The following is a 111,544-nucleotide window of genomic DNA, read 5'->3' on the forward strand; positions in this document are numbered from 1 at the left end:
GCACCGTACGGTGGTTATTCGCCGCCGTCGCCCGGTGGTCCGGCGCGTCCCCGGGTGGAGCCGACGTCCGGGGCGGGCTACCCGCCCGTACCCGGTGGTGAACCGCAACCCGGGTCGCCGGCCGGCCGGCCGGGGTCCGGGCCGCGACCGGTGACGGCGCCGCCCGGTTTCACGCCCGCCGGCGCGGAGGCGCGGTACTCGCAGCCCGAGCCGTACCAGCCGGCGTCGACCGGATCCGAGAGCGACGGCTACCCGGTGGAACCCGGCCGGTCCGGCGGTGCCGAGCCGGCCGCCGACCGTGGCGGTCGACCGGGCTATCCCCGGCCCGTGGACCGGCCGCGGCTCGCCCCGGTGGGCGAGCCGCCGGTCTACCGGCCGGAGGTCGAGCAGTCCGCCTACCGGGACGACCGGGACGACCCGGCCTACCAGGCCGACGACCGCTACTCCCGGCAGCCGCAGTACGGTTCGGGCGGATACCGCACCGACCCGGACGACCGGTACGCCCGTCCGGAGAGCAGCCGCTCGTCGGCGCGCTGGGCGGATCCGGTGCCCGAGGCGCTGCCGCAGCGGGTGCCGGCCGAACCCGACGTGCCGACGGTGCCCGAGCCGCCCGCCGTCGACCCGCCGGCCGAGACGCCCGAGCTTGCCCGGATCGCCACCCACCTACGCCGGGAGGACGCCGCGACCCAGGACCGGGAGGGCTTCGACGTCAACGCCATCCTGACGGCCGTGCGCGGCGTCGCCGGGGTACGCGACGCGGCCCTGCGGACCACGCCGGCCGGGGCGCACAGCCTGCGCCTCGACCTGGCCGACGGAGCCGACCCGGCCGAGGTGAGCCGGGTGGTGGCCCGGGTGCTGCAGGAGCAGATGGGGCTTGCCGCGGCACCGCAGAACCTGTCCGAAGCGGCGTCGACCACAACCCCGGCGGCCGAGGCCGCCGCCGTACCGCACATCCCGCGGCAGGCCCAGCCGGACGCCCGGTCCGAGGGCCGCCGGTCCGCCGAGCCGGCCGCCCCGGGGGACGTACCGGGCCGGCGCCGGCAGGCCACGGCACACCAGGGCCGGGCCGCCGTGGCGGAGCGGACCGACGACCAGGGCGCCGGGTCGGGGTCCGGGACCGGGGCCGACGGGCCGTCCGGTCTCGCCCGACTGACCAGGACCGCACCGGGGCTGGCCGGGTCGGAGACCGGTGGACCGGTCACCGCCTCCACCTACTCGGGCGGGCAGCAGCTCAGCAACACCGAGTCGGCGCCGTCCCGGCCGCTCAACCCGGGCGGGCCGCCGGGCCCGCGGGTGGTCATCGACCACGTCCAGGTGAGCACCATCGGGCTCGACGCGACCGTCGAGGTGCAGCTCGGCGCCGGGGACCGGCGGACCACCGGGGTGTCCACCGGTCCGGCGGTCGACGGGTACGTGCTGCGGCTGTGCGCGGCGTCGGCCGCGATCGCCGTCGACGCCCTGCTCCAGTCGGCCGACCGGCCGTCCGAGCAGGGCCGCTGCTTCGTCGAGCACGCCGCGGTGGTGCCGTTCGGCAACTGTGAGGTCGCCACCGTGGTCGTCCTGCTGGTCTGCGACGGGTGGGTCGAGCAGTTGGCCGGGTCGGCGCTGGTCTCCGGCGACCCGCGGCAGGCTGTGGTCCGCGCCACGCTGGCGGCGGTCAACCGTCGGTTGGAGGCGCTGCTCGCCTGAGCGCGCCGCCTCCCGCTCGGGCGCCGGGCACACTGGAGAACATGAAACGTGCGACCCTCGGCCCGGACGGGCTGTTCCCGACGGGTGTGGTCCCGCCGCCGTGGCCGGGCCGCGAGGTGCTGCTCGACGGGCTGATGTCGTACGTCCGGGACACCCCGGCCACCCGGCCCGACGCCGAGCCGGCGCTGTACGTGCACGGCCTCGGCGGGTCGGCGCAGAACTGGACCGACCTGGCCGGGCTGCTCGCCCACCGGCTCGACGGGCAGGCGATCGACCTGCCCGGCTTCGGCCGCAGCGAGCCGGGGCGCAGCTACTCCATCCCGGCGTTCGCCGAGCGGATGATCCGCTACATCGAGTGGAGCGACCGCGGCCCGGTGCACCTGTTCGGCAACTCGCTCGGCGGGGCGATCGCGGTACGCGTCGCCGGCCTGCGGCCGGACCTGGTCCGCACCCTGACGTTGATCTCGCCCGCGATGCCGTTCCTGGACCCGCGGCGGTCCCTGCAGGGCCGGGTGGTGCCGCTGCTGGCGCTGCCGCGCGCCGAGCGGCTGGCCGCCCGATTCCTCACCCAGGCCGCCCCGGAGGAGATGGCCCGGCAGATCATGGAGGCGTGTGTGGCGGACACCACCCGGATCGTCGAGCAGCGCCGGCGGGAGGCGATCGAGGAGATCCGGGTCCGCTACGAGGCCGCGCACTACGCGCACGCGTACGTCCGGACGCTGCGCGGGCTGGTGACCAGCTTCCTGCGCGCGTACCTGCCCGGATCCGGCTCGCTGTGGCGGATGGCCCGTATGGTGGCGGCCCCGACGCTGGTGGTCGGCGGGCTGCGGGACCGGCTGGTGGACGTCCGGGTGGCGCCGCAGGTGGCCCGGACCATCCCGGACAGCCGCCTGTTGATGTTGGAGGACGTCGGTCACGTGGCGCAGATGGAGGTGCCACGGACGGTGGCCCGGGCGGCCGTCGCGCTCCTGGACGAGCAGCAGACCGGGACGGCGGTGCCCCGGGTCGGGGCGTGACGTGGCACGGTAGGGGGCGATGCCCACCTCATCCCGCACTCCCGTCCATCCGGTACCACCGCCCTCCGCTGCCTCTTCCGGGCAGCCGGAGCGGCGGCGCGGTCGTCGTCGGCGTCGTTCGCCCTGGCCCCGGGCGCTGGCGGTGCTGTTGCTGGTGATGGCCGGTGGGGTGGGCCTGGTCACGGCGGCGTTCCGGCTGCCGGCCCTGCGGTCGACGGCCGACGGCGCGGTCCGTACGCCGCCGTCGCCGTCGAGCCCGGTGCCGACCGGGAGCGCCTCCGCCGGCCCGGCCGCGACCGGCGTCCCGAGCCGGGCACCCCTGTTCCGGATGCCCGGACCGGTGCCGTCGGCCGGCTCGGGCGCCTTCGACTACCCGGCCGGCACCGGCCAGCTGCTCGGCCGGGCCGGGACCCTGCACCGCTACCGGGTGGCGGTGGAGCGCGGCTCCGGCGAGAACGTCGACCAGTTCGCGGCGGCGGTGGACCAGACGCTGGGCGACCCGCGCAGCTGGATCGCCAGCGGGCAGCTCCGGATGCAACGGGTCGCCCGGGACGCCACCGCCGACTTCACGATCTATCTGGCCACGGCCCAGACCGCCTGGCAGTTGTGCATGACCGGCGGGGTGGACATCCGGGTGCGGGGCAAGCCGTACACGTCCTGCCGGGCGCCGGGCAAGGTGATCATCAACCTGGACCGGTGGCGGTTGTCCACCGATGACCTGATCGCGGCCGGGATGACCCTGGACGCGTACCGGCTGTACGTGGTCAACCACGAGGTGGGGCACCAGTTGGGCCGCGGGCACGAGTCCTGCCCGGGCAAGGGGAGTCCGGCGCCGGTGATGCAGCAGCAGACGCTCTACCTGAACGGGTGCCGGCCCAACTCGTGGCCGTACGTCAACGGGAAGCGACTGGCCGGCCCGCCGATCGCGGGGTCCTGAGGCTGCCGTAACAACTGTTACGTTGCCGCGACGCGGCGGGTAACGGCCGGAGGTCGGGCCGGGCGGCCTGCCAGGCTGGTGCTGCCATGCGCAGCAGCCCCGCTCCCGCTCCCGAACCCGGCCCGACCCCGCCCGCCGGGCCGGCGCGGAGCGCGCCGGCCGTTCCGGAGAACGTCCCGAACGTCCCGGAGCCCGCGCCGGTCACCCCGGGAGCCGCGCCGGTCACCCCGTGGCCCGCGCCGGTCGCCCCGGAGCCCGTGCGGGCCGCCCCGGAGAACGTGCTGGCTGCCCCGGAGCCCGTGCCGGTCACCCCGGGAGCCGCGCCGGCCGCGTCGGAGCCCGCGGTGGCTGCCCCGGCGAGCCGGGTGAGCCGGGCCCGGCGGCGGCGCCGCCGGCGGCGGGTCGCGGTGGCGGCGGTGACGGTCCTGCTGGTCGCGGTGGCGCTGGCCGGCTGGTGGCAGGCCGGACGGATCCTGCCGCTGGTGGGCCTGCGGCAGCCGGCGGGCGGGTCGGTCCCGTTCGGTGGCACCGGTGCCGGACCCACCGACGGCGCGACCGGGACCGTGCCGGGCCGACACCGGGCCGACGACGACCCGGACCAGGTGCCGGCGGTGCCGGTCACCCCGGCCCCGCCGGCGTCGAACGAGCCGGTCCCGCCCGAGCCGACCCCGCTCACCGGTCCCGGCACCTTCCGGTACGCCACCGCGGCCGGTCCGGTCCTCGGCCGGTCCGGCCCGAGGCACCGCTTCCACGTCGCGGTCGAGCAGAACGTGGGGCAGGAACCGGTGCCGTTCGCGGCGGCCGTGGACACCGTGCTGGGTGACCCGCGCAGCTGGGTGGCCTCCGGTGCGCTCCGGTTCCAGCGGGTGCCGCCGACGGTCCGGGCCGAGTTCACCATCTACCTGGCCACGCCGGCCACCTCCGAGCGGATGTGCGCGGCCGGCGGGCTGGAGACCGAGAAGTTCACCTCCTGCCGGCTGCCCGGTCAGGTGATCATCAATCTGCAGCGCTGGCTGACGGCCGTGCCGGGCTACGGCGCGCCGCTGGCGGTGTACCGGGCGTACGCCGTCAACCACGAGGTCGGCCACCAACTCGGGTACGGACACGAGGCGTGTCCGGGTCCGGGCCGCCCGGCGCCGGTGATGCAACAGCAGACGTACGGGCTGCGGGGCTGCGTGGCCAACGCCTGGCCGTACCTGGCCGGTCGCCGGTACGGCGGGGAAGAGGTGCCCTGACCGGCCCGGTGGATTATTCCCGGTCCCGGATGCCGGGCGGGTGTTCCACCTCATGGCCGTCGGCCGGATCAGCGAGCGACAATTGCGCGACCCACTGTTGCCGATCCCGGGGAGTCCACCGTGTCGCTGCCCCCGCTCGTCGAGCCCGCAGCCGAGCTGACCATTGACGAGATCCGCCGCTACAGCCGCCACCTGATCATCCCGGACGTCGGGGTCGAGGGTCAGAAGCGGCTGAAGAACGCCCGGGTGCTCTGTGTCGGCGCGGGCGGTCTCGGCTCGCCCGCACTGTTGTACCTGGCCGCGGCGGGGGTCGGCACGCTCGGCATCATCGACTTCGACACCGTCGACGAGTCGAACCTGCAACGGCAGGTCATCCACGGCCAGTCGGACATCGGCAGGCCCAAGGCCGAGTCGGCCGCCGCCACCGTCCGCGAGATCAACCCGCTGGTCGAGGTGGTCATCCACAACACCGTGCTGGACCGGGAGAACGTCCGAGAGATCTTCTCCGGCTACGACCTGATCATCGACGGCACCGACAACTTCGCCACCCGGTACATGGTCAACGACGCGGCGGTCCTGCTCGGCAAGCCGTACGTCTGGGGGTCGATCTACCGGTTCGACGGGCAGGCGTCGGTGTTCTGGGCCGAGCACGGCCCCTGCTACCGGTGCCTCTACCCGGAGCCGCCGCCGCCCGGCATGGTGCCGTCCTGCGCCGAGGGCGGGGTCCTCGGGGTGCTCTGCGCGTCGATCGGCTCGATCCAGGTCAACGAGGCGATCAAGCTGCTCGCCGGCATCGGCGAGCCGCTGGTCGGCGGGCTGATGGTCTACGACGCGCTGGAGATGACGTACCGGAAGATCAAGGTCCGGAAGGACCCGGCCTGCGTGCTGTGCGGGGAGAACCCGACGGTGACCGATCTGCTGGAGGACTACGAGGACTTCTGCGGCGCGGTCTCGACGGAGGCGCAGGAGGCGACCCTGGGCGCCACCATCACCGCCCGGGAGCTGAAGGAGTGGCAGGACGCCGGCAAGGACATCTTCCTGGTGGACGTGCGGGAGCCGGCCGAGTACGAGATCGTCCGGATCCCCGGGTCGACCCTGATCCCCAAGGGCGACATCCTCTCCGGTCAGGCGCTGGCCACGCTCCCGCAGGACCGGCAGATCGTGCTGCACTGCAAGTCCGGGGTGCGTTCGGCCGAGGCGCTCGCCGCGCTCAAGTCGGCCGGTTTCCGGGACGCGGTGCACGTACAGGGCGGGGTGCTCTCCTGGATCAAACAGGTCGATCCGTCGCTGCCGGCCTACTGAGCGCCCCGCGGGGCCGGCCGGATCGGCCAGTGCCGATCCGGCCGACCTACCGAGGCGTGATTTCTACCTGGTGAGTAGCCTTTCGGCCGTGATTGACCTGGACGCAGCGATCGGTTTCGTGGTGGCGCACGGCGACGCCGTGGACCGGGCCCGGATGTCCTTCCTCCGGACCGGTACGCCACCCGCGCCGGCGATCGTCGACGAGGCCGAGGTCGGATCGGCGCCCGGCGGCGGCTGGCCGGCGTTCTGGGGCGGCGACGTGGCGTCGGTCGACGCGACCTGCTTCCGGCTGGCCGAGCTGGACGACCTCGGCGCCCTGGGCCGGCCGGCGGCCCGGAGCGCGTTGGACTGGCTGGCCAGCCGGCAGTTGCCGGACGGCGGCTGGGAGGAGGACGCCTCGCTGGCGAACCAGGCTCCGCCGTGGGCGAAGCCGGGTGACCCGGAGGCGGGCTTCTACCTGACCGCGTACGCCGGGTTCTGGCTGACCGTGGCCGGGCTGGACGCCCGGTCCGCCGGGCCGCTGGACCACCGGGTGGGCGGCGTCTACGCCGGGGTGGTGCACGGCGCGGCGCAGGCCGTCGCCGGACGGCTCAAGTCGGACGGCACCTGGCCGTCCTTCCTGCCCGCAGGCTGGCTCAGCGCCGCGGTGCTGCAGCGTCAGCAGTTGTACTACGAGGCGGCGCGGATCCGGGCGGTGCTGGCCGAGCGGCTGCCGGAGATGTCCCCCGCCGACGTAGCCTGGATGGCCTCGGCGCTGCGCCGGGTGGACACCCCGGCCGATGACGCGTTGATCGTCGCGGCCCGCCGCCGGCTGGCCGGGACGCAACGCAGCGACGGTGGCTGGAGCAGCGACGACGGCGACGCGTTCGACGTGCACACCACCCTGGCCGCCATCCGCGCCTGCCGCTGAGAACATCACTGCCGATGCGGGCCAACCGCGCTTGTCGGCCCGCCCGATGGCCCATCCTGGGACCGGAGGTGGGCGGTGCAGGGGCTCGTGCTGGTGGTCGTGCTGGCGACGACCGTGCTGGTGGGTACCACGATCGGCGGACGGTACCGGGTCGCGCCGCCGGTCCTGCTCATCACCATGGGCGCGCTGCTGGCCCTGACGCCGACCCTGTCGCACGTGGTGCTCGAACCGAACGTGGTGCTGCTGCTGTTCCTGCCGGCCATCCTCTACCGGGAGGCGCTGTACGTCAGCCTGCGGGAGGTCCGCGCCAATCTGCCCATCATCGGCGGGTTGGCGGTGGCCCTGGTGATCCTGACGATGATCACGGTGGCGCTCACCGCCCACGCCTTCGGCGTCCCGCCGGCGGCGGCGCAGGTGCTGGGCGCGGTGCTGGCGCCCACCGACGCCGCGGCCGTGGCCGGCCTGGCGAAGCGGCTGCCGCGCCGGTTCCTCACCGTCCTGCGGGCGGAGAGTTTGATCAACGACGGTACGGCGTTGACCCTGTTCGCCGTGTCGGTGGGCCTGATCGCCGGCGGGGCGAGCCCGGGCCCGCTCGGGTACCTCGGCCGGTTCGCCGGCTCGTTCCTCGGCGGGGTGGCCGCCGGCCTGGTCGTGGCCGGGGTCGTGGTGCTGATCCGGCGGCGCCTGGAGGATCCGCTCCGGGAGGGCGTGCTCAGCTTCCTGACCCCGTTCTCGGCGTTCCTGCTGGCCGAGGTGGTGCACGCCAGCGGGGTGCTGGCCGTGGTGGTGGCCGGCCTGGTGCTGTCGTACGCCTCGCCGCGGGTGACCGGCGCCCAGTCCCGGGTGCTGACCCTCGGCTTCTGGGAGTTGCTCACCTTCATGGTCAACGGCGGGCTCTTCGTTCTGCTGGGACTTCAGATCCCGCGCGTGGTGCGGGTCGTCCTGGGCGGCTCCTTCGAGCGGACGCTGGTGCTGGCGTTCACCGTGACGGCGGTGGTGGTGGCGACCCGGCTGTTCTGGGTGCTCGTGTCGGCGTACCCGATCGGGGCGCTGGACCAGACCTCGTCCCGGCCCGGCTGGCGGGTCCGCACGGCGGCCGGCTGGGTGACCTTCCGCGGCGCGGTGTCGCTGGCCGCGGCGCTGGCGGTGCCGACCACCATGGCCGACGGCAGGCCGGTGGCCGATCGGGACTTGATCATCTTCACCACCGCGGTGGTGATCCTGTCGACCATGCTGGTCCAGGGCACCACCCTGCCGTTGGTCGTCAACTGGGCCGGGCTGCGCGCGGACCGCGGCCGGGCCGAGGAGGTGCGGCAGGCTCGGACCAGGGCGGTGGAGGCGGTGCTGGCCGACCTGCCGGCGGTGGCCGCCGGGACCGGTGCCGCCAGGGAGACCGTCGACCAGCTCCGGCGGGACTACGAGGAGCACCTGGCCATGGTGCGCGACCCCGGGGGTGCGGCCGAGGTCGAGGCGCGGGAGTCCGATCGGCGGCTGCGCCTCGCGGTGTTGGCCCGCAAGCGCCGCGAGATCACCCGGCTGCGCGACGCCAACGAGATCGACGACGTGGTCCTGCGGGAACTGCAGGCCGCCCTGGACATCGAGGAGATCCGGCTGCTCGGCCCGCAGGCCGAGGAGTGACGGTCCGGCCGGGCCGCCCGGTGGCGCCGGCCGGTCGGCTCACCGGCGCGCCGTCGGCCGGTCGACTCACCCGCTGGCCGGCGTCGGCGCGCCGGCCAGCAGCACCAGGTCGTCGCGGTGCACGACCTCCCGCTCGTACGCCGGACCGAGGGTCGCGGCGAGTTCACCGGTGGACCGGCCGAGCAGGCCGGGCAGTTCCACCGCGTCGTAGTTGACCAGGCCCCGGGCCACCGGCGCGCCGCGCTCGTCCACCAGGTCCACCGGGTCGCCGGCATTGAAGGCGCCGTCCACGGCGGTGATGCCGGCCGGCAGCAGCGACTTGCGCCGGCCCACCACGGCCTGCACGGCGCCCGGGTCGAGGTGCAACCGGCCCCGGGGCGAGGTGGCGTGCGCCAGCCAGAACAGCCGGGCCGCCGGGCGTCGCCGGACCCGGTGGAAGAAGGTGCCGACCGGTTCGCCGGCCAGCGCGGCGGCGGCCAGCGGCGCGGCGGTCAGCACCACCGGGATGCCGAAACCGGTGGCGATCCGGGCCGCCTCGACCTTGGTGACCATCCCGCCGGTGCCCACGCCGGTGCGGGCCGCCGGACCGACGGTGACGCCGGCCAGGTCGGTGGCGTCGTGCACCTCGGCGACCCGGGTGCTCTCCGGCCGGGCCGGGTCGCCGGTGTAGAGCCCGTCCACGTCCGACAGCAGGACCAGCAGGTCGGCGTGGACCAGGGCGGCGACCAGCGCGGCGAGCCGGTCGTTGTCGCCGAACCGGATCTCGTCGGTGGCCACCGTGTCGTTCTCGTTGACGATCGGTACGGCACCCAGGTCGAGCAGCTTGCGCAGGGTGCGGTAGGCGTTGCGGTAGTGCGCCCGGCGGGTCACGTCGTCGGCGGTGAGCAACACCTGCCCGACGGTGCGGCCGTGCCGGCCGAAACCCGCCGCGTACCGGCCGATCAGCAGTCCCTGGCCGACGCTGGCGGCGGCCTGCTGGGTGGCGAGGTCCCGCGGCCGGCTGGTCAGGCCGAGCGGGGCCAGGCCGGCGGCGATGGCTCCCGAGGAGACCAGCACCACCTCGCGTCCGGCGGCGGTGCGTCCGGCGAGCGCGTCCACCAGCGCGTCCACCCGCGCCCCGTCGAGGTCTCCGCCCGGGGCGGTCAGCGAGGACGAGCCGACCTTGACGACGATCCGCCGGGCGGCGGTGACTTCTTCGCGCACCCGCCCATTCTGCGCGTCCCGGTCCGTCCGACCCGCCCGGGTTCTCACATCCTGGTGGGCCGCGGGCTCCCGACCGGCGGCCTATCCTGGCTGGCTGTGACCCCCGAGGAGTACGTGGAAGAGGTGCTCGCCCTGGTCGAGCGGATCCCGCCCGGCCGGGTGATGTCGTACGGCGCGGTGGCCGACCAGCTGGCCGAGCGGTCCGGGCGGGCGTCGGCCCGGCTGGTCGGTTCGATCATGGCCCGGTACGGCGGCGGGGTGCCCTGGCACCGGGTGGTCAACTCGGCGGGCCGGCTGCCGCCCGGGCACGAGCGGGAGGCCCGGGCGCGCCTGATGACCGAGGGCACGCCGCTGCGCGGTGACGGGGTCGACGTCCGCGCCGCCGCCTGGTACCCGGACCAGGACTGATCTGGTTACCGGGGTTCCGGTGGCCAGTCCACCTCCGGCACCGGCCGGTTCGGCGGCGACTGTGGGTACGGCGGCACCAGCGGCCCCGGGTCGTGCCGGTCGACGCACGGCCACCGCCGGCCGCAGGTGCAGTAGCGCCAGAGTCGGTGACAGTCCCGGCGGTGGTCGGGGCGGTACCGGATCGGTTCGAGTGTCCTGCGGAACACGGCGTCTCCTCGGGCGGTGACGGGACGAGCCACCGCGCCCCGGGCGGTCCTGCCGTGCGCGTCGGCCCCGGTGGCCCCTCGGCCAATGCCGGAGGTGCGGGGCCACTGATCACAGTTTGCTCAGGAACGGTTACCGACGGAAGTCGCACGGGTCGATCCGGCGACCCATGAGAGCGCATGAACGTGAATCTCACCGACCGCCCTCCCGGTCGGACGGCGTACCGCTGGCCGGCCGGTCCCGGGGCGCCGCGGGTCCGGCGGTAAAGCGACGGCGCCCGGTGCAGCGCGACGGCGCCCGGTCCCGTGGAGCCGGGACCGGACGCCGTGCCGCGGGTCGTGCCGGGTCAGCCGGCGTCCACCGCGGTGACGGTGAACGGCGCGCTGTTGTCGCTCGGGTCGACGTCCGGCAGGTCCTGGTTGTCGTACCGGACGTGCAGGGTGGTGGTGCCGGTGCCGAGCGGTCCGGCGACCGTGCCGGGCTCGGCGTACAGCTTCAGCGTGACGGTCCGCTCCTCGCCGGGCATGAACCCGCCGCCGGGAACGGCGCACCAGCCACCCACGCAGACGTCCTGCGGCTCGATGCCCCGCAGCTCCACGCCGGCCGGCAGGTTGGTCTCCAGTTCCACGTCCGACTGCGGCGCGTCGTTCCGGTAGCGGATGGTCACCGGCACGCTACCGAGGTAGCTGCCGTCCGGCTGCCGGACCAGGGTGGCCGAGCCGGCAGTCACCGTCGCGTCGGTGACCAGGTTCCGGACGTACGGCCGCGGGTTGCGCAGCGAGCCGCTGGTGGACCGGAACAGCGCGTCGAACTTCGCGGTGTCGTTGGCCGGGTTGCCGTCGCCGGCGTTCACCGCGACCCTCCCGCCGGTCGCCACCATCGGGTAGCTGCGGGCGGTGGTCAGCACGGTGAAGGCGAGATCGAAGGTACGGTTCTCGCCCGGCTGCAGGCCGCCGCCCGGGATCTCGCAGACCAGCGTCCGGTTCGGCGAGGTGCTGCCGAAGAAGCACGGCTGCTGCGGCAGCACGCCGTCGAACGAGCCGGGGGTCGGCTCGAGGACGGTGACCTGCAGGTAGCCGACCTGCGTACCGCGGTAGCGGACGGTCACCGGCAGGGTGCCGTGGTAACCCCGGTCGGACGGATCCAGCACCAGCCGGCCGACCGAGACGGAGGTGTCGTTCTTCGTGGGCGCCGCCTGCGCCGGCGCCGCGGTGCCGAGCAGGGCCAGCGCCGCGCCGGCCACGCCCGCGAACGCCTTCGTCCGTACGGACATCGTCATGGTGTTTCCTCCCCGTGTGGGTACGGCGGACGGTCCGTCGTACCGGGCTTGCGAGTGAGACACGTCCGGTCCCGGGGAGCGGTTGCGGGCCGGCGTTGTCGCGAACCGGACCGTGCTGGCCGCGGCCCGGGGGCGGGAAACGGGTTGCCGGGGTTCCAGCGCTCCGGGCAGACTCGGCCGCTTGCCGTCGAGCGTGAGGACTTTCGCATGCAGATCCGTACCGCCACCCCGGCCGACGCGCCGGCGGTGGTGGCGTTGCGCGCCGTGGTCTACCCGTATCTGGTCCGGAGCGTCGCCTCGACCCGGCAGATGATCGCCGAGCCGGTGCCGAACGCCGGCTGGTTGCCGTACGTGGCGGAGCTGGACGGGCGGGTGGTGGGCTGGGTCACCGCCTCGCTGAACACGATGACCTCGGAGCCCGCGTTCGGGGAGATCTCCCTGCTGCACGTGCACCCCGACCACCGGGGCAACGGCATCGGCACGGCCCTGCTGGACACCGCCACCGCCCACCTGCGTCGACTCGGCGCGTCGCGGGCCCGGGCCTGGGCGCAGGAGGGGTCGCTGGGCTTCGCCCGGCGGCACGGCTTCACCCCGGGCCGGCAGCTGCGTTACGCCGCCCTGGAGCTGTCCACCGCGCCGGTCGGCCCGGTGCCGGCCGGGGTCCGGCTGCGGCCGCTGTCCGAACTGGAGCCCGAGGCGATGTACGAGGCGTACGTCGCGGCCGCCGCGGACGAACCGGGTGACGTGCCCGGCGACGGGATCGGCTACCAGACCTGGCGGTACGAGGTCTGGGACAACCTCGGGCTGGACCGCGCCGCCAGCGTCGCCGCGGTGGCCGACTCCGCAGACCCGGCCGTGCTGGCGTTCACGCTGGTGAAGCGGGACGGCGAGCGGATGTGGTCGGACATGACGGCGACCCGGCCGGAGCACCGCGGCCGGGGGCTGGCCCGGGCGGTGAAGGTGGCGGCGCTGCGCCGGGCCGCCGAGCGGGGCGTCACCGTCGCGTACACCTCAAACGACGAGACCAACGCGCCGATGCTGGCGGTCAACGCCCGGCTCGGCTACCGCCCGGTCGACACCCAGTGGTCCTGCGTGGCCCCGCTGGGCTGAGCGCTGGCGCCCGCCCGCGCCGGTGCGCCGGGTGCCCGCCCGCGCCGTGCGGCGGGCACCCGGGGCGCGGTCAGTGGAAGTCGAAGCTGGCGGAGTTGTCGCGGAAGGAAAGGTCCGGGATGTAGCCGTTGGCGGAGTCCGGCCGACCGACCGTCACGTGTGCCACGCCCTCGTCCGGCTGGGGTTCGCTGTTCTCCAGGCCCAGCTTCAGGGTGCGCTGCGCGCCGGCCCTGATCGGTCCCAGCCGGCAGCGCACCGATCCGAAAAGGGTGCCGGTGCGCTGGTCCACCGTGCTGCAGGACTCCCAGCCGGCGGCGGTGCGCCGCATCTTGGCGGTGCCGAATTCGAGGGTGAGTTCCACCGTCTCGGCGTCCGTCGGTCCGGTGTTGCGGACGGTCACCGTGACGCTGCCGTCCCGCCAGCCCAGCTCCGTCGGCGACTGGTCGACGAACACCACGTCGGTCGCGGTGACCCGCAGGTCCGTGAAGAGCGGGTTCGGGTCGAACCGGGTCGGCCCGGCGACCTGGGCGAATCCGCTGCCGGTCCAGCCGTACGTCCGCCACTGCTTCTGCACCCACTTGCGCGCCGGGCCGTCGGTCTGCGGGGCGTCGCCGACCTGCACCCGTATCCGGCCGGCGGTGTCCGGCTGCACGTCGGCGATCCAGCTGGCCTTGCCGGTGTACGCCTGCAGGGACTCCGTCCGGAAGACCTGGCCGAGCGTCACGATCCGGCCGTCCTCGTCCCGGTCGAAGACCGCCACCTGCTGGAAGGGGCTCTCGCCGGGTCGGCAGCCGAGGATGGCCACCGACTCGTCGACGCCGTCGCCGTCCACGTCGGCGTAGAGCAACCGCATCAGCGAGGCCGGGTCGGGCACCCGGCCGGTGCGCCCGTCGAGCAACTGCACGTTGTCGGCGATGCACGAGCCGGCCGCGCCCGCCGGCCACGGCGGCAGGTCCACCTGGGCCGACAGCAGGTCGGCCGCGCTGATCCGGCCGTCCGGGACGGCCGGCGTCGGTGACGCCGACGGGGTGGGCGACGGGCCGGCGCTGGGACCGGCGGTGGGGCTGGCCGGAGCGGTCGGGGTCGCCGTGCCGGCCGGTCCGGGTGCCGGGCCCCGATCGTGGCCGAGCAGGGTGTAGCCGACGACCGGGCCGGCGACCAGCACGAGCGCGGTCACCGCGGCGGCGGCCGTGGTGTTCCGGCGGCGCCGGCGGACCGTGTGCCGTACCGCGTCCGGACCGGCCGGGACCACCCGGGACAGCACCGTCGCGCGGTACGACTCGAATTCGGCGTCCAACAGGGACGGGTAGTTGTCAGCCATGGTGGTGCTCCTCGGTGCGGTCGGCCAGTTGGGCGGCCAGGCCCACGCGACCACGGTGCAGCCAGGACTTCACGGCGCCCTCGGCGACACCTTCCTGGAGGGCGATCTCGGCCACCGACATGTCGGCGAGATGGTGCAGCACGACGGCCCGTCGATGGGTGGCCGGCAGGTTGGCCAGCGCGGCGGTCAGGTCGACCCGGTCGGCGGTCGGACCGGCCACGTGCTCGACCCGCTGGGTACGCAGATAGCGCTGCGCGGTCCGTAACCGGCGCCATCGGCTGGTGGCCAGGTTCCAGGCCACCCGGCGGACCCAGGCCACCGGATCGTCGAACCGGGCCACCCGCTCCCACCGGCTGAACGCCCGGCAGAACGCCTCCTGCACGACATCCTGGGCCTGGGCGAGGTCACCGGTGTAGGCGCACAGCTGGACGGTCAGGGCCCGGAAATGGGCGTGGTAGAACGCGTCGAACTCGATCGGTTCGGCCGCGCCGTCGGCCTCCGGTACGCCACCCGCCGCCACCGGAGGCGGCGGCGGGCGGTGGAGCCCCTCGTCTGCTGTCAACGTCACGATGTCCTCCCCGCCGGACGCCCGGACGAACACCCGGACTCGTACAACACGCGTCGATGGGTTCGCCGGTTGCGCCGTCACGCCCGCCAGAGCCTGTGATTGACTGTCCGGTGACGGACAGAGAGGGGGTCGGTCGTGCAGCTACCGGGAGTGCTCGGCGAGCCGATCCGGTTCGTGCTCAACTGGGGCCGGCGCTACTCGCTCTGGGTGTTCAACTTCGGGTTGGCCTGTTGCGCGATCGAGTTCATCGCCACCAGCATGGGCCGGCACGACTTCATCAGGATGGGGGTCATCCCGTTCGCCCACGGCCCCCGGCAGGCCGATTTGATGGTGGTCTCCGGCACGGTGACCGACAAGATGGCGCCGGCGATCAAGCGGCTCTACGACCAGATGCCCGAGCCGAAGTACGTCATCTCCTTCGGCGCCTGCTCGAACTGCGGCGGCCCGTACTGGGACTCGTACTCGGTGACCAAGGGCGTCGACCAGATCATCCCGGTGGACGTGTACGTACCGGGCTGCCCGCCCCGGCCGGAGGCGCTGCTGCACGGCATCCTGCGGTTGCAGGAGAAGATCGCCGCGGAACGGTCCGGCATCGGTGGGGTGGCCCGGCCGGACGCGCTCGCCCCGCCGGCCGACACCGTCGCGGCCCCGCCGTCGGCGGCCGGGGAGCGGACCGCGGCGGCGCTGACCGCCCCACCGGTACGCCCGCCGGTCACCGGGTGAAGTCGACGACCACCTTGATGTCGTCCCCGGTCGGGGCGTAGGCGTCGGCGTACTCCTCGACCGGCACCCGGCGGGTGATCATGGAGGCGAGCCAGTCCGGGTCGGCCTCGTTCAACGCCCGGGCGGCGAGTTCCCAGTGCCGGCGGTTGGCGTTCACCGAGCCGAACACCACGTTGTTCTCCAGCACCAGGGCCCGGTTCAGGGCACCCGCGTCGAAGTCGATGGTCCGGCCGCCGCTGGAGACGCCGGTCAGACAGACGATGCCGTTGGGGCCCACCTCGCACATCGCGTCCAGCACCACCGGCGGCGCGCCGGTGCACTCCAGCAGCACGTCCGGGTCCAGGTCCAGGTCGGCCACCGTGCCGTTGTGGTACGTCGCACCGAGCGCCCGGACCAGTTCCGGCTTGCGGCCCTCGGTGGCCCGGTCGAGCACGTGCACGGTGAGCCCGTGCTGCACGGCCAGCAGGGCGGCCAGCAGGCCAATCGGTCCGGCGCCGGTGACCAGCGCGGTCCGCGGTTCCCAGGTGGCCCGGGCGCCGATCCGGTCGATGTGGTCCCAGGCCTTGGCCACCACGCTGGTGGGTTCGAGCAGCACGCCGACCTCGCCCAGCGACGGGTCCAGCCGCACCGCGTACTTCGGTTCGATCCGCCACCGGTCCCGGGCGAAGCCGGGCAGCCCCTTGATGCCGTGCTCGGTGTACTGGCCGTTGCGGCACATGTCCCACTCGTCGACCGCGCAGTTCGGGCAGGGCACCGGGTCGGGATGCCGGACGATCCCGGCCACCAGGTCGCCGGGTTCCAGCTTCCCGGACGGGTCCTCCAGCACCCGGCCCAGCGACTCGTGGCCGAGCACCAGGGTGTCCGTACCGGGCACCGGCTCGCCGTAGTGGCCGCCGATGATCTCCTGGTCGGTGCCGCAGACGCCGACGGCGAGCGCCTCCACCAGGACGGCACCCTCCTCGGCCGGGGGCTCGGGGTGGTCGTGGACCAGTCGTACCGAATCGGCCTGGCCCGGGGTCACGGTGATAGCGCGCACCCGGTTCATCTTTCCCGTCCCGCCGGCCGGAAACCCGGAAATCGCGCAGCCCCCCGGTCGGGCTCTAGGATCGGCTGCATGACGCCCGAAGAGGTCGGAAACCGGCTCGCCGCCGTGCTTGCCGGCACCGCGCCGGAGGGCGAGGGCGCGGCAGCGCCCGCCGGGACCATGCCGGACGGCGGGACCGAGGTCGCGGCCGGGCAGCCGCAGGGCGCGGTCACCGCCGGGGTGTCCGGCGGTCAGTCGTACGCCCGGGCCACGGTCGACGTGCCGCCGGACCGTTGGCGGGAGGCGCTGCTGGCCGCCCGCGACGACGCGGAACTGGCCTGTGACTTCTTCGACTGGCTGTCGGCGGTGGACGAGGCGGCCGACGGCTTCCGGGTGGTGGCCCACCTCTGGTCGACCACGCACCGGCACGGCGTGCTGGTGCGTACCCTGGTGCCCCGCGACGGGTCCCGGGTCGACTCGGTGGTGGACGTCTTCCCCGGCGCCGGCTGGCACGAGCGGGAGACGTACGAGATGTTCGGGATCTCCTTCGCCGGGCACCCCGACCTGGCGCCGCTGCTGCTGCCGCCGGAGTTCGAGGGGCACCCGCTGCGCAAGGAGTTCGTGCTGGCCTCCCGGGTGGCCAAGGCGTGGCCGGGGGCCAAGGAGCCGGGCGAGTCGGAGGCCGGCACCGCCCGCCGGGCGCCGATCCGCCCGCCGGGCGTACCGGCTCCGGGCGAGTGGGGGCGGCTCCCGCCCGGCGCGCCGGCCCGCCCGGCGCGTCGCCCGCCGGGCGAGCGACCGGCCGCGCGGCCGGTGGCCCCGCCCGAGTCCGGCGAGGAGCGCGCCTGATGCCGGTCTGGTTGGAGCTGACCGTCCGGGTGCTCGCCGTGGTGGTCGCGTTCCTGGTCCTGCCGCTGGTGGTCGGGCAGGCCGAGCACAAGGTGATGGCGCACATGCAGGGCCGGCTCGGCCCGATGTACGCGGGCGGGTTCCACGGCTGGGCGCAGCTCGTCGCCGACGGGATCAAGTTCGTGCAGAAGGAGGACATCACGCCGCGTGAGGCGGACCGGGGGGTCTTCCGGCTCGCCCCGGTGATCGCGTTGCTGCCGTACCTGGTGGTCCTGCTGGTCATCCCGCTCGGCCCGGGTGACCTGGTCGCCCAGCCGCTCGACATCGGGCTGTTCTTCGTGCTGGCCGTGGTCGGCGTCGGCGTGGTGGCGGTGCTGATGTCGGCCTGGGCGTCGGGCAACAAGTACAGCCTGCTCGGCGGCCTGCGCGGCGCCGCGCAGCTGCTCGGGTACGAGCTGCCGCTGGTGCTGGCCGCGGCCAGCGTGGCGATGGCCGCCGGCACGCTGAGCCTGACCGGCATCGTCGAGGCGTGGCGGCCGTGGTGGCTGCTCTGGCAGCTCCCGGCGCTTGTGGTGTTCTTCGTCGCCGGCCTGGCCGAGATCCGTCGCCCGCCGTTCGACATGCCGGTGGCCGACTCGGAGCTGGTCTTCGGTTACCTGACCGAGTACACCGGCCTGCGGTTCGCCTTCTTCCTGCTCGCCGAGTACGTCGGCATCGTGGTCATCTCGGCGTTGACGACGGTGCTGTTCCTCGGCGGCTGGCGCGGCCCGTTCGGCGACGACTACCTGGGCTGGCTGTGGACCCTGGTGAAGGTGTTCGCGGTGGCCTTCGTGATCATGTGGCTCCGGGTGGCGTACCCCCGACTGCGCGAGGACCAGTTGCAGCGGCTGTGCTGGCTGGTCCTGGTCCCGGTGGCGCTGGGCCAACTCGTCCTCACCGCCGCGGTCCGGCTCGCGCTGTAGCGAGCGCCCGCGCGGCGCTGGTCCTCCGAGGTCAACCCTCGCCGTCGGTGGCCAGGTCCGGCCGGTGCTGTCGGATCCACTTCTCGACGTCCGACCGCCGCCAGACCTTTCCCATGATCAGAGTGACCACCGGGTCGGGGAAGTTCTTGTTGTTGGTCACGACGTTGACCCGCTGCCGGGACACGTTGCCCAACATGATGCGGATTTCCGCTGCTCCGACCAGATCCTCCACCGGGTTGACGGTAGGCAACGTCTTATGACCGATTTACGACAACGCGCGAGTTAGTTCTATTGCGACGTTGACGTGATACAACGACGCGCCGAGAATCAGATGATGCCTGAACGGAGAGCGCCGAAGCCCGTACCCCTTGGTCCTAGACACCGACCGGTGTGGCGCCGCTGGCGCCGGCGCTGCGTGGTCTGTGGCCTGCGCTGGCGCAGCTGTCCCGACCGGCGCCGGAGCGCCCCGACCACCCGGGACGAGCGGCTGCCGCCCTACTGGGTGACCGCGACGACGGACGAGTACGACCAGCTGGCCCGGGCGCGGGTCTGGCGGCAGAAGAACGCGGGACGCTGGTGGTGACGGCGGTCGCCGCGTGATCCCGAAGGTCGGCGACGTCCTCGTGATCGACCGGGCGGCATCCGTCCAGTTCGTCGAGCCGCTGCTGTTCCGGGTGACCGTCGTGCACCACGACCGGCACACGTACGACGGTTGGCTCTGGCTAGGCGGCTACCAGTTGGCCCCCGACGGCACCGCCGTCGCCCGCCGCGACATCTTCGTCCAGCCGTCCGGCCTGCGCCCGGCCCGCCGCCGGCCGGCACCGGAATCTCCGACCGTGACCACCCGCCCGCGCGCCGACCGCTCGGGCCGTTGAAGTCGGTTTTGTCCCCCGCGCCACCGCCGGCTCGACCTCGAACGCCGTGAGTCTTGGACACTTTCTGTTCGGAGCGAACCGTAGTTGTCCAAGATTTCAAGGCTGGTCGGTGCGGCGGCGGGTCGGGGTGGCGGGGGTGGACGGGGTGGGTGGGGCTAGGCTCTCCCGCCGTGGCTGATGTCGATGTCGAGGGTGCCGCGCGGCGGTTCGTGGCGGACGTCTGGAACGCCAAGCAGGAAGACAGCGTGCGGGAGTTGATCGGCGACGACTGCCCCGGGCCGGGTGGCGGCGCCGGACCGGAGGCGACGCTGGCCTGGCACCGCGACCAGCGGGCGGCCTTCCCCGACCTGCGCTACAAGATCGTCGACCTGGTCGTCTCCGGCGACCGGGCGGCGCTGCACTGGCGGGCCGCCGGCACGCACGCGGGGCAGTTCGGCCCGGTGCCGCCGACCGGCCAGGTGGTCAGCTACTCCGGCGCGAGCTTCCTGCGCTTCGACGGCGACGGCAAGATCATCGACGTGTGGAGCGTGAACGAACTCTTCCAACTGCTCCAGCAGATGGGCGTGGAGATGCTTCCCCCGTCCTGACCAGGGGCGCGCCCTTTCGGGCGGGCGACTACGTGAGGCCGTGGTTGCGACGTGTCAGTCGGTCCAGTGGAATGTCGATCTCCCAGGGTTCCGACAACCGGATGCCGTTGGTCAGCCGGGCCTGCTCGACATAGGTGCCTCGGACCGGGTCGAGCTTGCCGACGTGCACGACGACCCCATCGTTGATCTCGATCCGCCAGAAGTAGGGAATGCCCGCCTCGGCGTAGAGCGCCGGCTTGAGGATTCGGTCGATGCTCTCCGAACCGGCGGAGACCACCTCGACCACCAACCGCACCTCGTTCGGCGAGTAGAACGAGGGATTGCGGTGGTTCGCCTCGGCCGTGGTGACCAGCCCGTCCGGGGTGAACGACCGGTGCCGGCTGATCCGGACCTCGACCCCCTGGGTGGCGTCGAGCCCCGGCGGACAGCTCTCGCCGAGCGCGACCATCAACCGGGCGATGAATGTCTGGTGCCAGGTGTTCCGGGGGAGTGGCAGCAGAAGCACCCCGTCGAGCAGTTCCCGGCGATGACCGTCGTCGGGAAGATCCTCAAGGTCGTCCGTCGTCCAGCCGCCCTCGGGCGGGTAGTAGTCGATGATCATGGGGTGTCTCCTCGCGACCCGGGTGCGGTCCGATCGGTACCGTACCGCCGCGAACCCTCGGGGGGTGGTCGCGCGCGCCGGGCCGACAGGGCAGGATGGGCCACATGGGCGTGCCGGGAGAGGGACTCGCGAAGGGGCTGGCGGTCACCCTCAAGACGATGACCCGCCGGTCACACACCCAGCAGTACCCGGACGTGGCGCCCGAGTTGCCGCCGCGTTCGCGCGGGGTGATCGCGCTGCTGGAGGAGAACTGCACGGTCTGCATGCTGTGCGCCCGGGAGTGCCCGGACTGGTGCATCTACATCGACTCGCACAAGGAGGAGGTGGTGGTGCCCGGCGCGACCCGGCCCCGGCAGCGCAACGTGCTGGACCGGTTCGACATCGACTTCTCGCTCTGCATGTACTGCGGCATCTGCATCGAGGCCTGCCCGTTCGACGCGCTCTACTGGTCGCCGGAGTTCGAGTACGCCGAGTACGACATCCGCGACCTGCTGCACGACAAGGACCACCTCGGCGAGTGGATGGCGACCGTACCGCCGCCGCCGGCGCACGACCCGAACGGCGAGCCGGCCAAGGAGGAGACCGCCGCCGCGCGCAAGGCCGCGACCCCCGCCCGGCCCGTCGACCGTCCGGCCACCCCACCGGTACGCCCCGAGCCCGGCGGAGGGGACGCGTGAGCGTCGCGGACGTGCTGCTGCTCGCCCTCGGTGCGGTCGCCGTCGGGTCGGCCGTGCTGGTGGTCGGCACCCGGCAGTTGGTCCGGGCCGGTCTCTACCTGGTGGTCTGCCTGGGCGCGGTGGCCGGGATGTATCTGGTCCTCACCGCCGAGCTGGTCGCCTGGGTGCAGGTGCTGATCTACGTGGGTGCCGTGGTGGTGTTGCTGCTGTTCGCGGTGATGCTGACCCGGGCGCCGATCGGCACCTCCGCCGACCTGGACCGGCCCGGCTGGGCAGCGGGCCTGGTCGGCGGCGGCGCCGGGCTGGGCCTGGCCGCGCTGCTGATCGACGCGTACCGGTGGTCCAGGGTGGACCTGCCCGAGCCGGGCACGGCCGAACGGATCGGTGGGGCGGTCTTCCGGACCTGGGTGCTGCCGTTCGAGGTGCTCTCGGTGCTGCTGCTGGCCGCGCTGGTCGGCGCGATCGTGCTGTCCCGGCCGGACGTGGGGCGACGCCGGTGAGACCCGTCATCCCGTACGTGGTGGCCGCGCTGCTGTTCGGCGTCGGCGTCTACGGCGTGCTGCGCCGCCGCAACGCGGTGCTGCTGCTGATGGCCGTCGAGATCATGCTCAACGCGGTCAACCTGATCCTGGTCACCGCGGACACCACGGTCCGGGCCGCCCTGCCGCACGGCGGCCAGGTGTTCGCGCTGTTCGTCATCGTGCTGGCCGCCGCCGAGGTGGGCGTCGGGCTGGCCATCGTGCTGCAGCTCTACCGGCTGCGGGCCAGCGCCGCGCTGGACGAGGTCCGCCTCGACTACCACCCGGACGAGAACGACAGCCCGGCCGGGGACGCGTCGGGGGAGCGGCCGACGCCGCCGGGCTTCGGGACGGCGACGGCGGTGGGGCCGCGATGAGCGCGGTCGGCGTACTCGGGCCGCTGCTGCCGGCCGTACCGTTCGGGGCGGCGCTGGTCGGGTTGCTGCTGCCGCCGTCCCCGCGGGGACGGCCGGACGGCACCGCGGTGGCCCGGTCGCGGGCGGTGCCGGTGGCGTTCGGGGTCGGTGCCGCGGCCGTCGCGCTGGCCGTCGCGATCGCCCTGCTGGCCGTGGTGACGGGTCCGGTCGAGACGTCCACCCGCTGGGTGGACTTCGGGGGCCTGACGGTGACCCTCGGTTTCCGGCTCGACCCGGCCGCCGCGCTGGTCGCGGTGGCGGTGGCCGCCGTGGCGCTGGCCGTGCAGGTCTACTCGGTGGCCTACCTGGACCGGTCCGGCACCGCCGACGCCGGCGACGTCGACCACCGGTACGCCCCGTACGCCGCCCAGGTCAGCCTCTTCACCGCGGCGATGCTGCTGGTGGTGGTCTCCGGCGACCTGATCATGCTGCTGGTCGGCTGGGAGGTGATGGGCATCTGCTCGTACCTGCTGATCGCCCACGACCGCCGGCTGCCCGAGGCGCCGGCCGCCGCGATGAAGGCGTTCCTGGTCACCCGGGTCGGCGACGTCGGCTTCCTGCTCGGCATCGCGCTGCTCGGCCTCGGCGCGGGCAGTTTCCGGATCGCCGACGTGCTGGCCCACGACTACCCGACCGGTACGCTCACCGCCGCCTGCCTGCTGCTGCTCACCGGGGTGGCCGGCAAGAGCGCCCAGTTCCCGCTGCACACCTGGTTGCCGGACGCGATGGCCGGCCCGACCCCGATCTCCGCGCTGATCCACGCCGCCACCATGGTCGCCGCCGGCGTGTACGCGGTGACCCGGCTGTACCCGCTGTTCGAGCGGGCCCCGGCGGCGCTGGCCGTGCTCGGCGTGATGGCGGCGGTGACCCTGCTGCTGGGCGCCTTCGCGGCCACCGCGCAGGACGACATCAAGCGGGTGCTGGCCTGGTCGACGGTGTCCCAGATCGGTTACATGGCCGGCGCGCTCGCCGTCGGCTCGCCGGCCGCGGCCCTGTTCCACCTGCTCAGCCACGCGGCCTTCAAGGCGTTGCTGTTCCTGGCCGCGGGCTGCGTCATCCACGCGGTGGGCAGCACCCTGATGTCGGCCATGGGCGGCCTGCGCCGGACCATGCCGGTGACCTTCTGGTGTACGGCGATCGGCCTGGGCGCGCTGGCCGGGGTGCCGCCGCTGTCCGGCTTCTGGAGCAAGGACGGCGTCCTGGTGGTGGCGCAGGAGGCGGCCCGGCACGGCAGCGGCCCGGCCGGCGCCTGGGTCGGCTGGCTGGTCTGGCTGGCCGGGCTGCTCGGCGTCGCGGTCACCGCCTGGTACGCCACCCGGCTGCTGCTGCGTACCTTCTTCGGCGCCGACCGGTCCCCGGCCGCCCACCCGCACGATCCGCCGGCCGCGATGCGCTGGCCGGTGCTGCTGCTGGCGGTGCCCAGCGCGCTGCTCGGGCTGGCCGTGTTCGCCGCGCCGTTCCGGGCCGCGCTGGGCCTCGCCGACGTGCACGTCGACGCTCTCGTCCTGCTGCCGGTGGCCCTGCTGCTGGCCGGGGCCGGGCTGGCCGGCTGGCAGTGGCGGCGCGACCCGGCCGGGGACCCGGCCGTCGCGCTGGGGCCGCTGCGGCCGGCGTTCGCCCGCGCGTTCTGGCTCGACGAGGTCCAGCACGCCCTGGTCGTACGCCCGGTGGCTGCGTTGGGTCGGGCCGCGCGCCGGGGCGACGAGGCCGTGGTGGACGGGGCGGTCGAGGGCACCGGGCGGGGCGCGGTGGCGTTGGGTGCCCGGCTCGGTGCGGCGCACCGGGCCGGCCTGCCCCGGGCCGCGACCGCCGTGCTGGCCGGCGCCGTCCTGATCGGCCTCGCCGTCGTCGTGTTCGGGGTGGCCCCGTGACCGCCGGACGGTCAGGCCCGATGGCCGGTGGCCGGGCGACCGGCCGGAGGGGAGTCGCCGGATGACCGCCGGACAGGTGGCGTTGTGGGCCGCCCTCGGGCTGCCCGTGGTGGGCGCGGTGGTGGTCGTCGCGGTCCCGGCGCGGGTCGACCGGGCGGCCCGGCTCGTCGGCACGGTCTTCGCCGGACTGGCGTTCCTGGCCGGAGTGCTGCTGGCGGCGGGCCGGTCCGCCGGGAGCGCGGCACCGGCGGCCGTGCGGCCCTGGCACCAGGTGGACCTGCCCTGGGCGACCGGCCTGGACCTGCGGCTGCACCTGGGCGTGGACGGGATCTCCTACCCGTTGGTGGTGCTGACCGGGCTGCTGACCCTGCTCTGCTGCGGCTACACCCTGTGGCGGGTGCCGGCCGGCGGCAGCGGACGGGCCCTGGTGGCGCTGCTGCTGGTGGTCGAGTTCGGCATCCTGGGCACCTTCCTCGCCCTGGATCTGGTGCTGTTCTTCGTCTTCTTCGAGGTCGTCCTGCTGCCCATGTACGCGGTGATCGCCGGTTGGGGTGGTGCCGACCGGCGGAGGGCGGCCCGCAAGTTCGCCGTCTACACGCTGTTCGGTTCGGTGCTGCTGCTGGTCGGCGTCTTCGTCGTGGTCGCCACCACGGGCACCGGCGACCTGGTCGAGCTGACCGGCGGCGCGGGCCTGGGCCGGACCACCCAGCTCGTGGCGTTCACCCTGCTGGCGCTCGCGTTCGCGGTGAAGAGCCCGCTCTGGCCGCTGCACAGCTGGCTGCCGGACGCGCACACCCAGGCGCCCACGGTGGGCAGCGTCATCCTCGCCGGGGTGCTGCTGAAGATGGGCACCTACGGCCTGATCCGGGTGGCCGTCGGGGTGGCGCCGGAGGGGGCCCGCTGGGCCGCGCCGGTGCTCGGCGGGTTCGCCGTCGCGGCCGTCCTGGTCGGCTCGCTGGTCTGCCTCGCCCAGGGTGAGCTGAAGCGGCTGATCGCCTACTCCAGCGTGGGACACATGGGCTTCGTGCTGCTCGGCATCGCGACCCTGACCGGCACCGGGCTGCGGGCCGCGCTGATCGGCAACATCGCGCACGGGGTGATCACCGCGCTGCTGTTCTTCCTGGCCGGCGCGATCAAGGACCGGGCGCACACCGGGGAACTGGCCGAACTCGGTGGCCTGCGGGAGACCGCCCCACGGCTGGCCGGGCTGCTCGGCTTCGCCGCCGTGGCGTCGCTCGGCCTGCCCGGGCTGGCCGGCTTCTGGGGGGAGGCGTTCGCGGTGGTCGCCGCGCTGCGGGTGGGCGGGCCCTGGTGGACGACGCTGGGCGTCCTGGCCGCCGTGGGTGGGGCGTTGACGGCGGCGTACTTCCTGCGGCTGCTGCGCCGGGTCACCCACGGTCGGGCCGCCCCCGCGGTGAGCCGGCTGGGCCCGACCCTGGCCGGCGCGGAGTGGGCCGCCTGGGGTCCGCTGGTGCTGCTGGCGCTGGCCATCGGGCTGGTGCCGACGCTGGTGCTCGGCGTCGCCGGGGCACCCGTGCAGACCCTGCTGGACGTGATCCGATGACCGTCGACAACGTGGCGCTGCTGCCGGCGTACCTGGCGGCCGGCACCGCCGTACTGGTGTTGCTGGCCGACCTGCTGGTTGCCCGGCGCGGCGCGACGGTGGCGGTGGGCGCCCTCGGCGCCGTCGCCACCGCGGTCGGCGCGGTGCTGGTCGGACGCGGCGGGGCGCGGGAGACGTTCTGCGTCGACGACGCCTGCTCCTACCTGGCGACCGGCCGCAGCGCGCTGGTCGCCACCGTGTTCGCGCTGCTCACCCTCGGCGTGCTGGGGCTGTCCGCGCCGCTGCTGCGGGCCGGCCGGGTGCCGGCCGGCGAGTACTGCTTCCTGCTGGCCTGCTCGATGACCGGCGGCGTGGTGCTCGGCGCCGCCGGTGACCTGATCACCCTGATCGTGGCCCTGGAGACGCTGACCCTGCCGCTGTACGTGCTGGTCGGCCTGCGCCGCGAACGGGTGGCCAGCGCCGAGGCGGCGGTGACCTTCTTCGTGGTCAGCGTGGTCGCCACGGCGGTGACCCTGCTCGGCGCGGCCCTGCTGTACGCGGTGACCGGTCGGCTGCACCTGCGCGAACTCGGCGCGGTCTTCGCCGCCGGAGGCGGCCCGATCGGTCAGGTCGCCGGGGGCGGCCCGATCGGTCAGGTCGCCGGGAGCGGGACGGCCGGTCAGGTCGCCGGGAGCGGGGCGCTGGACCTGCCGCTGACCACCGTGGCGGTGACGTTGCTGCTGCTCGGCCTGGCCTTCAAGGTGGCCGCGGTGCCGTTCCACGCCTGGGCGCCGGGCAGCTACGACGGCGCGCCGCTGCCGGTGGCCGGCTACCTGTCCACCGCCTCGAAACTGGGTGGGGTGATCGCCCTGCTCACGGTCACCGCCATCGCCCTGCCGGCGACCGTGGTGGGCCCGGTCCTCGCCGGGCTGGCCGTGCTGACCATGACGGTCGGCAACCTGGTGGCGTTGCGGCAGGACCGGACGGTACGGCTGCTCGCCTGGTCGTCGATCGCCCAGGCCGGCTACATCCTCGCCCCGCTCGGCGCGCTGTCGGTGGCCGCCGGGCGGACCGGCTCGGGCTTCGCCACGGCGCTGGCCGCCACGGTCGCGTACACGGTGTTCTTCGTGGTGTTGGAGTTCGCCGCGTTCGGTGCGCTGGTGCTGCTGCGCCCGCCCGGCGCGGACGGCGGCCGGATCGACGACCTGCGCGGCGCGGCCCGCCGGCACCCGTGGGTCGGTGCCGCCTTCGTCCTCGCCCTGGTCGGGCTGGCCGGGCTGCCACCGGGCCTGGCCGGCCTGTTCGCCAAGGTGACGGTGGTGCGGTCGCTGCTGGACGGCGGCTCCGGCTGGCTGGCCGTGGTGGTGGCCCTGAACGCCGTGGTCGGCCTGGTCTACTACCTGCGCGTCGCCGCGACCCTGTACGCCCCGGCCGACCGGGAACTGGCGCCGGGCGACGCGGCACCGGTCGGGGCCTCGCGGTCCGGCGATCCGGTCGGGCCGGTGCCGGTCCGGGGGCGGCCGGCCTGGCCGGTGGTGGCCGCGCTGGCGGCAGCGATCCTGGTGGCCGTGGTCATCGGCTTCGCCCCGCAACTGATCCTGGACGTCGCCCGGCTCTGAGCCCGCCCGTCGCGCGCCGTTCGCCGCGTGCGGCCCGTGGCGCGTCGGCCGTCGTGCATCAGCCTCCCCGGTGGGTCGCGTGGACCGGCCCGGCGGGCGACTGCCCGATGGTCGCGTCACGCCCGGCGGCGGGCGGGCCCGAGGGCCGGTTCCGGTACCTCGGCCGGGCGCGCCGACAACAGGGTGCCCAGCAGCGGGACCGGGGTGAGCGCCAGCACCAGCCGGGTGGTCGCGGGTTGGAGCAGGACGACCGCCGCCGCCGTCACGCCGGCGCCCAGGGTGAGTCCGGCGACCACGTCGTGCGGGTAGTGCACGCCGCCCAGCACCCGCAGCAGCGCCGCCGTGCCGGCCAGCGGCAGGGCGGCCAGCGCCAGCCGGGGCCGGATCAGCAGCAGGCCGACCGCGATCGCACCGGCGATGGTGGAGTGGTTGCTCGGGAAGGACAGGTCACCCAGTTCGGGGCAGGGCAGCAACGTACCGACCTGCATCGCCCGGCACGGTCGGTCCTCGTCCGCCACCAGCTTCGCCAGCTCGCTGCCGGCGTACGCCAGGGTCGTCCCCAGGCCGACCAGGACGGCGCCGGCGACCGCCGACGGACCCCGCCGCCGGCCGGTCCACCAGGCGATGGCCAGCAGCGCGACAAGCGTCAGCATCACGGCCTCGGTGGCCAGGTCGACAAGCGTGCCGGCCAGGCCCGGCGAGCCGGGGCCGTGGTCGGCCAGCGCGCGGTAGAGCGCGGCGGACGGCCCGCTGGAGATCCGGGCCGGGCCGGGACCGTCCGGTGCCAGCCCGAGCACGAACAGCCCGACCCCGAACAGTACGACCGCCGCCAGCACCGGCCGGCTCAGCAGCGACCGCCGACCCGACGGTACGGCCGGCTTCGGGGTGCCGTAGGTGGCGGGCCGGGAAACGTGCGGTGAATGGACCATGGCCGAGAAGAGTACGACGGGTTGCCGGGAATCCTCCACTCCGGATGGGCGAGTCCCAATCTGGCGAAAGTAGGGACCGTCCGGTCGGTATCGGTCGGCCCGGTGGGCTCTGTCCGTTCAGCCAACTCTCAGCAATATCCGGATGATGGAGGGGTACCGGATTGTTGAACCGGTCAGTGGATCCGGAGTGATCCGCGCACCGAAGGAGTGACAGTGCACAGCCATCGAAACGGTCTCAAGACGGCCGCTTTGCTCGGCCTGCTCACCGCGTTGATTCTCGCCGTCGGCTACTGGTTCGGCGGCAGCACGGGTCTGGTCATCGCCGTGTTGATCTCGCTCGGCATGAATGCCGGCACCTATTTCTTCAGCGACAAGCTGGCCCTGCGTTCGATGGGGGCGCAACCGGTCAGCGAGGCCGAGTTCCCGGCGCTGTACCAGATGGTCCGGGAGCTCTCGACGTCCGCCGGGCAGCCGATGCCCCGGCTGTACGTCAGCCCCACCGCCCAACCCAACGCGTTCGCCACCGGGCGCAACCCGCAGCACGCGGCGGTCTGCGTCACCCGGGGGATCACCCAGATCCTCGACTACCGCGAACTGCGCGGCGTGATCGGCCACGAGTTGTCGCACGTCTACAACCGGGACATCCTGATCTCCAGCGTGGCCGCCGGCCTGGCCGGCATCATCACCATGCTGGCGAACCTGGCCTGGTTCATTCCGCTGGGCGGCGGGGACGACGAGGACGGGCCCAACCCGGCCGCGCTGCTGTTGATGCTCATTCTCGGCCCGCTGGCCGCGACGGTGATCCAGCTGGCCATCAGCCGCAGCCGCGAGTACCAGGCCGACGCCTCCGGCGCCGGACTGACCCGCGACCCGCTCGCCCTGGCCAGCGCCCTCCGCAAGATCCACATGGGTACCCAGCGGATGCCGCTGCCCGCCGAGGGCAACCTGGCCAGCTCGGCCCACCTCATGATCGACAACCCGTTCCGGCGGGGCGGCGGTCTGACGGCGTTGTTCTCCACCCACCCGCCGATGGAGGAGCGGGTGCGGCGGTTGGAGCAGCTGGCCGCCAACGCCGGCCCGGTGCAGTTCCAACGCTGATTCCCGTTCCCTCGACGCCGTCGCCCGGCCAGCTCCGGGCGGCGGCGTCGCCGCTTGTGAGCCCCGGCACCGGCGCGGGAAAAGCGGCGACGTGGCATGGCCGCGGCGTTAGGGTCTAGCCCGGTTGTCGCCCGTTACCGCGAGGAGGTTCGCCGCCGTGGCCGCGTTGCGCCAGTACCTCGCCGTGTGGCGGATTCCCGGGGCGCCCACCCTGCTCGTCGCCGGCATCCTCGGCCGGCTCGGCATCGGGATGACCCCGCTCGCGCTGCTGCTCGTCGTGCAGCGGGTGACCCACTCGTACACGGTGGCCGCCATCGCCGGCGGGATCTTCGCGCTGGCCGGCGCGGCCCTCAGCCCGCTCGCCGGCCGACTCGCCGACCGCCTCGGCCCGACCCCCGTACTGCTGGTCACCGCCGTGGCCCACCCGCTCGCCCTGGTCGGGCTGCTGCTCACCACCCGGGCCGGCGCCGGCGCGATCACCGCGATCTACCTGACCGCGGGCCTGGCCGGCGCGACGTACCCGCCGATGAGCGCCGCCGTCCGCGGCGCCTGGACCGACCTCACCAGCCCCGCCTCCGGCCGGTACGCCCTGCGCAACACCGCGCTCGCCGCCGAGACCGCGCTCTTCGAGGTGGTCTTCGCCCTCGGCCCGCTGCTGGTCGCCGCCTTCGTGCTGATCGCCGACGCGGCCGCCGCGCTGATCGGCTCGGCGGTGGTGACCCTGGTCGGCACCACCGTGGTCGCCCTCGGCCGGGTGATGCGCGCCTGGCGACCGCACCCGAGGCGGTCACACGCCCGGGGCCTCGGCCCGCTGCGGGTGGCCGGCGTCCCGGCCCTGCTGCTCTGCGTCGCCGGGCTCGGCGTCGCGTTCGGCGTGGCCGGGGTGACCGTCCCGGCGTACGCGTCGGCGCACCGCACCGGCGCCGACGCGGAGAGCCTGGCCGGCATCCTGCTCGCGCTCTGGGCGGTCGGCAGCACCACCGGCGGGCTCTGGTTCGGCACCCGGCGGACGTCCGCCCACCCGACCCGTCAGTTCGCCGTCCTGCTCGGCCTGGTGGCGGCCAGCTTCGCGGTGTTCGCGGTGATGCCGAACCCGATCGCGCTCGGCGTGGCGCTGCTGGTCGGCGGCGCCACCATCGGACCCACGCTGACCCTGGAGACCACCCTGGTCGGCCGGATCGCCCCGGCCAGCATGCTGAACGAGGCGTACACCTGGGTGGTCACCGTGGCGGTGGGCCTCAACGCGGCCGGCGGCGCGGTCGCCGGGGTGGTCGTCGACCGACTCGGCGGGGCCCCGGTGGCGTTCCTGATCGCCGGAGTGGCGGTCGGCGGCGCGGCCCTGGTGGCGGCCCGGCCGTCCGGCTCGATCGCCCGCGCCGACGCGACCGCGACCGCCCGGACCGGCGAGGACCTCGCCGCCGAGCCGGTCTGACGGTACGGGTTACCTCTTCGGTTCGACGACGAACGAGCCCTTGCCGGGCTGGGTGACGATCAGGCCGCGTTCGCGCAGCAGCCGCAGGCCGGCGCGGACCGTCCCGCGGCTCATGTTGTACGTGCCCATCAGGTACGGCTCGCTCGGGATGACCTGCCCCGGCGCCAGGTCGCCGCGTTCGATCTGCTCGGCGATGGTGTCCGCGAGCTGCACGTAGAGCGGTCGCCAGTCGATCGGGCCTGTCACGTCCATCAATCCCCCCGTGCCGGGCTGCTACTCCGGCTCGATACCGCCGGCTCGCAGGATTCGGCGCACGCTCTCGCGGTTGTAGCCGGTCACCTCGACGATCTCGCGTTGCCGCATTCCGGCGCTGGCGGCGGCCACGATCGCCTGGTGCAGCCGTTGGCGAGCCTCGGGCAGGCTACCCTTCGCCGCCGCGAGGGCCGATTCGGCATCGCTGATCGCGTCCTGCGCCTCATGGAAGGCGTGGACGGCGGCCGCAAGGTCATCGCGCACCCGGCCATGCTGTCATGTCGGACGCCCGGTCGAGTATCCGCTCGCCGTCCACCAGGCCCGGGCGCTCGCCCAGCAGGTTCAGCTGGTGCTCGGCCTGCCGGGGGTGGGCTGAGGCGGGGGAGAAGCCGACCGGACCGGTCGGCGTCGCCATGATCGCCCGCGCCGCCGTCCCCGCACATCGTTGTGGCGGGCGGCGCGGGCGCGGCTATCCGGTCAGCGGTAGTTGGTGAACTGCAGGGCGACGCCGAAGTCCTCGCCCTTGAGCAGCGTGATGACGGCCTGCAGGTCGTCCTTCTTCTTGCCGGTCACCCGCAGCTGGTCGCCCTGGATCTGCGCCTGTACGCCCTTGGGGCCCTCGTCGCGGATCTTCTTGCTGATCGCCTTGGCCTTCTCCGAGTCGATGCCCTGGATCACCTTGCAGTCGATCTTGTAAGTCTTGCCGGATGCCCGCGGGTCGCCGCAGTCCAGGGACTTCAGGGAGATGTTCCGCTTGACGACCTTCTCCTTGAAGACGTCGAGGGCGGCCTTCACCCGCTCCTCCGTCTCGGCACTGAGGCTGACCGCCTCCTCGCCGGCCCAGGAGATCGAGGCGCCCGTACCCCGGAAGTCGAACCGGGTGCCCAGCTCCCGCTCCGCCTGGCGGACCGCGTTGTCGATCTCCTGCCGGTCGACCTTGCTGACGATGTCGAACGACGGGTTCGCTGCCATGATCATTGCTCCTGGAGTTGGCGATATGAAGATGTCCGGGCCACCGGCCGGCGGCCCATCCCGCCGACCGTACCCGGTTGCGCACCGGCCCGGCGCTACCGCTATCCTTGCTTCCGCCGCCGCGTTGAACGTGGCGGCACGCCCTGGCGGGTTGCCCGAGCGGCCAATGGGAGCGGACTGTAAATCCGTCGCGAAAGCTACAGAGGTTCGAATCCTCTACCCGCCACCAGGTGCGAGAACGGCCCCCGAACAGCAGAGATGCTGATCGGGGGCCGTTGTCGTTGATCTCGCTCGGCAACCCGCGCTCACCGAGGCGCAGGCCGCGTCGTCGCCGGCTGGGTGACCCTACGGCCTGCGTAACGCGGCGGCGTCGCTTGGCTTAACGCTGGCGTACCGCCACCGCGGTCGCCCGGCGCCAAGGGTCGTGCTCGTCGGGCGGCCAGGTGGCCTGATTCCGATTGGGGGCGAATTATGGCGATTCTCGGAGTATTCACTCGCGCGACGGGGTTGCGTAACTCTCTGTGGGCGACCAGTATCAGGCTGACGAGTTAATTTCAGTTTATTGAGGCTCTGATTGCCCGGCGTAATCGCGGAGCGGATTGTGATGCCAATGCGTCGCGGAGGCAGATCCTATGAGCCGAACGTCGGACATGTTCAATTTTGGCGTAGCTCCCCGGAAATGCGAGCTTTGAGATCTCGGACCTGATCGTGAGTAACGTCGCAATACACGTTCCGTGAATGCGTGCCCCGACTTCGGCGTGGCGAGGTGTAGGCCGCACGGCGGATGGGCACCTACCGAATGGTTGAACTTGCCGCAATCGTGGTCGGAGGCAACTCCAACGGCTTTGCGGTCCCTCGCGCCTGTGGCACCATCATGGAATCTCCATCTTCTCCGTCTCGCGACAGGAGCTAACGATGTCCGCTCGACGGCTGGGCCGCCTGCTTGGAGCGGCCCTTGTTGCGACGGTGGCCGTCGGCGTGTTGCTGGGCGACGGCGACGGCGGAAGTGGCACGTCCGATGGATGGGAGTGGCAGGTGTACTCCGCGAAGTACGGCTGGGAGTGGCAGCAGCAGCTGCTCCCGGCCTCCGGTGTCACCGCCATGTCACCCACCTCGACCGTCCGACCGGTCCATTTTGGGCAGTTCGGCCAGGCTGTCTAAGCCGAACAATCCGGGAGCGGCATGACCAGGAGGCAACCGCCGTCCAGGCGGTCACAGGATTACGCCTGGTTCGTTACCGGTCCACTCGCCTGCGTGGCAGTGGTTTGCACCGTCGGTCTGGGTATCGTGACCGACCATCAGTTCGAGAAATGGCCGCTGGCCGTGCTGCTGTTCGGACTGATGGTGACTGCCGAGATCCCGCAGACGCGGTTCATCATCCGGCGTCAGTCGTTCGCCATGACGCTCACCGAGATTCCGCTGGTACTGGCGTTCTACCTGCTCTCACCTCTCTTCGTGGTCGTCGTGACCTTGGCGGCGGCGCTGGTGACCCAGGTTCGGCGCCGTCTCAGCCCGGCGAAGTTCTGCTTCAACGTCGCCAACGCCGCGGCGGCGACCTCCATCGCCGCGGTTCTGCTTCGGGCGCTCCCGCCCATGGAGGGCGTCGGACCGGGCACCTGGGGGATCCTGTTCGCCGCCGTTAGCACCTACACCATCATGCTGCTGACCTCGGTCGTCGTGGTGATCACCCTCGTTCAGGGGGGCCAGGCCGGCCGTGAGGTCGTCCGGACGGCCTCACCGAACCTGATCACCGTCGCGGTCAATGTCGTCATCGGTCTGATCGTCCTGATCGTGGCCAGGTACACCTGGTGGTCGGTGTTCCTGTTCGGTGCCCTGGCCGCCGGTCTGGTCGTCGTCTACCGGTCCTACGCCCAGTTCTTCCGCCAGCACCGAACCCTCGGCGACATGTACGAGCTGACACGGGCGATGAGCGAGAGCGGCCCGAACGGAACCCTCGCCGACGCGATGCTCGGTCGCGTGCGCGCACTCATGCAAGCCGAGTACGCCACGCTCTGGCTCCCCGCGCAGGGCCGGCATCCCGAGGTGCTGCTCACCGCGCGGATGGACGACCCGGGACTGCTGGACGTCACGCGGACCCCGCCGGAACTGCGGCAGTCCGCCCGGGACCGGGGCGAGACGATCGCCGTCGGCAGCCGGCTGGGCGGCGACGAGGAGACTCGGGCGGTGCTTCGCAACCACCAGGTGAAGGACGCCATCGTCGTGCCGCTGCGGTCCGGCTCGGTGGTGATCGGCACCATTGAGGTGGTCAACCGGCTGGGGGACATGGGTTACTTCGTACCCAGCGACATTCCGGTCTTCGAGACGGTGGCGGCGCACGCCGCGGTGGCGCTGGAGAACTCGCGGCTGGTCGACCGGCTGCGCTTCGACGCGTACCACGACGGGGTGACCGGGCTGCCCAACCGGCGCCGGATCTCCGGCGCGCTGGAGGAGGCGGTCCGGATCCGTACGCCGGGGGAGGTGGTCGCCGTCCTGCTGTTCGACGTGGACGACCTGCGCCGGGTGAACGAGTCACTCGGGCACGCGGCCGGCGACAAGGTGCTCGCCGAGGTGGCCAGGCGGCTGCGCGACCGCGCGCCGAGTGCCGCGCTGGTCGGTCGACTCGGCGGCGACGAGTTCGTGGTCACCCTGCGCATGGAGAACGTGGACGCGGCGCTGGACCTGGCCGGCGAGTTGCGCGAGCAGATCCGCGACGAGATGGTGTTCGGCGAGCTGACCTTGGACGTGGACACCGCGGTCGGTGTGGTCGTACACCCGGATCACGGTGACGATCCGGCGACGCTGCTGCAGCGGGTCGACCTGGCGGCCATGGCCGCCAAGGCGACGCCCGGTGGCGTACAGCTGTTCAGTCCGGTCCTGGAGTCGCGCTCGATGCGCCGGCTCGGCCTGGCCGCCGACCTGCGTCGGGCGCTGGAGCACGACGAACTGGAGGTTTACTTCCAGCCCAAGGTGACCCTGGGCGAGCGCCGGTTGGTCGGGGTGGAGTGCCTGGCGCGGTGGGAACACCCGGTGCACGGCACGGTCTCCCCGGAGGACTTCGTGCCGGTGGCCGAGCACACCGGGCAGCTCGGCCGACTGACCGAGATCGTGCTGAGGGAAGGGCTGCGCCGCAGCCGGGACTGGGCCGATCCGGACAACCCGCTCAACATCTCGGTCAACCTCTCCGCGCGTACCCTCACCGATCCGCATTTCCCGTCCCGGGTGCAGACGTTGCTCGCCGAGTACGCCGTGCCGGCCGAGCGGCTCACGTTCGAGATCAAGGAGGCCGGCCTCCTCGACGGCAGCGACCGTCCGATGCCCACCCTGCGCCGGCTGCGGGACATCGGGGTACGCCTGTCCGTGGACGACTTCGGCACCGGCTACTCGTCGCTGTCCTACCTGCGCCGGTTGCCCGTGCACGAGGTGAAGGTCGACCAGTCCTTCGTCCAGGGCATGGCGACCGATCCGGTCGACCTGGCCATCGTCAACGCGGTGGTGACACTCTCCCAACAGTTCGGCCTGACCGTGGTCGCCGAGGGGGTGGAGAGCGAGCTGACCCTCGAACTGCTGCAGGACATCGGCTGCGAGGTCGGCCAGGGTTTCCTGTTCAGCCGCCCGCTGCCGTACGAGCGACTGGCCACCTGGTTCGAGGTGCAGGCCGAGTCCGAGCCGCCGCCGAACACCGACGTCCGGCGGCTGCGTGCGGTGCCCTGACCTGGGGTGAAACGGAGGTTCGGCGGCCGTCGCGACGACACCGGGAACCCGATTTCACCTCAGCGGGGCCGCCGTGTACTCTTACTCCTGCGCGTCTCGCGGGAGATCGCGAAAGGCCCCCTTAGCTCAGTCGGCAGAGCGTCTCCATGGTAAGGAGAAGGTCTACGGTTCGATTCCGTAAGGGGGCTCAGAGGGTTCAGCCGGACCCGTCTGTGGCGGTGTAGCTCAGATGGTAGAGCAAGCGGCTCATAATCGCTGTGTCGCCGGTTCAAGTCCGGCCACCGCTACTCTCTCGGCCAACGGGTTCACCCCCGGAGGTCGAAAGCGATGGGCGCCACAGGCGCCCACTTTGCGTGTCTGCGGGACGAGAGTCTACGCTGGTACGTCGTAGTTGATCCGATAGCGAGGAAGGCACCCCGCCGTGGCCAAGGCGACTGATGTCCGTCCAAAGATCACTTTGGCGTGTGTGGAGTGCAAGGAGCGCAACTACATCACGCGTAAGAACCGCCGGAACGACCCGGACCGCATCGAGCTGAAGAAGTTCTGCCCGCGGGACGGCAAGCACACCGTGCACCGCGAGACCCGCTGACCGCACGCCGGCGCGACCGCCGGCACCAGGCAGCACGCAGACGCCGTCCCGGCACCGGCCACCACTCGTGGCCACCGCCGAGGGCGGCGTCCCGCGTTCCGAATCCCGCCGAGCGCGGCGTGTAGGTTCCAACGCATGCCCTTGGACCCTTCCTTCGCCGGCCGGAGTTATCCGCCGACCGCCCCCTACCAGGTGGGGCGGGAAAAGATCCGCGAGTTCGCCACCGCCATCGGTGCCACCGACCCGGCGTACCACCAGCCGGAGGCCGCCCGGGCGCTCGGGCATCCGGACGTGGTGGCGCCGCCCACCTTCCCGGTCGTGCTGACCATGGCCGCCAACGAGCAGATCGTGGCCGACCCGGCCCTCGGCATCGACTACAGCCGGGTGGTGCACGGCGACCAGCGGTTCGTCTACACCCGACCGGTGGTGGCCGGCGACGAGCTGGTCTGCGTCAGCCTGGTCGAGGAGATCACCGCCCGCGGCGGGCACGACTTCCTGACCATGCGCACGGACGTGACGACCGCCGCCGGCGAGCCGGTGGTCACCGTCTGGTCCAAGATCGTCGTACGCGGGGAGGGCTGAGATGGACCTGTCGGTGAAGACCTACCGGATCACCCGGGCCGACCTGGTCCGGTACGCGGGCGCGTCGGGCGACTTCAACCCGATCCACTGGAGCGAGCGGTTCGCCACCGGCGTGGGCCTGCCCGGCGTGATCGCCCACGGCATGTTCACCATGGCGCTGGTCGGTCGGGCGGTGACCGAGTGGGCCGGCGCCCCGGACGCGGTGGTCGACTACGGGGTCCGGTTCACCCGGCCGGTGCCGGTGCCGGACGACGACCAGGGCACCGAGATCGAGGTACGGGCCGTGGTCAAGGAGGTCACCGAGGACGGACTGACCCGGCTCGACCTGACCGCGACCTGCCACGGCCAGAAGGTCCTGGCGCAGGCCAGGGCCACCGTACGTAGCTCGTCCTGACGGCGGGCGACGACGGCGGACCGGCGCGCGGGGGTGACCGGTTGGGAAAGTCGGACCTCTACCCGTACACTGGTCCGCCGTGGGGCAAGTGACCCCTGTTCCGGCATGCTTGTCGGGGCGGGATCACCCTGCCGCACAGGGGTGTAGCTCAATTGGCAGAGCAGCGGTCTCCAAAACCGCAGGCTGCAGGTTCAAGTCCTGTCACCCCTGCGTCTATGGCCTGACCGGTCCCGGGGGTCGGAGTTTCGCCGGCCTGCGAGGCCGGTGAGGATGCAGTCCAACGCGCGTCCATCGGCGCGCGAGTCAACCACCCCGCGACGGAGGGCGAAGTGGCCGAGAAGAATCGGCGCGGCGAGGACGCCGCGGACGACCGCCTCGACGACGTGATCGACGACACGGTCGACGACGACGCCATCGACGAGGACGTGGAGGACGACGAGCCGGTCTCCCGGGGTGGCACCGCGACCCGTTCCCGGCGCAAGGCCGAGAAGGCGGAGTCGGCGGACAGCAAGTCCAAGGCCAAGGCGGAGACCGGACGGGTCGGAATTTTCGGCCGCTTCGCCCGGTTCATCCGTGAGATCGTCGCCGAACTGCGTAAGGTCATCTGGCCGACCCGCAAGGAGCTGCTGACCTACACCGCGGTGGTGGTCACCTTCGTCACCGTGGTGGTGGCGATGGTCGCCGGGCTGGACTTCGGCTTCGCCAAGGGCGTCCTGTGGGTCTTCGGCGGCTGACCGAGCTGATCCAGCGATAGTTACGGAAGTGAGCGAGCGTGCCTGAATACGACGAGACCGCCGAGACCACCGACGAGCAGTCCTCGGTGGCGACGGCGGCCGGTGCCGAGTCGGTCGAGGCCGCCAGCGAACCGGATCTCGCGACCCCCGCCGAGGAGTCCGCGCCGGACGAGGACTACGACCCCGTGGCCGAGCTGCGGCAGAAGCTGCGCTACGCGCCGGGTGACTGGTTCGTCGTGCACTCCTACGCGGGGTACGAGAACAAGGTCAAGACCAACCTGGAGACCCGGATCACCAGCCTCGACATGGAGGAGTTCATCTTCCAGGTCGAGGTGCCGACCCGGGAAGAGGTCGAGGTCAAGAACGGCAAGCGCCTGCAGGTCCAGAACAAGGTCTTCCCCGGCTACATCCTGGTCCGGATGGAGCTGACCCCCGAGTCGTACTCCTGCGTGCGGAACACCCCGGGGGTCACCGGCTTCGTCGGCGCGACCGACCGGGCCGACCGCCCGGCGCCGCTGTCGCTCGACGAGGTGCTCAAGTGGCTCGCACCGGCGGTGGAAACCGCCGAGCAGAAGAAGACCAAGCCCGAGGTCAAGGTGCTCGACTTCGAGGTCGGCGACTCGGTCACCGTCACCGACGGCGCGTTCGCGTCGCTGCCGGCCACGATCAGCGAGATCAACGCCGACCAGCAGAAGCTCAAGGTGCTGGTGTCGATCTTCGGCCGGGAGACGCCGGTCGAGCTGAACTTCAACCAGGTCGCCAAGATCTAGGGCCGCGATTTCCGGGCGGTCGACGAGCCGCCCGGAACGCACCGGTGACCGGCGGGACCTCGACGGATGGTCGGGCGTCGCGCTGCGCTACCCTAGAACGTCGCTCGCGGTGCGGGACGCTGACCGTGCGTGCCCGCCGCCAGTGCCGCGTCAGGTGCACACCCACCAGATCAAGCCCCAGGAAGAGACATGCCTCCGAAGAAGAAGAAACTCGTCAAGACCTTCACGCTGCAGTTGCCGGCGGGACAGGCCACCCCGGCTCCGCCGGTCGGCCCGGCCCTCGGCCAGCACGGCGTGAACATCATGGAGTTCTGCAAGTCGTACAACTCGCAGACCGAGTCGCAGCGCGGTGACATCGTCCCCGCCGAGATCAGCGTCTACGAGGACCGCACCTTCAGCTTCGTACTGAAGACCCCGCCGGCCGCCCGGCTGCTGCTCAAGGCCGCGGGCGTGCAGAAGGGTTCCGGCGCGCCGCAGGACACCAAGGTCGGCGCGGTCAGCCGGGCGCAGCTGCGCGAGATCGCCGAGAAGAAGATGGCCGACCTCAACGCCAACGACGTCGAGCAGGCCGAGCGGATCATCGCCGGCACCGCCCGGTCGATGGGCATCACGGTCAACGACTGACCTCGCGGTATCCGAGCAGAATCCACGTCGTGGGAGGGCCCGCGCACATCGCGGCCCGCCATCAACCACAGGAGCAACAGGACATGCAGCGCAGCAAGAGCTACCGCAAGGCCGCCGAGGGCATCGACCGGGACCGGCTGTACGCCCCCGCCGAGGCCATCAAGCTGGCCAAGGACAACACCAACACCAAGTTCGACGCCACGGTCGAGGTCGCGATGCGCCTCGGCGTCGACCCCCGTAAGGCCGACCAGATGGTCCGCGGCACGGTGAACCTGCCGCACGGCACCGGCAAGACCGCCCGCGTGATCGTGTTCGCCGCCGGCGCGAAGGCCGACGAGGCCGCCGCCGCCGGCGCCGACGAGGTGGGCACGGACGAGCTGGTCGCCCGGATTCAGGAGGGCTGGCTGGACTTCGACGCGGCGATCGCCACGCCGGACCAGATGGCCAAGATCGGTCGGATCGCGCGGATCCTGGGCCCGCGCGGTCTCATGCCGAACCCGAAGACCGGCACGGTGACCATGGACGTCACCAAGGCCGTCGCGGACATCAAGGGCGGAAAGATCACCTTCCGGGTGGACAAGCACTCCAACCTGCACCTGATCATCGGCAAGGCGTCGTTCTCGGAGTCGCAGCTGGTGGACAACTACGCGGCGGTGCTGGACGAGGTGCTGCGGGCCAAGCCGTCCGCGGCCAAGGGCAAGTACATCAAGAAGGTCACCCTCACCACGACCATGGGCCCCGGCGTGCCGGTCGACCCGAACGCGGTGAAGAACCTGGCCGAGGCCGACAACGCCTGAGTCGGTCCGATCGCGCGAACCGGGGCGCCCCTGCGGGGGTGCCCCGGTTCCGTCTTTCCATGGCACGCTTACGGCCATGCGACTGCGCGACGTCTGGCTGCGGTACACCCGTCGCGGCCCGTGGGTGCTGCGGAACGTCTCGGTCGAGATCGGACCCGGCCAGGCGGCCGTCGTCCTCGGCCACAACGGCGCCGGGAAGTCCACCCTGCTGCAGCTCGCCGCGGGCGTGTTCCGACCGGACCGGGGCGAGGTGCTGGACCGCCCGGGCCGGGTGGGCTGGGTGCCGGAGCGGTTCCCGGCCGACCAACCGTTCACCGTCCGGCAGTACCTGACGGCGATGGGCCGGATGGCCGGCCTGTCCGCCGCGACCGCACCGGCCGCCGTGGACCGGTGGGTCGAGCGGTTGGGCCTGGCGCCGTACCGGGAGATCCCGTTGCCGCAGCTGTCGAAGGGCACCGCGCAGAAGGTGGGCCTGGCCCAGGCGTTGCTCGTGCCGCCCGGGCTGCTGGTGTTGGACGAGCCGTGGGAGGGGCTGGACGCCGCGTCGCGGGACCTGGTGCCGGTGCTGGTGGCCGAGGTGCTGGCCGACGGCGGCAGCGTACTGGTGAGCGATCATCGCGGGGAGACGGTCCGGCTGCCCGGCGCGCTGCACTGGCTGGTCGCCGAGCAGACCGTCCGGGTCGAGGAACCGTCCGCCGCCGGCGGCATGTCGGTGGTCGAGGTTGTCGTCCCGACCGCGCGGGCCGCCGGCACCGTCGCCGCCCTGCGCGCCGCGGGCCACGAGATCCTGCGGGTACGCCAGGAGGCTGACCAGTGAGTGCGCTGCTGGTGATGCGGTTGACGGGGTTCGTGCGGACCGGGCGGGTGCTGGCCCCGTTGCTCGCCGGACTGCTGGTGATCGGGGTGCTGAACGGTGGCGGCCGGTCCCAGGCCGCCGAGGCGTACGCGGTCTCCTCCGTGGTGCTCTTCCCGGTGCTGGCCTGGCAGGCGAAACTGCTGCTGGACATCGAGCCGGACGTGCAGCGCCGGCTCGCCGTGGTGACCGTCGGTCGGCGCCGGGAGGCGCTCGCCGGGTTGCTCGCGGCGACGGTGGTCGGCCTGGTCACGGTGCTGCTCGGCCTGGTCGTGCCGTGGCTGCTGGGCGGGGTGGCGTTGCCCCGGCCGGCGGTCGACGCCCCGCTGGCCGGTCAGTTGGCGCTGGGCGCGTGGGCTCATCTGGCCGCCGTGCCCGCGGCGGTGGCCGTCGGCGCCCTGGCCAGCCGCGCGGCCACCCGACGTACGACGTACGGGTTGGCGGTGCTGGTCGGCGGCGTGGTCGGCGCGATGGTGCTGAGCCTGCCGGTGTCGCCGGTGCCCTGGCTGGCCCCGCCGCTGATGTCCGTCGCCCGGGTGACCGCCGGTGTCGGGGACGACCAGGCCGGCCGGGTGGCGTTGCTGAGCATTCAGGCGGTGATCTGGGCCGCGGTCGCGTTGGCCGGCTACGCGGCCCTGCGCCGCCGCCGACCGTGACTGCCGGGTGCTGGGCGGGACCGTTTTCGTCGAGAACCGAGAAAATGAGGTCGTGATTACAACCGCGGGATTTGGCGGTTGGACGCACCTCCCGTATTCTTCTCAGCGAAGTTCCACCCAGAGACCGCTGGTCACCGTGCCCCGGCACGGTCGAAGGTCCCGCACCGACGGGCGACCCGCGCAGGGCGGCAAGCGACACCCCCGGCGACGACGACCCGGTCCGCCGACCGCGTCAGTCACCTTTCGCCGGCCCTCGCCCCGTGCGCCCTGCGCCGGGGCTTTCTCGTTGGCGCGGGTTCTCCGGCACCGATTCCGGCAGCTTCCGTCCGGAGCGGTACCCAGCACGAAGCAACGAGAGGAGGGACATGGCGGACAAGCCGGTTCGGGCCGACAAGTCCACGGCCGTCGCGGAGCTCACCGAGCAGTTCCGTGGGTCGGGCGCCACGGTGCTCACCGAGTACCGCGGCCTCACGGTCGCCCAGCTGACCCAGCTGCGGCGTGCGCTCGGTCGGGAGACCACCTACACGGTCGCCAAGAACACGCTGGCCAAGCGCGCCGCGACGGACGCTGGCATCAACGGCCTCGACGAGCTGTTCACCGGTCCTACCGCGCTCACCTTCGTCTCCGGCGATGTCGTTGAGGCGGCCAAGGGTCTGCGCGATTTTGCGAAGGCCCACCCGCAGCTCGTCATCAAGGGCGGCGTCTTCGAGGGCAAGGCGATCTCGGCGACCGAGGTCACCAAGCTCGCCGACCTCGAGTCCCGCGAGGTGCTGCTGGCCAAGCTGGCCGGCGCGATGAAGGGCAACCTGAGCAAGGCCGCGGCCCTGTTCCAGGCGCCCCTGTCGAAGACCGCCCGCCTGGCGGCGGCCCTGCAGGACAAGCGCGAAAAGGACGAGCAGGCCGCCTGAGCGCGGACTGTGCAGCCTTACCACCAGCCTTAGAGATCTTTAGGAAAGGACGCCAGACATGGCGAAGCTCAGCACCGACGAGCTGCTCGACGCGTTCAAGGAGATGACGCTGATCGAGCTGTCGGAGTTCGTGAAGCAGTTCGAGGAGACCTTCGAGGTCACCGCCGCCGCGCCGGTCGCGGTGGCCGCCGCCGGTGGCGCTGCCGCGCCGGTCGAGGCCGAGCCGGAGAAGGACGAGTTCGACGTCATCCTCGACGCCGACGGTGGCAAGAAGATCCAGGTCATCAAGGTCGTGCGTGAGCTGACCGGCCTGGGCCTCAAGGAGGCCAAGGACCTGGTCGAGGCGGCTCCCAAGGCCGTTCTCGAGCACGTCAACAAGGAGACCGCGGACAAGGCCAAGGCCAAGCTCGAGGGCGAAGGCGCCAAGGTCACCCTCAAGTGACCCGACGGCCGGGGCGCGAGCCCCGGCCACGGTCGGCGGCGACCGCCTCCGCGTGAGCCTCCGCACAGCGATCCGTCACGGGTGGCGATCCAGTTCTGGATCGCCGCCCGTTTCGCCGTCCTGACCGTCTGCGACCGCCCGTCAGCAGGGAGTTCATGATCCCTGGTCGGCCGTCCGGACCGCCGGCGGCGGTCCGGACGGACCGCGCGGGGTCGACCAGGTCCCTCCGTACCCCGCTCCAGCCCTTGACGCGGGACGGCGCCTACAGGCACCCTGACAACAGCAAGACCTTCCGCGCTTGCGACGGCCATCACCTGGGTAATGGCAGCGGCAGCAACTTTCCACGCCGCGGCCGGTGTCCGGTGGCCCGCGGGAAGCGTGCGGAGACGTGCGAGCGCGCCTGCTGGGCGCGTGGCGGCCTCGGGTCACGGCACGTCCGCGACGCTTCGCCGTGGTTGGCTGGACAGCGGTTAGCCGTTCGGCTACACTGCTAGTTTGCGCTGCCTTCCGACTTAGCCCCTGCTCGGAATGTCCGATTATGGATATTTGGAGTGGGGCCATTGGAGTGCACGCGTAACAGCCGTTCTGCAGCACCGGTCCTCGGAAGGACGCATCTTGGCAGCTTCCCGCCCTGCGAAGACCAGTCGTACGTCGAGCGCTTTCGCTCCCCGCCGAGTTTCATTCGGCAGGATCACGGAACACCTCGAGGTCCCCAACCTTTTGGCCATCCAGAACGAGTCTTTCGACTGGCTGGTTGGCAATGAGGCTTGGCAGGGCCGGTCGGCAAACGACCCGCACGCCCGATCGGGTCTCGCGGAGATCCTCGACGAGATCAGTCCCATTGAGGACTTCTCCGGCACCATGTCACTGTCCTTTTCCGCACCACGCTTCGACGAGGTCAAGGCCTCGATCGAGGAGTGCAAGGAGAAGGACCTGACCTACTGCGCGCCACTGTTCGTGACCGCGGAGTTCACCAACAACACGACCGGCGAGATCAAGAGCCAGACCGTGTTCATGGGTGACTTCCCGATGATGACGCCGAAGGGCACCTTCATCATCAACGGCACCGAGCGCGTCGTGGTCAGCCAGCTCGTCCGGTCCCCGGGCGTGTACTTCGACAAGCAGCCGGACAAGACCTCCGACCGCGACCTCTCCAGCGTCAAGGTCATCCCGAGCCGGGGTGCCTGGCTGGAGTTCGACATCGACAAGCGGGACACCGTTGGTGTCCGCATCGACCGCAAGCGTCGCCAGGCAGTCACCGTGCTGCTCAAGGCGATCGGTTGGACCAACGAACAGATCCGCGAACGGTTCGGTTGGTCCGAGCTGATGATGACCACCCTGGAGAAGGACCACATCGCCGGGGTGGACGAGGCACTGCTGGACATCTACCGCAAGCTGCGGCCGGGTGAGCCGCCGACGCGGGAGAACGCCCAGAACCTGCTCGACAACCTCTTCTTCAACCCGAAGCGGTACGACGTCGCCAAGGTCGGTCGGTACAAGTTCAACAAGAAGCTTGAACTCGAGGTGCCGATCACCACCGGCACGCTGACCGAGGACGACATCGTCGCCACCGTGGAGTACCTCTGCCGGCTGCACGCTGGTGAGGAGGGCTACGAGGCCGACGACATCGACCACTTCGGCAACCGTCGCCTGCGTACCGTGGGCGAGCTCATCCAGAACCAGGTCCGGGTCGGCCTGTCCCGGATGGAGCGGGTCGTCCGCGAGCGGATGACCACCCAGGACGTCGAGGCGATCACGCCGCAGACCCTGATCAACATTCGCCCGGTGGTGGCGGCGATCAAGGAGTTCTTCGGTACGTCGCAGCTGTCCCAGTTCATGGACCAGACCAACCCGCTGGCGGGCCTGACCCACCGGCGTCGGCTGAGCGCGCTCGGCCCCGGTGGTCTGTCCCGGGAACGGGCCGGCTTCGAGGTCCGGGACGTGCACCCGTCGCACTACGGCCGGATGTGCCCGATCGAGACGCCGGAAGGCCCGAACATCGGCCTGATCGGCGCCCTGTCGACGTTCGCCAGGGTCAACCCGTTCGGGTTCATCGAGACCCCGTACCGCAAGGTCGTCGACGGTCGGGTCACCGACCAGATCGACTACCTGACCGCGGACGAGGAGGACCGGTTCGTCAAGGCCCAGGCCAACGCGCCGCTCAGAAGCGACGGTACGTTCGCCGAGGACCGGGTGCTGGTCCGCCGTAAGGGCGGTGATACCGAGGACGTCGCGCCGGCGGCCGTCGACTACATGGACGTGTCACCGCGGCAGATGACCTCGGTCGCGACCGCGATGATCCCGTTCCTGGAGCACGACGACGCCAACCGGGCCCTGATGGGCGCGAACATGCAGCGTCAGGCGGTGCCGCTGGTCAAGGCCGAGTCGCCGCTGGTCGGTACGGGCATGGAGTACCGGGCCGCGGTGGACGCCGGTGACGTGGTCGTCGCCGAGGTGGGCGGCGTGGTCGAGGACCTGTGCGCCGACTACGTGACGGTGCACCAGGACGACGGGCACCGCCGCACCTACCTGCTGCACAAGTTCCGTCGCTCCAACGCCGGCTCCTGCGTCAACCAGAAGCCGGTCGTCTTCGAGGGCGACCGGGTCGAGGCCGGCCAGGTCATCGCCGACGGTCCGTGCACCGACGAGGGTGAGATGGCGCTCGGGCGTAACCTGCTCGTCGCCTTCATGACCTGGGAGGGGCACAACTACGAGGACGCGATCATCCTGTCCCAGCGCCTGGTGCAGCAGGACGTCCTCACCTCGATCCACATCGAGGAGCACGAGGTCGACGCCCGGGACACCAAGCTCGGTCCGGAGGAGATCACCCGCGACATCCCGAACGTCAGCGAGGAAATGCTCGCCGACCTCGACGAGCGCGGCATCATCCGGATCGGTGCCGAGGTGGTGCCGGGTGACATCCTGGTCGGCAAGGTCACGCCCAAGGGCGAGACCGAGCTGACGCCGGAGGAGCGGCTGCTCCGCGCGATCTTCGGTGAGAAGGCGCGCGAGGTACGGGACACCTCGCTGAAGGTGCCGCACGGTGAGACCGGCACGGTCATCGGCGTGCGTACCTTCTCCCGCGAGGACGGCGACGAGCTGCCGCCGGGCGTCAACGAGCTGGTCCGGGTCTACGTGGCCCAGAAGCGGAAGATCCAGGACGGTGACAAGCTCGCGGGCCGGCACGGCAACAAGGGCGTCATCTCCAAGATCCTTCCGGTCGAGGACATGCCGTTCATGGAGGACGGCACGCCGGTCGACATCGTGCTCAACCCGCTCGGTGTGCCGAGCCGGATGAACATCGGCCAGGTCCTCGAGACGCACCTGGGCTGGGTCGCCAAGACCGGTTGGAAGGTCGAGGGCGACGACGCCGAGTGGAAGAAGGCGCTGCGGTCGATCGACGCCCACGAGTCCGAGCCGGACACCAACGTGGCGACGCCGGTCTTCGACGGTGCCCGTGAGGCCGAGATCTCCGGTCTGCTCTCGTCGACCCTGGCCAACCGGGACGGCACGCAGCTGATCGGGGCGAGCGGGAAGGCGCAGCTGTTCGACGGTCGTTCCGGCGAGCCGCTGCCGGACCCGATCGCGGTCGGCTACATCTACATCCTCAAGCTCAACCACCTGGTCGACGACAAGATCCACGCTCGGTCGACCGGCCCGTACTCGATGATCACTCAGCAGCCGCTGGGCGGTAAGGCGCAGTTCGGTGGCCAGCGCTTCGGTGAGATGGAGTGCTGGGCGATGCAGGCCTACGGTGCCGCGTACGCCCTGCAGGAGCTGCTGACCATCAAGTCCGACGACGTCCTGGGCCGGGTCAAGGTCTACGAGGCGATCGTCAAGGGCGAGAACATCCCCGAGCCGGGCATTCCGGAGTCGTTCAAGGTGTTGCTCAAGGAGCTGCAGTCGCTGTGCCTCAACGTCGAGGTGCTGTCCAGCGACGGTGTGGCCCTGGAAATGCGCGAGACGGACGACGAGGTCTTCCGGGCGGCGGAGGAGTTGGGCATCGACCTGTCCCGGCGTGAGCCGAGCTCGGTCGAGGAAGTATGAGGTGAAGGGTTCGGGGGCCGACCGACTGGCTCTGGCGCGGGTTCCGGGGCGTGATGCGGAGCGGACGCGCCGGAATCCGCGAGGTCGGGCTTGATCCCGACGCGAGTCGGCCGGCCCCCGAACCCCGGGCCGAGGAACAGCAGTACTGACGACGACGACATAGGGGACACATAACGTGCTCGACGTCAACTTCTTCGACGAGCTGCGCATCGGCCTCGCCACCGCCGACGACATCCGTCAGTGGTCCCACGGCGAGGTCAAGAAGCCTGAGACGATCAACTACCGCACCCTCAAGCCGGAAAAGGACGGGCTCTTCTGCGAGAAGATCTTCGGTCCGCAGCGGGACTGGGAGTGCTACTGCGGTAAGTACAAGCGGGTCCGGTTCAAGGGCATCATCTGTGAGCGCTGCGGCGTCGAGGTGACCCGGTCCAAGGTCCGCCGCGAGCGGATGGGCCACATCGAGCTGGCCGCGTCGGTGACGCACATCTGGTACTTCAAGGGTGTGCCGAGCCGGCTGGGCTACCTGCTCGACCTGGCGCCCAAGGACCTCGAGAAGATCATCTACTTCGCGTCGTACGTGGTCACCGGGGTGGACACCGAGTCCCGGCACCGCGACCTGTCGACGATCGAGAACGAGATCCTCGCCGAGAAGCGGCAGGCCGAGAACAGCCGCGACTCGGAGATCGAGAAGCGGGCCGCCAAGCTGGAGGCCGACCTGGCCGAGCTGGAGGCCGAGGGTGCCAAGGCCGACGTGCGGCGCAAGGTCAAAGAGGGCGGCGAGCGCGAGATGCGCCAGATCCGCGACCGGGCGCAGCGCGAGATCGACCGGCTCGACGAGGTGCTCGACACCTTCCGCAAGCTGGAGCCGAAGCAGCTGGTCACCGACGAGCTGCTCTACCGCGAGCTGCGGGACCGGTTCGGTGAGTACTTCACCGGCGGGATGGGTGCCGAGGCGATCAAGGCGCTGGTCCAGAACATGGACCTGGACGCCGAGGCCGAGAACCTCCGCGAGATCATCCGGTCCGGCAAGGGGCAGCGGAAGATCCGGGCGCTCAAGCGGCTGAAGGTCGTCGCGGCGTTCCTGAACACCCGCAACTCGCCGCTGGGCATGGTGCTCGACTGCGTACCGGTGATCCCGCCGGACCTGCGGCCGATGGTGCAGCTGGACGGTGGCCGGTTCGCGACCTCCGACCTGAACGACCTGTACCGCCGGGTGATCAACCGGAACAACCGGCTCAAGCGACTGATCGACCTGGGCGCGCCCGAGATCATCGTCAACAACGAGAAGCGGATGCTGCAGGAGGCCGTCGACGCGCTGTTCGACAACGGCCGCCGCGGTCGGCCGGTCACCGGTCCGGGAAACCGTCCGCTGAAGTCGCTGTCCGACATGCTCAAGGGCAAGCAGGGCCGGTTCCGGCAGAACCTGCTGGGCAAGCGCGTCGACTACTCCGGCCGTTCGGTCATCGTGGTCGGTCCGCAGCTCAAGCTGCACCAGTGCGGCCTGCCCAAGCAGATGGCGCTGGAGCTGTTCAAGCCGTTCGTGATGAAGCGGCTGGTGGACCTCAACCACGCGCAGAACATCAAGTCCGCCAAGCGGATGGTCGAGCGGCAGCGGCCGGTCGTGTGGGACGTGCTGGAAGAGGTCATCGGCGAGCACCCGGTGCTGCTCAACCGGGCGCCGACCCTGCACCGGCTGGGCATCCAGGCGTTCGAGCCGCAGCTGGTCGAGGGCAAGGCGATCCAGATCCACCCGCTGGTCTGCACCGCGTTCAACGCCGACTTCGACGGTGACCAGATGGCGGTGCACGTGCCGCTGTCCGCCGAGGCCCAGGCCGAGGCGCGGATCTTGATGCTGTCGTCGAACAACATCCTCAAGCCGGCCGACGGCAAGCCCGTCACCATGCCCACCCAGGACATGGTCATCGGCCTCTACCACCTCACCCACCTCACCCCGGGCGAGAAGGGCGAGGGCCGGGCGTTCAGCTCGGACGCCGAGGCGCGGATGGCCTTCGACAACGGCGAGCTGCACCTGCAGACGCCGGTGAAGATCCGGCTGCGGGACGTGGTCGGCGTGGACAACGGCGCCGGCGCGGAGAAGTGGACCGAGCCGGAGGACTGGACCCCGGGCGAGCCGCTGACCGTGGAGACCACGCTGGGTCGGGTGCTGTTCAACGAGACCCTGCCCAAGGGCTACCGGTTCGTGAACTATGAGATCCGCAAGGGCCAGCTCTCGGCGATCGTCAACGACCTCGCCGAGCGGTTCCCCAAGGTCGCGCTGGCCGCGACGCTGGACGGGCTGAAGGAGGCCGGTTTCCACTGGGCAACCTGGTCCGGCGTGACGATCGGCATGGAGGACGTCATCGCGCCGCCGCGCAAGCGGGAGATCCTGGCGCGGCACGAGGCCGAGGCCGACCGGATCGACAAGCAGTACCAGCGTGGTCTGATGACCGCCGAGGAACGTCGCGGCGAACTCATCGAGATCTGGACCAAGGCGACCAACGAGGTCGCCAGGGAGATGGACACCGCGCTGCCGCAGGAGAACCCGCTGTGGAAGATGATCAACTCGGGTGCTCGCGGTAACCTGCTCCAGCTCCGGCAGATCGCGGCGATCCGTGGTCTGGTGGCCAACCCGAAGGGTGAGATCATCCCGCGGCCGATCAAGGCCAGCTACCGGGAGGGTCTGTCCGTGCTGGAGTACTTCATCTCCACGCACGGTGCCCGTAAGGGTCTGGCCGACACGGCCCTGCGGACCGCCGACTCGGGTTACCTGACTCGTCGTCTGGTGGACGTCTCGCAGGACGTGATCATCCGCGAGGAGGACTGCGGCACCGACCGGGCCATCCCGATGCAGGTCGGCGAGCTGCTCGACGGCAAGCTGATGGTGCACGAGCACGCCGAGACCGGTGTGCACGCCCGGACGCTGGCCGACGACATCAAGGGTGCCGACGGCAACCTGGTGGTCCAGCGGGGTGCGGACCTCAACTCGGTGCTGGTCGACAAGCTCGTCGCGGCCGGGGTGGACAAGGTCCGGGTCCGCAGCGTGCTCACCTGCGAGTCGAAGCTGGGCGTCTGCGGTGCGTGCTACGGCCGTTCGCTGCCGACCGGCAAGACCGTGGACGTCGGCGAGGCGGTCGGCATCATCGCCGCCCAGTCGATCGGTGAGCCGGGTACCCAGCTCACGATGCGGACGTTCCACACCGGTGGTGTCGCGGGTGAGGACATCACCCAGGGTCTGCCTCGGGTCACCGAGATCTTCGAGGCTCGGGTGCCCAAGGGCAAGGCGCCGATCGCCGACACCCCGGGCCGGGTCCGGATCGAGGACGGCGAGCGGTCGCGGAAGATCATCGTGGTGCCGGACGACGGCAGCGACGAGATCGTCTACGACAAGATCTCCAAGCGGGTACGGCTGCGTGCCCACGACGGCGATCACGTCGAGGTCGGCGAGAAGCTCACCGAGGGCACCATCGACCCGCACGAGTTGCTGCGGATCCTCGGCCCGCGGGCGGTCCAGGTCCACCTGACCCAGGAGGTCCAGGAGGTCTACCGGTCGCAGGGTGTGCTCATCCACGACAAGCACATCGAGATCATCATCCGCCAGATGCTCAAGCGGGTCACGGTGATCGACTCGGGAGCCAGCGAGTTCCTCCCGGGCGTGCTGGTCGACCGGGCGCTGTTCGAGTCGGAGAACCGCCGACTCGTCTCCGAGGGTGGCGAGCCCGCCGCCGGACGTCCGGTGCTGATGGGTATCACCAAGGCCTCGCTGGCGACCGACTCCTGGCTCTCGGCGGCCTCCTTCCAGGAGACCACCCGGGTGCTCACCGACGCGGCGATCCACGCCCGGAGCGACTCGCTGATCGGTCTCAAGGAGAACGTCATCATCGGAAAGCTCATCCCGGCCGGTACCGGCATCAGCAAGTACCGCAACGTCCGGGTGGAGCCGACCGAGGAGGCGAAGGCCAAGGTCTACTCGATGACCGGCTACCCGGAGACCGACTACGGGTTCGGGCCGGCCAGCGGCCAGGCGGTGCCGCTGGACGACTTCGACTTCGGGTCGTACCGCTGATCTGACAGGTTCCGCCCGCCGGGCGCGCCGTACGTTCGTTCCGACGACGTGCGGCGCGCCCGGCGTCTTTTTGTAGGCTGGCCGGGTGGATGAAGCTGCCCGGCCGGGGACCGTGCCGGTCGCCGGGCCGGAGGTGCCCAGGCGGCACCCGCTCGATCCGGACCCGGTCCGGTCGACCAAGGCGCGTACCGTGTTCGCGCTCGGGCTGATGGCGGCGGCGACCGGCCTGTTCGTGGGCGGTCTGATCCCCGCCACGATGGCCCTCGCGCTGGCCGGACAGGCGCGCCGGGAGGCGTACGCGTCGGGGGGTTATCTCACCGGCGCGGCGTGGCTGCGCCGCGGTGAGCGGCTGGCCTGGACGGGCCTCGCGCTCGCCGCGACCACCGTGGTGGTCGCGGTGGTGATCGGGGTGATCCACCTGGCCGGCAGCCCGCTCGGGCGGGACTACGCGCCGACGTTCGACTGAGGTGCCCGGCGCGGGTCGACCGCCACCGGCGGGACGGTAGCCTGAATCTTGACAACTCGCCGCCCGTGCGACGGTGGTGCCGTTCCGTCCGGTTCCGCCGGAGCAGCCGACCCGGGACGGCGACGACGCCGATCCGGAGCACCGCTGGGGTGTGACCGGTTTCCGAGGGGGTTCCGTGACGCAGCAGGCGCCGCCGCCGGAGGGCGGGTTCGGGCCGCCGCAGCCGACGTATCCCTTCGGGCCGCCGGGTGGTGTCGCACCGCCGGCCGCGGTGCCGCCGCCGCCGCGCGAGGCGCAGCGACCGCCGCGACGGGTCGAGGCGGTCCCCGGTACGCCGTTCGGGCTGGTGCATCTCGACGTGCCGCCGGTCACCTCCGGCCCCGCGGTCGCGGCGCTGATCACCGGCATCGCCTCGGCCGGGGTGGCGCTGCTGGTCGGCTGCTTCGGCGTGGTCGGCGCCCGGGCCGGCTGGGGCGGTTGGGTGGCGGGCGCCTTCGCGATGCTGGCCGGCCTGCTGGGCGCCGCCGCGGTGGCGTTGGCGCTGTTCGCCCGTCGGCAGATCCGCCGGCCGGCGCCGCCGCCCGGCATCCGGTTCGCCGGCGTCAAGCTGGCCACCGCCGGGCTGGTCTGTGGTGCGGTCGGGCTGGGCGGTACGGCGTTGGCGATGGGCCTGGCCCTGTTGCTCCAGCTCGGTTGACCCGGCCATGTCCCCGAATGTCCCAGGCTCGGTCGGGTCGGGCGTCCGGTACGCGGTAGACTGGTCGTCTGGAGTTGCTGCCGAAAATCGAATCCGTCGACTCCGTGACGGGCGGTCGGTTCGGACGGGACCGGATGGGGGCTGTGTCCCAGTTCTCCCCGGCTCCGTTTTGACCTGAGCCCGCACGGTAGGTAGTCTTTCTCTGTGCTCGGGTCATCCTGGGTCACTCGTGCGTGCGCTCGCGCCGATCGTCGGGATAGGGCGCCGCGCCACGCGACAATGTCAGATGGCCCGCCTGATTGCGGTGCGGGCACACCGGAGCACGCGACAGCGTGCGCCGGAACCGCGAACCGGGCGACACGCCCGACCGCGGGTACCGGGGCCACCGACGGGGGTCCCGGCGGAATGTAGGAGAACCGCCCACCAGGGTCGGTTAACAGGAAACGGCGCGGCCGCTGAGGCGGCCGAAGGGAGCGGAGAAACCCGGTGCCCACGATCCAGCAGTTGGTCCGCAAGGGCCGCCAAGCGAAGACGACCAAGACCAAGACGCCGGCGCTCAAGGGGAGCCCGCAGCGGCGCGGTGTGTGCACGCGCGTCTACACCACCACCCCGAAGAAGCCGAACTCGGCGCTGCGCAAGGTCGCTCGCGTGAAGCTGAGCAGCCAGATCGAGGTGACCGCGTACATCCCCGGCGTCGGCCACAACCTGCAGGAGCACTCGATCGTGCTCGTCCGCGGCGGCCGGGTGAAGGACCTCCCTGGCGTCCGTTACAAGATCGTTCGCGGTTCGCTGGACACCCAGGGTGTCCGCAACCGCAAGCAGGCGCGCAGCCGTTACGGCGCAAAGAAGGAGAAGAGCTGACATGCCTCGTAAGGGCCCCGCTCCTCGTCGGCCGCTGGTCGCTGACCCGGTGTACAACTCGCCGTTGGTCACCCAGTTGGTCAACAAGATCCTTCTTCGTGGCAAGCGTGCGCTCGCCGAGCGCATCGTCTACGGCGCGCTGGAGGGCTGCCGGGAGAAGACCGGCACCGACCCCGTCGTCACCCTCAAGCGGGCGATGGACAACGTGAAGCCGACCTTGGAGGTCCGCAGCCGCCGGGTGGGTGGCGCCACCTACCAGGTGCCGGTCGAGGTCCGTCCGTCCCGGGCGACCACGCTCGGGCTGCGCTGGCTGGTCACCTACTCCAAGGCCCGCCGGGAGAAGACCATGATCGAGCGGCTGATGAACGAGCTGCTCGACGCGAGCAACGGTCTTGGTGCCGCCGTCAAGCGGCGCGAGGACACCCACAAGATGGCCGAGTCCAACAAGGCCTTCGCGCACTACCGCTGGTAACCGACCGGGCCGCGGCGGGGCCGTCCGGCTCCGCCGCGCCGCATGGGTAGTGGGCCGAAGGCCCCCATGGCTGTTCGAGAGCCGCAGGCTCTGAAGGGATTTGAAGTGGCCGCCGCAGACGCGCTCGCCAAGGTACGCAACATCGGCATCATGGCGCACATCGATGCCGGTAAGACCACCACCACTGAGCGGATCCTGTTCTACACCGGCATCACCTACAAGATCGGTGAGGTCCACGAGGGCGCCGCCGTCATGGACTGGATGGAGCAGGAGCAGGAGCGGGGGATCACCATCACCTCCGCCGCCACCAAGTGTGAGTGGAAGGGCTACACGATCCAGATCATCGACACCCCGGGCCACGTCGACTTCACCGTCGAGGTGGAGCGTTCGCTGCGGGTGCTCGACGGTGCGGTCGCCGTCTACGACGGTGTGGCCGGTGTGGAGCCGCAGACCGAGAACGTCTGGCGGCAGGCGGACAAGTACAACGTCCCCAGGATGTGCTTCGTCAACAAGCTCGACCGGACCGGTGCCGACTTCTTCCGCTGCGTGCAGATGATGATCGACCGGCTGAACGCCACCCCGCTCGTGCTGCAGATCCCGATCGGCGCCGAGTCCGACTTCATCGGCGTCGTCGACCTGGTCGAGATGCGCGCGCTGACCTGGCGTGGCGAGACGGCCAAGGGTGAGGACTACGCGGTCGAGGAGATTCCGGCCGACCTCGCCGACAGTGCCGCCGAGTGGCGCGAGAAGCTGCTCGATACGCTGTCCAGCGCTGACGACGCGTTCACGGAGAAGTACCTGGAGTCCCTGGACGGTGCGGAACTCTCCAGCGACGAGATCAAGGCCGCCATCCGGCGTGCCACGATCGCGGGCAAGGCCAACCCCGTCCTGACCGGCACCGCGTTCAAGAACAAGGGCATTCAGCCCATGCTCGACGCGGTGGTCGCGTACCTGCCGTCGCCGCTGGACGTTCCGGCGATCGAGGGCACGGCGACCGACGGTGAGACGCCGCTGCAGCGGATGCCCTCGATCTCGGAGCCGTTCTCGGCGCTGGCGTTCAAGATCCAGACGGACAAACACCTGGGCAAGCTCACCTACGTCCGGATCTACTCCGGCACGCTCGAATCCGGTTCGCAGGTGATCAATTCCACCAAGGACCGCAAAGAGCGGATCGGCAAGATCTACCAGATGCACGCCAACAAGCGCGAGGAACGGTCGAGCGCGCAGGCTGGCGACATCATCGCCGTGCAGGGTCTGAAGCAGACCACCACCGGTGACACCCTCTGCGACCCGGCCAACCCGGTGATCCTGGAGTCGATGACCTTCCCCGAGCCGGTCATCGAGGTGGCGATCGAGCCCAAGACCAAGGCCGACCAGGAGAAGCTCAGCACCGCCATCCAGCGGCTCGCCGAGGAGGACCCGACCTTCCGGGTCAAGCTCGACGAGCAGACCGGTCAGACGGTCATCTCCGGCATGGGCGAGCTGCACCTGGACATCCTGGTCGACCGGATGCGCCGCGAGTTCAACGTCGAGGCCAACATCGGTAAGCCGCAGGTGGCGTACCGCGAGACGATCCGCCGCAAGGTGGACAAGATCGAGTACACCCACAAGAAGCAGACCGGTGGATCGGGTCAGTACGCCCGGGTCATCGTCAGCCTGGAGCCGCTGCCGCTGGGCAACGACGCGCCGACGTACGAGTTCGCCAATGCCGTCACCGGTGGCCGCGTGCCGCGGGAGTTCATCCCGTCGGTGGACGCCGGGGCCCAGGACGCCATGCAGTACGGCATCCTCGCCGGCTTCCCGCTGGTCGGTCTCAAGCTGACGCTGCTGGACGGTCAGTACCACGAGGTCGACTCGTCGGAAATGGCCTTCAAGATCGCCGGTTCGATGGTGCTCAAGGACGCGGCCCGCAAGGCCGACCCGGCGCTGCTCGAACCGATGATGTCCGTCGAGGTCACGACGCCCGAGGAGAACATGGGCGACGTGATCGGCGACCTCAACTCCCGTCGCGGCATCATCCAGGCGATGGAGGAGCGCAGCGGCGCTCGCGTCGTCCGGGCCCTGGTGCCGCTGTCGGAGATGTTCGGCTACGTCGGCGACCTGCGGTCGAAGACCCAGGGCCGGGCGAGCTACAGCATGCAGTTCGACTCCTACGCCGAGGTTCCGCAGAACGTGGCAAAGGAGATCATCGCGAAGGCGACTGGCGAGTAGTCGGCGCCGGTCTGCTGGGCCGGTGATACCGCGAGGGTCGCGGACGGGTAATCTCGCCCGCGACCTTCACGGGCCGGGCTGTACGCACCAGGCCTGAAGGTTTCACCGCCGCAAGACAAACGCGGCCCGGTCGGTCGAGTGCCGACCGGACCGCCAGGTTCTTCCCGGCCACCCGGTCGGAAAGGCTGTCGACAGAGTCCCTGACGCCGAACGGCGTGCCGGGCGTACGAACAGAGAAGTCCACAGGAGGACACCAGTGGCGAAGGCGAAGTTCGAGCGGACTAAGCCGCACGTCAACATCGGCACCATTGGTCACATTGACCACGGTAAGACGACGCTGACGGCGGCCATCACGAAGGTCCTGCACGACCGTTACCCGGATGTCAACCCCTACACGCCGTTCGACCAGATCGACAAGGCGCCGGAGGAGAAGTCCCGGGGTATCACCATCTCGATTTCTCACGTCGAGTACCAGACCGAGGCGCGGCACTACGCGCACGTCGACTGCCCCGGGCACGCCGACTACATCAAGAACATGATCACCGGTGCGGCGCAGATGGACGGCGCCATCCTGGTGGTCGCGGCGACCGACGGCCCGATGCCGCAGACCCGCGAGCACGTGCTGCTGGCCCGCCAGGTCGGCGTGCCGTACATCGTCGTGGCGCTGAACAAGAGCGACATGGTGGACGACGAGGAGCTGCTCGAGCTCGTCGAGCTCGAGGTCCGTGAGCTGCTGTCGTCGCAGGAGTACCCGGGTGACGACCTGCCGGTCGTCCGGGTCTCGGCGCTGAAGGCGCTCGAGGGCGAGCCCGAGTGGACCGACAAGCTCATGGAGCTGATGAACGCGGTGGACACCGCGATTCCGCAGCCGGAGCGGGAGACCGAGAAGCCGTTCCTCATGCCCATCGAGGACGTCTTCACGATCACCGGTCGGGGCACCGTGGTCACCGGCCGCGCCGAGCGCGGCATCCTCAAGCCCAACGAGGAGGTGGAGATCGTCGGCATCAAGGAGAAGTCGATGAAGACGACCTGCACCGGTATCGAGATGTTCCGCAAGCTGCTCGACGAGGCCCGCGCGGGCGAGAACGTCGGTCTGCTGCTGCGGGGTATCAAGCGCGAGGACGTCGAGCGCGGCATGGTGGTCGTCAAGCCCGGCACCACCACCCCGCACACGGAGTTCGAGGCGACCGTCTACATCCTCTCCAAGGAGGAGGGCGGCCGGCACACCCCGTTCTTCCAGAACTACCGTCCGCAGTTCTACTTCCGGACCACGGACGTCACCGGCGTCGTCACGCTGCCCGAGGGCACCGAGATGGTCATGCCGGGCGACAACACCTCGATGGCCGTCAAGCTCATCCAGCCGATCGCGATGGAGGACAACCTCAAGTTCGCGATCCGCGAGGGTGGTCGTACGGTCGGCGCGGGTCGCGTCACCAAGATTATCAAGTGAGTAAGGTAACCCCGATTAGCGTTGCCGCTGCATAGTGCGGCATACTAGTCAGGTTGCGTAGGCGACGGGTGGTTGGCGGCCCTGTGCGGTCAACCACCCGCGCCCGGCGCGGGCGACAGCAAGACGTGCCCGGCGCCTCCGATCCACCACGCGGACTGGGATCGCTCCGGTTATCTGGGGCGGAGCATGTCCAACGGGCGCGACACGCCCGACCGCGGGGGTCGGACCAAGTGGGACTGCGTCACACGGCGTCAGCGCCCGCAACACAGCGGCATCGAGAGAAGGAACAGAAGCCACCATGGCGGGACAGAAGATCCGCATCCGGCTCAAGGCCTATGACCACGAGGTCGTCGACTCCTCGGCGCGGAAGATCGTCGAGACGGTGACGCGCACCGGGGCGCAGGTCGCGGGCCCGGTGCCGCTGCCCACGGAGATCAACCGTTTCTGCGTGATCCGTTCGCCGCACAAGTACAAGGACTCGCGCGAGCACTTCGAGATGCGTACGCACAAGCGGCTCATCGACATCATCGACCCGACTCCCAAGACGGTCGACTCGCTCATGCGCCTCGACCTGCCGGCTGGCGTCGACATCGAGATCAAGCTGTAGGGACCGGACTAATGGACAGGCAAGTTAAGGGGATCCTGGGCGCCAAGCTCGGCATGACCCAGGTCTGGGACAACAACCGCGTTGTCCCGGTGACCGTGGTGCAGGCCGGCCCGTGTGTCGTGAGCCAGGTCCGTACCGCCGACAAGGACGGCTACGCGGCGATCCAGTTGGCGTACGGCGCGGTCGACCCGCGCAAGGTCAAGAAGCCGCTCCGCGGCCACTACGCCAAGGCGGACGTGGCGCCGCGCCGACACATCGTCGAGCTGCGCACCACCGACGCGGGCGAGTACGAGCTCGGCCAGGAGGTCACCGTCGAGGCGTTCGCCGAGGGTTCGGCGATCGACGTGACCGGCAAGACCAAGGGCAAGGGCTTCGCCGGTGTGATGAAGCGGCACGGCTTCCACGGTCTGCGCGCGAGCCACGGTGTCGAGCGCAAGCACCGCTCGCCCGGCTCGATCGGCGCCTGCGCCACCCCGGGTCGCGTCTTCAAGGGCGTCCGGATGGCCGGTCGGATGGGTGGCGTGCGGTTCACCGTGCAGAACCTGAAGATCCAGGCCGTCGACACCGAGAACAACCTGATCCTGGTCCGGGGCGCGATCCCCGGCCCGAAGGGCGCGTTGGTCCTGGTCCGCAGCGCGGCCAAGGCCCAGGTGAAGAGGGGCGGTGGCGCGAAGTGACGACCGTTGACGTACTGACCGTCGAGGGCGGCAAGGGCGGTTCGGTCGAACTGCCCGCCGACATCTTCGACGCGCAGGCCAACGTGGCGCTGATGCACCAGGTGGTGGTGGCCCAGTTGGCGGCCGCCCGCCAGGGCACGCACAAGGTGAAGACCCGCGGCGAGGTCTCCGGTGGCGGCAAGAAGCCGTACAAGCAGAAGGGCACCGGCCGGGCCCGCCAGGGTTCGACCCGGGCGCCGCAGTTCGCCGGCGGTGGCGTCGTGCACGGTCCCGTGCCGCGCGACTACAGCCAGCGGACCCCGAAGAAGATGAAGGCCGCCGCGCTGCGCGGTGCGCTGTCCGACCGGGCCCGCGCCGGCCAGGTGCACGTCGTCGAGGCGTTCGTCAGCGGTGACAAGCCGTCGACCAAGGCGGCGCTGGAGACCCTGCGCAAGGTCACCGGGGCCCGCCGGGCGCTGGTCGTCCTGAGCCGGACGGACGAGCTCAACTGGCTGTCGCTGCGCAACCTGCGCAGCGAGCCGGGCAACCAGGTGCACCTGATCGAGGCCGGCCAGCTCAACACGTACGACGTGCTGGTCGCCGACGACGTGGTCTTCACCAAGGAAGCGCTGGACGAGTTCCTGGGCGTGCCGGCCGAGACCACCGAGGAGGGTGGCAAGTGAGCACCATCGCCGACCCGCGCGACATCATCGTGGCGCCGGTCGTCTCGGAGAAGAGCTACAGCGAGCTGAACAAGAACTGGTACACGTTCCTGGTCAGCCCGGACGCCAACAAGACCGAGATCAAGATCGCTATCCAGCAGATCTTCAACGTCCGCGTCCTGACGGTGAACACCCTCAACCGCGAGGGCAAGCGCAAGCGGAGCCGCACCGGCTTCGGCAAGCGCAAGGACACCAAGCGGGCGATGGTGAAGCTGGCTGACGGTGACCGCATCGAGGCCTTCGGCGGCCCGGTCAGCTGAGGGGTATAGACAATGGCTATCCGTAAGTACAAGCCGACGACGCCCGGCCGACGCGGCTCCAGCGTCTCGGACTTCGCCGAGATCACCCGGTCGACTCCCGAGAAGTCGCTGCTCGCTCCGCTGCCGAAGAAGGGTGGACGGAACGTCCACGGCCGGATCACCACCCGGCACCACGGCGGTGGGCACAAGCGGCAGTACCGCCTGATCGACTTCAAGCGGGTCGACAAGGACGGCGTGCCGGCCAAGGTCGCGCACATCGAGTACGACCCGAACCGCACCGCCCGGATCGCGCTGCTGCACTACGCCGACGGCGAGAAGCGCTACATCATCGCGCCGAAGGACCTGAAGCAGGGCGCCACGGTGGAGTCCGGCCCGAGCGCCGACATCAAGCCCGGCAACAACCTGCCGCTGCGGAACATCCCGGTGGGTACCACCATCCACGGCGTCGAGCTGCGCCCGGGCGGGGGTGCCAAGCTGGCCCGCTCGGCCGGTGTCGGCATCCAGCTGCTCGGCCGGGAAGGCGCGTACGCCACGCTGCGGATGCCCTCGGGCGAGATCCGCCGGGTGGACGTGCGCTGCCGGGCCACCGTCGGTGAGATCGGCAACGCCGACCAGTCGAACATCAACTGGGGTAAGGCCGGCCGGATGCGGTGGAAGGGCAAGCGCCCGACCGTCCGTGGTGTGGCCATGAACCCGGTCGACCACCCGCACGGTGGTGGTGAGGGTAAGACCTCCGGTGGTCGCCACCCGGTCAACCCGCAGGGTAAGCCCGAGGGCCGTACCCGTCGCAAGGGCCAGCCGAGTGACCGGCTGATCGTCCGCCGTCGCTACGCCACGCGTAAGCGCGGCTGAGGGAGATAGAAGATGCCTCGCAGCCTGAAGAAGGGCCCGTTCATCGACGACCACCTGCTCAAGAAGGTGGAGACGCAGAACGACAAGGGCTCGAAGAACGTCATCAAGACCTGGTCGCGGCGCTCGACGATCATCCCGGAGATGCTCGGGCACACGATCGCCGTGCATGACGGCCGCAAGCACGTCCCGGTGTTCGTCACCGAGGCGATGGTCGGGCACAAGCTCGGCGAGTTCGCGCTGACCCGGACGTTCAAGGGTCACGAGAAGGACGACCGGAAGAGCCGTCGGCGCTGAGCCGGGCAGAGACAAAGGATCAAGGGGTTACAGCGATGCCAGTTAAGGGCGACGCTCCGGTGCTTCCGGGCGCGCGGGCGGTTGCGCGGCACGTGCGCATCTCGCCGACCAAGGCGCGCCGGGTGGTCAACCTCGTCCGCGGTCTGCCCGCGAAGGAGGCGCTCACGGTGCTGCAGTTCGCGCCGCAGGCCGCGAGCGAGCAGGTCTACAAGGTGCTCGCCAGCGCGATCGCCAACGCCGAGAACAACGAGCGGCTGGACCCTGACGCGCTGCTCGTCAGCGAGGCGTACGTGGACGAGGGTCCGACCATGAACCGGTTCCGGCCGCGGGCACAGGGCCGGGCGTACCGGATCCGCAAGCGGACCTGCCACATCACCATCGCGGTCGAGGCCGTGGCGGTGGCGACGCCGGCCAAGAAGGCGGCGCCGGCCAAGAAGGCGGCGGCGAAGAAGGCCACCTCGGCGGAGCAGGCCACGCCGGCCACGGCGACCGAGGAGTCGGCGGAAACGCAGAGCAAGACGGAGGGTGCGGAGTAATGGGTCAGAAGGTTCACCCGCACGGGTTCCGGCTCGGCATTTCGACCGACTGGAAGTCGCGCTGGTTCGCGGACAAGCTCTACAAGGACTACATCGGCGAGGACGTCAAGATCCGCCGGATGATGTCCACCGGGCTCGAGCGGGCCGGAATTTCCAAGGTCGACATCGAGCGCACCCGGGACCGGGTCCGGGTCGACATCCACACCGCCCGGCCGGGCATCGTCATCGGCCGGAAGGGTGCGGAGGCCGACAAGATCCGCGGCAAGCTCGAGAAGCTGACCGGCAAGCAGGTCCAGCTCAACATCCTCGAGGTGAAGAACCCGGAGTCGGACGCGCAGCTGGTGGCCCAGGGCGTCGCCGAGCAGCTGTCCAGCCGGGTCAGCTTCCGCCGGGCGATGCGTAAGGCCATGCAGTCGGCGATGAAGAACCCGGTCTGCAAGGGCATCCGGGTGCAGGTCTCCGGCCGTCTCGGCGGCGCGGAGATGAGCCGGACCGAGTTCTACCGCGAGGGTCGGGTGCCGCTGCACACGCTGCGGGCCAACATCGAGTACGGCTTCTTCGAGGCGCGTACCACCTTCGGTCGGATCGGCGTGAAGGTGTGGATCTACAAGGGCGACGCCGTACCCGGTCGGGAGGCCCCGGCCGAGGCTCCGTCGCGGCCCCGCCGCGACCGCGGTGACCGGCCCGACCGGCCGCGTCGTGGTCGCTCCGGTTCCTCCGGCACCACCGCCGGCGGCACCGAGGCCGGCCGGGCGGCCGCCGCCGGGATAACCGGCGGTGCGCCCGAGGCCACGAACGAAAGTGCCGCGCCGGCCACCGCCGCGCCGGCCACTCCGGCCGCCTCGGCGACCGGATCGGACAGCTCAGCGCAGGAGGGCTGACAGATGCTGATGCCGCGCAAGCCCCCGAAGGGCTTCCGCAAGCCGCACCACCCCGGCCGCAGTGGCGCGTCGAAGGGCGGCAACCGGGTGGTGTTCGGCGAGTTCGGAATCCAGGCGCTGGAGCCGGCCTACGTGACGAACCGACAGATCGAGTCGGCCCGTATCGCGATGACCCGGCACATCAAGCGTGGTGGCAAGGTCTGGATCTCGGTCTTCCCGGACCAGGCCCTGACCAAGAAGCCGGCCGAGACCCGGATGGGTTCCGGTAAGGGCTCGCCCGAGTGGTGGGTGGCCAACGTGAAGCCGGGGCGGGTGCTCTTCGAGATGTCCTTCCCCAACGAGCAGATCGCGCGAGAGGCGATGCGTCGCGCGATCCACAAGCTCCCGATGAAGTGCCGCATTGTTACGCGCGAAGTGGGTGAATCCTGATGGCAGCGGGCGTTAAGGCCGGCGAGCTGCGTGAGCTCCCAGAGGAGGAGCTGGTCACGAAGCTGCGCGAGGCCAAGGCGGAGCTGTTCAACCTCCGCGTGCAGGCCGCGACCGGCCAGCTCGACAACAACCGTCGGCTGCAGGTCATCCGTCGGGACATCGCCCGGATCTACACGATCATGCGTGAGCGCGAGCTGGGACTCTCGGCCGCGCCGACTGAGGTGACTGCATCATGAGCGAGAACAACACCACCGCCGCCACGCGGCCGCAGCGCAAGGTGCGCGAGGGCCTCGTGATCAGCGACAAGATGGACAAGACCGTCGTGGTCGAGGTCGAGGACCGGGTCAAGCACGCCCTGTACGGCAAGGTCATGCGCCGGACGAGCAAGCTGAAGGTGCACGACGAGCAGAACTCGGCCGGTACCGGCGACCGGGTGCTGATCATGGAGACCCGGCCGCTGTCCGCCACCAAGCGGTGGCGGATCGTGGAGATCCTCGAGAAGGCCAAGTAAGAGCCGTACCTCCTGCGCGGCAGGGCGAAACAACAAGGCTCAGGGTTCCGCCAAGCTCAACCGGGTCGACCGGCTGAGAACTGGCAGACATAGGAGATAGACGTGATTCAGCAGGAGTCGCGACTGCGTGTCGCCGACAACACGGGTGCCCGGGAGATCCTGTGCATCCGCGTTCTCGGTGGCTCCGGTCGGCGCTACGCGAGCATCGGCGATGTCATCGTGGCCACGGTCAAGGACGCCATCCCCGGTGCTGGTGTGAAGAAGGGCGACGTCGTCAAGGCGGTCATCGTCCGCACCGCGAAGGAGAAGCGGCGGCCGGACGGCTCGTACATCCGTTTCGACGAGAACGCCGCCGTCATCATCAAGGACGGTGGCGACCCGCGCGGTACCCGCATTTTCGGCCCGGTGGGCCGGGAGCTGCGGGACAAGCGGTTCATGAAGATCATTTCCCTCGCTCCGGAGGTGTTGTGACCGTGAGAATCAAGAAGGGTGACACGGTCGTCGTCATCGCCGGCAAGGACAAGGGCGCCAAGGGCAAGGTCATCGCGGCCTACCCGCGGCAGGACAAGGTCCTGGTCGAGGGCGTGAACCGGATCAAGAAGCACACTCGCATCAGCACCACTCAGCGTGGCGCCCAGACCGGTGGCATCGTCACCCAGGAGGCCCCGATCCACGTCTCGAACGTGCAGATCCTGGACTCCGACGGCAAGCCGACCCGCGTCGGCTACCGGATCGACGACAACGGCCAGAAGGTCCGCATCGCGCGTAGCACCGGTAAGGACCTGTGATGACGACGGCGACCGAAACCAAGACCATGCCGCGCCTCAAGGAGCGGTACCGCAACGAGATCGTGGCCAAGCTGCGTGAGCAGCACAACTACGCCAACCCGATGCAGGTGCCGGGCCTGGTCAAGATCGTCGTCAACATGGGTGTCGGCGAGGCGGCCCGAGACGCGAAGCTGATCGACGGCGCGGTGCGCGACCTGGCCACCATCACCGGGCAGAAGCCGCAGGTGCGCCGGGCGACCAAGTCCATCGCGCAGTTCAAGCTGCGGGAGGGCATGCCGATCGGGGCGAAGGTCACCCTGCGCGGCGACCGGATGTGGGAGTTCCTGGACCGGTTGCTGTCCATCGCGCTGCCGCGTATCCGTGACTTCCGCGGGCTCGACGGGCGCAAGCTCGACGGGCACGGCAACTACACGTTCGGCCTGACCGAGCAGTCGGTGTTCCACGAGATCGACCAGGACCGGATCGATCGCCAGCGGGGCATGGACATCACGGTGGTGACCACCGCCACGACCGACGACGAGGGCCGGGCGCTGCTGAAGCTCCTGGGCTTCCCGTTCAAGGAGAACTGAGCGAATGGCCAAGAAGGCGCTGATTCTCAAGGCTGCCGCGAAGCCGAAGTTCTCGGTTCGCGCGTACACCCGCTGCCAGCGGTGCGGGCGTCCGAAGGCGGTATACCGCAAGTTCGGCCTCTGCCGGGTGTGTATCCGGGAGATGGCCCACCGCGGTGAGCTGCCCGGCGTGTCCAAGGCTTCCTGGTAACCGAGTAACAACTTCTTCGCCGTAGGCCCGAGAGCGTCACCGCACCGGGAACCCCGGCGAGAAAGGCTGACGAAATCCATGACGATGACCGACCCGATCGCAGACATGCTCACGCGTCTGCGTAACGCCAACCAGGCGTACCACGACCGGGTGACGATGCCCTACTCGAAGATCAAGGCGAACATCGCCGAGGTCCTCAAGTCCGAGGGTTACATCGCCAGCTGGTCCGTCGACGATCCCGAGGAGGGAATCGTCGGCAAGCGACTGGTCGTCGAGCTGAAGTATGGCCAGAACCGCGAGCGGAGCCTGGCCGGCATCAAGCGCGTGTCCAAGCCCGGTCTGCGGGTGTACGCCAAGTCGGACGGGCTCCCGCGGGTGCTCGGTGGGCTGGGCGTGGCGATCATTTCGACGTCCCAGGGACTGCTCACCGACCGGCAGGCCCGCAAGCGGAGTGTTGGCGGGGAAGTCCTCGCCTTCGTCTGGTAACGGGAGACTGGTAGAAATGTCGCGTATTGGACGTAAGTCGATCCCGGTTCCCTCCGGCGTCGATATCAAGATCGAGGGCCGGACCGTCACGGTCAAGGGCCCGAAGGGCGAGCTCTCGCACACCCTGGCCGAGCCGATCAGCGTGGAGAAGGGTGACGGCGGCGAGCTGAACGTCACCCGCCCCAACGACGAGCGGCGCGCCAAGGAACTGCACGGCCTGAGCCGGACCCTGGTCGCCAACATGATCGTCGGGGTGACCGAGGGGTACCGTAAGAGCCTGGAGATCGCCGGCACCGGCTACCGGGTCACCGCCAAGGGCAAGGACCTCGAGTTCGCGCTCGGGTTCTCGCACCCGGTGCTGGTCCCCGCCCCGGACGGCATCACCTTCACCGTCGAGCGCCCCACCCTGTTCCACGTGGCCGGCATCAACAAGCAGCAGGTCGGTGAGGTCGCCGCCAACATCCGGAAGATCCGGCCGCCGGAGCCCTACAAGGGCAAGGGCGTGAAGTACCAGGGCGAGGTCATCCGCCGCAAGGCTGGAAAGGCAGGTAAGAAGTGAGCGCCACGCTGCTCAAGCGCCGCCGCGGCGTCGCCGCCAAGCGTGCCGTCGGGCGTGCGCGTCGGCACTTCCGCGTCCGCAAGAACATCAGTGGTACCGCCGCGCGTCCGCGCCTGGTGGTCACCCGTTCGCTGCGGCACATCACCGCCCAGATCGTCGACGACACCAAGGGCCACACCCTGGCGTCGGCGTCGACTCTGGACGCGTCGCTGCGCGGCACCGAGGGCGAGAAGAGCGCGCTGGCCGGCAAGGTCGGCACGCTGCTCGCCGAGCGGGCCAAGGCCGCCGGCATCTCCAAGGTCGTCTTCGACCGCGGTGGCAACCGGTACGCGGGGCGGATCGCCGCGCTGGCCGACGCCGCCCGCGAAGCCGGGCTCGAGTTCTAACAACCCGTCACAGAGAGAGGAAGGCTGCTGATGCCAGGTCAACAGCGCCGTGGCGGCGGGTCCGGTGGCAACGAGGGTGGTCGCCGCGACAACCGCCGTGAGGGCGGTCGCGGAAACGCGCCCGTCGAGAAGACCCCGCACCTCGAGCGGGTCGTCGCGATCAACCGTGTCGCCAAGGTCGTCAAGGGTGGTCGTCGGTTCAGCTTCACCGCCCTGGTGATCGTCGGCGACGGCGACGGCACGGTCGGCGTGGGCTACGGAAAGGCCAAGGAGGTGCCCGCGGCCATCGCCAAGGGTGTCGAGGAGGCCAAGAAGCACTTCTTCAAGGTGCCGCGGATCGCCTCGTCGATCCCGCACCCGGTGCAGGGTGAGGACGCCGCCGGCGTCGTCCTGCTCAAGCCGGCCAGCGCCGGTACCGGCGTCATCGCCGGTGGCCCGGTGCGTGCCGTGCTGGAGTGCGCGGGCATCCACGACGTGCTCTCCAAGAGCCTCGGTTCGTCGAACCCGATCAACATCGTGCACGCCACCGTCGCGGCCCTGAAGGGGCTGGAGTCGCCGGAGGCGGTCGCGAAGCGTCGGGGCCTGCCGGTCGAGGACGTCGCGCCGGCCGCGATGCTCGCGTCGCGGGCGGGGGTGGCGTCCTGATGGCACGGCTCAAGGTCACCCAGGTCCGCTCCGGGATCGGGTCGAAGCACAACCAGCGGGAGTCCCTGCGGTCGCTCGGTCTCAAGCGGATCAACGACGTGGTGGTCAAGGAGGACCGCCCCGAGATTCGGGGCATGATCTTCAAGGTTAACCACCTCGTGAAGGTCGAGGAGGTCGAATAATGACGATCAAGGTTCACCACCTGCGTCCGGCCCCGGGCGCCAAGACCGCGAAGACCCGGGTGGGTCGCGGTGAGGGCTCCAAGGGCAAGACCGCCGGTCGGGGTACGAAGGGCTCCAAGGCCCGGAAGAACATCTCGGCGGCGTTCGAGGGTGGGCAGATGCCCCTGCACATGCGGCTGCCGAAGCTGAAGGGCTTCAAGAACAAGTTCAAGGTCGTGTTCCAGGTGGTCAACCTGGACCGGCTCGCCGAACTGTTCCCGAACGGCGGCCAGGTCGGTCCGCAGGAGCTGGTCGAGGCCGGCGCGGTCCGCAAGGGCCAGCCGGTCAAGGTCCTGGGCACCGGCGACCTGGGCGGCGTCGCCCTCCAGGTCTCGGCGCACGCGTTCAGCGCGTCGGCGAAGGAGAAGATCGCCGCCGCTGGTGGCTCGGTCACCGAGCTGTAAGAAGGCGCACTGGTCGTGGCGCCCGTCTCAGTTGTCGGCAACTGACGGGCGCCACGATCCACAACCGGGCCGGTCGCCCGGTAATATCGGAGCCGGTGTATGTTGCCGGGCACACCTGCCCCCAGCCACACCGGGCTGTTAGAGTCCGAATCCCAGCTATGGGTTTCGAGCGCTCGCTCGACAATCAACCCGTCCCGCCACGGACCACCGGCGGGCCGCCCCGCGCAGGAGGAAGAAGTTGCTCTCCGCCTTTGTCAGCGCGTTCCGCACGCCTGACCTGCGCAAGAAGCTGCTGTTCACAGTGGCCATCATCGCGGTCTACCGGCTCGGCGCGACGCTGCCCAGTCCGGGCGTCTCGTACGGCAACGTGCAGAAGTGCATCGAGGCGACCAAGGCCGGCGACACCAGTGGCGTGTTCCAGCTGCTGAACCTGTTCTCCGGTGGCGCGCTGCTGTCGCTGTCGGTCTTCGCGCTCGGCATCATGCCGTACATCACGGCCTCGATCATCCTGCAGCTGCTGACCGTCGTGATCCCGCGGCTGGAGCAGCTCCGCAAGGAGGGCCAGGCCGGCCAGGCGAAGATCACGCAGTACACCCGCTACCTGACCCTGGGCCTGGGCATCCTGCAGGCCTCCGCGTTCGTCGCCCTGGCCCGTTCCGGCCAGCTGTTCAACGGGCTGTGCGACCAGTTCCCGATCGTGCCGGACGGCACCGGGCTGCCGACCTGGATCACGCTGGCCACCCTGGTGATCACGATGACCGCCGGCACCGGCGTGGTGATGTGGCTCGGTGAGCTGATCACCGACCGCGGGGTCGGTAACGGCATGTCCGTACTGATCTTCACCTCGATCGCGGCCCGGCTGCCCGGCGAGGGCTACACCATCCTGCAGAGCAAGGGCACGACCAAGTTCATCCTGGTCCTGGTGCTGGTGCTGCTGATCATCACCGCGGTGGTCTACATCGAGCAGGCCCAGCGACGGATCCCGGTGCAGTACGCCAAGCGCATGATCGGCCGGCGGATGTACGGCGGCACCTCGACCTACATCCCGCTGAAGGTCAACCAGGCCGGCGTCATCCCGATCATCTTCGCCTCCTCGCTGCTCTACCTGCCGCAGCTGGTGCTGCAGTTCTTCGACCAGAACAACCTCAACGGTTGGCAGCTCTGGCTGCAGAACAACCTGGTCAATGCGGCCTCACCGGCGCACATCGCGCTGTACTTCCTGCTCATCATCTTCTTCACCTACTTCTACGTGTCGATCACGTTCAACCCGACCGAGGTCGCGGACAACATGAAGAAGTACGGCGGGTTCGTGCCGGGCATCCGGCCGGGCAAGCCGACGGCGGAGTACCTCGACTTCATCCTCAGCCGGATCACCCTCCCCGGTGCTATGTACCTGGGCCTGGTCTCGGTCCTGCCGAACTTCTTCTTCATCTGGTTGGACACGCAGCAGTACCAGAACTTCCCGTTCGGTGGCACCGCTGTGCTGATCATGGTCGGTGTCGGGCTCGAGACCGTGAAGCAGATCGAGAGCCAACTGATGCAGCGGAACTACGAAGGGTTCCTGCGGTAGATGCGACTCGTTCTCGTCGGTCCCCCCGGGGCGGGTAAGGGGACCCAGGCCGAGTTCATCGCCGCCCACCTGGCCGTGCCCAAGATCTCGACCGGGGACATCTTCCGCGCCAACGTCTCCCAGGGCACGCCCCTGGGGGTCGAGGCCAAGCGTTACATGGACGCCGGCAAGCTGGTCCCGGACGAGGTCACCATCAACATGGTCCGGGACCGGCTGGCCGAACCGGACGCCGGCGAGGGCTTCCTGCTCGACGGGTTCCCGCGCACCACACCGCAGGCGGCGGCGCTGGACAAGCTGCTGGCCGACCTCGGCACCGCGTTGGACCTGGTGCTGGAGCTGGTGGTCGACGACGACGAGGTGATCCGGCGGCTCTCCGGCCGGCGTACCTGTCGGGGGTGCGGCAAGATCTGGCACGTCGAGTTCGACGCGACGAGCCAGGAGGGCATCTGCGACCGGTGCGGCGCCGAGCTGTTCCAGCGGGACGACGACAAGCCGGAGACCATCGCCGAGCGGCTGCGGGAGTACGCCGCCAAGACGGCGCCGCTGGTCGACTACTACGGCGCCCAGGGCAAGCTGGTCGGGATCGACGCCACCGGTCCGGTCGAGGACGTCACGGTGCGGGCGATCGACGCGCTGCGTTCGTACGGCGGATAGGCTGGCTGGCATGCGCCGTCACCAGCTGGACATCCAGCTGAAGACTCCGGAGCAGATCGACAAGATGCGGGCCGCGGGGCTGGTCGTCGCGGCCGCCCTGGCCGCCATGCGGGACGCTGTCGCGCCCGGCGTCAGCACCGCCGACCTGGACGCGATCGCCGAATCGGTGATCCGGAACGCCGGCGGAGTGCCCTCGTTCAAGGGCTACCACGGTTTCCCGGCCTCCATCTGCTCGTCGGTCAACGAGCAGGTCGTGCACGCGATCCCGTCGCCGCGGCAGGTGCTCGCCGAGGGCGATCTCATCTCGATCGACTGCGGCGCGATCCTGGACGGCTGGCACGGTGACGCCGCCATCACGGTCGCCGTGGGCGAGACCCGGCCCGAACTGGTCCGGATGGCCCAGGTGGCCGAGGACGCGATGTGGGCGGGCATCGCCGCCGCCGCGCGCGGTGCGGCCAGCGGGCGCGGCCGGCTCACCGACATCTCGTACGCCGTCGAGCAGGCGGTCCGCAAGGCCGGCCGGTACGGCATCGTCGACGGCTACGGCGGCCACGGCATCGGCACCGAGATGCACCAGGACCCGCACGTGCTCAACCACGGCCGGCCCGGGCGCGGCCCGAAGCTCGTCCCGGGGTTGGCGCTGGCGATCGAGCCGATGATCACGCTGGGCTCGCCGCGTACCGCCGAACTGAGCGACGGCTGGACGGTGGTGACCCGGGACGGCTCGATGGCCGCGCACGTCGAGCATTCGATGGCGCTGTTGGACGACGGTGTCTGGGTGCTCACCGCCCCGGACGGCGGCCGGGCCCGGCTGGGCAAGCTGGTGACCGCCCGGCAGCCGGCCAACACCTCCTCGACCTGACCGGCCCGCCCGTCGACCGCCGCGGCCGACCGCGTTCCGGTCGCGGTATGGATCTTCGTGGGTGGCCGGCCTCGTCACGCCTGGACCCGCGATGGCATGCTGTAGCCCATGGAACGGGGCGAGATGCGGGCGGGCGACGCGGACCGGGAGAAGGTCGCCGAGCAACTCCGCACGGCGTTGGGCGAGGGCCGGCTGGACCTGCCCGAGTACGACGAGCGGCTGCAGAGGGCGTACGCCGCCCGGACGTACGCGGACCTGGACGGCCTGCTGGACGACCTGCCCGGAACGGTGCCCCCGGCCCAGGCCCGGCTGGCCCGGCCCGCGTCGGCGGACCCGGCGGCGCCCGGCGCCGAACCGGGTGGCGCGTCGGGGCCGTCGGCGCCCGGCCGGCACTGGCTGTTGGCCATGTGGAGCGGATGGTTGGGCACCGCGGCGTTGGTGACCGGGATCTGGCTGATCAGTGTCGTCGGTTCCGGACACCTGACCTACTTCTGGCCGTTCTGGGTGATCGGACCGTGGGGGATCTTCCTGTTGGTCGCCACGGTGCAGCGGGCCACCGGCGGCGCGCCGCACGGTCGGGCGGGCCACCCCGCGCCTGACCGGCACGCCGGCCGGGACGACCGGCGGGCCCGCCGCCGTGACCGCCGCCGCTACCACGGCTGACCGCCCCACCCCGCAGAGCTGCCGACACCCCCGACACCGACCGGCGGAAGCGCCCCCGTTCCCAGCCTGCCTGCCGCCCCCGCGAGGCTCATGATCGGGGCAAAGTCGGGGACTTTGCTGCTTCGGCCGCGCCGGGAGACAGCAAGGTCCGGGACATTGTGTGGATCATCAAGCTGGGCGGCGGCGGACGGGGGTCGTCGTTGCCGGTCTGTCCGGTTCGGCGGGCGGCCGGTGACCCGTTTCGGGGGACGGGCACCCGCAGTTGGCGTCGTCGCGTCGCCGCGCGTACACTGGCTGATCGGCGCACAGCGTCCACTCCGGCCTGCCCACCCGCGCTTCGGTGGGTGCCGGAGCCGCGGCTGGTTCGAGTGCACGATCTTGATCCCAAGGTCCACACCCGGATGAGACGTTGTGAGCCGTCCGGAGTAACCGAAGTCAGGACAGCGGAGGACATGCCGAAAAAAGACGGAGCCATCGAAATCGAAGGCCGGGTCATCGAGCCGCTCCCGAACGCGATGTTCCGGGTCGAGCTCGCCAACGGCCACAAGGTGCTGGCTCACATCAGCGGCAAGATGCGGCAGCACTACATCCGCATCCTGCCCGAGGACCGGGTCGTCGTCGAACTCTCGCCGTACGACCTGACCCGCGGGCGCATCGTCTACCGCTACAAGTGAACCTGTCTCGACCCCCGCGGCGCGTGAGCGCCGAGGACCCGGGTTGAGCGAGGTTCGGTCATCGACAACCTGACGACGGCCGGGAAGTCCCGTGTCCGTTTCGAGGTCCGGCGCCGCAGGCGCGCCGTCGGACCTGGATGGGAAGTAAGGCACACCGTGAAGGTCAAGCCGAGCGTCAAGAGGATCTGCAACAACTGCCGGGTGATCCGCCGGCACGGCCGGGTCATGGTCATTTGCAAGACCGACCCGCGCCACAAGCAGCGCCAGGGCTGAGCGCCCCCGCCGCAGACAGCACAACAACACAAGCTCGTCCCAGCCGCGAGCGACGAAGCGCACCGCGTACGCGTTTCTCGTGGCTGACCCCCGGTCGGAGGCCGGGGCCCACCTCGGGCGGTGGGGTGGGACGGGCACAGACCTCCGCGACAACACCACGAGGAGTACGCCCACCCATGGCACGTCTCTCCGGCGTCGACCTCCCCCGCGAGAAGCGGATGGAGATCGCGCTCACCTACATTTTCGGTATCGGCCGCACCCGTGCGGTCGAGACGCTCGTCGCGACCGGCATTTCCCGGGACAAGCGCGCCAAGGACCTCACCGATGACGAGCTGCTGCAGCTGCGTAATCACATCGAGGCCAACTACAAGGTAGAAGGTGACCTTCGCCGCGAGGTCGCCGCGGACATCCGTCGCAAGGTCGAGATCGGCTGCTACGAGGGCATCCGGCACCGCCGGGGTCTGCCTGTGCGCGGTCAGCGGACCCGGACCAACGCGCGTACGCGCAAGGGCCCGAAGCGGACCGTCGCAGGTAAGAAGAAGGCCGGCAAGAAGTAATTCTCAAACCGGAATTCTGGTCGTTCTCCGCCGAGGTAGGCCGGGCTCCAACCGGAACCGGTGTCTACGAGATCAACGGGGCGAACAGCCAGAACCGATCGAGAACCCACATCAGGAGCGCACAGACTTATGCCACCGAAGGCTCGTGCCGGAGCCGTCAAGAAGGTCCGGCGCAAGGAACGCAAGAACGTCGCCCACGGGCAGGCGCACATCAAGAGCACCTTCAACAACACCATCGTGTCCATCACGGACCCGACCGGTGCGGTCATCTCCTGGGCCTCCGCGGGCCAGGTGGGCTTCAAGGGCTCCCGCAAGTCGACCCCGTTCGCCGCGCAGCTGGCCGCCGAGGCCGCCGCGCGTCGCGCGATGGAACACGGCATGCGCAAGGTCGACGTGTTCGTCAAGGGTCCCGGCTCCGGCCGGGAGACCGCCATCCGTTCGCTGCAGGCCGTCGGGCTGGAGGTCGGGCAGATCTCCGACGTCACCCCGCAGCCGCACAACGGGTGCCGTCCGCCTAAGCGTCGTCGGGTCTGAGAGGTTAAGGAAAGATGGCTCGTTACACCGGTCCCGACTGCCGTCGCTGCCGTCGGGAGAAGATGAAGCTGTTCCTCAAGGGCAGCAAGTGCGATGGTCCGAAGTGCCCGTTCGAGTCCCGGCCGTTCCCGCCCGGGCAGCACGGTCGCGGCCGGACCAAGGAGACCGAGTACCTGCTGCAGCACCGCGAGAAGCAGAAGGCCCGCCGGGTCTACGGCGTGCTGGAGAAGCAGTTCCGCGGTTACTACGACGAGGCCGTGTCGAAGCAGGCCAAGACCGGTGAGGTCCTCCTGCAGATCCTCGAGTCGCGGCTGGACAACGTGGTCTACCGGGCCGGCCTGGCCAAGTCCCGGGACCACGCCCGGCAGCTGGTCAAGCACGGCCACTTCAAGGTCAACGGCAAGAAGGTCGACATCCCGTCGTACCGCGTCAAGGAGCACGACATCGTCGAGGTCCGGGAGAAGTCCAAGGAGCTCACGCCGTTCGTCGTGGCGCAGGCCGAGGCCGGCTCCAAGACGGTCCCGGCGTGGCTGGAGGCCATCCCCAGCCAGATGAAGGTGCTCGTCCACTCGCTCCCGGCCCGCCAGGTCATCGACACGCAGGTCCAGGAGCAGTTGATCGTCGAGCTCTACTCGAAGTAGTCCCGGCGCTCCGGTGGTGGCCCTGCCACGGGTCACCACCGGACCCCGGTACGGGTTGGGCACAACGGAACACCAGTTTGGGCATCAAATAGCGGGTGCCCCGAACGAAAAGAGAAACAATGCTCATCAGTCAGCGGCCGACCCTCTCCGAGGAGTCGATCAGCGAGACCCGCTCCCGGTTCACCATCGAGCCGCTCGAGCCGGGCTTCGGCTACACCCTGGGCAACTCGCTCCGGCGTACGCTGCTGTCGTCCATCCCGGGCGCGGCGGTCACGTCGATCAAGGTCGACGGTGTCCTGCACGAGTTCACCACGATCCCCGGGGTCAAGGAGGACGTGGTCGAGCTCGTCATGAACGTCAAGGAGCTGTGCGTCAGCTCCGAGCACGACGAGCCGGTCAGCATGTACCTGCGCAAGCAGGGCCCGGGCGACGTCACCGCCGGTGACATCCAGCCGCCGGCCGGCGTGTCGGTGCACAACGCCGACCTGAAGCTGGCCACCCTGAACGGCAAGGGCCGGCTCGACATGGAGCTGACCGTCGAGCGGGGGCGGGGCTACGTCACCGCGGCGCAGAACAAGCAGGCCGGCGCCGAGATCGGCCGGATCCCGGTCGACTCGATCTACTCGCCGGTACTCAAGGTGACGTACCGGGTCGAGGCGACCCGGGTCGAGCAGCGCACCGACTTCGACCGGCTGATCATCGACGTCGAGACCAAGGCGTCGATCGGCCCGCGTACGGCGCTGGCCTCGGCCGGTTCGACGCTGGTCGAGCTGTTCGGCCTGGCCCGCGAACTGGACGAGACGGCGGAGGGGATCGACATCGGTCCGTCGCCGCAGGACGCCCAGCTCGCCGCCGACCTGGCCCTGCCGATCGAGGAGCTGGACCTGACCGTCCGCTCCTACAACTGCCTCAAGCGCGAGGGCATCAACTCCGTTGGAGAGCTCATCGGGCGGACCGAGGCCGACCTCCTCGACATCCGGAACTTCGGCCAGAAGTCGATCGACGAGGTCAAGATGAAGCTCGCCGGGATGGGTCTCGGGCTGAAGGACTCGGCCCCGAACTTCGACCCGGCACACGTCGTGGACACCTTCGGCGAGGCTGACTACGACACCGAGGACTACCGCGAGACCGAGCAGCTCTAAGATCCGCTGCCTTTACTGAGGAGCACCAACAATGCCCACGCCCACCAAGGGTCCCCGCCTCGGCGGCAGCCCGGCGCACGAGCGGCTGATGCTGGCGAACCTGGCCAGCGCGCTGTTCCAGCACGGCAAGATCCAGACCACCGAGACGAAGGCCAAGCGGCTGCGTCCCCTCGCCGAGCAGCTCATCACCAAGGCCAAGCGCGGTGACCTCGCCTCGCGTCGGCGGGTGGCTGCGGTCGTGCGGGACAAGGACGTGGTCTACAACCTGTTCGACCAGATCGCGCCGCGGTACGCCAACCGCAACGGTGGCTACACCCGGATCGTGAAGACCGGCCCGCGCAAGGGTGACGCCGCGCCGATGGCGATCATCGAACTGGTCGAGGAACTGGTCGCGGCGCAGCCGGCCAGGGCGACCAAGAAGACGGCGGCCCGCAAGGCCGCCCAGCAGGACAAGGTCGAGGCGCTCGCCCCGGAGGAGGAGCTGCCGAAGTCGGCCGCGGCCGGCGACCAGGACGCCGAGGCGCCCGAGTCGGCGTCCGGTGACACCGCCGAGGCTCGCGCGGACAGCGACGAGGCCGGCGAGAACAAGGCCTGAGCACAGGCGACGTCGGGCCCGACACCCCCGCCGGGGTGCCGGGCCCGACCCGTCTCCGGCCCGCCGTACCCGTCGTCGGCGCGGGTGAGCCGGCCGGTCCCGGGAAGGAGAGGCATCGGATGGACGGACGGATCCGGGTACGCCTGGACGTCGCCTACGACGGTGGCGACTTTTCCGGCTGGGCCGCCCAGCCCGGTCGGCGTACCGTGGCCGGCACCGTCACCGAGACCCTGGACCGGATCGTCGGGCCGGGGCGGGCCACCGGGTTGACCGTGGCCGGGCGTACCGACGCGGGGGTGCACGCGACCGGTCAGGTCTGTCACGTCGACCTGCCGGCCGAGGCCTGGGCGGAGCTCTCCGGCTCGCTGCTCCGGCGGCTCGCCGGCCTGCTGCCCACCGACGTCCGGGTCCGCGCCGTGACCGAGGTGCCGGCCGAGTTCGACGCCCGCTTCTCGGCCACCTTCCGCCGGTACGAGTACCGGGTCACCGACGCGCCGCACGGGGCGGACCCGCTGCGTCGGCACGAGATCCTCGCCTGGCCGCGGCCGTTGGACCTGGCGGCGCTGAACCGGGCGGCCGAGGGACTCGTCGGCGAGCACGACTTCGCGGCGTACTGCCGGCGCAAGGAGCACGCGACCACCCGGCGCGAGATCACCCGGCTGGACTGGCGGCCGGACGGTCCCGCGATGTTCGTCGCCACCGTGCAGGCCGACGCGTTCTGCCAGTCCATGGTGCGCAGCCTGGTCGGCGCGATGCTGGTCGCCGGGGACGGTCGGCGCGCGGTGGACTGGCCGGCCGGGCTGCTGAGCCGGCGGGAACGGTCGAGCGAGGTGACGGTGGCGCCGGCGCACGGGCTCACCCTGGTCGCGGTCGGCTATCCGGACGATTCGGCCGAGTACGCCCGGCAGGCGGTGCTGACCCGACGGTTGCGGCTCACCCCGCAGACCTGACCCCCGGGCCGCCCCGGACCCGGCGTCAGGATGCCTGTTTGCCGGCGGTGGCCCGCTTGTCCAGTACGACGCCGCGCAGATGCAGCTCGATCACGTCGGAGAGAACCTTCTGGGCGTCCTTGTCGGCGGCTTCGATCGGCTGCCCGTTCACCCGGGCGATGACGCAGTAGACCAGGAAGTGACCGCGGGAGTGCCAGCCCACCTGGGCGGTGGTGCGGGTGATCGCTTCGGTGCCGCGACCGGCGACCATCCCCTGGAACCGGCCCCGGCCACCGTCGACCAGCGGCTTGATCTTCTCGTGGGCCCGGTCCGCCGCGGCCGCGTCGATCAGGTTGAAGATCCCACCGGTGACCACGAAGGCCCCGGTGGGGGAGCGCAGCGTGCCGCGGACCACCTGGCTGCAGCCGAGTTGGACCAGCAGGCTGCTGATCTCCCCGGTGACGGCGGACCGGCAGTCCTCGGACGCGTCGGTCTTCAGCAACTGGTACGCCGGCTCGTTCTGGTTGATCACGATCTGCTCGGCCGGGAAGAGTTCCCGGAGGGTGAGTGGGGCCGGGTCGACCGTGCGTGAGCTGATGTCCCGGGCGGCGACAGCCTGCGGATTGCCGCCGGGTCCGCCCGCGCCACCGCCCTGCCGCTCGTCGGCCAGCATGAAGTAGCCGCTCAGCCCGCAGACACCGAGCAGCGCCACCACCACGATGCCGCCGATGACGACCTGCCAGCGGCGGGGCGAGCCGGGCGCCCTGCTCCGATCGGTGTCCGCCGGACCCGGCCGTTCCCGGCGACGGGACGGCGTCGACGACCCGGCCGGGGCGGCACCGTCCCGGTGTGGCCCGGCACCCAGGGACCGGCGCGTCGGGGGCGGCCGGAGGTGACTCCGCTTCGGCGGTGGGGGCAGTGCCCGTCGCGTACCGGTCGGGGAGAACGCCCAACCGCCGCTGCCGGTGGCTCCGGCGGTCGCCGGCCCGGTCGAATCGGCGGACGGGCCGGGCCGGTCGAGGGTCGAGTCCGACCGGCGGGCCGGAACCGGCGGCGCGGCCGAGGCCGGCGGCGCGACAGGCCGGGCTGGGCGGGACCGCTCCAGGCCGGACCGCTCCGGGCCGGGCTCCGGCTCGGGCCGACCGGCGTAGCCGTCCCCGGACCGTGGCGAGGGCCGGGCCCGACCGACCGGCGCGGCCGGTGCCTGCCCGGTCGCCGGCGGGCCCGGTCGCGGCGGGACGGAATGCCCGGCCGGGCGGGGCGCGGGGATCCGACCGACCGGCGCGGCCGGTGCCTGCCCGGTCGCCGGCGGGCCCGGTCGCGGCGGGACGGTACGCCCGGCCGGGCGGGGCGGGGGAATCCGGCCGGCCGGCGGCGTGTCGGTGCCGCCCGGCGGTCGGGGCGTGACGGTCGGGGTGCCCTGGCCGGACGAGACGGTGAAGGCCCAACTCGTCCCGTCAGTGCCGCCGGGTTGGCCGTGCACCGACGCCGGATCGTCCCTGGGCGTCCGGTCGTGGGTGGGCCGGCGAGCCGCCGGCGCGGGATACGACCGGTCCTGGCCGGCCGACGACGGCTGGCCGGCAGCCGGTGACGGAAACCCTGCCGCCGGTGGCGCGGTCCGTGGTGCAAACCCTGCGGTTGGTGGTGCGGTCCGTGGTGGAAACCCTGCCGCCGGTGGCGCGGTCCGTGGTGCAAACCCTGCCGTCGGTGGTGCGGCCGGCGGTGGGAAGCGACCCGCCGGCGGTGCGGACGGCGGTGGGAAGTCGCCCGCCGGTGGCGCCGGCCGGGATCGGTGTCCGGTCGCCGGTGGTGCCGACCGGGGTGGGAACCGGCTCACCGGCGGCGGTGACCCGGCCGGCGGGACGGACCCGGCCGGGGGAGCGGCCGGGCCGAACCGGGACGGGGCCGGCCGCGCGGCGCGGGAGGAGTCCGGCGCGGCCCGCCGGGACGGTCGCGGCGGGACGGGGCCGCCGTCGGCCGGCTCATCGCCGACCGGGTACGCCGGATGGTCGTGCCAGGGGGATGGGCGACCGTGCCGGCCCGGCTCGGTCGGGTGCCGGTCGGATTCCGGCAGGCGGGGCCGGGGCGGCCCGACCCGGCGGGGCGGCCCGGCTGGAAAGCCGGCCTCCGGATCGGGGCGGACGTCCTCGTGACGCGGTGGTGGCCACCCGTCTGATCGAGGTCCATCCCTGTCCCTCACGTCGCACACAGTAGTGGAGATTGCGCAGTGCGCGCGCCCTCCCGCAAATGGCAGTTGGTGAAAGAGCGGACATTCTTCGAGCCGGGGCAGATCCGCCCTGCACCGGGACAAGACCCATCCAGACAAGACCCATCCAGACAAGACCCCACCCGGACACGGTCCCACGCCGGGCAAGGCCCCACCCGGGCCCGCCGGGCGCCCGACCCGATGGGCGAGAATGCGGGACGTGACCGGCGACCACTACTTCACCGCCCAGCCCGCCACGGCCGAACACCGCCGGGACATCGAGTTCACCGTGGCGGGACGGGACTACCGGCTCACCTCGGCGGCCGGGGTGTTCTCCGCCGACCGGCTCGACGCCGGCACCGCCGTACTGCTGCGCAAGGGTGACCTGCCGGGGCCCGGCACGACCGGCCCGCTGCTCGACCTGGGCTGCGGCTACGGACCGATCACCTGCGTGCTCGCCGCGTCGGCGCCGGACGCGACCGTCTGGGCGGTGGACGTCAACGCCCGGGCCCGGGCGCTCGCCGTCGACAACGCGCGGCGGCTCGGCGTCGCCGGGCGGGTCCGCGTCGTGGCGCCGGACGAGGTCCCGGACGATGTCCGGTTCGGGCAGCTCTGGTCCAACCCCCCGATCCGGATCGGCAAGGCCGAACTGCACGCCATGCTGCTGCGCTGGCTGCCCCGGCTGGCGCCGGACGGCGTCGCCTGGCTGGTGGTCGGCCGGCACCTCGGCGGTGACTCGCTGCAACGCTGGCTGGTCGAGCAGGGCTGGACGGTCGGTCGGCACGCCAGCCAGAAGGGCTTCCGGGTCCTGCGCGTCACCCGCTGAGCGGCCGCTGGACGGGATCGCCGGGACGAGGCCACCGGACCGGACCGCCGGGACGAGGCCGCTGGACGGGATGGCCGGACGCCGGATCGCCGGATCGCCGGACGGGCGGAAACCGGTTGGTCCGGCGCGGCCGCTCGGGCAGGATGCCGGCGTGGGATACGTGGACGTCGCCGGGGTCGGGCACACCCTGCCGGACGGGCGGGAACTCTTCGCTGACGTGTCGTTCCGGGTCGGCGAGGGAGCCAAGGTCGCCCTGGTCGGTCCCAACGGCGCCGGTAAGACCACGCTGCTGCGGATGGTCGCCGGGGATTTGCCGACCGGCACCGGGGCGATCTCCAGATTCGGCGGGCTCGGCGTGATGCGCCAGTTCATCGGCATGATCGGCGACGACACCCGGCTGCTGGGTCTGGCGCTGGCGGTGTCCGCGCCGGGGCTGCGGGCCGCCGGCGAGCGGGTCGCCGCGGCCGAGGCCGCCATGCACGCGGCCGAGCTGCGCGGCAAGTTCAGCACCGCGGCCGGCAAGGCCCAGGTGGCGTACGCGGACGCGCTGGCCGCCTGGGGTGAGGCCGGCGGGTACGACGCGGAGGTGCTCTTCGACACCGTTTCCACGATCGTCCTCGACCAGCCCTGGGACGCGACCCGGGACCGTCCGGTACGGACCCTCTCCGGCGGTCAGCAGAAACGCTTCGCGCTGGAGTTGCTGCTGCGCGGCACCGACGAGGTGCTGCTGCTGGACGAGCCGGACAACTTCCTCGACGTACCGGGCAAGCGGTGGTTGGAGGACCGGCTCCGCGAGTCGCGCAAGTCCGTGCTGTACGTCTCGCACGACCGGGAACTGCTCGCCCGTACCGCCGACCGGGTGGTCGCCGTCGAGGGCGGGTCGGCCTGGGTGCACCCGGGCGGCTTCGCCACCTGGCACGCGGCCCGGGTCGCCCGGCACGACTCGCTGGAGGAGAAACGCCGCCGCTGGGACGAGGAGCACCAGAAGCTGCGCGAGCTGATGCTGACGTACAAGCAGAAGGCGGCGTACAACTCCGACATGGCGTCCCGCTACCAGTCGGCGCAGACCCGGCTGCGCAAGTTCGAGGAGGCCGGACCGCCGCCGCTGCCGCCCCGTGACCAGGACATCCGGATCCGGCTGGGCGGCGGTCGGACCGGCAAGCGGGCGGTGATCTGCGAGCAACTGGAACTGGACGGGCTGACCTACCCGTTCGACCTGGAACTCTGGTACGGCGACCGGGTGGCCGTGCTGGGTGCCAACGGGACCGGCAAGTCGCACTTCCTGCGGCTGTTGGCCCGCGGCGGCACGGATCCCGACCCGGCCAACACGCCGGTCGACAACGGCATGGCGCTGACGCCGGTCGCGCACGGCGGGTCGGCGCGGCTCGGCGCCCGGGTCCGGCCGGGGCACTTCTCGCAGACCCACGACCGGCCGGAGCTGGTCGACCGGACCCTGGTCGAGGTGCTCTGGCGGGGCGACGACCACCGGGCCGGGCTGGACCGGCACGGCGCGATGGCGAAGCTGCGCCGGTACGAGCTGACCGGCCAGGGCGACCAGCGGTTCGGCACGCTCTCCGGCGGTCAGCAGGCGCGTTTCCTGGTGCTGCTGCTGGAGCTGTCCGGGGCCACCCTGCTGCTGCTCGACGAGCCCACCGACAACCTGGACCTCGCCTCGGCCGAGGCACTGGAGGCCGGCCTGGACGCGTTCGCGGGGACCGTGCTGGCGGTCACCCACGACCGCTGGTTCACCCGGTCGTTCGACCGGTTCGTGCTGTTCCGCGGCGACGGTGAGGTGGTCGAGACCCCGGAGCCGGTCTGGGATGTGGGCTGAGGCCGGGGCCGGCCGGCATAGGGTTGGTCGCGTGACTGACATGACCTATCGCCGGCTCGGCGACTCCGGACTCGTGGTGTCCGCGGTCGGGATCGGCTGCAACAATTTCGGGCGCAAGCTGGACGCGGACGGCACCCGGGCGGTGGTGGACGCCGCCCTGAACGCCGGGATCAACTTCTTCGACACGGCCGACATCTACGGCGAACCGCACGGCGGTTCCGAGGAACTGCTCGGCGCGGCGCTGAAGGGGCGCCGGGACGACGTGGTGGTGGCCACCAAGTTCGGCATGGACATGGACGGCATGAACGGTCCGGACCACGGCGCCCGGGGCGCCCGCCGGTACGTCGTGCGGGCGGTGGAGGCGTCGCTGCGCCGGCTCGGCACCGACCACATCGACCTCTACCAGATGCACGAACCGGACCCGGGTACGCCGATCGAGGAGACCCTGCGCGCGCTGGACGACCTGGTCCGCGCCGGCAAGGTGCGCTACCTGGGCAACTCCAACTTCGCGGGCTGGCAGATCGCCGACGCGGACTGGACCGCGCAGGCCGCCGGGCTGACCCGGTTCGTCAGCGCGCAGAACCACTACAGCCTGCTGGAACGAACCGTCGAGACCGAGGTCGTGCCAGCCTGCGAGCGGTTCGGGCTGGGCCTGCTGCCGTTCTTCCCGCTGGCCAACGGCCTACTCACCGGCAAGTACCGGCGTGACGAGCAGCCGCCGGCCGGCAGCCGGCTCGCCGGCGGTGGCCGGTACGCCCAGCGACTGGCCGCCGCCGACTGGGACACCATCGAGGCGATCGGGGCGTACGCGGCCGAGCGTGACCTGACGATGCTCCAGGTGGCGATCGGCGGGTTGGCCGCCCAGCCCGCGGTGACCTCGGTCATCGCCGGCGCGACCACCGCCGACCAGGTACGGGCCAACGCGGCCGCCGGCTCCTGGCAGCCGTCGGACGAGGACCTGGCCGCACTGCGGGAGATTCTGGCCGCCGGCCGTCCCGCCTGACGTTCCGACCGTGGACAGGTCGGGCCGACCTGTCGTACGGTGGCGACGCACGTGACCCACGGGAGCCCGGTGCACCGGGCTGAGAGGGGGGCTGCAGCCCCCGACCGTCGAACCTGATCCGGGTAATGCCGGCGCAGGGAGGAGCATTGCCGTGTCCCTGGGACGACTGCATCTCGTCACCGACACCCGGCCCGGCCGGGACCCGCTCGCCGTGGCCCGGGCCGCCCTCGGCGTCGCCGGCCGTGAGCTGGTGGTCCAGGTCCGGGTCGAGGACTCCGCCACCGACCGCGAGGCGTACGAGTTGGCCGGCCGGATGGTCGAGCTGTGCGCGTCGGCCGGCGCGACCTGCCTGGTGAACGACCGGCTGCACGTCGCGCTCGCGGTCGGCGCCGCCGGTGCGCACGTCGGCGCGGACGACCTGCCGGTCGACGCGGCCCGGCGGGTGCTCGGCCCGGCCGCCGTGCTCGGCGCGACCGCCCGGGCGCCGGGCACCGCCCGGGCCGCCGTCGCCGCCGGCGCCGACTACCTGGGCGTGGGACCGTGCCACGCCACCGGCACCAAGGCCGGCCTGCCGCCGCCGATCGGCCCGGCCGGGGTGACCGCCGTGGCGGACGCCGTACCGGTTCCGGTGGTCGCCATCGGCGGCGTCACCGCGGACCGGGTGGCCGGGCTGCGCGGCGCGGGCGCGTACGGGGTGGCGGTGGTGGCCGCGCTCGCCGACGCGGCCGACCCGGCCCGGGCCACCGCCGAACTGCTCGCCGCGCTCGGATGCTGACCGGCACCGCCCGGTCCGGCGCCGGCGGCGGTCCCGAGGTGGCGGTGATCGGCGCCGGTCCGATCGGCCTCGCCGTCGCCTGGCGGTGCGCCCTCGCCGGGGCCGCCGTCACCGGGTACGACCCCACGCCCGGCTCGGGCGCCGGGGCCGTCGCGGCCGGCATGGTGGCCCCGGTCGCCGAGGCGATCTTCGGCGAGCGGGAGCTGACCGGGTTGCTGGCCGCGTCGGCGAGCCGGTGGCCGGCGTTCGCCGCCGAGCTGACCGCCGCCACCGGCGCCGACCTCGGCTACCGCACCGACGGGACGCTGGTGGTCGGGCTGACCGCGGACGACCTGACCGAGGCGCGCCGGCTGTGGACGTACCAGCGGGAGCTGGGGCTGCCGGTGACGCCGCTGCGGCCGACCGGGCTGCGGGAGTGCGAACCGGCGCTGGCCACCCGGGTCCGCGGCGGCGCGCTGCTGCCCACCGACCACCAGGTGGACCCCCGGCGGCTGACCGCCGCGCTGCGCCGGGCGGCCGAGCGGGCCGGCGTGCGGTTCGTGCCGACCGCCGTGACCGACCTGGCCGGGCTGCGCGCCGACGTCACGGTGGTGGCCGCCGGTTGCGGCACGGCGGCCCTCACCGGCCTGCCGGTCCGTCCGGTGAAGGGTCAGATCCTCCGGCTGCGGGCGCCCGCCGGCACAGCGCCGGCGATCCGGTACGTGGTCCGCGGGCTCGCCGACGGCGAACCGGTCTACCTGGTCCCCCGCCGGGACGGCGAGGTGGTGGTCGGCGCCACGGTCGAGGAACGGTCCGACACCGAGGTCACCGCGGGCGCGGTGCAGCGGCTGCTGCGGGCGGCCACCGACCTGGTTCCCGAGCTGGCCGAGTACCGCCTGGTCGAGGCGACCGCCGGGCTGCGACCCGGTACGCCGGACAACGCGCCGATCCTCGGTCGGCTGGCCGGCCGGTCCGGGCCGCTGGTGGCGGCCGGTCATCACCGGCACGGCATCGCGCTGACCCCGGTCACCGCCGACCTGATCGCCGAACTGGCGCTGACCGGTCGGGCCGACCCGCTGCTCGACCCGTTCACCCCCGACCGCTTCGCCCCTTCCCCGCCCGGTCCGGCCGGGCCCGACGGTACGGAGGTTTCCGGACGATGACCCTGACGGTGAACGGTGACCCGCGGGAGGTCCCGGCCGGCACCACGGTGGCCGGGCTGGTCGGCGCGGTCACCGACCGGACGCGCGGGATCGCGGTGGCGGTGAACGGCGCGGTGGTGCCGCGCGCCGAATGGCCCGGCAGCACGCTGCGCGACGGCGACCGGGTCGAGGTGCTGACCGCGGCGCAGGGCGGGTGACCGGGGTGGGTGGCTTCTCCCTGGCCGGTACGACGTTCGGCTCCCGGTTGATCCTCGGCACCGGCGGGGCGGCCAACCTGCACCTGCTGGAGCGGGCGATCCGCGCCTCGGGCACCGAGCTGGTCACGCTGGCGCTGCGCCGGTTCGACCCGGCCGGCAGCGGCGACGGGCTGCTGGACCTGCTGGACCGGTGCGGGGTGCGGCTGCTGCCGAACACCGCGGGCTGCCAGACCGCCCGGGAGGCGGTCACCGTGGCCCGGCTGTCCCGGGAGGCGTTCGGCACCGACTGGGTCAAGCTGGAGGTGATCGGCGACGAGCGCACCCTGCTGCCCGACGGGGTGGAACTGCTGCGGGCCGCCGAGCAACTGGTCGACGACGGTTTCACCGTGCTGCCGTACACCTCGGACGATCCGGTGCTGGCCCGCCGGCTGGCCGAGGTCGGCTGTGCCGCGGTGATGCCGGCCGGCGCGCCGATCGGCTCCGGGCTGGGCATCGGGAACCCGCACCACATCCGGCTGATCCGGCAGACCGTCGACGTACCGGTGATCCTGGACGCCGGGATCGGCACCGCCTCGGACGCCGCGCTCGCGATGGAACTCGGTTGCGACGCGGTGCTGCTGGCCAGCGCGGTCACCCGGGCCGCCGACCCGGTGGCGATGGCCACGGCGATGCGGTACGCCGTCGAGGCCGGCCGGCTGGCCGCCGGCGCGGGCCGGATCGCCCGCCGGTTCCACGCCCTCGCCTCGACCCCGGACGAGGGGCGGCCGGAGCTGTGAGCGGCATCGCCGGGCCCACCGGGCTGGTGCTGCTGACCGACCGGCGGTCGGCCCGGCGCCCGCTGACCGAGCTGGTCCGGGCCGGCGTCGACGCCGGACTGCGCTGGGTGGTACTGCGGGAACGGGACCTGCCAGCCGCCGAACGGCTCGCGCTCGCCGTCGAGTTGCGGGCGATCCTCGCCGACGCGGGCGGCACCCTGCTGGTCGCCGGCCCGGACCCGCTGGGCGGTCCGGCGGTGCACCTGACGGCCGCCGGACCGTACCCGCCGCCGCGCCTGCCGCTGGTGGGCCGGTCCTGCCACGACGCCGTCGAGTTGGCCCGGCTGTCCACGGAGGACTACGTGACGCTCTCCCCGGTGCACCCCACCCGCAGCAAGCCCGGGTACGGTCCGCCGCTGGGCCCGGCCGGGCTGCGCGACCTGGTCCGGCGCAGCCCCGTCCCGGTGCTGGCGCTCGGCGGCATCTCCTCGCCCGCCCAGGTGACGGCCTGCCTGGCGGCGGGCGCGGTCGGGGTGGCCGTGCTCGGCGCCGTGATGCGCGCCGACGATCCGGCCACGACCGTCGCCGCGCTGCTCACCGCCGCCGAAAAGGTCAGCCCGGCGACAGCGGCCGGACCGGTGGACGTGGCCGGGTCGCGGCCGGGTCGGGGCGGTGCCCGGTGACCCCGCCCGTGCTGCTTTCCGTGGCCGGGTCGGACTCCGGTGGGGGAGCGGGCATCCAGGCGGACCTCAAGACCTTCGCGGCGCTGGGCGGGTACGGGACCTGCGTGCTCACCGCGGTGACCGCGCAGAACACCCGGGGCGTGGACGCCGTCCTGCCGCTGCCGCCGCGCACCGTGACGGAACAGCTCGAGGCGGTGCTGTCGGACTTCCCGGTCCGCGCCGTCAAGACCGGGATGCTGGGCAGTCCGGCGGTGGCCGACGTGGTGGCCGGGGCGGCCCGGGCCGGCCGGCTGCCCAACCTGGTCGTCGATCCGGTGCTGGTGGCCACCAGCGGGCACCGGCTCGGGGTGGTCGACGCGGTGCGCCGGCTGCTGCCGTACGCGATGGTGGCGACGCCGAACCGGTCGGAGGCCGCGGCGATCCTCGGCATCGAGGTGCGGACGGTCGAGCAGATGGCCGCGGCGGCGGAACGGCTGGCCGGCAGCGGCCCGGCGGCGGTGGTGATCACCGGCGGTGACCCACCCGCCGGCACGGTCCCGGGCGCCGGGGACCCGGGCGGCGGCGGGCCGGGCGCCGGGGACCCGGGCGGCGCCGGTGGCGGTCCGGACGCCGGTGACCCCGGCGGCGAGGCGGTCGACGTGTTGTGGACCGGCGGCACCGTCACGGTGCTGCGCGGGCCGCGGGTGCCCACCCGGCACAACCACGGCACCGGTTGCACGTTCGCCGCGGCGGTGGCGACGCGGCTCGCGCTCGGTGATCCGGTGCCGGCTGCGGTCCGGGCCGCCAAGCGGTACGTCACCCGCGCGCTGACCGGCGCGCGGGACTGGGAACTGGGCGCCGGCAGTGGTCCGCTGGACCACTTCGGCCCGGCGACCCGATGAGCAGGAAGGCCGTCATGTCGACACGTCGCAAGGTGTACGTCGAGGGCCCGTCCCCGGACATCCGGGTGCCGTTCGCCGAGGTGGAGCTGACCGGCGGCGAACCGCCGGTGCGGCTCTACGACACGTCCGGTCCCGGGTCCGACCCGGATGTCGGCCTGCCGCCGCTGCGCGGGCCGTGGATCGCGGCCCGGGGCGACGTGGCGCCCACCGCCGGTGCCGGCACCCCGTTGGCCGGCCGGCGGCCGACCCAGCTGGCCTACGCGCGGGCCGGGACGATCACGCCGGAGATGCGGTTCGTCGCGGTCCGCGAGAACGTCCCGGCCGACCTGGTACGCGAGGAGATCGCCGCCGGTCGGGCCATCCTGCCGGCCAACGTCAACCACCCCGAGTCCGAGCCGATGATCATCGGGAGCCGGTTCCTGGTGAAGGTCAACGCCAACATCGGCACCTCGGCGGTGACCTCGTCCACCGCCGAGGAGGTGGCCAAGCTGACCTGGGCCACCCGGTGGGGCGCGGACACCGTGATGGACCTGTCCACCGGCGCCGGGATCCACGCCACCCGGGAGGCGATCGTCCGCAACTCGCCGGTGCCGATCGGCACCGTGCCGATCTACCAGGCGCTGGAGGCGGTCGGGGGCGACCCGGTCAAGCTGTCCTGGGAGGTCTTCCGGGACACCGTGATCGAGCAGGCCGAGCAGGGCGTCGACTACATGACCGTGCACGCCGGCGTGCTGCTGCGGTACGTGCCGCTGGCCGTGGAGCGGGTCACCGGCATCGTGTCCCGGGGCGGCTCGATCATGGCCGCCTGGTGCCTGGCGTACCACGAGGAGAACTTCCTCTACACCCGGTTCGCCGAGCTGTGCGAGATCCTGGCCCGCTACGACGTCGCGCTGTCGCTCGGCGACGGGCTGCGGCCCGGTTCCATCGCCGACGCGAACGACGAGGCGCAGTTCGCCGAGCTGCGCACGCTGGGGGAACTGACCCGGGTGGCCTGGGAACACGACGTGCAGGTGATGATCGAGGGCCCGGGCCACGTGCCGATGCACAAGATCAAGGAGAACGTCGACCGGCAGCAGGAGTGGTGCCACCAGGCGCCCTTCTACACCCTCGGGCCGCTCACCACCGACATCGCCCCGGCGTACGACCACATCACCTCGGCGATCGGCGCCGCGATGATCGGGATGTTCGGCACCGCCATGCTCTGCTACGTCACGCCGAAGGAACACCTCGGGTTGCCGGACCGGGACGACGTCAAGGCGGGGGTGATCGCGTACAAGATCGCCGCGCACGCCGCCGACCTGGCCAAGGGGCACCCGGGCGCGCAGGCCTGGGACGACGCGCTGTCCAAGGCGCGGTTCGAGTTCCGCTGGACCGACCAGTTCAACCTGTCGCTCGATCCGGACACCGCGCGGGCGTACCACGACGCGACGCTGCCCGCGGAACCGGCCAAGACCGCGCACTTCTGTTCGATGTGCGGGCCGAAGTTCTGTTCGATGAAGCTGACCCAGGAGCTGAAGGGCTACGCGGCGCGGGGGATGCGGGAGAAGTCGACGGAGTTCGTCGACGCGGGCGGCCGGGTCTACCTGCCGCTGACCTGAGCCGGGCGCGGGGGTCGGCCGGTTCCGCGCGGTCCGGTTCGTGCGCGTCCAGTGTCACTCGGGTGGCACTGGACGCGCACAAACCTACGCCGAACACCCCGCGCGCGTCGGTCAGTCGGTCGACCGGTGGCGCCGGCCGGGTCGGCGCAGGCTGAGCCGGGGCTCGTCGTCGGCGGGGCGCTCGATGGGCGGCCCCGGTTGGGACAGGCCACTGACCCAGTCGACGTACTCCTCGTCCCGCGCCGGTACGCCCTTGGCACCCTTGCCGCGGCCGCGCGACTCACGCTTCTCGCCGGTGTCGGCCTGCGGCGCGTCCCCGGTCGGCTCCACGCTCGCACCCTTGCGCCGGAACAGCCCGCGGCGCGGCCGGTCCGCGCGCTCCTCCGGTACGGCCGGCAGGTCGTCGCCGTGCCCGCCGTCGCTGTCGCCGTGCCCGCTGTCGCCGTGTCTGTCGTCGCCGGGTACCGGCGTTCCGGGTACCGGCGTCGCCGGCTCCGCGGCCCCGGTACGGCGCCGGAACAACCCGGACGATCCGCTCCGCCTCGCGTCGGTCGATCTCGTGTCGGCCGGTTCCGGGTTGGTCGCTTTCGTACCGGTCTGTGTCGTGTCGGCCGGCGTCGTTCCGGCCGGCCTCGCACTCGCTGGCGTCGCACCGGCCGGCGTCGCGTCGGCGCGGGTCGCGTCGGTCGGGGTCGGATCGGTGCGGATCGGGTCCGTCGGGGTCGGGTAGTTCTCGGTTTTCGGGTCGGTCCCGGACATCGCGTCGGTCCCGGACTTCGAGCCGGCCTGGGGCTTCGGGTCGATCCCGCGCTTGGGGTCGGTCCCGCGCTTGGGGTCGGTCCCGCGCTTGGGGTCGGTCCCGGGCTTCGGGTCGGTCGTGGTCGTCTCGGCCGGGGTCGCGTCGGCAGCCTCGGTCGGTTCGGCGCGCCGGCGGGTCCCGCCCCGCGCACCGGCCGGGTCGGCCTGCCGGCGGCCGCGGGTCGATCGTGCGCGCGGTTCCTCGGCAGGGTTGTCGCCCGGCACCCCGCCGGCCGCCCGCCGGCCGCCCTTCGGCGCGCTCGTCGGCGGCCCCACCGAGGTCGGTGGTCCGGCCGCGACCGGCGGAGCGGCCGGGGCCGGCGACTCGACTGGGGCCGGCGACTCGACTGGGGCCGGCGACTCGGCCGGGGCCGGTGACCCGCTCGGCCGCGGGTTGACCGGGGTCGACCGGGTGCTCGGTGGCGGATTGACCGGGGCCGGCGGGGCGCTCGGTGGCGGGTTGACCGGGGTCGACGGCGCGGCCGGTGGGGTGTTGACCGGGGTGGCCCGGGTGGCCCGGGGCTTGTCGAGCGGCCGGGGCTGCTCCTTCGGCCGGCCGGGCCGGTCGTGTCCCGGCCGGTCGTCCGACGTCGTCCTGCGTCCGGCACGCAGGCCGGTCGGGTCCGTGAAGCGCGGTCGGTCGGCGGTGGCGAACGCGTCCCAGCCGTCGTCGGCACCATCGGCGGTCCGGGCCGGTCCGGGGTCCGCGGCGGGAGCGGAACCGGCCGGCCAGAAGTCCTCGGTGGTGGGCGGGCTGGCCGCCGGGTCGACGGAGAAACCGACCGCCGGGGCGGACCGCCGGCCCGGGCGCGGGCCGTGGTCGTCCGCTTCGACCGTCGACGTCGCCTTCCCCCGACCGGTCTCGTCCGCCGGCCGGCGCTGGCCGGGAATGTCGGTGGCCGGGACCACCGCGCGGCGCGGGGCCGGCTCGGGGGTGCCGTCGGGGGCCGACCCGGTGCTCGTGGCGGCCCTACCGCCGGTCGTGGTGCTGTCGGACCCGGCGTCGCCGCTGCTGGTGGCGGTGGTGTCGGGCGTCGCGGTACCGGATTCGGCCCGGTCCGGCGCGGCGTCGCCGGCCGCGCCGACGGTCCCGGCCGCGCCGACGGTCCCGGCGGCGGAGTCGGTCCCGGCGGCGGAGTCGGCCGCGCCGGCGGAGTCGGTCCCGGTGGCGGGGGAGTCGGCCGCCGGGGTGGGTCGGCGGACCACCGCGGCCAGCACCGAGCCCAGCGCACCGGCGCCGACGGCGACCAGCGCACCCCAGTACGGCGCGGTCTGGTAGTTGTCGGTCGGACTGCCCGGCCCGCCGATGAGGTAGGCCACCGCCAGCGTGCCCGGGCCGATCACGCCGGACGCGGCGACCGTCAGGGTCGGTTCAGCGCGCCAGCGGGCGACGGCCGCGACGGCAGCACCGGCGATCAACGCCAGTACCGGCATCAGGATGACGGCCAGCCGCTGCGTGCCGCCGGGACCGGACGTGGCCGGGTCGAACACCCCGAGTCGTACGGCCGGCAGCGGGCCGTCGGGGCCGAGCGACGGCAGCACCGAGACCACGGCGAGCAGCCAGGCGGTGCCGGTGACCGCGACCAGGTTCCAGCCGAACGGGCGCAGGTGCAGCGCGGCCAGCGCGGCGACGATGCCGATCAGCGCGCCCGCGGCGGCGGCGGTGCCGGCGACCAGGACCGGGTTCCGCAACGCGACTGACTCGGCGGCGCGCGCCGGCTGCATGCTCAGCGGCGCCACCGCGGCGGCACCGAGACCGGCGGCGACCGCCATCGCGATCCGGACACCGACGTCGACCGGCAGCCCGCGCCGACGGGCCAAGCGTTCCCCGACCACCGCCCCCGCCACCGCGGCGACCATCGCGAACCAGCTGGCCCAGGTGAGCTGCGCCGGCCACAGATTGGCCGCGCCGCCGGCGAACGACCGGACGAAGCGGACGACCCCCAGGCCGTACGCGATGCCGAGCTGGCCGGCTCCGGCCAGCAGACCGACGACGGCCGCCGCGAGCAGGACCCGCCCCCAGCTCCGAAAGGCAATCACGTCGGGCAGGGTACGGTGCCCCGACCCCGATCGCCACCCACGGCGACAGCGCCGGGCGGGGTGACCGGTACCGTGTCCCGATGCTTGCTCCGGAAGTGGTGCTCGGCGACCGGTACCGGCTGGACGAACGGATCGCGATCGGCGGCATGGGTGACGTCTGGTCCGGCACGGACGTCCTGCTCAACCGGCGGGTCGCGGTCAAGGTGCTGCTTCCCGTCCTCGTCTCCGACCAGCAGTTCATCACCCGGTTCCGCACCGAGGCCCGGACGATGGCCGCCATGCGCAACCCCGGCATCGTCCAGATCTACGACTACGGCGAAAACGTCCCGGTGGCCGGTGGTCGGGTGGACTACCTGGTGATGGAGTTCATCGAGGGCGCGTCGCTGGGGACCTGGCTGGGGACGGTGGGGCGGCTCGGCGTCGCCGAGACCCTCTCCGTCGTCGGCCAGGCGGCGCGGGCGTTGCAGGTCGCGCACGAGGCAGGCGTCGTGCACCGGGACGTCAAGCCGGGCAACCTGCTGGTCCAGCCGAACGGCACCGTGGTCCTGGTCGACTTCGGGGTGGCCCGGACGGCCGGCGGCCCCAGCCTCACCGCCGCCGACATCGTCCTGGGCTCGGCCAGCTACATCGCGCCCGAGCAGGCGCTCGGGCGACCCGTCTCGGCGGCCACCGACGTCTACGCGCTCGGCGTGGTGGCGTACTGCTGCCTGGCCGGCCGGCCGCCGTTCCTCGGCGACGATCCGCTGACCGTGGTCAACCAGCACCTGCACGACGCCCCGCCCCCGCTGCCGCCGGACATCCCGGCGGCGGTGGCGGAACTGGTCACCCGGGCGCTGGCCAAGGACCCGGCGGCCCGGTACCCGAGCGCCGCCGCGTTCGCCGACGCCGCCGACCGGGCGCAGGGCGTCTGGCCGGCCACGCCGCAGGCCGGGTCGACCGTCCCGCTGGCCGTGGTGGGTGCCACCCCGTACCCGGGTCCGCCGGTGTCCGCCGCGAACCCGGCGGCCACCGGCAACGCCGGCCCGGCGCCGGCCGGGAGTCCGCACCCGGTGCCGGCCGGGGCCGGGCAGCCGGCGCGGCCGGACGACCGGCGGCGGCGCCGTACGGCGCTGGCCGGCGTGACCGGTACGGCGCTGATCGGTCTGGTCGCCCTGTTCGCCGTGCTGGTCCCGCGGTTGTCCGCGGACCCGTCGGCCGGGCCGGGGCAACCGACGACGGGACCGTCGGCCGAGGCCAACGGCGCCGGCAGCGGCGGGGACTCCGGCACGATCGCGTCGGCGACGCCCGGCCGGTCGACCCGACCGACCGGGAAGCCGACCCCGACGGCGACGTCGGCCCGCACGCCCACGCCCACCCCGAAGACGCCCGGACCGACCTTCGCCACCGAGCGCAACCCGTACGGGCCGGTCCAGGTCTGCGGCACGGGCTTCACGGTCATCGACTCGGCGCCGCTGACCGGGGCGGACGGGGCGCCGCACGGCACGGTGTACCTGCTGCGCGATGCCGGCACCAAGGCCGACTGCGTGGTGGCGCTCAAGAGCACCGGGGTCGGCCGGAAGACGGCGGTCACCGCCTACCTGGAGGTGCGCGGCAAGCAGCGCGGCACGGACAGCGGCTCGTTCGAGTTCTACGCCGGACCGGTACGGGCCACCGCGGGCGCCAGCTGCGTCAAGTGGGGCGGCTCGGCCGGCGGCGCCGCCTACGACAGCCCGTTCGAGCACTGCGGCTGACCGGCCGACGGGACCTACTTGAGTTCGACGAGCCGGGCCAGGTACGTCGTGTCGCCGACGTTGGTGAGCGTGTGCGTGGCGCCCGGCTCGCGGAACACCACGCCCCCGGTCGGCTCGTCCGCGTCGATCCGTTCCCCGTCGACGGTCTGTACCACGTTCTTCGCGCCCTGCACCGCGACGACCAGGTAGGGATGGTCGTGCCGGTGCAGCGGCTGCCGCTCGCCGGGTTCGAGCCGGATGTGCCAGACCCGGACCCGGTCGTTCTCGAAGACGATCTCCTGGCCGACCGGTCCGAGTTCCGTCGTGGTCACGATGCTCCGTCCAGCTGCGGGAGGACGTCCGCGGCGATGAGTTCCAGATGGTCGAGGTCGGCGAGGTCGATCAGGCGCAGGTGGACCCGGCCGGCGCCGACCGCGGCGAACTCGCCGATCCGGTCGACGAGCTGGGCGGGCGAGCCGACCACCGGGTCCTCCGGTGGCAGCGCGCTCTTGACGTGCAGCGGCGCGGCCCGGCGGCTCGCCTCGGCGTCGGTCCGCCCGATCGCCACCACGATGCCGGCCGACAGCACCAGCGGTGGGCGCCCGTTGCCCGTCCGACCCACCCGGTCGGCGGCCTCGGCCACCCGGTCGTACGCCTCGGCCGTCTCGGCCACCGTCTTGAACGGCATGTTGAACTCGTCGGCGTACCGGGCGGCCAGCTCGGGTGTCCGCTTGGGACCCCGGCCGCCCACGATGATCGGCGGGCCGGGCCGCTGCGTCGGCTTGGGCAGCGCGGGCGCGTCGACCAACGTGTAGTGGTCGCCGTGGTGGGTGAACGTCCCGCCGTCCGGGGTGGCCCACAGCCCGCTGATGATCTCCAGCTGCTCGGCGAGCCGGTCGAACCGCTCGCCGACGGACGGGAACGGGATGCCGTACGAGGTGTGCTCGCGCTCGTACCAGCCGGCGCCGATGCCCAGGTCCACCCGGCCGCCGCTCATCTGGTCGACCTGCGCCACCATCACCGCGAGCGGGCCGGGCAGCCGGAAGGTCGCCGAGGTGACCAGCGTGCCGAGCCGGATCCGGCTGGTCTCCCGGGCCAGCCCCGCCAGGGTGAGCCAGGCGTCGGTCGGTCCGGGCAGCCCGGACTCGGCGCTCATCGCCTGGTAGTGGTCGGCCCGCAGGTAGCCCTCGAAACCGCTGTCCTCGGCCAGCCGAGCGAACCGCAGCTGGTCGTCGTACGTCGCGCCGCGGTGCGGTTCGGTGAAAATGGACACCCGCATGTCATCGTCCCTTCGTCCCGGTGGCCGCCGGGGCGTCCCGTTCCATCAGCAGTTCGTGCAGGTCGGCGCTGCACCGGGCGACCTCTTCCAGGTGCGCGTTGCGGCCCAGGCTGCGGGGCCGGGGAATGTCGATCTCGACGATCTCGCGGATCCGGCCCGGCCGGGGGCTGAGCACCACGACCCGGTCGGCCAGCAGGACGGCCTCGTCGATCGAGTGGGTGACGAAGACGATGGTGGCCGAGCTCTCCATGTGCACCCGTTGCAGCTCGACCGACAGTTCCTCGCGGGTCAGCGTGTCCAGCGCGGAGAACGGCTCGTCCATCAGCATCACCCGGGGCTCGCCGATCAGCGACCGGCACAGCGAGACCCGCTGCTGCATGCCGCCGGACAGCTCGTGCGGCAGCCGTTTCTCGAAGCCGCCGAGGCCGACCATCTCGAGCAGTTGCTGGGCCCGGTCCCGGTGCTTGGCCTTGCCCCAGCCGTAGATCTCCACCGGCAGCAGCACGTTGTCCAGGACGGACCGCCAGGGCAGCAGGGCCGGCCGTTGGAAGAGCATCGCGATGTCCCGGCGGGCCTTGGTGACCGGTTCACCGGCTACGGTGATCTTTCCCTCGGTGGCCGGCAACAGGCCGGCGACGAGGCGCAGCAGGGTGGACTTCCCGCACCCGGACCGGCCGACGACGGCGACGAACTCGCCCTCCGCCACCGTCAGGTCGATCCCGCGCAGTGCCTCGACGGTGCCGGATCGGCCGGTGAAGGTACGGGACACCGCGGAGAGCTGGATCATCCCGGGGAGCTCCATCCATCGGATACGGGGGCAGCGGCCGGGTCAGGCTATCCGGATCATGCCGGCCCGCGCCGTCCGGGTGCTTCATACCGTCCCGACCAGCGAACGCGCAACTTCCACCGAGTTGTATCCGTTCCGCAACCTGATCACCCAGGTGTCACGTACGGGAGGTTCTCGTACGCTGTGCCGCGAAGATTCCTCAGCGGCCCGTGTCCACCCCGACCGCGGGCCGGGTTCCCCCTCCGTCCCCCGTCCGGTCGCCCACGTGCACCGGTTTGAAAGGAAAACAGATGAGAAGGCTCACCCGTACGATCGCCGTGGTCGGCCTGACCACCGCACTCGCACTCGTGACCGGATGCAGTGGCTCGGACTCGGACTCCGGCGCCGCCGGTGACGGCAAGAGCCTGGAGAAGATCACCTACCTCACCTCGTTCGGTAACTTCGGTCGCGACTCGTACGCCTTGGTGGCCAAGGAAAAGGGCTTCTTCAAGGACGCCGGCTTCGACGTCGACGTCAAGCCCGGCAACGGCACCGGTGACAACATCCAGGCGATCTCCGCCGGCCAGGCCCAGTTCACCCCGCTCGACCTGACCGGCATTCTGCTGGCCCGGGGCAACGGCGGGGCCAAGGACGTCACGGTGGTGGCGGCCATCCAGCAGCGCACCATGGCGGCCATCGTGTCGCTCGAGGGCAACGGCATCACCACCCCGAAGGACCTGGAGGGCAAGCGGCTGGCCGACAGCCCGAGCTCGGTGGTCCGCAACCTCTTCCCGACGTACGCGAAGCTGGCGAACATCGACGGGTCGAAGGTGCAGTGGGTCAACGGGACGCCGCAGACGCTGATCGGGACCCTGGCCGCGGGTTCGGTCCAGGGCATCGGCCAGTTCGTCGTCGGCAAGCCCACCGTCGAGGCGGTGGCCAAGGGACGCAAGGCCGTCTTCCTCCCGTACAGCGACGTGATGACCGACCTGTACGGCAACGTGCTGGTGGTGCCGACAAAGCTGGCCAAGGAGAAGCCGGAGATGGTGAAGAAGTTCACCGCCGCGCTGATCAAGGGTCTGGAGTACAGCATCGCCAACCCGAAGGAGGCCGGTGAGATTCTGCACAAGAACGTCGCGGCGTCGCTGGCCGCGCCGGCCGCCGCCGAACTGGAGCTGATGGCCGCGTACGTCCGGTCCGCCGGCTCGGGCTCGGCGGTGGGCTCGATCGACGCGCAGCGGGTGGTCCGCAGCATCGCGATCCTGCAGGGTGCCGGCGCCATCCCGGCCGGCCTGACCCCGGAGCAGCTCATCGACTTCGACCTGGCGCCGAAGTCCTGATCGAACAGTTGTCGCGCGGGGCGTGGCCGGCCGGTGAACCCCGGTCCGCCACGCCCGGCGGGGTGCCGGCGGACCCGCCGGCCGAGGCGAGGAGTGTGCGATGCCCCAGATGACCGAGACCGTCGCGGCGTCGGCGCCCGTACCCGCGTCGCCGGACGGCCCGGCGGCCCGCCGGCGCGCCGACGGCCTGGCCACCGTCGGGTTGCCGCTCGCCGGCCTGGTGGTGGCCGGTGTCGCGTGGTGGCTCACCACCTCGGTGTCCCACCTCATCCACCCGGCGGTGCTGCCGCCGCCGGGTGACGTGCTGGCCGCCTTCCGGGCCCAGTCCGGCCTGCTGATGAAGGCCACCCTGGCCACCGCCCTGGAGACGCTGGTCGGGTTCCTGCTGTCCACGGTCGCCGGGGTCCTGATCGGACTGGCCCTGGCCGCCTCGTCGGTGCTGGAGCGGATGTTCGCGCCGCTGCTGGTGGCGGTCAACGCGGTACCGAAGATCGCCCTCGGGCCGCTGCTCGTGGTGGCCCTGGACTGGGGTCAGAAACCCATCCTGACCATGGTCTTCCTGCTCTGTTTCTTCCCGATCGTGCTGTCCACCGCGACCGGCCTGACCACCACGCCGGCCGACTTGGCCGAGCTGTCCCGGTCGCTCGGCGCGACCCGGTGGCAGGCGTTCCGCAAGGTCCGGCTGCCGGCCGCGCTGCCGCAGATCTTCGTCGGGCTGAAGGTGGCCATGCCGCTGGCCGCGATCGGCGCGGTGATCGGCGAGTTCGAGGCCGGCGAGGGCGGGCTGGGCTTCGTCATCGTGCAGTTCAGCGGCGTCGGGGACACCGCCACCGCATGGGCGGCGATCCTGCTGATCGCGCTGACCAGCATCCTGCTCTACTTCGCCGTGCTGCGCGCCGAGCGGCTGGCCCTGCCCTGGGTCCGGGAGACCACCTCGGCCCGCTGAGCGGCACCGTACGCGATCCGACGGCGGTCGGTTCCGGCGCACCGGGACCGACCGCCGCCGCGGGTCGGCTCAGCCGGACAGCCGCCAGCGGCCGCCTCGGGCGACCAGCGTCGTCAACGCCTGCGGCATCAGGCCGGAGTGGTTGTCCGGGGTCATCCGGATCGGGCCGGACAACCCGTCGAACTGGGTGGTCTCCATGATGTCCCGGACCGCGTCCCGGCTGCCCGCGCCGCTCGTCCCGCCGGCCTTGACCACGGCGTCCACCACGAGCTGGAGCGCGTCGGCGGCGAACGAGGAGTAGCCGTGGTAGCCGCCGTACCGGGCGGTGTAGTCCCGGAACCACTGCTTGCGGGCGGCCTTGGCCGGGGTGGTGGCGATGACGTCGTCGATCACCATCGTCTGGGTGAAGACCATTGTCGCGTTGTTGACCGCCTTGGCGGCCTCGGCCGGCAAGAACAGGTCGCCGGCGGCGGAGCTGTCGAAGTAGAGCGGGCCCTGGAAGCCCGCCGCCTGGGCAGCGGCCGCCGCGGCCAACGTGGGCTCGGTCGGCGCCCAGACGACCAGCGCCGCCGGCTTGCCGTCGATCACCTCGCCGACCCGGTCGCTCAGCTCGGTGTCGGTCGGCTTGATCGTCTGCGCCGGCCGGGGGAGCTTGATGTTCGCCTTGGCCAGCTCGCTGGTCATCGCGGTGAGCCCGTCCCGGCCGTAGCTGTCGTCCGTGACCAGCAGGCCGACCTTCTTGATGTCCTTGCGACGCAGCTCGGTGGTGAGCGCGGCGGCGCTGTCGGTCGCGTTCGGGGCGAGCTTGAACAGGTAACGGCGGTCGGCGGTCGGGCTGGCGACCGCGCTCGCCGAGGCCAGCGCGATGGTCGGGACCCGCTTGTCGTTGATGGTCTTGGCCGCGCCGATCGCGCAGTCGCCGCAGCCGCCCATGACGATCGCGTTCACCGAATTGTCGCCGGTGAACTCCCCGATGTTGCGGAGCGACTCGGTGGGGTCCGACCGGTTGTCCTTCACCACCAAACGGATTTTTCGACCGCCGAGCTGCCCCGACTTGTTGATCTCCTCGGATCGCAGTTCCAAGGCACGCTGGTACGCCTTGCCGGCCACCGCCCCGGCGCCGGACAGTTCGAGGTCGGCGCCGACGACGATCTCGCCCGCCTCCGATGTGGCCGAACCGAGGTCGCAGCCGGTGAGCGAGGTGGCCAGGACGGCGGATGCGACCAGCAGCGTGGTCGCGGAACGGGAGCGCCTCAAGTCAGTCCTCCAGGTGGGCGGCGCGGGGCCGGGAACAGCCGTTCGCCGCCGACGGTCCGTCCTCGGTGGAGTTACGAGGGCGGTCTGCCGTACGGTGTGCGCGAAAGCCTAAACGCGGGGAACTCTGCCAATCGCGGGAGGTGCGGGTCAAGCGCGTGCCCCCAGGGTGTTTCCGGGACGGGTATCTCATACTATGGACCCAGCAACTTCCAGCTTAAAGTAGCTCTGCCAGCACTCTCACGATATATGTGCTGATCAGCGGCTCAGGAATATCGGCGCGTCCGGAGAACAGAATGATATTTGCTTACTCAACAACCGATTCACACCTGAGTGCCGCTTCCCAAGACAGTTCGTTTCTGATGAAATCGCGGCCGTGCCGCGTGCGGCGCTGTCCGCTGCAGTGGGGCATCGGTCGGTAGGTCATGCGTGGGGAGAACGACGGAGGCGATGCCGTGAGCACCGGACCTACCAGCCTGCCCGACAACAATCCGAAGGCCCACGCCGCCAAGCGTCGTTGGTTTCCTCGGCTCCGGGACGCCAGGATCCGGTCCAAACTCGCGTTGATTCTCGTGGTGCCGGTCGCCGCGGTGCTTGCGCTCGCCACGGTCCGGCTGGTCGCCGTCGGTCAGGGCGCCTACGACGCGACTCTGGTCCACTCGCTGACCAAGCTGTCCGTGGACGTGTCCTCGTTGACGCAGGACCTGCAGAAGGAGCGGATGGCCGCCGCGGCGTTCCTGGCCAGCCCGACGGCCAAGGTCGAGACCTACAACGCGAGCGTCCGGCGCACCGACGACCGGATCGCCGGCTACAACGTCCAACGGCAGGGTCTGGGCGAGGTGCCGCCCGCGGTGCAGGAGCGGCTGCGCTCCATCGACGACCACCTGAGCACCCTGAACGGCACCCGGCAGGAGGTGCTGGACCGCAAGCAGATCCCGGTCGCCCAGGCCCTGCTGCGGTACGGCGTGATCCTGACCGACCTGGTCGCGTACGGCGAGGTGCTCGGCCAGGTCGCCGGTGACAGCAGCGTGGCCCAGAGCCTGCGGGCCGTCTCGGCCTTCGCCCGGGCGAAGGCCGCCCTGGGCGAGGAGGAGGCGGTCACCTTCGCCGCGCTCAGCTCCGGTCAGCTGGACGAGGAGCAGTTCTCCTCCTTCGTCGCCACCCTGACCGGCCAGCAGGAGGCGCTGCTGGCCTTCTCGCTGGTCGCCACCCCGGACCAGCAGGCGCTGGTGAACAACTCCGTCACCGGTGACGCCGTCCTGCTGGCCGACCGGCTGGCGGGCGACGTCGCCCGCTCGGTCGGTCAGCGACCGACGATCAGCGCCACCGATGCCAGCGTCGCGATCGGCGCGGTCAACGACCTGATGCGGTGGTCCGAGTCGCAGCTCGAACAGCGGCTGCTGGCCCAGGCCGACCGGGTCCGGTCCGACGTGGTCCGACAGGCGATCCTCGAATCGGCCCTGGTGCTGATCGCCCTGATCGTCGCCATCGCGCTGGCCGTGGTCCTGGCCCGGTCGCTGAACGACTCGCTGCGCCGGCTGCGGGAGGGCGCCCTGGCGGTGGCCAACCGGGACCTGCCCGAGGCGGTCAGCCGGCTGCGTGACGTCGGCAGCGTCGACGAGGGCGGCGTCGAGGAGATCGTGCGCCAGGTACGGGACCCGATCCGGCTGTCCAACCGGGACGAGGTCGGGCAGGTGGCGCAGGCCTTCAACGTCGTACACCGGGAGGCGGTCCGGGTCGCGGCCGAGCAGGCCGCGCTGCGGACCAACGTCTCGACGATGTTCCTCAACCTCGCCCGCCGCAGTCAGGCGCTGGTCGACCGGATGATCGGCGAGCTGGACCAGATTGAGCGCGGCGAGGAGGACCCCAAGCGCCTCGCCCAGCTCTTCGAGCTGGACCACCTGGCCACCCGGATGCGCCGCAACGACGAGAACCTGCTGGTCCTGGCCGGTGCGGACTCCACCGCGCCACGGCGCGAGGACGCCCTGCTGGTGGACGCGTTGCGGGCCGCGCAGTCCGAGGTGGAGCTCTACAACCGGATCGAGTTCGGCACCGTCGACACCGACATCGCGGTGTCCGCCCACGCGGTCAACGACGTGGTACGCCTGCTCGCCGAGCTGCTCGACAACGCCACCCGCTTCTCGCCGCCCAACACCACGGTGGTCGCCGACGCGCGGCGGATCCGGGACTACGTGATCGTCCAGGTGGAGGACCGCGGCCTCGGGCTCACCGACGAACAGCTCGACCTGCTCAACCAGCGGCTGGCGGCGCCGCCCACGGTCGACGTGGCGGCGTTCCGGCTGATGGGTCTGGCCGTGGTCAGCCGGCTCGCCTCCCGGTACGACATCCGGGTCGAGCTGCGGCACAACATCGAGGGTGGCACCGTCGCGCAGGTCACCCTGCCGAGCAGCACGGTGGTGCTGCCCGTACCGCGGGCCCGCGAGCAGGTGCTGGGCCGGCGGCAGCAGTTGGCGGTCGAACCGGGCCCGATGGCGGCCGCGGCGCAGTCGTCGCCCCCGAACCTCTGGGCCGACCAGGTCGACCCGTCCGCCGGTGTCCCGGCCCGGCCCGCCGCCGGCGGGAACCTGTGGAACACCCGGACCCCCTGGCCGTCCTCGGCCGCGGAGAACGGCCGGTCGGCGAACGGCAACGGCGCCGGGTTCCCGGGCCGGTTCGGTCCGGCGGCCGCCCCCGAGCCGGAGATCGTCAAGCCGCAGCTGCCCCGGCGGGTGCCGGGCAACGACAGCATCGGTGGTGCCGCCGTACCGCCGATGCCCGCGCCGGCGGCGGGTCTGGCGGCGCCGGCGGCCGGGCTTCCCACGGGACCCACGGCCGGCGCCCCGGCGATGCGTCCAGGGCTGCCGAACCAGCGGTCGGTGCCCGCCGCGACGCCTCAGGAGGAGCCCGGCGAACTGCCGATCTTCCGCGAGATGGAGGCGGTCTGGTTCCGGGCGCACGGCCAGGACACCACGCAGATCTTCAAGCTGCCGCCGGACGGCCCGCCCGCCGCGGGCACGTCGCCGTGGCCGGCCGCGCCGGTCGGGGGCGAGCGGGCCGGCGTCGGCACCGACCGGTACGCCGTGCCGGCGGGCAGCCCGGCCGCCCGGAGTCGCCCGGCGCTGCCGGGCCGGATTCCCGGCCAGTCCACGCCGGACTCCCCGGCCATCGCGCCCCGTCCGATCCCCGCTGTCCCGGCTACTCCGGCCGCCGCACCGGTGCCCGCCGCCCCGCCAGTGCCCGCCGCCCCGCCGGCTCCGGCCGCCCCGGTCCGGCCGGTGGAACCACCTGCCCCGTACACGCCGCCGGCCGTGCCGGACGCGCCGGTCGTCGCGGCCCCGGCGGCCGGGGCGACGACCGGGGACGGGACCGAGTCCTGGCGGACCGCCGCCGACGAGGGCTGGGCGCGGGCGACCCGGGCCGCGGAGCCGGCCATCGCCGGCACCACCCGCTCCGGCCTGCCCAAGCGGGTGCCGCAGGCGCAGTTGGTGCCCGGCGGCGTCGAGGCCAAGGGGCCGGAACGGGTCAAACGGACCCCGGACGAGGTACGCGGCCTGCTGTCGGCGTACCACCGTGGTGTGCAACGCGGCCGGACCGCCGGAACCGACCAGAACGGCATCAGTTGATGAAGGAGACGACTCGATGAACAGGCCAGCGGCTATGCAGGACATGGGTTGGCTGCTCAGCAACTTCGCCGACAGCGTGGCCGGGATCGCCCACGTGGTCGCGGTCTCGGCCGACGGGCTGCTGCTCGCCTCCTCCCGGGACCTGCCGGCGGACCGGGCCGACCAGCTCGCGGCCATCACCTCCGGCGTGGTCAGCCTCACCGAGGGGGCGTCCCGGATGTTCAGCGCGGGCGGGGTGTTGCAGACCGTCATCGAGATGGACAGCGGCTACCTGTTCCTGATGTCGATCAGCGACGGTTCCTCGATGGCCGTGCTCGCCGCGCGCAGCTGCGACGTCGGGCAGGTCGGGTACGAGATGGCGCTGCTGGTCGAGCGGGTCGGCGCGGCCCTGTCGCCGCTGCCCCGCGAGGCCATGTCGCGCTGATCCCGCCCGTTCGACCGCACGATCGTGGTCGGCCGCCGGTTCGACCCGCGGGGGACGAACTCCGGCGCGGCACAGGCTGGACGAGGAGGAGGTGACCGTTAGATGGGACAACGCCGGGAGGATCCTCGGGGTGCGCTGGTGCGCCCGTACGCGGTCACCCGTGGGCGCACCGAACCCCGCCAGAACATCGCTCTCGAGGCGGTGCTCACGGCGTCTCCGGCGGCGGTCGTCGAGTCCCGGTTCGCCGGGCACGACAAACACCGCATCGCCACGGTCTGCGAGAGCCGGGCGCAATCGCTGGCCGAGATCGCCGCATACACCCGGTTGCCGCTGGGTGTGGCCAGGGTGCTGGTCGCCGACATGGTGGCCGACAACCTGCTGACGCTGCACAGTGCCGCTCCCGTCGAGGCGTACGAGGAGCGGATGGACCTGCTTGAGAGGGTGTTGAGTGGACTTCGCAGGCTATGACCCGGCAGGGCCGCGCCGCGACCGGGGGATCACCTCCGCGAAGATCGTGGTCGCCGGCGGTTTCGGGGTGGGCAAGACGACGTTGGTGGGCGCGGTGTCCGAGATCGAGCCGCTGACCACCGAGGCGGTGATGACCGCGGCCGGGGTGGGTATCGACGACCCGTCGAAGGTGCCGGGCAAGGAGACCACCACGGTGGCGATGGACTTCGGCCGGATCACCATGGCCGAGGACCTGATCCTCTACCTGTTCGGCACTCCCGGGCAGACCCGGTTCTGGTTCATGTGGGACGAGATCATCCGGGGCGCCGTGGGTGCCGCCGTGCTGGTCGACACCAGGCGGATCACCGACGCCTTCCCGCCGCTGGACTACTTCGAGAACCGGAAGCTGCCGTACGTGGTGGCGCTGAACCGGTTCGACGGAGCGCCGGAGTACGAGCTGGACGAGGTCCGCGAGGCGCTCGCCATCGCGCCCCAGGTGCCGCTGGTGATGTGCGACGCCCGGAACCGCGAGTCGGTGAAGCAGGTGCTGGTCACCGTGACCGAGCACGCGATGTTGATGCTCCGCGCCGAGCACGGCCGGCCCACCCCGGTCGGCGGCTGACCCGGCGGACGGTGCGGACCGGCCCGCGGTGCGGGCCGGTCGGTGCCGTCCGCGGTGCGGGCCGGGCGGTCCGCGGGAGCCGTCAGTCCACCGCCAGCCGGTAGCCCCGGCGGACCACGGTCTGCACCACGCCGGGAGCCCGGAGCCCGGCGCGCAGCCGGGCCACGGCCATCTCCACCGCGTGCTCGTCCGCGCCCGGCGGCAGGGCCCGCAGCAGGGTGGCCCGGGACAGCACCCGGCCGGGGGTGCGGGCCAGGCTGCGCAGCACCGCCATCGGTGCCGGGGCGAGCGGACGCAGGTCACCGTCGACCAGTGCGGCGTGCCCGCGCAGGCTGAGCCGGTGGCCGCGCGCCGACAGGTGGACCACCCGGGGCGGCAACTCGTCGACGAGCAGTTGGACCAGCGCGCCGGGGTGCGCCCGGGGCGGCGCGACGACCGGGACGTCGTACCGGCGCAGCGGCGCCGCGGCCGTGGCCGCGCCGACGGCCAGCACGTCGCCGCGCAGCGCCGCCAGCATCGCGCCGGTACGCGGGCCGGCCGCCTGGAGCAGGGCCGACGCGGCCGGTGCCGAGGTGAACGCGACGGCGTCCACCAGCCGGTTCTCGATCAGGTCGACGAGCCGGTGCAGCGGGGCCGGGTCGACCGGCGGTGCCCACCGGGTGGCGGCCCGTAGCTCGGCGCCGTCGGTCAGTGCCACCGGTCGCACCGCCGGTACCTGGACCACCCGGGCCCCGGCGCGTTCCAGCAGGATGGCCAGCCGGTCCCGGCGCCGGACGGCGGGTACGCCGACGGTGAAGCCCACCAGCGGTTCGTTGACCGGGTCCCGGGTGTCCGCCAGTACGTCCTCGGTCATGACGGGAGCCTGCCCGGACCGGATTTCAGTCCCGCGTCACGGATGTTTCCGATGAGCTAACCCGGGGCCTTCCGGGGGGTAAGGAGGCGTTTGGGCGGTTGGCGATGTCTGCCGGTTCGGCCGATCGACCGATGTCGAGTCGCCCCGGGGTGGGATGGACGGTCATACCGGGGGTAATCTGAGCGGCATGACCGCCAAGGTGACCCTCTCGTTCTCGGACGAGACAATCGAGGACGCGCGCCGCTTCGCCAAACGCGAGGGCATGTCGCTCTCCGCCTGGATGGACCAGGCCGCCCGGGAGAAGGCGCTGCGCGAGGTGTTCGGGGCGCACGCGGCCGCGCTCGCCCGGGCCGGGCTGGACCTGGAGGAGGCGGCCCTGGCCGACGAGCGGGAGGTGGAGCTGGTGGACGCGATGCTGTTCCGGGCGGCCGACCCCACCCGACCGGACGGTCCCGGGCGACCGCGTGCTGCGTAGGGGCGAGATCTGGCGCATCTCCGGGGCCCGGGAACGGCTCGGTCTGGTGGTCAGCTCCGACGTCTACAACGGCACGGACGTGCCGATCGTCATCGTCGTGGAGGTGGTGGCGGAGGAGTTGCTGCGTGATTCGCCCCTCGCCGTGGCCATGGGCGACTACGTGGTGATGCCGGACCGGCTATCATCCCCGATGAAGAAGTGGTTCACCGAGTGCGTGGACGTCGCGGACAGTGACACGATGTTCAAGGTCTCCCGCGCGTTGCGCATTCTGCAGAACATCTGATCCACTCGTGGGGACCGATGGCACCCGGTTTTGACCCTCGGTCGGCCCGACGGTATCGTTGCCTGCTGTTGTGCAACGGCCCAGTGCGTGCCCTGTCGGGTACGCTTGGTCTTCTCTGCGTGCTGGTGTTCTGGCGCGCGACCACCAGACCGACGACGAGACAAGGTAAACCTGTGCGTACGTACAGCCCGAAGCCGGGTGAGATCGAGCGTCAGTGGCACGTTATCGACGCTTCTGACGTCGTGCTGGGCCGGCTGGCCACCCACGCCGCCACGTTGCTGCGCGGCAAGCACAAGCCGACCTTCGCGCCGCACGTCGACACGGGCGACTTCGTCGTCGTCGTGAACGCCGGCAAGGTCGCGCTCACCGGCAACAAGCGGCAGACCAAGATCGCCTACCGGCACTCCGGCTACCCGGGCGGCCTGAAGCGGGTCGGCTACGAGGAGCTGCTCGCCAAGCGTCCGGAGCAGGCCATCGAGCTGGCAGTCAAGGGCATGCTCCCGCACAACAAGCTGGGCCGTCAGCTGATCAAGAAGCTGAAGGTCTACGCCGGTGCCGAGCACCCGCACGGCGCGCAGCAGCCCGTGCCGTTCGAGATCAAGCAGATCGCGCAGTGAGCGCGGGCGAAGGAAGCAGCATGACCGAGACCACCGCGACCGCCGTCGCCGACGTCGACGCCGAGACCCCGGCGCCCGTCGCGACCGCCACCGCAGCCCCCGTCGCCCGCCCCCGCGGCGACCGCCCGATCCAGACCGTGGGCCGCCGCAAGGAGGCCATCGTCCGGGTCCGGATCGTCCCCGGCAGCGGCAAGATCACCTGCAACGGGCGGGACCTGGAGGCGTACTTCCCGAGCAAGGTGCACCAGCAGCTGATCAAGGAGCCGCTGGTGACCGCCGAGAAGGCCGAGGCCTTCGACGTCATCGCCAACCTGCGCGGTGGCGGCATCACCGGCCAGGCCGGCGCGCTGCGCCTCGCCGTCGCCCGGGCGCTGATCGTCAACGAGCCCGACGACCGCCCGGCGCTGAAGAAGGCCGGCTTCCTCACCCGGGACGCCCGGGTCAAGGAGAGCAAGAAGTACGGCCTCAAGAAGGCCCGCAAGGCGCCGCAGTACTCCAAGCGCTGACCAGCAACACCTTGTACGTCTGACGGACGGCCGGGTCCCCCCTCACGTGGTGGCGGGCCCGGCCGTTTCGCTTCTCCTGTCGGTGGCTCTGGTGGAGGTTCTCGTTCGATGGGGCGGTTGTTCGGCACTGACGGCGTACGCGGACGGGCGAACGCGGACCTGACACCGGAATTGGCCCTCGCGGTCGCGGTGGCGGCGGCTCACACGCTCGCCGAGACCGATCGCAGCCGCCGGCCGCTCGCCGTGGTGGGCCGGGACACCCGGGCCAGCGGTGAGATGCTCGAAGCGGCGGTGGTGGCCGGCCTGGCCAGCGCCGGTGCGAACGTGGTGCGGGTCGGCGTGCTGCCCACGCCCGCGGTGGCGTACCTGGTCGGCGAGACCAAGGCAGACCTCGGGGTGATGCTCTCGGCGTCGCACAACCCGATGCCGGACAACGGCATCAAGCTGTTCGCCGCCGGCGGCAACAAGCTCCCGGACGAGATCGAGCTGAAGATCGAGGCCGTGATCGAGGCGAACGGCGCGACCGACTGGCGGCGGCCCACCGGCGCCGGCGTGGGACGGGTGAACGACCTGCTCGACGGCGCCGACCACTACGTACAGCACCTGACCGGGACGATCCCGAACCGGCTCGACGGGATCAAGGTCGTGGTGGACTGCGCCAACGGCGCCGCGTACGAGGTGGCCCCGGTCGCGTACCAGGAGGCCGGCGCCGAGGTCGTCGCGATCCACGCCGACCCGGACGGGCTGAACATCAACGACGACTGCGGCTCGAACCACATCGAGGCGCTGCGGGCGGCCGTGGTCGAGCACGGGGCGGACCTCGGCATCGCCCACGACGGCGACGCCGACCGGTGCGTGGCGGTGACCGCGGCCGGTGAGGAGGTCGACGGCGACCAGATCATGGCCATCCTCGCGCTGGCCATGCGCGACGCCGGCGCGCTGACCGCGGACACCCTGGTCGCCACGGTGATGAGCAACCTCGGCCTGCGGCTGGCGATGTCCGCCGAGGGCATCCGGCTGCTGGAGACCAAGGTCGGCGACCGGTACGTCCTGGAGGAGTTGCGCGCCTCCGGCCTGGCGCTCGGCGGCGAGCAGAGCGGGCACATCGTGATGCCGGCGTACGCGACCACCGGCGACGGGGTGCTCACCGGACTGCACCTGATGTCCCGGATGGCCGCCACCGGTCGGTCGCTGGCCGAGCTGGCCGCCGTGGTCACCAAGCTGCCGCAGGTCCTGATCAACGTCCCGGTGGCCGACCGTACGGTGGGCGCCGGTGCGCCGGCCGTGCTGGCCGCCGCCGAGCGGGCCGAACGGGACCTGGGCGGCACCGGCCGGGTGCTGCTGCGCCCCTCCGGCACCGAACTGCTGGTCCGGGTGATGGTGGAGGCCGAGACCGTCGAGATCGCGCAGACCGTGGCCGAGCGGATCGCCGCCGAGGTGCGGCTGGCCAGCCCGGCCCAGGGCTGACACCCGGTTGCACCGGCTTTCCGGGAAGCCGGGCACCGACCGTGGCGTGGGTCAGCGGTCGGCGGTGGGCAGGGTACGCAGCCGGGTGACCGCCTCGGCGAGCACCTCCGGGCGCTTGCAGAAGGCGAACCGGACCAGTCGGCGGCCGGCCTCGACGTCGTCGTAGAAGACCTGGGTCGGGATGGCCACCACCCCGCACCGCTCGGGCAGGCTGCGGCAGAACTCCACCCCGTCCCGGCCGCCGAGCCGGCCGATGCCGGCGGTGACGAAGTACGTCCCCTCCGGGACGATCGTCTCGAAACCGGCCTCGGTCAGACCGGTGGCGAGCTGGTCCCGGCGCCGTTGCAGGTCGTCGCGGAAACCGTCGAAGTAGCTGTCCGGCAGTTCCAACGCGACCGCCACCGCCGGTTGCAGCGGCGCCGCGTTGACGAAGGTGAGGAACTGCTTCACCCGCAGCACGGCGGCGACCAGCGCGGCCGGTCCGCTCACCCAGCCCACCTTCCAGCCGGTGCAGGAGAACGTCTTGCCGGCCGAGGAGACCCGCAGCGTCCGCTGCCACATCCCGGGCAGCCCGGCCAGCGGGAGGTGCCCGGTGGCGGCGTCGGTGAAGACCAGATGTTCGTAGACCTCGTCGGTGACCGCGTACGCGCCGTACTCCTGGCAGAGTTCGGCGATCAGCGTCAGCTCGTCGCGGGTGAAGACCTTGCCGGTCGGGTTGTGCGGCGAGTTGAGCAGCACCAACCGGGTCCGCGGTCCGAACGCCGCGCGCAGCGCCGCCGGGTCGAACGCGTACCGGCCGTCGTCGGCGGGGCGCAGGGTGACCGGCCGGCGCACCGCTCCGGCGAGCGCGATCGAGGCCGCGTACGAGTCGTAGTACGGCTCGAAGCAGACCACCTCGTCGCCGGTCTCGCAGAGCGCCAGGATGGCGGCGGCGATCGCCTCGGTCGCGCCGGCGGTGACGAGTATCTCGCCGTCCGGGTCGTAGTCCAGCCCCCAGAACCGCTTCTGGTGCCCGGCGACGGCCGCCCGCAGCGCGGGAATCCCGGGGCCGGGCGGGTACTGGTTGGCGCCGCCGCGCACCGCCTCGGCCGCGGCGGCCAGCATCTCCGCCGGTCCGTCGGTGTCCGGGAAGCCCTGGCCCAGGTTGACCGCGCCGGTCCGGGTCGCCAGGGCCGACATCTCGGCGAAGACGGTGGTCCCGAACGGGCGCATCCGGGCCACCAACGGTTCGCCCGCGGGTGCCGGTGCGGCGGCGGGCGGCCCGGGCGACGGTGCTGGTCGGGTCGGGTCGGACATCGGGCGTCTCCCAGGGTGTCGGCGCGCTGCTCGTGCCTCGGGCGCCGGCTCGACGTCGCCGGCGCCCGAGGGCCACGCTGCCCTACCGGGACCCGTCGCGGCAACTCCGCCGACGGGTCTGGCGGCCGACCCGCTCCGGCCCGGCCGGGGCCCGAGCAGGCCTGGTCAGCGCGGCAGGCTGAAGTCGGCGCAGTTGACCACCACGCCCTTCTTGGTCTCCCGCTCCTGGCCGTCGACGAGCAGCCGGCAGGAGACCTGGGCGCCGTTCTCCCCGGAGGCGATCACCGAGGCCATGCCCGAGCGGACGGTCAGCTCCTTCTTCCAGGGCAACGATTCGCCGGTCAGCCGCTGCGAGGTGCCGCGCTCGTCGAAGTAGGTGATCCTGGCCCGGCCGCTGCCGGTCACCTCGTAGACGACCTGGATCCCCGCGCCCGAGCCGGTGGGCAGTCCGGTCGGGTACAGCGTGGGTTCCGACGTGGGGATGGCGCTCTTGATCGCGTCGCTGGCGGACTTCATCGTCCAGACGACGGTGCCGACGGCACCGACGCAGACCAGCAGGACGACGGCGATGACCACTGCCACGATCACCCCGACGTTGTTCTTGCTCGCGTTCGCGGGCGGCGGGGCCATCGGCTGCCCGGGGGCGCCGGGCGGCGGGTAGCCGGGCCCACCCGGCCCGGCCGGCGGGTAGCCGCCCTGGGGGTAGCCGCTCTGCGGGTAGCCGGCCGGCGGGTAGCCCGGCTGCTGTCCGGGATAGCCACCCGGGTACGTCGGCGCGGCCGGCCCGGACGTGGGCGCCGGCTGGTACGGCGACTGCTCCGGCGGGTACGAGGGCCGCGGCGCGGGCGGCTCGGCGCCGTACGGCGGCTGCGGGGACCAGGATTCCGGAGCCGGCGGCCCGGACGGGACGGGGTGCTGGTGCGCGGGTGGCTGTGGCGGGCCCGGCTCGTACGACGGCGAACTCGACGGCCCCGGGTCGTACGAGGGTGAGCCGGACGGGCCCGGGTCGTACGGCGACTGGGTGGGGTCGGACATGACTGCTCCGCAAGGGTCGGTAGGGATGTTCCGCAAAGGGTCGGTCGGGGTGTGTCGTTTCGGACCGGCGTGTCGGGGCACCCGGGAGCCGGACGGGCCCGCTCCCGTGGTCGTCCGACCGTTGGACCTCGGGCAAGGGACCACTGTGTCGGGTCCGGGCAATACCGGTCGGGACCAAACCGCCGTTTCCGGACGAGCGGCCCGACCGGTGTCGTACCGGCGCTCGCTGACAGTGCCGGATCGACGCGGTTCCCGGCAACCCCGTACCGCCGCCGGTGTCGAGGTTTGGTCCCGGATGCCGGTATCAAGCAATGGGTGTGAGCAATAACCGTACTTTCGAGCACGCGTGCTGAGCGAAAGTCCGCTAGGCTGCGGGCCATGTGTGGAATCGTGGGGTACGCCGGCGGACGCCCGGCGTTGGGGATCGTGCTGGACGGACTGCGCCGCCTGGAGTACCGCGGCTACGACTCGGCCGGGGTGGCGATCGTCTGCGCCGACGAGCTGCTGACCGAGAAGCGCGCGGGCAAGCTCGCCAACCTGGAGAAGGTGCTGGGCGAGCGGGCCGAGGCGGACCCGACGGACGTCGACTGCGGCGCCTCGACGCTCGGCATCGGCGACGGCACCACCGGCATCGGGCACACCCGGTGGGCCACCCACGGCGGACCCACCGACCGCAACGCCCACCCGCACCTCGGCCCGGACGGCAAGGTGGCCGTCATCCACAACGGAATCATCGAGAACTTCGGCCGGCTGCGGGCCGAGCTGGAGGCCGACGGGGCCACCTTCGTCAGCGACACCGACTCCGAGTGCGCGGCGCACCTGCTCACCGCCGTCCTGGCCAAGCTCCGGGCCGCCGGCGAGCCCGACGGGCCGCGGCTGCTGGCCTCGGCGATGCGCCAGGTCTGCCAGCGGCTGGAGGGCGCCTTCACCCTGCTCGCGGTGGACGCCCGGGTGCCCGGCGCGGTGGTCGGCGCGCGGCGCAACTCGCCGCTGGTGGTCGGCCGTGGCGACGGCGAGAACTACCTCGCCAGCGACGTTTCGGCGTTCATCGAGCACACCCGGGACGCGGTGGAGCTGGGCCAGGACCAGATCGTGCTGATCACCGCCGACACCATCGAGATCACCGACTTCGACGGGCAGCCGGCCGACGGCAAGGACTTCCACATCGACTGGGACGCCTCGGCCGCCGAGAAGGGCGGCTACGACTGGTTCATGCTCAAGGAGATCGAGGAGCAGCCGGAGGCGATCGCCGCCACCCTGCTCGGCCGGCTCACCGACAGCGGCGAGATCATGCTCGACGAGGTACGCCTCAGCGACCAGGACCTGCGCGACGTCGACAAGGTGTTCATCGTCTCCTGCGGCACCTCCTACCACGCCGGCCTGGTCGCCAAGTACGCCATCGAGCACTGGACCCGGATCCCCTGCGAGGTCGAGCTGGCCAGCGAGTTCCGCTACCGGGACCCGGTCCTGGACCGGTCCACACTGGTGATCGTGATCAGCCAGTCCGGCGAGACGATGGACACCCTGATGGCGCTGCGGCACGCCAAGGAGCAGAAGGCCCGGGTGCTGGCGATCTGCAACACCAACGGCTCCACCATCCCGCGCGAGTCGGACGCGGTGCTCTACACCCACGGCGGGCCGGAGATCGCGGTCGCCTCCACCAAGGCGTTCCTCACCCAGGT

General features: G+C 71.8%; 121 protein-coding genes, 4 tRNA genes and 1 riboswitch (2 of these 126 running past the window's edge). Of the genes, 104 read left to right on the top strand and 21 right to left on the bottom strand.

Annotation, left to right across the window (positions count from 1 at the left end; all coding sequences use genetic code 11):
- The 7 genes from ACFOX0_RS02150 to ACFOX0_RS02180 form a co-directional block, all read left to right on the top strand.
- A protein-coding gene (locus tag ACFOX0_RS02150; protein WP_377541669.1) for a hypothetical protein crosses the window boundary here: on the top strand, positions 1-1,689 show its 3' portion. It extends 972 nt beyond the left edge of the window; 1,689 of the gene's 2,661 nt are visible here — the last part of the coding sequence; its start codon lies beyond the left edge, outside the window; the stop codon is at positions 1,687-1,689.
- A 41-nt stretch (positions 1,690-1,730) separates the two neighbouring features.
- Complete coding sequence (locus tag ACFOX0_RS02155; RefSeq protein ID WP_377541670.1) at positions 1,731-2,705, top strand: alpha/beta fold hydrolase; 975 nt, start codon at positions 1,731-1,733, stop codon at positions 2,703-2,705.
- A gap of 142 nt (positions 2,706-2,847) precedes the next feature.
- On the top strand, positions 2,848-3,642 hold the full coding sequence (locus tag ACFOX0_RS02160; RefSeq protein ID WP_377541671.1) for a DUF3152 domain-containing protein: 795 nt from the start codon (positions 2,848-2,850) through the stop codon (positions 3,640-3,642).
- 86 nt (positions 3,643-3,728) lie between these two features.
- Positions 3,729-4,877, top strand: a complete 1,149-nt coding sequence (locus ACFOX0_RS02165) for a DUF3152 domain-containing protein (RefSeq protein ID WP_377541672.1) — start codon at positions 3,729-3,731, stop codon at positions 4,875-4,877.
- Between the two features lie 81 nt (positions 4,878-4,958).
- Positions 4,959-6,179: an adenylyltransferase/sulfurtransferase MoeZ gene (gene moeZ, locus ACFOX0_RS02170; protein WP_377541883.1), complete on the top strand. Its 1,221-nt coding sequence runs from the start codon at positions 4,959-4,961 to the stop codon at positions 6,177-6,179.
- A 67-nt stretch (positions 6,180-6,246) separates the two neighbouring features.
- The gene (locus ACFOX0_RS02175) at positions 6,247-7,089 is read left to right on the top strand and encodes a prenyltransferase/squalene oxidase repeat-containing protein (RefSeq protein WP_377541884.1); all 843 of its coding nucleotides are present in this window, start codon (positions 6,247-6,249) and stop codon (positions 7,087-7,089) included.
- A gap of 75 nt (positions 7,090-7,164) precedes the next feature.
- Entirely contained in the window at positions 7,165-8,727 is a 1,563-nt protein-coding gene (locus tag ACFOX0_RS02180; RefSeq protein WP_377541673.1) for a Na+/H+ antiporter, read from the top strand.
- Positions 8,728-8,793: 66 nt separating this feature from the next.
- Here ACFOX0_RS02180 and proB read toward each other — a convergent pair whose 3' ends face one another.
- A complete protein-coding gene (gene proB / locus ACFOX0_RS02185; RefSeq protein WP_377541674.1) occupies positions 8,794-9,930 on the bottom strand; it encodes a glutamate 5-kinase in 1,137 nt (378 codons plus the stop codon).
- Between the two features lie 96 nt (positions 9,931-10,026).
- Between proB and ACFOX0_RS02190 the strand changes: the two genes are divergently transcribed.
- Positions 10,027-10,338, top strand: a complete 312-nt coding sequence (locus ACFOX0_RS02190; protein ID WP_377541675.1) for an MGMT family protein — start codon at positions 10,027-10,029, stop codon at positions 10,336-10,338.
- Between the two features lie 550 nt (positions 10,339-10,888).
- On the opposite strand, the gene ACFOX0_RS02195 is transcribed toward ACFOX0_RS02190, so the two are convergent.
- Complete coding sequence (locus ACFOX0_RS02195) at positions 10,889-11,821, bottom strand: hypothetical protein (RefSeq protein ID WP_377541676.1); 933 nt, start codon at positions 11,819-11,821, stop codon at positions 10,889-10,891.
- Between the two features lie 207 nt (positions 11,822-12,028).
- On the opposite strand from ACFOX0_RS02195, the gene ACFOX0_RS02200 reads away from it, so the two are divergent.
- Positions 12,029-12,931, top strand: coding sequence for a GNAT family N-acetyltransferase (locus tag ACFOX0_RS02200; protein WP_377541677.1), 903 nt, complete (start codon positions 12,029-12,031; stop codon positions 12,929-12,931).
- A 70-nt stretch (positions 12,932-13,001) separates the two neighbouring features.
- Here ACFOX0_RS02200 and ACFOX0_RS02205 read toward each other — a convergent pair whose 3' ends face one another.
- Positions 13,002-14,252, bottom strand: coding sequence for a hypothetical protein (locus ACFOX0_RS02205; RefSeq protein WP_377541678.1), 1,251 nt, complete (start codon positions 14,250-14,252; stop codon positions 13,002-13,004).
- Positions 14,245-14,820 (bottom strand): SigE family RNA polymerase sigma factor, encoded by a 576-nt coding sequence (locus ACFOX0_RS02210; protein WP_377541679.1) that lies wholly within the window; start codon positions 14,818-14,820, stop codon positions 14,245-14,247. The genes ACFOX0_RS02205 and ACFOX0_RS02210 overlap by 8 nt, the downstream gene beginning before the upstream one ends.
- Positions 14,821-14,955: 135 nt before the next feature.
- Between ACFOX0_RS02210 and ACFOX0_RS02215 the strand changes: the two genes are divergently transcribed.
- Positions 14,956-15,543, top strand: a complete 588-nt coding sequence (locus ACFOX0_RS02215; RefSeq protein ID WP_377541681.1) for an NADH-quinone oxidoreductase subunit B — start codon at positions 14,956-14,958, stop codon at positions 15,541-15,543.
- Here the strand turns inward: ACFOX0_RS02215 and ACFOX0_RS02220 are convergent.
- Entirely contained in the window at positions 15,533-16,579 is a 1,047-nt protein-coding gene (locus ACFOX0_RS02220) for a glucose 1-dehydrogenase (protein ID WP_377541682.1), read from the bottom strand. The genes ACFOX0_RS02215 and ACFOX0_RS02220 overlap by 11 nt on opposite strands.
- 168 nt (positions 16,580-16,747) lie before the next feature.
- Between ACFOX0_RS02220 and ACFOX0_RS02225 the strand changes: the two genes are divergently transcribed.
- Positions 16,748-17,416 (top strand): NADH-quinone oxidoreductase subunit C, encoded by a 669-nt coding sequence (locus ACFOX0_RS02225; protein WP_377541885.1) that lies wholly within the window; start codon positions 16,748-16,750, stop codon positions 17,414-17,416.
- Positions 17,416-18,378 carry an NADH-quinone oxidoreductase subunit NuoH gene (gene nuoH / locus ACFOX0_RS02230; protein WP_377541683.1) on the top strand — a complete coding sequence of 321 codons (963 nt, stop codon included), beginning with the start codon at positions 17,416-17,418 and terminating at the stop codon, positions 18,376-18,378. The genes ACFOX0_RS02225 and nuoH overlap by 1 nt, the downstream gene beginning before the upstream one ends.
- Positions 18,379-18,409: 31 nt before the next feature.
- Here nuoH and ACFOX0_RS02235 read toward each other — a convergent pair whose 3' ends face one another.
- Entirely contained in the window at positions 18,410-18,610 is a 201-nt protein-coding gene (locus tag ACFOX0_RS02235) for a hypothetical protein (protein WP_377541684.1), read from the bottom strand.
- Positions 18,611-18,766: 156 nt separating this feature from the next.
- Here ACFOX0_RS02235 and ACFOX0_RS02240 point away from each other — a divergent pair, with 156 nt between their 5' ends.
- The 3 genes from ACFOX0_RS02240 (at position 18,767) to ACFOX0_RS02250 (ending at position 19,840) form a co-directional block, all read left to right on the top strand.
- The gene (locus tag ACFOX0_RS02240) at positions 18,767-18,961 is read left to right on the top strand and encodes a hypothetical protein (RefSeq protein ID WP_377541685.1); all 195 of its coding nucleotides are present in this window, start codon (positions 18,767-18,769) and stop codon (positions 18,959-18,961) included.
- A 13-nt stretch (positions 18,962-18,974) separates the two neighbouring features.
- A complete protein-coding gene (locus ACFOX0_RS02245) occupies positions 18,975-19,253 on the top strand; it encodes a hypothetical protein (RefSeq protein WP_377541686.1) in 279 nt (92 codons plus the stop codon).
- Between the two features lie 170 nt (positions 19,254-19,423).
- Positions 19,424-19,840, top strand: a complete 417-nt coding sequence (locus tag ACFOX0_RS02250; RefSeq protein WP_377541687.1) for an ester cyclase — start codon at positions 19,424-19,426, stop codon at positions 19,838-19,840.
- A gap of 28 nt (positions 19,841-19,868) precedes the next feature.
- Here ACFOX0_RS02250 and ACFOX0_RS02255 read toward each other — a convergent pair whose 3' ends face one another.
- Positions 19,869-20,441: a Uma2 family endonuclease gene (locus tag ACFOX0_RS02255; RefSeq protein ID WP_377541688.1), complete on the bottom strand. Its 573-nt coding sequence runs from the start codon at positions 20,439-20,441 to the stop codon at positions 19,869-19,871.
- A 95-nt stretch (positions 20,442-20,536) separates the two neighbouring features.
- Here ACFOX0_RS02255 and ACFOX0_RS02260 point away from each other — a divergent pair, with 95 nt between their 5' ends.
- From ACFOX0_RS02260 to ACFOX0_RS02285, 6 genes are all read left to right on the top strand, one after another.
- Positions 20,537-21,118, top strand: coding sequence for a NuoI/complex I 23 kDa subunit family protein (locus ACFOX0_RS02260; RefSeq protein ID WP_377541689.1), 582 nt, complete (start codon positions 20,537-20,539; stop codon positions 21,116-21,118).
- Positions 21,115-21,618, top strand: coding sequence for an NADH-quinone oxidoreductase subunit J family protein (locus ACFOX0_RS02265; RefSeq protein WP_377541690.1), 504 nt, complete (start codon positions 21,115-21,117; stop codon positions 21,616-21,618). Before ACFOX0_RS02260 ends, ACFOX0_RS02265 begins: the two co-directional genes overlap by 4 nt.
- On the top strand, positions 21,615-22,013 hold the full coding sequence (nuoK, locus tag ACFOX0_RS02270) for an NADH-quinone oxidoreductase subunit NuoK (protein WP_377541691.1): 399 nt from the start codon (positions 21,615-21,617) through the stop codon (positions 22,011-22,013). The genes ACFOX0_RS02265 and nuoK overlap by 4 nt, the downstream gene beginning before the upstream one ends.
- Positions 22,010-23,923, top strand: a complete 1,914-nt coding sequence (locus ACFOX0_RS02275) for an NADH-quinone oxidoreductase subunit 5 family protein (RefSeq protein WP_377541692.1) — start codon at positions 22,010-22,012, stop codon at positions 23,921-23,923. The genes nuoK and ACFOX0_RS02275 overlap by 4 nt, the downstream gene beginning before the upstream one ends.
- A gap of 61 nt (positions 23,924-23,984) precedes the next feature.
- Positions 23,985-25,487, top strand: coding sequence for a complex I subunit 4 family protein (locus ACFOX0_RS02280; protein WP_377541693.1), 1,503 nt, complete (start codon positions 23,985-23,987; stop codon positions 25,485-25,487).
- A complete protein-coding gene (locus ACFOX0_RS02285) occupies positions 25,484-27,085 on the top strand; it encodes an NADH-quinone oxidoreductase subunit N (RefSeq protein WP_377541695.1) in 1,602 nt (533 codons plus the stop codon). Before ACFOX0_RS02280 ends, ACFOX0_RS02285 begins: the two co-directional genes overlap by 4 nt.
- A 116-nt stretch (positions 27,086-27,201) precedes the next feature.
- Here the strand turns inward: ACFOX0_RS02285 and ACFOX0_RS02290 are convergent, their stop codons facing one another.
- Positions 27,202-28,014 carry a phosphatase PAP2 family protein gene (locus ACFOX0_RS02290; protein WP_377541697.1) on the bottom strand — a complete coding sequence of 271 codons (813 nt, stop codon included), beginning with the start codon at positions 28,012-28,014 and terminating at the stop codon, positions 27,202-27,204.
- A 213-nt stretch (positions 28,015-28,227) separates the two neighbouring features.
- Between ACFOX0_RS02290 and htpX the strand changes: the two genes are divergently transcribed.
- Positions 28,228-29,112: a zinc metalloprotease HtpX gene (gene htpX, locus ACFOX0_RS02295; protein ID WP_377541698.1), complete on the top strand. Its 885-nt coding sequence runs from the start codon at positions 28,228-28,230 to the stop codon at positions 29,110-29,112.
- A gap of 157 nt (positions 29,113-29,269) precedes the next feature.
- Entirely contained in the window at positions 29,270-30,544 is a 1,275-nt protein-coding gene (locus ACFOX0_RS02300) for an MFS transporter (RefSeq protein ID WP_377541699.1), read from the top strand.
- Positions 30,545-30,553: 9 nt separating this feature from the next.
- Here the strand turns inward: ACFOX0_RS02300 and ACFOX0_RS02305 are convergent, their stop codons facing one another.
- The 4 genes from ACFOX0_RS02305 to ACFOX0_RS02320 all read right to left on the bottom strand — a co-directional run bounded on the left by ACFOX0_RS02305 (position 30,554) and on the right by ACFOX0_RS02320 (position 31,768).
- Positions 30,554-30,796 carry a GntR family transcriptional regulator gene (locus ACFOX0_RS02305; protein WP_377541701.1) on the bottom strand — a complete coding sequence of 81 codons (243 nt, stop codon included), beginning with the start codon at positions 30,794-30,796 and terminating at the stop codon, positions 30,554-30,556.
- A 21-nt stretch (positions 30,797-30,817) separates the two neighbouring features.
- The gene (locus tag ACFOX0_RS02310) at positions 30,818-31,060 is read right to left on the bottom strand and encodes a hypothetical protein (protein ID WP_377541702.1); all 243 of its coding nucleotides are present in this window, start codon (positions 31,058-31,060) and stop codon (positions 30,818-30,820) included.
- Positions 31,050-31,211 carry a hypothetical protein gene (locus ACFOX0_RS02315; protein ID WP_377541703.1) on the bottom strand — a complete coding sequence of 54 codons (162 nt, stop codon included), beginning with the start codon at positions 31,209-31,211 and terminating at the stop codon, positions 31,050-31,052. The genes ACFOX0_RS02310 and ACFOX0_RS02315 overlap by 11 nt, the downstream gene beginning before the upstream one ends.
- A 62-nt stretch (positions 31,212-31,273) precedes the next feature.
- Positions 31,274-31,768: a YajQ family cyclic di-GMP-binding protein gene (locus ACFOX0_RS02320; RefSeq protein WP_377541704.1), complete on the bottom strand. Its 495-nt coding sequence runs from the start codon at positions 31,766-31,768 to the stop codon at positions 31,274-31,276.
- Positions 31,769-31,913: 145 nt separating this feature from the next.
- Here ACFOX0_RS02320 and ACFOX0_RS02325 point away from each other — a divergent pair.
- The 58 genes from ACFOX0_RS02325 to truA all read left to right on the top strand — a co-directional run bounded on the left by ACFOX0_RS02325 (position 31,914) and on the right by truA (position 76,206).
- Positions 31,914-31,997: transfer RNA gene (locus ACFOX0_RS02325), tRNA-Tyr, on the top strand.
- 686 nt (positions 31,998-32,683) lie between these two features.
- The gene (locus ACFOX0_RS02330) at positions 32,684-32,929 is read left to right on the top strand and encodes a hypothetical protein (protein WP_377541705.1); all 246 of its coding nucleotides are present in this window, start codon (positions 32,684-32,686) and stop codon (positions 32,927-32,929) included.
- Between the two features lie 21 nt (positions 32,930-32,950).
- Positions 32,951-35,479, top strand: coding sequence for a putative bifunctional diguanylate cyclase/phosphodiesterase (locus ACFOX0_RS02335; protein ID WP_377541706.1), 2,529 nt, complete (start codon positions 32,951-32,953; stop codon positions 35,477-35,479).
- A gap of 115 nt (positions 35,480-35,594) precedes the next feature.
- A tRNA-Thr gene (locus tag ACFOX0_RS02340) sits at positions 35,595-35,667 on the top strand.
- Positions 35,668-35,693: 26 nt separating this feature from the next.
- Positions 35,694-35,766, top strand: a tRNA-Met gene (locus ACFOX0_RS02345).
- A 134-nt stretch (positions 35,767-35,900) separates the two neighbouring features.
- Positions 35,901-36,068: a 50S ribosomal protein L33 gene (gene rpmG, locus ACFOX0_RS02350; RefSeq protein WP_013288652.1), complete on the top strand. Its 168-nt coding sequence runs from the start codon at positions 35,901-35,903 to the stop codon at positions 36,066-36,068.
- A gap of 135 nt (positions 36,069-36,203) precedes the next feature.
- Positions 36,204-36,650 (top strand): FAS1-like dehydratase domain-containing protein, encoded by a 447-nt coding sequence (locus tag ACFOX0_RS02355; RefSeq protein ID WP_377541707.1) that lies wholly within the window; start codon positions 36,204-36,206, stop codon positions 36,648-36,650.
- Position 36,651: 1 nt separating this feature from the next.
- Positions 36,652-37,044 carry a MaoC family dehydratase gene (locus tag ACFOX0_RS02360; RefSeq protein ID WP_377541708.1) on the top strand — a complete coding sequence of 131 codons (393 nt, stop codon included), beginning with the start codon at positions 36,652-36,654 and terminating at the stop codon, positions 37,042-37,044.
- Between the two features lie 137 nt (positions 37,045-37,181).
- A tRNA-Trp gene (locus ACFOX0_RS02365) sits at positions 37,182-37,254 on the top strand.
- 119 nt (positions 37,255-37,373) lie between these two features.
- Complete coding sequence (gene secE / locus ACFOX0_RS02370) at positions 37,374-37,778, top strand: preprotein translocase subunit SecE (protein WP_377541709.1); 405 nt, start codon at positions 37,374-37,376, stop codon at positions 37,776-37,778.
- Positions 37,779-37,816: 38 nt separating this feature from the next.
- Positions 37,817-38,548 (top strand): transcription termination/antitermination protein NusG, encoded by a 732-nt coding sequence (gene nusG, locus ACFOX0_RS02375; RefSeq protein ID WP_377541711.1) that lies wholly within the window; start codon positions 37,817-37,819, stop codon positions 38,546-38,548.
- A gap of 189 nt (positions 38,549-38,737) precedes the next feature.
- Positions 38,738-39,172 (top strand): 50S ribosomal protein L11, encoded by a 435-nt coding sequence (rplK, locus tag ACFOX0_RS02380; protein WP_377541713.1) that lies wholly within the window; start codon positions 38,738-38,740, stop codon positions 39,170-39,172.
- A gap of 83 nt (positions 39,173-39,255) precedes the next feature.
- Positions 39,256-39,969 (top strand): 50S ribosomal protein L1, encoded by a 714-nt coding sequence (gene rplA, locus ACFOX0_RS02385; RefSeq protein WP_377541715.1) that lies wholly within the window; start codon positions 39,256-39,258, stop codon positions 39,967-39,969.
- A 76-nt stretch (positions 39,970-40,045) separates the two neighbouring features.
- Complete coding sequence (locus ACFOX0_RS02390; RefSeq protein ID WP_377541716.1) at positions 40,046-40,786, top strand: ABC transporter ATP-binding protein; 741 nt, start codon at positions 40,046-40,048, stop codon at positions 40,784-40,786.
- Complete coding sequence (locus tag ACFOX0_RS02395; protein WP_377541717.1) at positions 40,783-41,478, top strand: hypothetical protein; 696 nt, start codon at positions 40,783-40,785, stop codon at positions 41,476-41,478. The genes ACFOX0_RS02390 and ACFOX0_RS02395 overlap by 4 nt, the downstream gene beginning before the upstream one ends.
- Before the next feature lie 365 nt (positions 41,479-41,843).
- On the top strand, positions 41,844-42,386 hold the full coding sequence (gene rplJ / locus ACFOX0_RS02400) for a 50S ribosomal protein L10 (RefSeq protein WP_377541718.1): 543 nt from the start codon (positions 41,844-41,846) through the stop codon (positions 42,384-42,386).
- A gap of 58 nt (positions 42,387-42,444) precedes the next feature.
- Complete coding sequence (rplL, locus tag ACFOX0_RS02405; protein WP_377541719.1) at positions 42,445-42,828, top strand: 50S ribosomal protein L7/L12; 384 nt, start codon at positions 42,445-42,447, stop codon at positions 42,826-42,828.
- Between the two features lie 615 nt (positions 42,829-43,443).
- Positions 43,444-46,875 (top strand): DNA-directed RNA polymerase subunit beta, encoded by a 3,432-nt coding sequence (gene rpoB, locus ACFOX0_RS02410; RefSeq protein ID WP_377541720.1) that lies wholly within the window; start codon positions 43,444-43,446, stop codon positions 46,873-46,875.
- A gap of 175 nt (positions 46,876-47,050) precedes the next feature.
- Complete coding sequence (locus ACFOX0_RS02415) at positions 47,051-50,938, top strand: DNA-directed RNA polymerase subunit beta' (protein WP_377541721.1); 3,888 nt, start codon at positions 47,051-47,053, stop codon at positions 50,936-50,938.
- An 85-nt stretch (positions 50,939-51,023) separates the two neighbouring features.
- On the top strand, positions 51,024-51,404 hold the full coding sequence (locus ACFOX0_RS02420; RefSeq protein ID WP_377541722.1) for a hypothetical protein: 381 nt from the start codon (positions 51,024-51,026) through the stop codon (positions 51,402-51,404).
- Positions 51,405-51,579: 175 nt separating this feature from the next.
- Complete coding sequence (locus ACFOX0_RS02425) at positions 51,580-52,101, top strand: hypothetical protein (RefSeq protein ID WP_377541723.1); 522 nt, start codon at positions 51,580-51,582, stop codon at positions 52,099-52,101.
- Positions 52,102-52,587: 486 nt separating this feature from the next.
- Positions 52,588-52,962 (top strand): 30S ribosomal protein S12, encoded by a 375-nt coding sequence (gene rpsL, locus ACFOX0_RS02430; protein WP_007465318.1) that lies wholly within the window; start codon positions 52,588-52,590, stop codon positions 52,960-52,962.
- 1 nt (position 52,963) lies between these two features.
- Positions 52,964-53,434 (top strand): 30S ribosomal protein S7, encoded by a 471-nt coding sequence (gene rpsG / locus ACFOX0_RS02435; RefSeq protein WP_377541724.1) that lies wholly within the window; start codon positions 52,964-52,966, stop codon positions 53,432-53,434.
- Between the two features lie 105 nt (positions 53,435-53,539).
- On the top strand, positions 53,540-55,645 hold the full coding sequence (gene fusA, locus ACFOX0_RS02440; RefSeq protein WP_377541725.1) for an elongation factor G: 2,106 nt from the start codon (positions 53,540-53,542) through the stop codon (positions 55,643-55,645).
- A gap of 256 nt (positions 55,646-55,901) precedes the next feature.
- On the top strand, positions 55,902-57,095 hold the full coding sequence (tuf, locus tag ACFOX0_RS02445) for an elongation factor Tu (protein ID WP_377541726.1): 1,194 nt from the start codon (positions 55,902-55,904) through the stop codon (positions 57,093-57,095).
- A gap of 298 nt (positions 57,096-57,393) precedes the next feature.
- Positions 57,394-57,702 carry a 30S ribosomal protein S10 gene (rpsJ, locus tag ACFOX0_RS02450; protein ID WP_007073037.1) on the top strand — a complete coding sequence of 103 codons (309 nt, stop codon included), beginning with the start codon at positions 57,394-57,396 and terminating at the stop codon, positions 57,700-57,702.
- Positions 57,703-57,713: 11 nt separating this feature from the next.
- Positions 57,714-58,379, top strand: a complete 666-nt coding sequence (gene rplC / locus ACFOX0_RS02455; RefSeq protein WP_377541727.1) for a 50S ribosomal protein L3 — start codon at positions 57,714-57,716, stop codon at positions 58,377-58,379.
- Positions 58,376-59,041, top strand: coding sequence for a 50S ribosomal protein L4 (rplD, locus tag ACFOX0_RS02460; RefSeq protein ID WP_377541728.1), 666 nt, complete (start codon positions 58,376-58,378; stop codon positions 59,039-59,041). The genes rplC and rplD overlap by 4 nt, the downstream gene beginning before the upstream one ends.
- On the top strand, positions 59,038-59,340 hold the full coding sequence (gene rplW, locus ACFOX0_RS02465) for a 50S ribosomal protein L23 (RefSeq protein WP_377541729.1): 303 nt from the start codon (positions 59,038-59,040) through the stop codon (positions 59,338-59,340). Before rplD ends, rplW begins: the two co-directional genes overlap by 4 nt.
- Before the next feature lie 12 nt (positions 59,341-59,352).
- Positions 59,353-60,192: a 50S ribosomal protein L2 gene (rplB, locus tag ACFOX0_RS02470; protein WP_377541730.1), complete on the top strand. Its 840-nt coding sequence runs from the start codon at positions 59,353-59,355 to the stop codon at positions 60,190-60,192.
- Between the two features lie 12 nt (positions 60,193-60,204).
- Complete coding sequence (gene rpsS / locus ACFOX0_RS02475) at positions 60,205-60,486, top strand: 30S ribosomal protein S19 (protein WP_088647003.1); 282 nt, start codon at positions 60,205-60,207, stop codon at positions 60,484-60,486.
- A gap of 35 nt (positions 60,487-60,521) precedes the next feature.
- Positions 60,522-61,022, top strand: coding sequence for a 50S ribosomal protein L22 (gene rplV / locus ACFOX0_RS02480; RefSeq protein ID WP_377541731.1), 501 nt, complete (start codon positions 60,522-60,524; stop codon positions 61,020-61,022).
- Positions 61,022-61,903 (top strand): 30S ribosomal protein S3, encoded by an 882-nt coding sequence (rpsC, locus tag ACFOX0_RS02485; RefSeq protein WP_377541732.1) that lies wholly within the window; start codon positions 61,022-61,024, stop codon positions 61,901-61,903. Before rplV ends, rpsC begins: the two co-directional genes overlap by 1 nt.
- Before the next feature lie 3 nt (positions 61,904-61,906).
- On the top strand, positions 61,907-62,332 hold the full coding sequence (gene rplP / locus ACFOX0_RS02490) for a 50S ribosomal protein L16 (protein WP_377541733.1): 426 nt from the start codon (positions 61,907-61,909) through the stop codon (positions 62,330-62,332).
- Entirely contained in the window at positions 62,332-62,568 is a 237-nt protein-coding gene (gene rpmC, locus ACFOX0_RS02495; RefSeq protein ID WP_377541734.1) for a 50S ribosomal protein L29, read from the top strand. Before rplP ends, rpmC begins: the two co-directional genes overlap by 1 nt.
- Positions 62,565-62,843 (top strand): 30S ribosomal protein S17, encoded by a 279-nt coding sequence (gene rpsQ, locus ACFOX0_RS02500; RefSeq protein WP_377541735.1) that lies wholly within the window; start codon positions 62,565-62,567, stop codon positions 62,841-62,843. The genes rpmC and rpsQ overlap by 4 nt, the downstream gene beginning before the upstream one ends.
- 102 nt (positions 62,844-62,945) lie before the next feature.
- A complete protein-coding gene (gene rplN / locus ACFOX0_RS02505) occupies positions 62,946-63,314 on the top strand; it encodes a 50S ribosomal protein L14 (RefSeq protein WP_015619002.1) in 369 nt (122 codons plus the stop codon).
- Complete coding sequence (gene rplX, locus ACFOX0_RS02510; protein WP_377541737.1) at positions 63,311-63,631, top strand: 50S ribosomal protein L24; 321 nt, start codon at positions 63,311-63,313, stop codon at positions 63,629-63,631. Before rplN ends, rplX begins: the two co-directional genes overlap by 4 nt.
- Complete coding sequence (rplE, locus tag ACFOX0_RS02515) at positions 63,631-64,200, top strand: 50S ribosomal protein L5 (RefSeq protein ID WP_377541738.1); 570 nt, start codon at positions 63,631-63,633, stop codon at positions 64,198-64,200. The genes rplX and rplE overlap by 1 nt, the downstream gene beginning before the upstream one ends.
- 4 nt (positions 64,201-64,204) lie before the next feature.
- The gene (locus tag ACFOX0_RS02520) at positions 64,205-64,390 is read left to right on the top strand and encodes a type Z 30S ribosomal protein S14 (RefSeq protein WP_007073023.1); all 186 of its coding nucleotides are present in this window, start codon (positions 64,205-64,207) and stop codon (positions 64,388-64,390) included.
- Between the two features lie 78 nt (positions 64,391-64,468).
- Positions 64,469-64,876 carry a 30S ribosomal protein S8 gene (rpsH, locus tag ACFOX0_RS02525; RefSeq protein ID WP_377541739.1) on the top strand — a complete coding sequence of 136 codons (408 nt, stop codon included), beginning with the start codon at positions 64,469-64,471 and terminating at the stop codon, positions 64,874-64,876.
- A gap of 16 nt (positions 64,877-64,892) precedes the next feature.
- The gene (gene rplF, locus ACFOX0_RS02530) at positions 64,893-65,435 is read left to right on the top strand and encodes a 50S ribosomal protein L6 (RefSeq protein WP_377541740.1); all 543 of its coding nucleotides are present in this window, start codon (positions 64,893-64,895) and stop codon (positions 65,433-65,435) included.
- Entirely contained in the window at positions 65,432-65,821 is a 390-nt protein-coding gene (gene rplR / locus ACFOX0_RS02535) for a 50S ribosomal protein L18 (protein WP_377541742.1), read from the top strand. The genes rplF and rplR overlap by 4 nt, the downstream gene beginning before the upstream one ends.
- Positions 65,822-65,851: 30 nt before the next feature.
- Positions 65,852-66,466, top strand: coding sequence for a 30S ribosomal protein S5 (gene rpsE, locus ACFOX0_RS02540; RefSeq protein ID WP_377541743.1), 615 nt, complete (start codon positions 65,852-65,854; stop codon positions 66,464-66,466).
- The gene (gene rpmD, locus ACFOX0_RS02545) at positions 66,466-66,648 is read left to right on the top strand and encodes a 50S ribosomal protein L30 (protein WP_090787949.1); all 183 of its coding nucleotides are present in this window, start codon (positions 66,466-66,468) and stop codon (positions 66,646-66,648) included. Before rpsE ends, rpmD begins: the two co-directional genes overlap by 1 nt.
- Positions 66,648-67,091: a 50S ribosomal protein L15 gene (rplO, locus tag ACFOX0_RS02550; RefSeq protein WP_377541744.1), complete on the top strand. Its 444-nt coding sequence runs from the start codon at positions 66,648-66,650 to the stop codon at positions 67,089-67,091. Before rpmD ends, rplO begins: the two co-directional genes overlap by 1 nt.
- A gap of 238 nt (positions 67,092-67,329) precedes the next feature.
- The gene (gene secY, locus ACFOX0_RS02555; RefSeq protein WP_377541745.1) at positions 67,330-68,661 is read left to right on the top strand and encodes a preprotein translocase subunit SecY; all 1,332 of its coding nucleotides are present in this window, start codon (positions 67,330-67,332) and stop codon (positions 68,659-68,661) included.
- A complete protein-coding gene (locus ACFOX0_RS02560) occupies positions 68,662-69,315 on the top strand; it encodes an adenylate kinase (protein WP_377541747.1) in 654 nt (217 codons plus the stop codon).
- Positions 69,316-69,325: 10 nt separating this feature from the next.
- A complete protein-coding gene (gene map, locus ACFOX0_RS02565; protein ID WP_377541748.1) occupies positions 69,326-70,177 on the top strand; it encodes a type I methionyl aminopeptidase in 852 nt (283 codons plus the stop codon).
- A gap of 108 nt (positions 70,178-70,285) precedes the next feature.
- Complete coding sequence (locus tag ACFOX0_RS02570) at positions 70,286-70,840, top strand: DUF1707 SHOCT-like domain-containing protein (RefSeq protein WP_377541749.1); 555 nt, start codon at positions 70,286-70,288, stop codon at positions 70,838-70,840.
- A gap of 452 nt (positions 70,841-71,292) precedes the next feature.
- Positions 71,293-71,514, top strand: coding sequence for a translation initiation factor IF-1 (gene infA / locus ACFOX0_RS02575; RefSeq protein ID WP_007073013.1), 222 nt, complete (start codon positions 71,293-71,295; stop codon positions 71,512-71,514).
- 156 nt (positions 71,515-71,670) lie between these two features.
- Entirely contained in the window at positions 71,671-71,787 is a 117-nt protein-coding gene (gene rpmJ, locus ACFOX0_RS02580) for a 50S ribosomal protein L36 (RefSeq protein ID WP_212822987.1), read from the top strand.
- Between the two features lie 176 nt (positions 71,788-71,963).
- Entirely contained in the window at positions 71,964-72,344 is a 381-nt protein-coding gene (gene rpsM / locus ACFOX0_RS02585; protein ID WP_377541750.1) for a 30S ribosomal protein S13, read from the top strand.
- 129 nt (positions 72,345-72,473) lie between these two features.
- A complete protein-coding gene (gene rpsK, locus ACFOX0_RS02590) occupies positions 72,474-72,878 on the top strand; it encodes a 30S ribosomal protein S11 (RefSeq protein WP_377541751.1) in 405 nt (134 codons plus the stop codon).
- A gap of 14 nt (positions 72,879-72,892) precedes the next feature.
- Entirely contained in the window at positions 72,893-73,519 is a 627-nt protein-coding gene (gene rpsD / locus ACFOX0_RS02595) for a 30S ribosomal protein S4 (protein WP_377541752.1), read from the top strand.
- Between the two features lie 119 nt (positions 73,520-73,638).
- On the top strand, positions 73,639-74,661 hold the full coding sequence (locus ACFOX0_RS02600) for a DNA-directed RNA polymerase subunit alpha (RefSeq protein ID WP_377541753.1): 1,023 nt from the start codon (positions 73,639-73,641) through the stop codon (positions 74,659-74,661).
- A 31-nt stretch (positions 74,662-74,692) separates the two neighbouring features.
- Positions 74,693-75,256, top strand: a complete 564-nt coding sequence (gene rplQ, locus ACFOX0_RS02605; protein ID WP_377541754.1) for a 50S ribosomal protein L17 — start codon at positions 74,693-74,695, stop codon at positions 75,254-75,256.
- A 119-nt stretch (positions 75,257-75,375) separates the two neighbouring features.
- Entirely contained in the window at positions 75,376-76,206 is an 831-nt protein-coding gene (gene truA, locus ACFOX0_RS02610) for a tRNA pseudouridine(38-40) synthase TruA (RefSeq protein ID WP_377541756.1), read from the top strand.
- A gap of 25 nt (positions 76,207-76,231) precedes the next feature.
- Here the strand turns inward: truA and ACFOX0_RS02615 are convergent, their stop codons facing one another.
- A complete protein-coding gene (locus ACFOX0_RS02615) occupies positions 76,232-77,668 on the bottom strand; it encodes a hypothetical protein (protein ID WP_377541757.1) in 1,437 nt (478 codons plus the stop codon).
- Positions 77,669-78,611: 943 nt separating this feature from the next.
- Between ACFOX0_RS02615 and ACFOX0_RS02620 the strand changes: the two genes are divergently transcribed.
- From ACFOX0_RS02620 to thiC, 10 genes are all read left to right on the top strand, one after another.
- Complete coding sequence (locus ACFOX0_RS02620; protein ID WP_377541758.1) at positions 78,612-79,217, top strand: class I SAM-dependent methyltransferase; 606 nt, start codon at positions 78,612-78,614, stop codon at positions 79,215-79,217.
- Positions 79,218-79,368: 151 nt separating this feature from the next.
- Positions 79,369-81,048 carry an ABC-F family ATP-binding cassette domain-containing protein gene (locus ACFOX0_RS02625; protein WP_377541759.1) on the top strand — a complete coding sequence of 560 codons (1,680 nt, stop codon included), beginning with the start codon at positions 79,369-79,371 and terminating at the stop codon, positions 81,046-81,048.
- Positions 81,049-81,088: 40 nt separating this feature from the next.
- Positions 81,089-82,051 carry an aldo/keto reductase gene (locus tag ACFOX0_RS02630; protein ID WP_377541886.1) on the top strand — a complete coding sequence of 321 codons (963 nt, stop codon included), beginning with the start codon at positions 81,089-81,091 and terminating at the stop codon, positions 82,049-82,051.
- Positions 82,052-82,099: 48 nt separating this feature from the next.
- Positions 82,100-82,208, top strand: a riboswitch (TPP riboswitch).
- Positions 82,203-82,826: a thiamine phosphate synthase gene (gene thiE / locus ACFOX0_RS02635; protein ID WP_377541760.1), complete on the top strand. Its 624-nt coding sequence runs from the start codon at positions 82,203-82,205 to the stop codon at positions 82,824-82,826. It overlaps the preceding riboswitch by 6 nt.
- Positions 82,820-83,968 carry a glycine oxidase ThiO gene (thiO, locus tag ACFOX0_RS02640; protein WP_377541761.1) on the top strand — a complete coding sequence of 383 codons (1,149 nt, stop codon included), beginning with the start codon at positions 82,820-82,822 and terminating at the stop codon, positions 83,966-83,968. The genes thiE and thiO overlap by 7 nt, the downstream gene beginning before the upstream one ends.
- Positions 83,965-84,165, top strand: a complete 201-nt coding sequence (thiS, locus tag ACFOX0_RS02645) for a sulfur carrier protein ThiS (RefSeq protein ID WP_377541762.1) — start codon at positions 83,965-83,967, stop codon at positions 84,163-84,165. Before thiO ends, thiS begins: the two co-directional genes overlap by 4 nt.
- Positions 84,162-84,941, top strand: coding sequence for a thiazole synthase (locus ACFOX0_RS02650; RefSeq protein ID WP_377541763.1), 780 nt, complete (start codon positions 84,162-84,164; stop codon positions 84,939-84,941). The genes thiS and ACFOX0_RS02650 overlap by 4 nt, the downstream gene beginning before the upstream one ends.
- 5 nt (positions 84,942-84,946) lie before the next feature.
- Entirely contained in the window at positions 84,947-85,603 is a 657-nt protein-coding gene (locus tag ACFOX0_RS02655) for a thiamine phosphate synthase (protein WP_377541887.1), read from the top strand.
- Complete coding sequence (gene thiD, locus ACFOX0_RS02660) at positions 85,600-86,484, top strand: bifunctional hydroxymethylpyrimidine kinase/phosphomethylpyrimidine kinase (protein WP_377541764.1); 885 nt, start codon at positions 85,600-85,602, stop codon at positions 86,482-86,484. Before ACFOX0_RS02655 ends, thiD begins: the two co-directional genes overlap by 4 nt.
- Before the next feature lie 14 nt (positions 86,485-86,498).
- Positions 86,499-88,082: a phosphomethylpyrimidine synthase ThiC gene (gene thiC, locus ACFOX0_RS02665; RefSeq protein ID WP_377541765.1), complete on the top strand. Its 1,584-nt coding sequence runs from the start codon at positions 86,499-86,501 to the stop codon at positions 88,080-88,082.
- Positions 88,083-88,193: 111 nt separating this feature from the next.
- On the opposite strand, the gene ACFOX0_RS02670 is transcribed toward thiC, so the two are convergent.
- Positions 88,194-90,920, bottom strand: coding sequence for a hypothetical protein (locus tag ACFOX0_RS02670; RefSeq protein WP_377541766.1), 2,727 nt, complete (start codon positions 90,918-90,920; stop codon positions 88,194-88,196).
- Positions 90,921-91,000: 80 nt separating this feature from the next.
- Between ACFOX0_RS02670 and ACFOX0_RS02675 the strand changes: the two genes are divergently transcribed.
- Positions 91,001-92,650 (top strand): serine/threonine-protein kinase, encoded by a 1,650-nt coding sequence (locus ACFOX0_RS02675; protein ID WP_377541767.1) that lies wholly within the window; start codon positions 91,001-91,003, stop codon positions 92,648-92,650.
- 14 nt (positions 92,651-92,664) lie between these two features.
- Here the strand turns inward: ACFOX0_RS02675 and ACFOX0_RS02680 are convergent, their stop codons facing one another.
- The 3 genes from ACFOX0_RS02680 to ACFOX0_RS02690 are packed head-to-tail and all read right to left on the bottom strand — an operon-like array spanning position 92,665 to position 94,695.
- Positions 92,665-92,961 (bottom strand): cupin domain-containing protein, encoded by a 297-nt coding sequence (locus ACFOX0_RS02680; protein WP_377541768.1) that lies wholly within the window; start codon positions 92,959-92,961, stop codon positions 92,665-92,667.
- Positions 92,958-93,908: an LLM class F420-dependent oxidoreductase gene (locus tag ACFOX0_RS02685; protein WP_377541769.1), complete on the bottom strand. Its 951-nt coding sequence runs from the start codon at positions 93,906-93,908 to the stop codon at positions 92,958-92,960. The genes ACFOX0_RS02680 and ACFOX0_RS02685 overlap by 4 nt, the downstream gene beginning before the upstream one ends.
- 1 nt (position 93,909) lies before the next feature.
- Positions 93,910-94,695, bottom strand: a complete 786-nt coding sequence (locus ACFOX0_RS02690; protein WP_377541770.1) for an ABC transporter ATP-binding protein — start codon at positions 94,693-94,695, stop codon at positions 93,910-93,912.
- A 290-nt stretch (positions 94,696-94,985) separates the two neighbouring features.
- On the opposite strand from ACFOX0_RS02690, the gene ACFOX0_RS02695 reads away from it, so the two are divergent.
- Both ACFOX0_RS02695 and ACFOX0_RS02700 read left to right on the top strand, forming a co-directional pair.
- Positions 94,986-96,014, top strand: a complete 1,029-nt coding sequence (locus tag ACFOX0_RS02695; protein WP_377541771.1) for an ABC transporter substrate-binding protein — start codon at positions 94,986-94,988, stop codon at positions 96,012-96,014.
- A gap of 109 nt (positions 96,015-96,123) precedes the next feature.
- On the top strand, positions 96,124-96,960 hold the full coding sequence (locus tag ACFOX0_RS02700; protein WP_377541888.1) for an ABC transporter permease: 837 nt from the start codon (positions 96,124-96,126) through the stop codon (positions 96,958-96,960).
- Positions 96,961-97,029: 69 nt separating this feature from the next.
- Here the strand turns inward: ACFOX0_RS02700 and ACFOX0_RS02705 are convergent, their stop codons facing one another.
- Positions 97,030-98,217 carry an ABC transporter substrate-binding protein gene (locus ACFOX0_RS02705; protein ID WP_377541772.1) on the bottom strand — a complete coding sequence of 396 codons (1,188 nt, stop codon included), beginning with the start codon at positions 98,215-98,217 and terminating at the stop codon, positions 97,030-97,032.
- Positions 98,218-98,669: 452 nt separating this feature from the next.
- Here ACFOX0_RS02705 and ACFOX0_RS02710 point away from each other — a divergent pair, with 452 nt between their 5' ends.
- The 4 genes from ACFOX0_RS02710 (at position 98,670) to ACFOX0_RS02725 (ending at position 103,330) form a co-directional block, all read left to right on the top strand.
- Complete coding sequence (locus ACFOX0_RS02710; RefSeq protein ID WP_377541773.1) at positions 98,670-101,837, top strand: sensor histidine kinase; 3,168 nt, start codon at positions 98,670-98,672, stop codon at positions 101,835-101,837.
- Between the two features lie 16 nt (positions 101,838-101,853).
- Positions 101,854-102,261 (top strand): roadblock/LC7 domain-containing protein, encoded by a 408-nt coding sequence (locus ACFOX0_RS02715; protein ID WP_377541774.1) that lies wholly within the window; start codon positions 101,854-101,856, stop codon positions 102,259-102,261.
- A gap of 102 nt (positions 102,262-102,363) precedes the next feature.
- On the top strand, positions 102,364-102,729 hold the full coding sequence (locus ACFOX0_RS02720; protein WP_377541775.1) for a DUF742 domain-containing protein: 366 nt from the start codon (positions 102,364-102,366) through the stop codon (positions 102,727-102,729).
- On the top strand, positions 102,710-103,330 hold the full coding sequence (locus tag ACFOX0_RS02725; protein WP_377541776.1) for a GTP-binding protein: 621 nt from the start codon (positions 102,710-102,712) through the stop codon (positions 103,328-103,330). The genes ACFOX0_RS02720 and ACFOX0_RS02725 overlap by 20 nt, the downstream gene beginning before the upstream one ends.
- A gap of 82 nt (positions 103,331-103,412) precedes the next feature.
- Here ACFOX0_RS02725 and ACFOX0_RS02730 read toward each other — a convergent pair whose 3' ends face one another.
- Positions 103,413-104,183, bottom strand: a complete 771-nt coding sequence (locus tag ACFOX0_RS02730) for a winged helix-turn-helix domain-containing protein (RefSeq protein ID WP_377541777.1) — start codon at positions 104,181-104,183, stop codon at positions 103,413-103,415.
- A 187-nt stretch (positions 104,184-104,370) separates the two neighbouring features.
- Here ACFOX0_RS02730 and ACFOX0_RS02735 point away from each other — a divergent pair, with 187 nt between their 5' ends.
- The 5 genes from ACFOX0_RS02735 to glmM all read left to right on the top strand — a co-directional run bounded on the left by ACFOX0_RS02735 (position 104,371) and on the right by glmM (position 107,531).
- On the top strand, positions 104,371-104,658 hold the full coding sequence (locus ACFOX0_RS02735) for a DUF6364 family protein (RefSeq protein WP_377541778.1): 288 nt from the start codon (positions 104,371-104,373) through the stop codon (positions 104,656-104,658).
- The gene (locus ACFOX0_RS02740; protein ID WP_377541779.1) at positions 104,648-104,941 is read left to right on the top strand and encodes a hypothetical protein; all 294 of its coding nucleotides are present in this window, start codon (positions 104,648-104,650) and stop codon (positions 104,939-104,941) included. Before ACFOX0_RS02735 ends, ACFOX0_RS02740 begins: the two co-directional genes overlap by 11 nt.
- 173 nt (positions 104,942-105,114) lie before the next feature.
- Entirely contained in the window at positions 105,115-105,558 is a 444-nt protein-coding gene (gene rplM / locus ACFOX0_RS02745; RefSeq protein WP_377541780.1) for a 50S ribosomal protein L13, read from the top strand.
- A gap of 20 nt (positions 105,559-105,578) precedes the next feature.
- On the top strand, positions 105,579-106,064 hold the full coding sequence (gene rpsI, locus ACFOX0_RS02750; protein ID WP_377541781.1) for a 30S ribosomal protein S9: 486 nt from the start codon (positions 105,579-105,581) through the stop codon (positions 106,062-106,064).
- Positions 106,065-106,172: 108 nt separating this feature from the next.
- Positions 106,173-107,531 (top strand): phosphoglucosamine mutase, encoded by a 1,359-nt coding sequence (gene glmM, locus ACFOX0_RS02755; RefSeq protein WP_377541782.1) that lies wholly within the window; start codon positions 106,173-106,175, stop codon positions 107,529-107,531.
- Positions 107,532-107,582: 51 nt separating this feature from the next.
- Here the strand turns inward: glmM and ACFOX0_RS02760 are convergent, their stop codons facing one another.
- Positions 107,583-108,827 (bottom strand): pyridoxal phosphate-dependent aminotransferase, encoded by a 1,245-nt coding sequence (locus tag ACFOX0_RS02760; protein WP_377541783.1) that lies wholly within the window; start codon positions 108,825-108,827, stop codon positions 107,583-107,585.
- 165 nt (positions 108,828-108,992) lie between these two features.
- Positions 108,993-109,862, bottom strand: a complete 870-nt coding sequence (locus ACFOX0_RS02765; RefSeq protein WP_377541784.1) for an MmpS family transport accessory protein — start codon at positions 109,860-109,862, stop codon at positions 108,993-108,995.
- 378 nt (positions 109,863-110,240) lie between these two features.
- Between ACFOX0_RS02765 and glmS the strand changes: the two genes are divergently transcribed.
- Positions 110,241-111,544, top strand: the 5' portion of a protein-coding gene (glmS, locus tag ACFOX0_RS02770; protein WP_377541786.1) for a glutamine--fructose-6-phosphate transaminase (isomerizing). The gene runs 616 nt beyond the window's last position; the window shows 1,304 of its 1,920 coding nt (coding positions 1-1,304); the start codon lies at positions 110,241-110,243; its stop codon lies beyond the right edge, outside the window.

Origin of the sequence: Micromonospora zhanjiangensis (assembly GCF_042650605.1) — a bacterium.
GTDB classification, from domain to species: Bacteria; Actinomycetota; Actinomycetes; order Mycobacteriales; family Micromonosporaceae; genus Micromonospora_J; species Micromonospora_J zhanjiangensis.

Coding starts and splice junctions, on each gene's coding strand:
- ACFOX0_RS02155 (WP_377541670.1), top strand. CDS start 1,731: ATGAAACGTGCGACCCTCGGCCCGGACGGGCTGTTCCCGACGGGTGTG.
- ACFOX0_RS02165 (WP_377541672.1), top strand. CDS start 3,729: ATGCGCAGCAGCCCCGCTCCCGCTCCCGAACCCGGCCCGACCCCGCCC.
- ACFOX0_RS02195 (WP_377541676.1), bottom strand. CDS start 11,821: ATGACGATGTCCGTACGGACGAAGGCGTTCGCGGGCGTGGCCGGCGCG.
- ACFOX0_RS02200 (WP_377541677.1), top strand. CDS start 12,029: ATGCAGATCCGTACCGCCACCCCGGCCGACGCGCCGGCGGTGGTGGCG.
- ACFOX0_RS02205 (WP_377541678.1), bottom strand. CDS start 14,252: ATGGCTGACAACTACCCGTCCCTGTTGGACGCCGAATTCGAGTCGTAC.
- ACFOX0_RS02225 (WP_377541885.1), top strand. CDS start 16,748: ATGCCGGACGGCGGGACCGAGGTCGCGGCCGGGCAGCCGCAGGGCGCG.
- nuoH (WP_377541683.1), top strand. CDS start 17,416: ATGCCGGTCTGGTTGGAGCTGACCGTCCGGGTGCTCGCCGTGGTGGTC.
- ACFOX0_RS02255 (WP_377541688.1), bottom strand. CDS start 20,441: ATGATCATCGACTACTACCCGCCCGAGGGCGGCTGGACGACGGACGAC.
- ACFOX0_RS02260 (WP_377541689.1), top strand. CDS start 20,537: ATGGGCCACATGGGCGTGCCGGGAGAGGGACTCGCGAAGGGGCTGGCG.
- ACFOX0_RS02275 (WP_377541692.1), top strand. CDS start 22,010: ATGAGCGCGGTCGGCGTACTCGGGCCGCTGCTGCCGGCCGTACCGTTC.
- ACFOX0_RS02280 (WP_377541693.1), top strand. CDS start 23,985: ATGACCGCCGGACAGGTGGCGTTGTGGGCCGCCCTCGGGCTGCCCGTG.
- ACFOX0_RS02285 (WP_377541695.1), top strand. CDS start 25,484: ATGACCGTCGACAACGTGGCGCTGCTGCCGGCGTACCTGGCGGCCGGC.
- ACFOX0_RS02290 (WP_377541697.1), bottom strand. CDS start 28,014: ATGGTCCATTCACCGCACGTTTCCCGGCCCGCCACCTACGGCACCCCG.
- ACFOX0_RS02305 (WP_377541701.1), bottom strand. CDS start 30,796: ATGGACGTGACAGGCCCGATCGACTGGCGACCGCTCTACGTGCAGCTC.
- ACFOX0_RS02315 (WP_377541703.1), bottom strand. CDS start 31,211: ATGGCGACGCCGACCGGTCCGGTCGGCTTCTCCCCCGCCTCAGCCCAC.
- ACFOX0_RS02320 (WP_377541704.1), bottom strand. CDS start 31,768: ATGGCAGCGAACCCGTCGTTCGACATCGTCAGCAAGGTCGACCGGCAG.
- ACFOX0_RS02330 (WP_377541705.1), top strand. CDS start 32,684: ATGTCCGCTCGACGGCTGGGCCGCCTGCTTGGAGCGGCCCTTGTTGCG.
- ACFOX0_RS02335 (WP_377541706.1), top strand. CDS start 32,951: ATGACCAGGAGGCAACCGCCGTCCAGGCGGTCACAGGATTACGCCTGG.
- ACFOX0_RS02355 (WP_377541707.1), top strand. CDS start 36,204: ATGCCCTTGGACCCTTCCTTCGCCGGCCGGAGTTATCCGCCGACCGCC.
- ACFOX0_RS02360 (WP_377541708.1), top strand. CDS start 36,652: ATGGACCTGTCGGTGAAGACCTACCGGATCACCCGGGCCGACCTGGTC.
- rplK (WP_377541713.1), top strand. CDS start 38,738: ATGCCTCCGAAGAAGAAGAAACTCGTCAAGACCTTCACGCTGCAGTTG.
- rplA (WP_377541715.1), top strand. CDS start 39,256: ATGCAGCGCAGCAAGAGCTACCGCAAGGCCGCCGAGGGCATCGACCGG.
- ACFOX0_RS02390 (WP_377541716.1), top strand. CDS start 40,046: ATGCGACTGCGCGACGTCTGGCTGCGGTACACCCGTCGCGGCCCGTGG.
- rplJ (WP_377541718.1), top strand. CDS start 41,844: ATGGCGGACAAGCCGGTTCGGGCCGACAAGTCCACGGCCGTCGCGGAG.
- rplL (WP_377541719.1), top strand. CDS start 42,445: ATGGCGAAGCTCAGCACCGACGAGCTGCTCGACGCGTTCAAGGAGATG.
- rpsG (WP_377541724.1), top strand. CDS start 52,964: ATGCCTCGTAAGGGCCCCGCTCCTCGTCGGCCGCTGGTCGCTGACCCG.
- rpsJ (WP_007073037.1), top strand. CDS start 57,394: ATGGCGGGACAGAAGATCCGCATCCGGCTCAAGGCCTATGACCACGAG.
- rplC (WP_377541727.1), top strand. CDS start 57,714: ATGGACAGGCAAGTTAAGGGGATCCTGGGCGCCAAGCTCGGCATGACC.
- rplB (WP_377541730.1), top strand. CDS start 59,353: ATGGCTATCCGTAAGTACAAGCCGACGACGCCCGGCCGACGCGGCTCC.
- rpsS (WP_088647003.1), top strand. CDS start 60,205: ATGCCTCGCAGCCTGAAGAAGGGCCCGTTCATCGACGACCACCTGCTC.
- rplV (WP_377541731.1), top strand. CDS start 60,522: ATGCCAGTTAAGGGCGACGCTCCGGTGCTTCCGGGCGCGCGGGCGGTT.
- rpsC (WP_377541732.1), top strand. CDS start 61,022: ATGGGTCAGAAGGTTCACCCGCACGGGTTCCGGCTCGGCATTTCGACC.
- rplP (WP_377541733.1), top strand. CDS start 61,907: ATGCTGATGCCGCGCAAGCCCCCGAAGGGCTTCCGCAAGCCGCACCAC.
- rpmC (WP_377541734.1), top strand. CDS start 62,332: ATGGCAGCGGGCGTTAAGGCCGGCGAGCTGCGTGAGCTCCCAGAGGAG.
- rpsQ (WP_377541735.1), top strand. CDS start 62,565: ATGAGCGAGAACAACACCACCGCCGCCACGCGGCCGCAGCGCAAGGTG.
- rplE (WP_377541738.1), top strand. CDS start 63,631: ATGACGACGGCGACCGAAACCAAGACCATGCCGCGCCTCAAGGAGCGG.
- ACFOX0_RS02520 (WP_007073023.1), top strand. CDS start 64,205: ATGGCCAAGAAGGCGCTGATTCTCAAGGCTGCCGCGAAGCCGAAGTTC.
- rpsH (WP_377541739.1), top strand. CDS start 64,469: ATGACGATGACCGACCCGATCGCAGACATGCTCACGCGTCTGCGTAAC.
- rplF (WP_377541740.1), top strand. CDS start 64,893: ATGTCGCGTATTGGACGTAAGTCGATCCCGGTTCCCTCCGGCGTCGAT.
- rpsE (WP_377541743.1), top strand. CDS start 65,852: ATGCCAGGTCAACAGCGCCGTGGCGGCGGGTCCGGTGGCAACGAGGGT.
- rpmD (WP_090787949.1), top strand. CDS start 66,466: ATGGCACGGCTCAAGGTCACCCAGGTCCGCTCCGGGATCGGGTCGAAG.
- rplO (WP_377541744.1), top strand. CDS start 66,648: ATGACGATCAAGGTTCACCACCTGCGTCCGGCCCCGGGCGCCAAGACC.
- ACFOX0_RS02560 (WP_377541747.1), top strand. CDS start 68,662: ATGCGACTCGTTCTCGTCGGTCCCCCCGGGGCGGGTAAGGGGACCCAG.
- map (WP_377541748.1), top strand. CDS start 69,326: ATGCGCCGTCACCAGCTGGACATCCAGCTGAAGACTCCGGAGCAGATC.
- ACFOX0_RS02570 (WP_377541749.1), top strand. CDS start 70,286: ATGGAACGGGGCGAGATGCGGGCGGGCGACGCGGACCGGGAGAAGGTC.
- infA (WP_007073013.1), top strand. CDS start 71,293: ATGCCGAAAAAAGACGGAGCCATCGAAATCGAAGGCCGGGTCATCGAG.
- rpsM (WP_377541750.1), top strand. CDS start 71,964: ATGGCACGTCTCTCCGGCGTCGACCTCCCCCGCGAGAAGCGGATGGAG.
- rpsK (WP_377541751.1), top strand. CDS start 72,474: ATGCCACCGAAGGCTCGTGCCGGAGCCGTCAAGAAGGTCCGGCGCAAG.
- rpsD (WP_377541752.1), top strand. CDS start 72,893: ATGGCTCGTTACACCGGTCCCGACTGCCGTCGCTGCCGTCGGGAGAAG.
- ACFOX0_RS02600 (WP_377541753.1), top strand. CDS start 73,639: ATGCTCATCAGTCAGCGGCCGACCCTCTCCGAGGAGTCGATCAGCGAG.
- rplQ (WP_377541754.1), top strand. CDS start 74,693: ATGCCCACGCCCACCAAGGGTCCCCGCCTCGGCGGCAGCCCGGCGCAC.
- truA (WP_377541756.1), top strand. CDS start 75,376: ATGGACGGACGGATCCGGGTACGCCTGGACGTCGCCTACGACGGTGGC.
- ACFOX0_RS02630 (WP_377541886.1), top strand. CDS start 81,089: ATGACCTATCGCCGGCTCGGCGACTCCGGACTCGTGGTGTCCGCGGTC.
- thiO (WP_377541761.1), top strand. CDS start 82,820: ATGCTGACCGGCACCGCCCGGTCCGGCGCCGGCGGCGGTCCCGAGGTG.
- thiS (WP_377541762.1), top strand. CDS start 83,965: ATGACCCTGACGGTGAACGGTGACCCGCGGGAGGTCCCGGCCGGCACC.
- thiC (WP_377541765.1), top strand. CDS start 86,499: ATGTCGACACGTCGCAAGGTGTACGTCGAGGGCCCGTCCCCGGACATC.
- ACFOX0_RS02675 (WP_377541767.1), top strand. CDS start 91,001: ATGCTTGCTCCGGAAGTGGTGCTCGGCGACCGGTACCGGCTGGACGAA.
- ACFOX0_RS02685 (WP_377541769.1), bottom strand. CDS start 93,908: ATGCGGGTGTCCATTTTCACCGAACCGCACCGCGGCGCGACGTACGAC.
- ACFOX0_RS02690 (WP_377541770.1), bottom strand. CDS start 94,695: ATGATCCAGCTCTCCGCGGTGTCCCGTACCTTCACCGGCCGATCCGGC.
- ACFOX0_RS02695 (WP_377541771.1), top strand. CDS start 94,986: ATGAGAAGGCTCACCCGTACGATCGCCGTGGTCGGCCTGACCACCGCA.
- ACFOX0_RS02700 (WP_377541888.1), top strand. CDS start 96,124: ATGACCGAGACCGTCGCGGCGTCGGCGCCCGTACCCGCGTCGCCGGAC.
- ACFOX0_RS02715 (WP_377541774.1), top strand. CDS start 101,854: ATGAACAGGCCAGCGGCTATGCAGGACATGGGTTGGCTGCTCAGCAAC.
- ACFOX0_RS02720 (WP_377541775.1), top strand. CDS start 102,364: ATGGGACAACGCCGGGAGGATCCTCGGGGTGCGCTGGTGCGCCCGTAC.
- ACFOX0_RS02730 (WP_377541777.1), bottom strand. CDS start 104,183: ATGACCGAGGACGTACTGGCGGACACCCGGGACCCGGTCAACGAACCG.
- ACFOX0_RS02735 (WP_377541778.1), top strand. CDS start 104,371: ATGACCGCCAAGGTGACCCTCTCGTTCTCGGACGAGACAATCGAGGAC.
- rpsI (WP_377541781.1), top strand. CDS start 105,579: ATGACCGAGACCACCGCGACCGCCGTCGCCGACGTCGACGCCGAGACC.
- glmM (WP_377541782.1), top strand. CDS start 106,173: ATGGGGCGGTTGTTCGGCACTGACGGCGTACGCGGACGGGCGAACGCG.
- ACFOX0_RS02760 (WP_377541783.1), bottom strand. CDS start 108,827: ATGTCCGACCCGACCCGACCAGCACCGTCGCCCGGGCCGCCCGCCGCC.
- ACFOX0_RS02765 (WP_377541784.1), bottom strand. CDS start 109,862: ATGTCCGACCCCACCCAGTCGCCGTACGACCCGGGCCCGTCCGGCTCA.